The sequence below is a fragment of the Mesorhizobium sp. WSM3860 genome, from assembly GCF_002294995.1.
GTDB lineage: Bacteria > Pseudomonadota > Alphaproteobacteria > Rhizobiales > Rhizobiaceae > Mesorhizobium.
Genome location: NZ_NSGF01000009.1, coordinates 171,794 through 254,162 on the forward strand (window position 1 = coordinate 171,794; position 82,369 = coordinate 254,162).

The following is an 82,369-nucleotide window of genomic DNA, read 5'->3' on the forward strand; positions in this document are numbered from 1 at the left end:
CGCAATTCTCACAATCTACATTGTGCTCGGCATGCTCTACGAGAGCTTCATCCATCCGCTGACCATTCTGACGGGCCTGCCATCGGCGGTACTGGGCGCGGTGGTTGCATTGCGGCTCTTCGGCATGGACCTGTCGGTCATAGCCGTGATCGGCATCCTGATGCTGATCGGCATCGTCAAGAAAAACGGCATCATGATGATCGACGTGGCGCTCGAGTTGAGGCGCGACGGCATGTCGGCGGTGGACTCCATCCACAAGGCCTGCCTGATGCGTTTCCGGCCGATCATGATGACGACGCTGGCGGCCTTGATGGGCACGTTTCCGATCGCGCTCGGCACCGGCGCCAGCGCCGAGCTGCGCCAGCCGCTCGGCGTTGCGGTGGTCGGCGGCTTGCTCGCATCCCAGGCGCTGACCCTGTTCGTCACACCGGTCATCTATGTCTATTTCGAGCATTTCTCCGGGTGGCTGCTCAGCTTCACCTCGAAGAAAAGCCGGCCGGACCTGCATGCAATCGAGCCGGTCGAGCAGCGCTCGCTCTTCGACCCCGGAGAAAATGCCGAACCGAAAAAGTTGGCGGCCGAATAGGCCGCCGGCCCTGGCACAAGGCGCCGAGCTTGCGAGGGCGTGCGCACGATCGTAATCTTGCGCCATGTCCCATCATCACGACCACGACAACGAGCTCGATCCCTTTGCGGCGCGCGTGCGCGCATTGGAAACGATCCTTACCGAAAAGGGGCTGATCGATCCGGCGGCCATCGACGTCATCGTCGATAGCTACGAGACGAAAATCGGCCCACGCAACGGCGCCAGGGTGGTGGCGAAGGCCTGGAGCGATCCGGCCTATGCCGAATGGCTGAAGCGCGACGCGACGGCGGCAATCGCCTCGCTCGGCTATACCGGCCGCCAGGGCGAGCACATGCAGGCGGTGTTCAACACGCAAGAGATGCACAACCTCGTCGTCTGCACGCTCTGCTCCTGCTATCCGTGGTCCGTGCTCGGCCTGCCGCCGGTCTGGTACAAGGCGCCGCCCTATCGTTCGCGGGCTGTTATCGATCCGCGCGGCGTGCTTGAGGAGTTCGGTCTGACCTTGCCCGCCGGCAGGAAGATCCGCGTCTGGGATTCGACGGCCGAGCTTCGCTACCTGGTGGTGCCGATGCGGCCGGATGGCACCGAAGGCTGGAGCGAGGAGCAACTCGCCGGCCTGGTCAGCCGCGATGCGATGATCGGCACAGCACTCGCCAACGCGCCGGAATGAAGGGGGAGCCCAGATGAACGGGCCACAGGATCTCGGCGGGCAGATGGGCTTCGGCCCGGTCGCGCCTGAAAAGGATGAGCCCTATTTCCACGCCGAGTGGGAAAGACGGGCGCTCGGGGTGACACTGACGGCCGGCGCCATGGGCGCCTGGAACATCGACGAGAGCCGGCATGCGCGGGAATCATTGCATCCGCCCGACTACTATGCGTCCAGCTACTATCAGATCTGGATCAAGGCTCTGGAAGCACTTTTGCAGCGCCATGGTTTCGTCAGCGAGCGCGATCTCGCGGCCGGCAAGGCGGTCGATCCGGCGGCGACACCCAAACGCGTGCTGAAGGCTGCCGATGTGCCTGCCGTGCTCGCCAAGGGCGGGCCTTGCGATCGTCCTGTGGCTACGCCGGCGCGCTTCCAGGCGGGCGACCGCGTGCGGACGAAGAATTTCAGTCCCACCGGCCACACGCGCCTGCCGCGCTACGCGCGCGGCAAGAACGGCATGATCGAGGCGGTGCGCGACGGCTTCGTGTTCCCCGACAGCAACGCGCATGGCAAGGGCGAGAACCCGCAATGGGTCTATACGGTGGTTTTCGACGGAGCCGAGATCTGGGGTGAGGGCGCCGATCCGACGCTTGTGGTCTCAATCGATGCCTGGGAGAGCTATCTTGAGCCGGCATGAGGCCGAACTGCCGGACGGTTTCGACGATCCGGTGTTTGCCGAGCCATGGCAGGCGGAAGCCTTCGCCATAACGATCGCGCTGCACGACAAGGGGGTGTTTTCGTGGAGCGAATGGGCGGACGCCCTGTCCGCCGAAGTGAAGAAGCCGGACGCCGCGAGCGACGGCCACGACTATTACGAACATTGGCTGGCAGCGCTGGAAAAGCTGCTGTCGACAAAGGGCGTTGCCGGCAAGCACGAGATCGATGCGCTCGCGGCCGCCTGGGAGCGTGCCGCGCACGCCACGCCGCACGGCAAGCCGATCCTGCTGGAGAACGATCCCGGAGCCCTCCGGTAGCTCGGACTCAAGCTGCGTTCCCTTTACGTTCTTGGTTGCGCCTGATAGCGTGCCGAGCTGATAACGAACGAGACCGTCACCGATGCCGGTGATGGCACGCCAACCTTGTATTTCGCTCGCGAATCCGGTCTGTCGCGCTGATGGAATTCTCTCCTCAACAGGACGAGGCTTTGAAGGCGGTCGGCCGCTGGCTGAAGGACGGGCGGCCGCAGATCTTCCGCCTGTTCGGCTATGCCGGCACCGGCAAGACGACGCTTGCGCGCTATTTCGCCGAGCACGTCGACGGGCAGGTGCAATTCGCGGCGTTCACCGGCAAGGCTGCGCAGGTGCTGCGCTCCAAGGGAGCGATCAACGCTCGCACCATTCATTCGCTGATCTACAGGCCGAGAGGCGAGGAATCGGTCGAGGACGAGGTCACGGGCAAGACCTCGATCTCGCCGACCTTTGCGCTCAACCGGCAAAGCCCGATCGCGCGCGCCAAGCTGGTCGTCGTCGACGAATGCTCCATGGTCGACGAGCAGCTAGGCCGCGACCTGATGAGCTTCGGCACGCCGATCCTGGTGCTGGGCGATCCAGCCCAGCTGCCGCCGATCTCCGGCGGCGGCTTCTTCACCGAGCACGAGCCGGATGTGCTGCTCACCGAGATTCATCGCCAGGCGCGCGACAACCCGATCATCCGGCTGGCGCTCGACGTGCGCGAAGGCCGCGAGTTCATGCACGGCGACTACGGCACGGCGCAGGTGATCGGCAGGGAAGGGGTCACGCAGGATCTGGTGATGAAAGCCGATCAGGTGCTGGTCGGCACCAACCGCACGCGGCGGCGCTACAACCAGCGCCTGCGCGAACTGAAGGGCTTTACCGCCGATTATCCGCAGGCCGGCGACAAGCTGGTTTGCCTGCGCAACGATCCGGCCAAGGGGCTGCTCAACGGATCGCTGTGGAAAGTGATGACCTCGTCGCGCGAGACGGTGAAGCCCGGCATCAACCTGCTGGTCTCGCCGGAGGAGGACGATCCCGACCGCGGCGTTGCCAAGATCAAGCTGCTGAAGGCGGCGTTCGAGGATCCGGATGCCGAGATTCCATGGCAGCAGAAGAAGCGGTTCGATGATTTCGACTACGGCTATGCGCTGACCGCGCACAAGGCGCAGGGCTCGCAGTGGAACGCCGTCGTGCTGTTCGACGAGAGCTGGGCCTTCAAGGAGACCCGGCAGCGCTGGCTCTACACGGCCATCACGCGTGCGGCCGAGCGGCTGACGATCGTGCGATAGAGCGGTTCACCGGTTCAGGAAAACGCTAAACCCCTCTACCTCCTTGTTTTGGCGCAATTTCGACCGGAAAGCCGTTCACACTTTTCCTGGAAATTGCTCCGGTCCGCTTATTCTGCCGGCCTCGCATCGAGCCATTGCCAGGCCGCGGCCCCGTCGTGACTGGTGAAATGCCGGAATTCGAACGGCAGAACCTTCGGAAAGAAGTCGCCGACAACCGATGCCCAGCGCGGCTCGCCGATAGCTGCGCAACGGACGACATGCTCCAGCGCGTCGGCCACACCTTGCCGCAGTGTCTCTTGCGAGATGTTGGCCCAATCGACGCTCTCCTCGTCAGTCAGCCGCACCAGCACGTCGATCCTCGGGTGCAGGGCATAGGCAGCTTCCAACAGGCCGAACAGGTTTTCCGCATCCGCCGGCGAGACATCACCGACGACATCGATGGCAAAAAGCGCGTCACGGTTGGTTTCAATGCGGCGTATCGCCGGCACGGCTTCTAGGAAATTCACTGGCAAATCCTTGTGTTGGCCATCGGCTAGTCTCTGGAACACCGGAAACCCACTATCTGTTCCCTGCAAAGGCGCTATAGATGCCCGCCAAAACCAAGCTGGATGCCAATTCATGCCTGCAAAGCTTTCGGTCAACCTCAACGCCGTCGCCATGCTGCGCAATCGCCGCGACCTGCCATGGCCGAGCGTCACGGGGCTGGGGCGCATCGCTCTTGCCGCCGGCGCGCATGGGTTGACGGTCCATCCACGTCCCGATGAGCGGCATACGAGACATTCCGACCTGCCGGAGATCAGGGCGCTGATCGACGATGAGTTCCCCAAGACGGAGTTCAACATCGAGGGGTACCCGACCGAGGATTTCCTGGTGCTTGTCGAGAAGAACCAGCCGGAGCAGGTGACACTGGTGCCCGACGATCCGGCGCAGGCGACGTCGGACCACGGCTGGAACTTCGTCGCGCAGGCCGCGTTCCTGACACCGATCGTCAAGCGGCTGAAGAAGGGCGGGTTTCGCGTGTCTTTGTTTTCCGACGCCGATCCGGCCGGCGTGAATGCCGCGCGCGATACCGGCGCCGACCGGATCGAGCTCTATACCGGGCCCTATGGCGGTTACCATTCCGATTCCGCCAAGGCGGCCAAGGAATTGGAAAGACTGGGAAAAACCGCGGACGCGGCACTCGCGGCGGGGCTCCAGGTCAATGCCGGCCACGATTTGACTGTGAACAACCTGCCTGCATTGATCAAACGCATCCCAGCATTGGCCGAAGTATCGATCGGACATGGGTTGACAGCGGATGCGCTGGAGTATGGCATGGCCGGCACGGTTGGGCGGTTCTTGAAGGCCTGCGGATGGTAGGGCGAGGAAGCCTTGGCGTAGCTCCGGCGTGTCCCGCGCTTTGCGGCAGTCTCGGAGCGTGGCGAATGTGATGAAGTGGGGTTCATGGTGCTAGCCAACGCCAGCGAAACAGAATCCCTCGAACGTTCGGGCCATGCCGAAGCCGAGCGGCAGCACAGCACCAAGGTTCTCATGCTTGGCGCGCTCGGCGTCGTCTACGGCGATATCGGCACCAGCCCGATCTACGCCTTTCGAGAGGCTCTCCATGCTTCAGGGGGAGTGGTTGCCCGCAACGATGTGCTCGGCGTGCTGTCGCTGATCGTCTGGGCGCTCACCATAATCGTCACGATCAAATATGTCGCCTTTGTGCTGAGGGCCGACAATAAGGGCGAGGGCGGCACGCTGTCGCTGATGGCGCTGGCACGCAGCGCCTATCCGCAGGGCTCCAGCCTTATCCTGGTGATCGGTCTCTGCGGCGCGGCCCTCTTCTTCGGCGATTCGATCATCACGCCGGCGATCTCCGTGCTTTCGGCGGTTGAAGGCCTGGAAGTCGTCACGCCGGCGCTCGATGCCTATGTCGTTCCGATCACGCTCGTCATCCTGGCGGTGCTGTTCGCCGTGCAGCGTTTCGGCACGGGCAAGGTGGCGGCAGTGTTTGGGCCCATTACGGCGACATGGTTCGTGGCGATCGGTGTCGCCGGCCTCTATCATATCGTTGACGATTGGTCCGTCCTGCTGGCGATAAACCCCTATTACGCAGTCTATTACCTGGCCACCACGCCGACGGGTGCATTCGTCACCGTCGGCGCGGTTTTCCTGGCGGTCACCGGTGCCGAGGCGCTCTATGTCGACCTTGGCCATTTCGGCCGCAAGCCGATCGTGCTGGCCTGGTTTTCCATCGTTTTCCCTTGCCTGCTCCTTAACTATTTCGGGCAGGGCGCCTTCGTGCTCTCGCATGGCGGCAAGCCGACCAACCCGTTCTTCCAGATGCTTCCCGAATGGGCGCTGATGCCGATGGTCGGCCTGGCAACGGCGGCGACAGTCATCGCCAGCCAGGCGGTGATCTCCGGCGCCTTCTCGCTGACCCGGCAGGCGGTGCAGCTCAACCTTCTGCCGCGCATCGAGGTCCAGCACACATCCGAGATGCAAAGCGGCCAGATCTATATGCCGAGGGTCAATCTGCTGGTCGCGCTCGGCGTGATGCTTCTGGTCGTCGGCTTTGGCAGCTCGAGCGCGCTCGCCTCAGCCTATGGCATTTCGGTGACCGGGGAGATGCTGATGACGACGTTCCTCTTGTTTGTCGTCATGCGCTGGCTCTGGAAATGGCAGCTGGCGCTCGCATTGGCGCTGGCGCTGCTCTTCGGCGTCATCGACCTCGGCTTCTTCTCGGCCAATGTCGTCAAGATGGTCGAAGGCGGCTGGGTGTCGATCACTGTCGCTTCGATCATGGGGCTGATCATGTGGACCTGGATTCGCGGCACCCGCTACCTGTTCGACAAAACGCGCCGCAACGAGATCCCTCTCGACTTCCTGGCGATGAACCTCCTGAAGAAGAAGCCGCAGCTGGTGTCCGGCACCGCCGTGTTCCTGACCAGCGATCCGATGAGCGCCCCGACCGCGCTGATGCACAGCCTGAAGCACTACAAGGTGCTACACGAAAAGAACGTCATCCTTTCCGTGGTGACGGCGCCGCAGCCGGTGGTGCCGGATAGCGAGCGGGTGAAGATGGAGACGGTCAACGACCTGTTCATGCGGGTGACGCTGACCTTCGGCTACATGGAGCAGCCGAACATCCCGCGCGCGCTGGCGATCTGCCGCAAGCAAGGCTGGAAGTTCGACATCATGACGACGTCCTTTTTCCTATCGCGGCGCTCGCTGAAGGCCTCACCCAATTCCGGCATGCCGATCTGGCAGGACAGGCTGTTCATCGGGCTTGCGAAGACAGCGGCGGATGCGACGGAGTATTTCCAGATCCCCACCGGGCGCGTGGTCGAGATCGGCACTCAGGTCGCGATCTGACCCTTCAAGCATCCACGTTGTGCCATAGATTTGAATGGATCTCTGCAGGTCGACCTCTGCACTGGTGGCATGGGAGCCCTAACGCCAGGGCACTTGATATTGCACTGCAGCAAGCGTAGAGCACCGCGCATTTTATCGGAGTGTCGTCATGGCCCTTGCCAATGGTGCTGAGGAAGAACCCGTCGAGCAAACGGGGCATCCGGAAATAGAACAGCACAGCACCAAGGTGCTGATGCTGGGTGCGCTGGGTGTCGTCTACGGCGATATCGGCACCAGCCCGATCTACGCGTTCCGCGAGGCGCTGCACGCTTCGTCCGGTGGCGACGTTGCCAACCGCGCCGACATTCTCGGGGTGCTGTCGCTGATTATCTGGTCGCTCACCATCACGGTCACCGTAAAATACATCATGTTCGTGCTGCGCGCCGACAACCGCGGCGAGGGCGGGGTGCTGTCGCTGATGGCGCTAGCGCGCGGCAGCTTCCCAACGCGTTCAGCGATCATTCTCGGCATCGGCATTATCGGGGCGTCCCTGTTCTTCGGCGATGCGGTGATCACGCCAGCCATCTCGGTGCTTTCCGCGGTCGAAGGCATGAATGTGGTGACGCCAGCCTTTCAGCCTTACGTGGTGCCGCTGACGTTGCTCATCCTCGCTCTGGTTTTTGCGGTGCAGCGGTTCGGCACCGGCGGCGTCGCCCTCGTATTCGGTCCGGTGACCGCCATATGGTTCCTCGCCATCGGCCTTTCCGGGCTCGAACACATCATCGAGGATCCAGAGATCCTGTGGGCTATCAGCCCGCATTACATCGTCGCCTTCCTGATCAATTCGCCCGACGTTTCCTTCGTAACCATCGGCGCGGTGTTTCTGGCTGTCACCGGCGCCGAGGCGCTCTATGCCGACCTCGGCCACTTCGGCCGGAAGCCGATTGTGCTGGCGTGGCTGGCGATCGTGTTTCCCTGCCTGCTCCTGAACTATGCCGGGCAGGGTGCCTATGTGCTTGCCCAGAACGGCACGGTCGGCCATCCGTTCTTCGAGATGAACGAGGGCTGGGCGCTTATCCCGATGGTAGTGCTGGCGACGGCAGCGACGGTCATCGCCAGCCAGGCTGTGATCTCCGGCGCTTATTCGCTAACCCGGCAGGCGGTGCAGCTCAACATGCTGCCGCGGCTGGAAATCCTGCATACGTCGGAGAAACAGTCGGGTCAGATTTACATGCCGCGCGTCAACATGCTGCTGGCATTGGTGGTGATGCTTCTGGTGGTGGGCTTCGGCGAATCCAGCAAGCTGGCCTCGGCCTACGGTATCTCGGTGACCGGCAATATGCTGGTGACGACGACGCTGCTGTTTGTCGTCATGACGCGCATCTGGAAATGGAACATCTGGCCGGCGGTCGCGCTGACGGCATTGTTCGCGCTGATCGATGTCGGCTTCTTCGCTTCCAACATCGTCAAGGTGTTCGAGGGCGGCTGGGCGTCGCTCGCCGTGGCCTTTGCCATCATCCTGGGCATGTGGACCTGGATCCGCGGCACTCGCTACCTGTTCGACAAGACCCGCCGCAACGAGATCCCGCTCGACTTCCTGGCAGCGAACCTTTTGAAGAAGAAGCCGCAGCTGGTGTCGGGGACCGCGGTATTTCTCACCAGCGATCCGCTGAGCGCGCCAACCGCGCTGATGCACAGTCTGAAGCACTACAAGGTGCTGCACGAAAAGAACGTCATTCTGTCCGTGGTGACGGCGCCGCAGCCGATGGTGCCGGACAGCGAGCGGGTGAAGATGGAGACGGTCAACGAGCTCTTCATGCGGGTGACGCTCACCTTCGGCTACATGGAGCAGCCGAACATCCCGCGCGCGCTGGCGATCTGCCGCAAGCAAGGTTGGAAGTTCGACATCATGACGACGTCCTTCTTCCTGTCGCGGCGCTCGCTGAAGGCCTCGCCCAATTCCGGCATGCCGATCTGGCAGGACAGGCTGTTCATCGGCCTTGCGAAGACAGCGGCGGATGCGACAGAGTACTTCCAGATCCCGACCGGGCGCGTCGTCGAGATCGGTACGCAGGTCGCCATTTGAGCGGCTGCAACGCCTAGAGGGGCGGGGAGGCGGGCATGGGCGGTGAGTTGGTGCTCGTTACCGGCGGCTCCGGGTTCCTCGGCGCTCACTGCGTTCTAGCCCTTTTGCAGGCAGGCTACCGCGTCCGCACAACAGTGCGATCCGCCAAGCGCGAAGCCGATGTTCTCGCCATGCTGAAGGTCGGCGGTGCCGAGCCGGGCGATGCGCTTTCCTTCGCCTATGCCGATCTGATGACCGACGCCGGCTGGCCGGAAGCGGTCGCGGGATGCCAGTCCGCTCTTCATGTCGCTTCGCCGTTCCCGCCGGGCGTGCCGAAGCACGAGGACGATCTGATCGTTCCTGCGCGGGAGGGTGCGCTGCGCGTCCTGCGGGCCGCGCGCGATGCCGGCATCAAACGGGTGGTGCTCACCTCGTCCTTTGCGGCCATCGGCTATGGCCAGACGCCAGTTCCCGGCAGTCCGTTCACGGAAGAGAACTGGACCAAGCTGGCGGCCAGGGTGAGCGCCTATGTGAAGTCGAAAACGCTGGCGGAACGTGCGGCCTGGGATTTCATTGCCAGCCAGGGCGGAGCGCTGCAGTTGGCAGTCGTCAATCCGGTCGGGATCTTTGGACCGGTCCTGGGGCCGGATCATTCGACCTCGACGGACTTCATCAAGCGCTTGCTGGACGGCGAGATGCCGGGTCTGCCGCGCATGGTGTTCGGCGTTGTCGACGTGCGCGACGTGGCGGATCTGCATCTGCGCGCCATGACCAGTCCCGCCGCCAAGGGCGAGCGGTTCCTGGCCATCAGCGGCGATTTCATGACGACGCTGGAAATCGCACAGACCCTGAAGGCGCGGCTGGGCAGCGTTGCGTCGCGCGTTACGACGAGAATGCTGCCGGACTGGCTGGTCCGGACCGTCGGACTGTTCGACGGGCAAGCGGCTCAGATCGTGACGGAATTGGGCAAGGCCAGGAACGCAACGGGGGCCAAGGCCATGCGCGTGCTCGGCTGGGCGCCGCGATCGCGCGAAGAAGCGCTCGTCGCCACCGGCGAAAGCCTGGTCCGGCTCGGATTGCTCAAAAAGTCGAGGTGACGCGCCCGGGAGGGTATCTCCCAGGCGCAGCGGGTTCAGCCGAGCAGGGCGGCTTTGTTCCCTTCCAGGAACTGCTTCAGCGTCTTCGGCTTGCGGCCCGACAACGTCTCGATAGCGTCGGTCACCATGCCGATACGGCCGGAGCGTGTGTTGGCGTCGAAGGAAACAACGATGCGCGCAAAGTCCTCGGGAAGGCCAGCCGCCTTGACGCCCTCGGTCAAAGCCTCGTCAGGCAATTGGATGACCTCCAGCGGCTTGCCGGTGACTTCGCTCACCAGAGCGGCAATTTCGTTCGTCGTGTAGGCATGCGGGCCGGTCAGCGTGTGGACGTGGCTCTCCGTCGAGCCGGAAGCGAGGCTCGCGGCAATCGCGGCGGCCATGTCGTCACGCGCGGCGTGCGCGATGCGCCCGTCGCCGGCCGACGTGTACCACTTGCCCGACGCAATGGCGTGCGGCAGCGCCATGAACAGGTTCTCCTGGTACCAGCCGTTGCGGAAGATGGTGTAGGCAATGCCGCTCGCCTTGATGGCCTGCTCGGTGCCGTAGTGGTCGCCGGCAAACAGCACCGGCGAGACCGGCTCGGGATTGGGCATCGAGGTGTAGAGGAGGTGCGAGACGCAGGCCGCCTTGGCGGCGACGACCGCGGCCTGATGCTGCTTGAGGCGCCGATCGCTCTTCAGGTCGAGCTCACCGGTCGAGACGATCAGCACCCGGTCGGCGCCTTTGAATGCGCGCTCCAGCGAGGCCGGATCGTCGAAATCGGCCGGCCTGACGACAATACCGAGGGCTGTCAGGTCGGCGAGATTTTCTGGATTGCGCGTGGTTGCGATGATATTTGCCGGCGCGACTTTCTGCGCATCGAGCAGATGGTTGATCACGGCGCGGCCGAGATGGCCGGAAGCGCCGGTGACAAGGAGAACTTTGGTCATGGGAGGTTCCTGAAAATTGCGTGAAGGGCGGGTTTGAGTGGTAGTCTCAAAATGAGACCAGCACTAAAATAAGAATTGACCCGAGGCCGTAAAGAAGGCAGTTTTTCGGAGGTAGGCACAGCCGGGGAACCACCGGCGGGTCGCCGCTTCGATCAATGGGTGTCGCAATGGACAGCAAGATCTTCAATCTGAAATCGAAGCTCGAGGTCTACAAGGCCATGCCCGGCGGCGGCAATTTCGCCGACTGCCCTGTCCGCGACGTGATCCAGGGCATCAGCGGCAAATGGAGCTCGCTGCTGGTCATGGCCTTGGCCGAGAAGCCCTACCGGTTTGGGGAGTTGCGCCGCCTGGTGCCCGACATCTCGCAGCGTATGCTGACCCAGACGCTCTACGACCTGCAGCGCGACGGCTATGTGCATCGCGAAGTCTTTCCGACCAAGCCGCCGAGTGTCGAATACAGCCTCACCGATCTCGGCCGCTCGATGTTCGCGCCCTTGCAGATGCTGATCCAATGGGCCGAGCTCAACCACTATGCCGTTCGTGAGGCGCGCGTCGCGTTCGATGCCGCGCAGGCCTGAGCCTTTCCTCGCCAAGCGTCAAAGCGCCGGCTTGATCTGCCGCTTTCGGTGCGGGATTGTTTCCCGCCGGTTCGGGTTTGGGCGCAATGGACAAAGCTTACGAGATCGCGATCGCCGGCGCAGGGCCGGCCGGACTGGCTGCCGCGCTCTATCTCGAGCGGGCGGGGCACAAGGTCACCGTCTTCGAGCGCTTCGACGAGCCGAAGCCTGTCGGTTCGGGGCTGATGCTGCAGCCGACCGGGCTGTCGGTGCTCGCCGATCTCGGCTTGCTTGACGAGATTCTTTCGCTGGGGAGCCGTATCGAGCGGTTGCACGGCACCGATGCCAAAAGCGGGCGAACAGTGCTCGATGTCCGCTACGGTGCGCGCCGCGGCCGCCGCTTCGGTCTCGCGGTGCACCGTGCGGCGCTCTTCGGCGTACTCTATCGCGCTGCCCGGCGCGCGGACATTCGCATCGAAACCAATGTCGAGATCGACACGCTGGAGACGGGCGAGCGTGCGCGGCCGGTCTGCGCCAACGGAAGGCGGCTAGGCCCTTTCGACCTGGTCGTCGATGCCAGCGGCGCGCGCTCCAGGCTGCGGCACTGCCTTGGCGACACGGCGGTGCCGCGTCCGCTTACCTATGGCGCGTTCTGGGCCTCACTCGGCTGGCGCGACGGTTTTGGCGAAAAGGCGCTGCTGCAGCGCTACGACAAGGCAAGCATCATGGTCGGCGTGCTGCCGATCGGCCGGCCGGACCCTGGCGCCCGAGCCATGGCTGCCTTCTTCTGGAGCCTCAAGCCGGCCGAAGCGGAACAGGTGAGAGCCGAAGGCCTGGAGGCCTGGAAGGCGAAGGTGGTTTCGGTCTGGCCGGAATGCGAGGCCTTCACCAGCCAGATCGACAGTTTCGAGCATCTCGCGCTCGCCCGCTACGGCCACCACACGATGAGGCTGCCGGCCGGCCGGCGGCTGGCGGTTATCGGCGACGCCGCGCATTCGACCAGCCCGCAGCTCGGGCAAGGCGCGAACATGGCGCTGCTCGACGCGGCAGCACTCAGCCATGCCCTGGCGCGAACGAGCGACATCGACGAAGCCTTGGAGAGCTATGCGAGGGCGCGCCGCTGGCACGTGCGGGTGTTCCAGGCGCTGTCATTGTCGTTGACGCCGTTCTACCAGTCGGACTCCGTCGTGTTGCCATTCGTGCGCGACCGGCTGGTGGCGGCGCTGGGGAAAATCCCGCCGGTGCCGCAGTTCCTCGCCGCCATGGTCGCGGGAACGGTGATCGACCCGTTCAGGCCGATCGGGCTTGCGGAATCGCAATGGGCTTTAGCCGGATCATCCGCGACAGATAGGATGCCTTTGCCTGCAGGAAGGCGTGCAGCCGCAGCGGATAGTCCGGACTGACAGCCTCCTTCACCGATTGCCGGTTGCTCAACGCCTTGCGCCAGGCCTGGACGAGAGGCTTTCCGTCCAGGATGCCGCAAGCGCCGATCTCGTCGAACGTGTCGAAGTAGCGGAAGATCGGCCCGTAGACGGCGTCGACCAGCGAGAAGCCTTCCCCGGCGAACCATGGACCGCTCTGCCTTGCCGACAGTTCCGCCTCGACACGCTCAAACATTTCCGACAAGCCGATGCTTTCCTTGAGGAAGAAGGCCTCATCGGCAGCGGAATAGAAGCGCCCGATGGCGTTGAGGATGGCCGAACCGAATTCGACCCAGGAGCGGTGCCTGGCCCGCATGAGGGGATCGGCCGGGTGCAACGGATTGGCCTCCGTCTCCTCGAGGAATTCGAGGATGACGGCGGATTCGAAAATGATCTGCTCCTTGCTGCCGTTTCGAACGCGGAGCAGCGGTACCTTGCCAAGCGGCGAGACAGTTTTGAACCAGTCCGGCTTGCTGGCGAGGTCGACATTGACGCGCTCGAACGGCACGCCCTTCTCGGCGAGCGCAATTGCCGCACGCTGGACGTAGGGGCAAAGGTGATGGCTGACGAGGGTGAGCTTGGCCGTCATCTTATTCCCCAGGCATAGTTCAGCGCGCCGTCTTCGACGCGCGTCGACAGGAACATCAGGCGCGAGCCCGTCGGCGCCGGGCCTTCGAGGTGCTCGCCGCTTTCCAGGTCGAATCGGGCGCCATGCCACTGGCAGACGAACGCGCCGTCCTTGCAATCGAGCGGTCCGCCGAAATGCAGGCAGGCATTGGCCGCGGCGCGGATGCGCTCGCCGCTGCGCCAGACGTGGACCTCGCGGCCGAAGAAAGGCGCGATCAGGCTGCCGGTCTGCGGGATATCGGCCACTTTACAGATCTCATGTTTCATCGGGAACTCCTTATCGATGCAATTGCATCTATATGAATGCATTTGCATCGATCGTCAAGCTTGATGCAATTGCATCTATCGGATAAAGTTCCTCGATGACGAGAAGATCTCCTGCGCCCGAGGCCGTCAAAGCCTGGGGCCGCCTGATGCGCGTGTCGCGCCTTCTGGTCGAAAAGACCGAATATGCCCTGAAAGCCGCTGGCTTGCCGCCGCTCGCGTGGTACGACGTGCTGCACGAGCTTGCCGAGGCGGGCGAGGGCGGCTTGCGGCCGTTCGAGCTGATCGATCGCGTTCTGTTGGCGCAGTACAACGTGTCGCGACTGCTGGCCCGGCTGGAAGCGGATGGCCTGCTGGAAAAGCTGCCTGTCTCGGATGACGGCCGTGGCCAGACAGTGCGCATCACGCCAAGCGGCCGGGAGATGCGCCGCCGCATCTGGGTGGTCTATGGCGCGTCCATAGCCGCACTGATGGGCGACAAGCTTTCCGCCAAGGAGCTGGAAACGCTGGCTGCACTGCTCGGGCGGTTGCGCGATCCGTTGGTCGGCGGCTAGCTCACGACTGTTTGTGCGTAGGTCAAATCATTTTTCGCCGCAGCCCCTTGCGTCGGAAACCGGAATGCGCGATAAGCCGAACCGTAACGTACGGTACTGATGTTATTGAGCGACTGGGAACGGGTCAAAGGTGTTGCAAGCAGCCGCCGACATCGACAGCAGCGAAGCGCTCACCGAGCGGCAGCAGGCCGTTCTGGACGCAGCCCTTCGCCTACTGGTCGAAGAGGGCGACAACCTGACCATGACCGCGGTGGCGCGGCGGGCAAGCTGCTCCAAGGAAACGCTCTACAAATGGTTCGGCGACCGCGACGGGCTGCTGACGGCGACGGTGCAGTGGCAGGCCTCGAAAGTGCGCGTGGCGCCGGTCGACCGCAAAAGCCTCGACCTCGCTTCGCTGACCGCAAGCCTCGAACGCTTCGCTTCCGACTGGCTGAGGGTGATCTCCAGCGATACGTCCATCGCGCTGAACCGCGTCGCGGTCGGCCATGCCGGCTCCGGGAAGGATGACCTTGGCGCGATCGTGCTGCAGAATGGGCGTTTCGCGCTGGCCAGGCGGCTGAAGCCTGTGCTCGAAGCGGGACAACAGGCCGGGCTGCTCGACTTTGACGACGCCGAGACGGCGTTCCGGACGTTTTTCGGTCTGGTCGGCCGCGACGTGCAGATCCGGCTTCTGCTCGGCGATCGGCTGCAACTGACCGAGGCGACGATCGGCGGCGATGCCGCCCGCGCGACGCAGCAGTTTCTCGCTCTTTACGGGTCAAGGACCGGGGGAGCAAACAACCGGCCGCAAGGCCTCTGATCTTCAAAACGGGAAGGAAGACGAAATGCGTGTCTATTACGATCGTGACGCCGATCTCAATCTGATCAAGGGTAAGAATGTCGCCATCATCGGCTATGGCAGCCAGGGGCGGGCGCATGCGCTCAACCTCAAGGATTCCGGCGTCAAGGAGATCGCCATCGGCCTTAAGGCCGGCTCGGCGACCGCCAAGAAGGTCGAGGCCGACGGGCTGAAAGTGATGAGCGTGGCGGATGCCGCCAAGTGGGCAGACCTGATGATGATGGCAACGCCCGACGAATTGCAGGCCGACATCTACAAGAACGAAATCGCGCCGAACATCCGCGACGGCGCCGCGATCGCCTTCGCGCACGGCCTCAACGTGCATTTCGGCCTGATCGAGCCGAAGGCTTCGGTCGACGTGGTCATGATCGCGCCGAAGGGTCCTGGCCACACGGTGCGCGGTGAGTATCAGAAGGGCGGCGGCGTGCCGTGCCTCGTTGCCGTCAACCAGGACGCCTCGGGTAATGCGCTCGACCTCGCGCTCTCCTATGCCTGCGGCGTCGGCGGCGGCCGCTCCGGCATCATCGAGACCAATTTCCGCGAGGAATGCGAGACCGATCTGTTCGGCGAGCAGGTGGTGCTGTGCGGCGGTCTGGTCGAACTGATCCGCGCCGGCTTCGAGACGCTGGTGGAAGCCGGCTACGCGCCGGAGATGGCCTATTTCGAGTGTCTGCACGAGGTTAAGCTGATCGTCGACCTCATCTACGAGGGCGGCATCGCTAACATGAACTACTCGATCTCGAATACCGCCGAATGGGGCGAATATGTCTCCGGTCCGCGCATCATCACGGCCGACACCAAGGCCGAGATGAAGCGCATCCTGAAGGACATCCAGACCGGCAAATTCACCTCGGAATGGATGCAGGAATATCGCGCCGGCCTGTCGCGCTTCAAGGGCATTCGCCGCAACAACGACAGCCATCAGATCGAGGAAGTCGGCGCGAAGCTGCGCGCGATGATGCCGTGGATCGCCAAGAACAAGCTGGTCGACAAGGCGAAGAATTAATTCGTTCGCTTCATGCTTTCGCGAAAGCCGGCGGAGCGATCCGCCGGCTTTTTTTGTCGCATTTGGCTGTGAAATGCCCGCCCGCTCTTCACCCGTAATGCCAATGCGGCTTCGGCTCGGTGCCCGCGAATTCTACGCCGATGCGGCCGTCGCGGCGCCAGCGGACGATCGCCTTGTAGCCGATCCCGTCCTTCGCCACGTAAAGCAGGAATTCGTCGGGCACACGCGCTTCGATCGGCAGCTTCAATTCGGCGCCGCCGGGATGCATGTTGCGCACCGTGCACTTGACCTCGGAATTGTTGATGCCGGTCAGGATCGCCGCGCCCTTCAGCACGCGTTGCCGGCGCTTGCCTCTCAACTCGTTCTCGGCCATGGCGGAGTCGTCCTAGCGGATCGCAGCTTGGCGATCGTCATTTGGGGCACCGCACCACAGATAGACGCCTCTGCTAAATTTAAGGTTATCGCGTCGCAGGCCGGCGCTCTTTGTCGAAAAGAAACGGCGCCCGATGGACGCCGTTCAGCTTCCTGCCGAGGGGCTCAGATATAGGGCGAAATGCACTGCCGGCGCGGGCCGTTGTAGGGCTGGAACGTGTTGTCCCATGCCCGATAGGACCGGTAGCGGTCGTAGCACCATTGGACATGGGCCCTGGAAAGCCGCTCGGTCCGGTAAAGGCGCCGCGGCTGATAGTAGCGCGGATAGGAATCGTAATAATAGGGATTGTAGTAATTGTTGTAGGCGAGGCTGCCGAGGCCCAGGCCTAGGCCGAGCCCAAGGATCGCCGCGCCCCCGCTGTCGAAATGGCGATGGCGATGGTGGCGATGATGCCGCCAGCGCCAATTGCGATCACCTCCATCCCAGTTGCGGGAGAAATGACGTGCGCGGAAGTCGCCGCCGCGCCATTTGAAATCGCGGCCGCGCCAGTCACCACCGCGCCGCCAGCGCCAGTCATACATCTGCCGCCGGTCGTTGCCGCCGGCCCAGCTGTCGCGAACCGGAATGATAGTGGATGCGGCCGTGCCGGTCACCGTTGACATATCGGGCTGCAGGACCGGGCCGGCAATCGACGGCACCGTCAGCCCAGCGAAGAGACCCAAGGCCAGAAGGCCGGATCCGAGGGAAGACAAGAGCGGTTTCATTTCACTCTCCACGAGTAAGGCCCCACGCCCAAAACGCTCGGGAATAGGCCTATTGTTGGAACTTTCCATCTGAACGGAAGATGAACAGAAAGGTTCCGTCAACCATAACGGGCGTGCCTCTGCTCTTGTGTTCGCCATTGCTTGCGGGCAAAGGTCTCGGCCATGTCGCTGCGCCTCGCCACCTTCAATGTCGAGAACCTGATGAACAGGTTCGATTTCTCCGGCTATCGCAACCAGCTCAACGAGGACCGAACGCTGGCGCTGTTCGACATCCAGAGCGAAGCAGAATACATGCTGCTCGAACAGGCGCGCACGATCGCCCAGTCCGACGACACCCGCCAGCTTACGGCGCTCGCCATAGCCGCGACACGCGCCGACGTCATCTGCATGCAGGAGGTCGACAATATCGAGGGGCTGAAGGCCTTCGAATATGGCTATCTCTTCAAGATGATCGGGCAGGGCTATCGCCAGAAATACACCACCGCGGGGAACGACTCCCGCGGCATCGACGTCGCCGTGATGATGCGCAACGAGACCGCGCAGGGCCAGCCGATCGAATTCGTGCGCATGACCAGCCATGCCTATGTCACGTTCGAGCAGTTCGGACTGTTCACGCCGGAGCTGGCGGCGTTCGGGCACCTGGCCACCGAACGCGTCTTCCGGCGCGACTGCCTGGAAATCGACATGACGGTCGGCGGCGTGCCGCTTACGCTGTATCTCGTGCATTTCAAGTCGATGGGCTCGCCGCGCAACGGGCTCGATGGCCGCGAGGCGACGATGCCGCTGCGCATCGCCGAGGCGCAGGCCGTGCGCCGCATCATCGAGGACCGTTTCGGCAAGGACCATGCAGCCGACAAGCGCTGGGCGATTTGCGGCGACATGAACGATTACCGGCAGCGCGTGAAGATCGAAGGCGACAGCTTCGACGGCTACCGCTTTCAGGTCGTGGACGAAGCCCAGTCCTCTCTCAACGTTCTGACCGCCGGCGGCTTCTGCGAAAATGTCGTCGAGCGGCGGCCCGAGATGGACCGCTGGAGTTTTTATCACACGCGCGGCCCGCAAGAGCGGCATTTGTGCCAACTGGACTACATCCTGTTGTCGAAGGCCCTGGCGGCCAAGAACGCCACCGCGGTTCCGGAGATCATCCGTAACGGTCAGCCTTGGCGCACCATCTTTCCGCCTGGCCAGGAAGTCGAGCGTTTTCCGCGTGCCGGGTGGGACAGGCCGAAGGCCTCCGACCATTGCCCGGTGGTGATCAGCCTGGACATGGCCTGAGCCCGTGAGCTTCGACCTGCCGCGCAATGTCATTTTGCCGGTCGACGCGGTCGACGTACGGCTCGACGCAAGCCCGCATCCGTTCGAGCGCGACAATCAGAGAGCGATCGCGGAAAACTGGCGGCGCGAAATGGAGATGAAGCCGGCGCTATATGACGGCACCGTGGTGCTGCTTTCGGCGCTGAGCTATCGCGACAGCCGGCTCATCGGTCGCTGTCATGCGGTGAAGTACTCGACTTTCATGCTGTGGCGCAAAAACCGGGAGCTCAGCGGCGCCGAACATGCCTATGCGCACGCCGTGCTGGTTGCCGGCGACAATGCGCTGGTGGCGATCCGGATGGGCTCGCACACAGTGAACGCCGGCCGCGTCTATTTCGCCGCCGGTTCCTTCGAGCCGATCGATTTCCGCGACGGCGTCGTCGATATCGATTTCAACATGATCCGCGAGGTGGGCGAGGAAACCGGGATCGATCTGTCGGGCGCCGCACGCGGACAGCGCTACCATGCGCTATCGACATCGAGCGGCACAGTGATCTTCCGCCGCTATCACGTTCCCGAGCCGGCGGAAGAGCTTGCGCTGCGCATCGCCGCTTTCGTTGCCGCCGAGAGAGAGCCAGAGATCGAAGGTCCGGTGATCATCCGGCATGCTGCAGACCTGCCGGAAGGCTTGATGGGCCATATGGGGCCGCTCATCGAATGGCATTTTGCCAACGAGCTGGCCTGAGACGGTCACGGCCGACGACGCGGCGGTTCACTCGTGCCTTAGCGCCTCGATCGGATCCAGCCTCGCGCCGCGCAGTGCCGGGAAGAAGCCGAAGACCATGCCGATCAGCGCCGAAAAACCGACGGCGAGCAGGATGACCGCGGGGCTCGGCGCAAAGGGTATCGTCAGCGTCACCGAGGCCAGGCCGGCAAGTGCCAGTCCGATCAGGATGCCGATGATGCCGCCGAGCAGCGACAGCACCGTCGCCTCGACCAGGAACTGGATCAGGATGTGTTTTTCGTGCGCGCCGATCGCCAGCCTGATGCCGATCTCGCGCGTGCGCTCGGTGACCGATACAAGCATGATGTTCATGATGCCGATGCCGCCGACCAGAAGGCTGACGCCGGCGACGGCACCCAGCATGCCGGTCATGGTGGTGGTGGCGCTGGCCATAGCGTCGGCAATCTGGGTCATGTCGCGGATCGAGAAATCGGGATCGCGGTCCGGCGTGATGCGGCGCGTGTCGCGCAGGATGTCTTCGACGCGCGGCTGCAGTTCGGTGGTCGGCGTCCTGTCGTCGGCGGCGATGTAGATATTGTCGATGTCGCGGTTGCCTGCGATGCGTCGCTGGTAGGCCGCCAGCGGCATCAGGACGACATTGTCCTGGTCCTGGCCGAAGCCGGTATAACCCTGAGGCTCAAGCAAGCCGATGATCCTGCAGGAGGTGCGGTTGACGCGGATGGTCTCGCCTTCGGGGTCGCCGGCGCCGAAGAACTGCTGCCGCACCGTCTCGCCGATCAGGCAGACGCCGGCGCCGGAGCGCGTCTCGGAATCGCTGAAGGCGCGGCCCGACACCAGCTTCCAGTCGCGCGCGTCGAGATAGGCGCTGTCGGTGCCGGTGACGCCCGACGTCAGGCTCTCCGTGCCGAAGATGACCCGCACCTGTTTTTGCGACGCTGGCGCTATGGCGCGTGCGCCGCTGAGATGGGCAACCAGCGCTTCGAGGTCCTTACCGGCCAGCGGTCGGGTGACCTGGTCGAGCCCGCCCGGGCCGCCAGGCCCTGCCGGACGCCCGGAGCGGACGACGAGCAGGTTGCTGCCGAGTTTCGAGATGTCGGCCTTGACCTTCTCGGTGGTGCCGGAGCCGATAGTGAGCATGGCGATGACCGCGGCGACGCCGATGACGATGCCGAGCAGGGTCAGGAACGAGCGCAGCACGTTCCGGCGGATGGAAATCAGCGAAAGGCGGACGGTTTCCCAGATCATGCTGCCTCGGCTTTCACTGTATCCGAAGCGACGTGGCCGTCGAGGAAGCGTACCGTGCGCCCGGCATATGCCGCCACGTCGGCTTCGTGCGTGACCATGACAATGGTGAGGCCGAGTTCGGCGTTCAGCCTGGTCAGCAATTCCATGACTTCGTGCGTGCGCGCGGTGTCGAGATTTCCCGTGGGCTCGTCGGCGACGAGCAGTGTCGGTTTGGTGACGATGGCACGTGCGATCGCCACGCGCTGTTGCTGGCCGCCCGAAAGCTCGGCCGGCGTGTGATGCTCGCGCCCGACAAGTCCGACTTGGGCGAGCGTCTGCATGGCCAGCTCCCGGCGCTCGCGCGCGGGAACGCCACGATAGATCAGCGGCAGCTCGACATTTTCCGCCGCCGTGGTGCGGGGCAGGAGGTTGTAGCCCTGGAAGACGAAGCCGACATAAAGGTTGCGCAGCAGGGCGCGGCGGTTGCGGTCGAGCCGGCCGGCGTCGACGCCCATGAAGCGGTAGGTTCCAGCCGTCGGCGTGTCGAGACAGCCAATGATGTTCATCGCCGTCGACTTGCCCGAGCCGGACGGTCCCATTATGGCGACGAACTCACTTCTGCGGATGGCAAGATCGACGCCGGCAATCGCGTGCACGCACGCTTCGCCCTCGCCATAGCTTTTCCATACACTGTCGAAGGTGATGAGCAGGGGAGCGGACACGGTCAGCTCCGTTGCTGCGAGCCGGTGATGACCTCTGCGCCTTCCTCGAGGCCGGACGTGATCTCGGTCAGTTCGCCGTCGGTCGAGCCGATCCTGACGTTGACAGCATGCGGCCGTCCGTTGTCCAGCACAAAGAGCGTGCGCGAGCCGTCGATCGGCGCCTTCGTCGCCTCGCGCTGCCGGTTGGGGCGCCCCATGCGGCCGGTAAAGAGGTCGCGCAGGCTCCAACCGCGGGCCGCCTGTTGCGCCGGGCGGTAACGGAAGGCTGTGGCCGGCACGGTGAGCACGCCCTTGGCCTGCCTGGTCACCACGGCGACCGTGGCGGTCATGCCTGGCCTGAGCAGAAGCTCGCCGTTGTCGACTTCCAGCCGTGCATTGTAGGTGACGACGCCGTCGGTGGTGAGGGAGGCATAGGAGATGTCGCGGATCTCGGCGTCGAAGGGACGGTCGGGGAAAGCATCGACCGTGAAGCGGGCATGCTGGCCGGGCTTGACCTGGCCGATATCGGCCTCGTCCACCGCCGCCTGCAGCTCCATGTTCCGCAAGTCGGCGGCGATGACGAACAGCACCGGCGCCTGCAGCGAAGAAGCGACCGTCTGTCCAGGATCGACCGAGCGCGTGAGCACGATGCCGTCGATCGGCGCGTAGATGGTGCTCTTGGCAAGGTCGGTGTGCTGGGCCTTCAGATCAGCCTGGGCGATGGCGAGATTGGCCTCGGCGCTGTCGAGCGCGGCCTTGGAGCGATCGCGCGTCGCGGTCGCGGCCTCCAGCGACTGGTCCGTCGCCATGCCACGCTTGGTGAGGGCGCTCGCGCGGACCACCGCGTTCTCGTTTTCCTGCAACGTGACCCTGGCATCCTCGACGGCCGCCGCCGCCGCCTTTGCCGACGCGGTGGCGCGCTCGATCTGGACCTCGAGCTTGGCGGTGTCGAGCGTCGCCAGAACGTCGCCCTTTTTGACCTGCTGGTTCTCGTTGACCGCGACGGTGCGGACGATGCCGGAAAGCTCGCTGGAGATGTCGACCTGGGTCAGCGGCTGCAGCGTTCCGGTCGCCGACACCTTGACGGTCAGGTTGGCAATCGCCGCCAGCGCGGTCGTGTATTCGATCCGGGGTGGCGAGACGGCGTTCCACCGATAGCCGGCGATCGCGGCCGCCACGACAGCCAGCGCCAGAAGCGCGTAGAGCCAGCCGCGGCGGCGCTTGCGGCTCACGCCTTTGCGCTCGAGCCCGAGGGCCGTTTCGATGGAAGTATCGGATTCTGCGTTTGGCGGATTGACAAGCTGGTCCACCACAGACCCCTATAACGACAAATTGATGTCCCTATCCGTGAACAAATCATGCCTTGAGGTTCGAATTTCAAATTAAATTTCCCTCATGTTGGGATCGAGGCAGAAATTCGGGACGAGGCGGAAGGTTTTCCAAATGACGCGCGACTACTTGCTTTACGACGTGTTTACGACCGAGCGGCTGGCCGGGAATCCGCTCGCCGTGGTGCTCGACATCGAGGGGCTGGACACGGCTGCCATGCAAGCGATCGCGCGCGAATTCAACCTGTCCGAGACGGTGTTCGTGCTGCCGCCCGAAAATCCCAAGCACCGCAACCGTATCCGCATCTTCACGCCCGACTATGAGATGCCGTTCGCGGGCCATCCGACCGTTGGGTCGGCTATCGCGCTTGCGGAGCAGGCTGGCGAAGCGACTGGCATTTTTGTGCTGGAGGAAAATATCGGCCCCGTGCGTTGCGCGGTCAGCAAGCATGATGGCGCCACCTTCGCCGAGTTCGACTTGGCGAAACTGCCTGAGCGGCTGGAACTCGCCGCCGAACCGGAATTGATCGGCGCCGCGCTTGGCCTTGGCCCGCATGAGCTCGGCTTCGAGAATCACCGCGTTTCGTTCTGGTCGGCCGGGGTGCCCTACGTCACCATTCCGGTTGCCGGCCTCGAAGCGGCCGCAAAAGTCAGGCTGGACAACCAGGCATGGTCCGAACTCGCGCCGCGCAAAAGCGAATGGGCCTTCGCCAGCCCCTACGTCTATTGCCGCGAGACGGTGCATCACGACAGCGCCTTCCATGTACGCATGATCGTGCCTGGCAATCCCTCCTACGAGGACCCGGCGACCGGCTCTGCGGCGGCGGCCTTTGCCGGCGCCGTCATGCATTTCGACGGGCCAACGGACGGGATCTCGCAGCTTTGGATCGAGCAGGGGCTGGAAATGGGGAGGCCCTCGCGCATCCGGCTCGAGCTCAATGTCGAGGGCGGAAAACTCGCCTCCGCACGCATCGGCGGCCATGCGATCAAAGTGGCGGAAGGGCAGCTTTTTGTGTGACACCTGCGGCAATTTAGTCCTTTTTCGGGCGAGCATGATCTTTTCCGAAAACCGGAATCCACTTTTCGGGATCATGCTAGACCGATTTGTCGGGAAATGATCCGGCAGGGCTGGACATCGCTCAAACCGGCGGCTATATGCGCCGCCGACGCTGGATTTCCCGGCGGTGTGGGTGTGTAGCTCAGTTGGTAGAGCAGCTGACTCTTAATCAGCGGGTCCACAGTTCGATCCTGTGCACACCCACCATTCGAACCCTAGACATATCAATCGTTTGCACGACGTTCCTCGAAATGCTCTGAGGAACATGAGGCGAACGTGAGGCGCGTTTTGAGGCGCCTCACGCCCCACGTGGGCTTTTGCTGTTCTCGTGATGTTCAGGCGGCCATGGGATGCAGCCTTTGCTCGATCTGTTTCAGCCGCGCGTCGGCGGCGTGAAGCAGGGTCAGGATCGCGCTGGTGAGGCGCAGCCGCTCGGGCGGCTCCGCCTCCTGGTGGATGTATATTAGCAGGTCAATAATATCACCGGCCTCGCTGAGACTTAGGTCGATAGCATTGATATTCCCGTCGTGGTCCATTTTCCTCGTACTTTCATGCACTGTTGGCTTCGCCGGCACCTCTCGCTCGGTCGACGTTGCTGCTTGCTATGAATCTAAAACCACGCGAAATTTGCCGCTCTCTTCCCGTCCCATCAGGAAGCTGCATGACCTCGCCACTGGTCTTGCTCGTCCCGCTTCTTCGGCAGGATTATACAAGGCTAGCGTTTGGCGGCGCAACGCTCTTTCTCGGCAAGAGCCGAGGGACGATCAACGGCGCCACGACCATCGTCCAAAGCGGTGACACGGCTGGCACGTTGTCATTCCGAGCGCTTGACGGATCGACGCCGGCTTCTGTGGCCTCTATTGCCGCGACGGTTGACGGCGCGCCTGGGGCCGGCAGCATGCCGGGCAAGCTGACGTTCTCCACCACTCCGTCCGGCTCGGCGTCGGCGACGGCTCGGGAAACGATCGACAGCAACGGTTTTCACTCGCTGGTGAGCGGTTCATTTGGCCGCGGCGCACCGGTCACCAAGACCGCCGACTTCACCGTTGCCACCACTGAAAACTGGCTGATCAACAACAAGTCAGACTCAACCTGTACCGTCACGTTGCCGGCGGCGGCTTCTTTCCCCGCCGAGAGATCATGATCAAGACTATCCAGGCGCAGACCGTGGTGTCGGCGTCTTCGAATGTGGTTCCCTTGGCGGGCGGGGCAGCAGGCACGGCTATTCTCGCCGCCACGGCACGCAAATGGGCAACGCTCGTTTCGGACGGCACCAACTGGGTTATCATGCAGGCGGCGTGATGCTATGAGGCGCGCATGCGTCTCGTGACATTGCTCCTGATTCTCCTCGCCCTCCCGGCCAACGCTGGCCAGGTCGAACGCCTCGGCCTGCTCATCACGCCGTCGATGCTCCCCGCTGGGATCGGCGACAATATCGACGGCCCGTCGCTGGTCGAGATGCCCGACTGGGTGCCGAACAGGCTAGGCAGGTACTATCTCTACTTCGCACATCACAAGGGCACCTATATCCGGCTAGCCTATGCCGACAAGATCGAAGGGCCCTACAAGATCTACGAGCCCGGCACGCTTCGCCTCGAGCAGTGCAAGCCCTGCGAAAACCATGTCGCATCGCCGGATGTGCATGTAGACCAGGCGACTAAGACGATCCGCATGTATTTTCATTCGCCGTCCGCTTTCTCCGGCCATGAGCAGATGAGCTTCCTGGCAACGTCGAAGGACGGGGTGAACTTCGCAACAGATGGCGCCGAGCTCGGCATCTACTACTTCCGGGTCTTCGACTATGGCGGCGCGACCTACGCGCTAGGCAAGGCTCGCCTCTATCGTTCCACAGACGGCGGCAAGTCGTTCGTCGGCGGCCCGGCCATCTACAGCGCCCCCGGGTCGAACCCGCAGAGGTTCAACGAACCCGGCAACATTCGGCACACCGCCGTCCGCGTCGTTGGAGACACGCTTGAAGTCTATTTCACCAAGCAGGGGGGCGCGCCGGAGGCGATCATGCGCGGCACGATCGACTTGACCAAGCCATGGCTCGACTGGACGCTGACGAATATCGAAACCGTCTTGAAACCGGAGACGACATGGGAGGGCGCAAACCTGCAGGTCAAGCAGTCGCACCCAGGCAAAGAAGCGGCGCCGGCCAATGCACTCCGCGACCCCGCTTTGTTTGAGGATGGTGGAAAAGTATTTCTTCTCTACAGTGTCGCCGGCGAGCAGGGTATAGCAATGGCTTTGATCCCGTCTGCCGCATCGAAGGGTAGTCGCTAGATCAGTCTGGGGCGGGCTGTTGTGAAAATCTTTATCCATGGCGGGATGCACAAAACGGCGACGAAATCGCTGCAGTCGCTTCTCTACCAAAAGAGAGCGCTGTTGATCGAGCGCGGAATTTATTATCCGGATATTGGAGCGCCGCACCATCACAGCCTGCTCAGTACGAAGCGCAAGGGGTGGTCTCCTGAGGTTTGCACAAACGAAATTCGAAACGCAGAGGATGCAGGTGCCCACTCGCTTATTCTTTCGGCGGAAGGGGTCTCTATCCTATCGGCTGGGCAATTTCGGCAACTGAGCAACACCTTTCGCGGACATGATCTGACCTATATCTTTTGCCTGCGCCACTGGGCCGGTTACATGCCGTCCCGATGGTCGCAGTACTGTCGACGTCGAGATACCCAAACATTCGCTGACTATGTAGCAGCGGCTTCGAACCCTACTCTCCGGCACGTAGATCTGCATTTCGACGATGTTTTGGGGAATGCGATCACCAGTGCTGACTGTGGCTTGAAGGTGGTGTCCTACAACAATGCGCTGGCTACTGACGGGGTGCTCGCGGCCCTGCTGAGCGCCTTCGACTTTGATGATAGTCTCGTGTCTGCACTCAACGATGAAGAAACATGGACCAATGCGCGGGACGCGTGGCGCACGGTCGAAATTTCTAGACTGCTCAACGGTGTTTTGGCCTCGCGCCGTGGTCTTCGCCAGAATGAACTTTTTCTAGCTGTTGGCGAACGCAGGGCATGCAGCGAATTCTTCGATCTCTCGTCCCGCTTTGCAATGGTTGACGCTCAACTGATGTCCGATCTCGGCGATATGTTGGAAGATCGAGCCGAGGTAATTCGGCTCCCCGGCACCGTGGGCTCCGACGTAGAGAGTTCCCTAAACTCCAAATACCTTCGGCACGTCACCAACCCGATAGACGGCAAGCTTTTTGCTACTCCCGGCTGGTCTGAAGTGACTGCCACAGACATCACGTGGGAAGAATTCGAAGGCAAATCACAGACCATCATGAATAGGGCTCTCTCGGAGATCGGCCTAAGCTAGAGCCTCTTCGCGCGCCTGCCAGGCAAGTAAAACGTAACACGCCGGCTCCAGCCGTACCTTCCTCGCGACAGGAGGCCTGGCATGGACAGCAATTTCTTTCGCGCCCTGGCGCTGGTTCTTAGATCCGAGGGCGGCTGGTCGGACAATTCGGCCGATCCCGGCGGCCCGACGATGAAGGGCGTGACGCTCGCCAACTTTCGTCGCTACGTGAAGGCCGACGCGACCAAGGCGGACCTCCGCAAGATCTCCGACGACCAGGTGGCGACGGTCTATCGCCGCTTCTATTGGGATGCAATCGCCGGCGCCGAGCTGCCGGCCGGCGTCGATTACGCCGTGTTCGACTTCGCGGTGAACAGCGGGCCGACCAGGGCGGCGAAGTTCCTGCAGGCCGTTGTCGGCGTCGGCCAGGACGGCCGCATTGGCCCGGGGACGCTGGCGGCCGTGCGCGCCAAGCCCGCCGGCGTGGTGGTCGACGATCTCTGCGATGCCCGGCTCGGCTTTCTCGAGCGCCTGCCGACCTGGTCGAAGTTCGGAAAGGGCTGGCGCGCCCGCGTCGCCAGTGTCCGCAAGCAGGCGCTGCTCATGGCCACCGCGCCGGCAGGGAAGCTCGCCAGCGTGCAAACGCCGGCGCCGACGACTTCCGCACCGGCCGAGCCGGCGAAACCCGTTCCTGCGCCGCCCATTCCACGCAAGCCCGAGGATCCGGCACCTAAGAAATAGTGGGCCGGGATCCTGGCGGCGATCGGCATTGGCGCCGGCGCCGGCGGCGCCGGCTGGCATTTCGGCGAATGGATCCTGTTCGGCGGGCTCGGCCTGGTCCTGGTCGTTGTCGTCGCCGTCTGGCTGCACGGGAGGAAGGCATGAGCTTCTGGGCCAAAATCAAAGCGTGGTTCAAGCACTCGGAAACCATCGCTTGGGCGCGCCTGCAGATGATGGTGGGCGCCATCCTCTCGGTGCTCGCCACTGTCGATCCGAGCCTGTTCAACCAGTACATTCCCGACCGCTGGCTGCCGCTCTACGTCGTCGGCTCCGGAATCCTCACGGAGTATCTGCGCCGGCGCCGCGCCAAGGATCTCTGACCATGGAGCTTGTCCCGATCTTTGCGCCGCTCATCGAGAAGGCGCTGCCCTATCTCATCGCCGCCGTCGCGGCGATCGGCGCCATCGGCGTGGCGCTATTGCGCGCCCGCGCCAAAGGCAGGGCCGAAGAGAAGGCGGCGCAGGCGGCCGAGGAGGCGAAGGCGCGCGACATCGCCGACCAAGGTCGACAACGACGTCGGCGCGCTGCCGGCCGAGGCCGTGCGCCAGGAGCTGAAGAAATGGGAAAAGTGACGTCGATCCTTTTCCTCGCAGCCTTGCTCGCCGGCTGCAACCATGCCGCCGGCAGCTTCTGCGCCGTCTCGACGCCGAGCCGTCTCTCGGCCGCGGCCGTCGACCAGCTCACCGACGCGCAGGCTCGCGCGCTGCTTGCGCACAATCGCAAGGGCGAGAAACTTTGTGGATGGAAGCCCTGACGTGCAGATGCAGATCGACTGGACCATCAACCTCTCGCACCTGCTGACCATCGCTTTCGCGCTCGCCGGCGGCATCGCTGCATGGATCACTCTGCGCTGGCGCGTCGCCGCGCTCGAGGCGATCAATGCCCGCCACGAGAGAGCGCTCGAGGCGCAGCACAACTCCACCAGCATGGCGATCGCGGCCATGCAGGGCAGCCTGAAGATCATCCAGGACCGCATCGAGGATGTCCGCGCCAAGAGCGCCCACGAGCTCGCCGAGTTCAAGCTCGACGTCGCCAAGCACTATGCCGGCTATGCCGCGCTGCGCGACATGGAGGCGCGCCTGGTGAAGGCGATCGACGAGCTCGGCGAGCGGCTGGAAAAACTGTCCGAAGACCGGTCGAGATCCCGTGGTTGAGACCGTGGGGAAACCCGCTGATTTTTGGGGTAAATCCCACGCGCCGCCAAGCTAAATAGTTGATATTGCTGACGTGACCGTCTTCTCTTAATCAGCGGGTCCACGGTTCGATCCTGTGCACACCCACCAAATTCATCTCATCAAGCGGGCAGCAGACAAGCGAGACGGGCACCAGTCCTACTGCGCTGTCTTGCTCAAGCTGGCCTTGAACTTGACCTTCATAGTGATCTGGCCGGTCACCGTAACCTGCGATCCGCCATAGCCGCCGGCGTTGCGGTCCCGGGCATTGACGTTGGTTGTCATGCCGGTGATTTCGCAGGTGTCGGCGACAGTCTCGACCACCATGGCGCAACTGACGGCTGCGACCTTGTAGAAAGAGCGAAGTGCCGCCTGCTGCTGGGCGGCTGCGTCTTCGTCGTCCTTGACTGGAAGGGTCATCGAAATCGATGATTGGATTCTGGTCGATCCGTCTTCGCCGGGGCGAAGCGGGCGAACATATTGGTCTTGGCCAAGGGCAGGCAGTGCCATCCCAGCAAGAAACGCAACAACTATTATGCCTTTCAAATACATCATTCGATCTCCCGTGAGACATCTCTGTCCCACGAAAACAATCAAGATGACGTTATTTCGTTATTTCAACAGCGTTGAAATTTTGAAGGAAGCTTATTTTTCCGATACGCCGGCCTCGGCGAAGCTCGCCATCCTGGCATGGCATTCCAGCGCAGAGCGGACGACGTTGACGGCAAGGCAGGCGCCGGAGCCTTCGCCGAGCCGCATGCCGAGATCGAGCAGCGGCGGCAGACCAAGCGCTTCGAGCAGGCGGCGGTGGCCGGCTTCGGCCGAGACGTGGGCGGCGATGGTGTGCGCCAGCCCGGTCGGGTGCAGCCTTGCCAGCGGCGCCACAGCGGCGGTGCAGACGAAGCCGTCGAGCAACACCGGCACGTTGTTGCGGCGCGCGGCCAGTGTGGCGCCGAAGATCGCCGCAAGCTCGCGTCCGCCAAGCGCTGCGGCGATCCTGAGGGGATCGGCGAGCGAATCGGCATGGCGCTTCAGGCCCGCCTCTATGGCGGTGATCTTGCGGATCAATCCGGCATCATCGACCCCGGTGCCGCGGCCGGTCCATTTTTCCGCGCCGCCGCCGAAGAGGGCGGCCGAGATTGCTGCTGCCGGCGTGGTGTTGCCGATGCCCATCTCGCCGAAGCAGACGAGATCGAGATCGTTGGTCACCGCGTCGTAGCCGGCCGAGACCGCAGCGAGGAACGTCTGCTCGTCCATCGCCGGCGCTTGCGTGAAATCGCCGGTCGGGTGGTCGAGATCGAGCGGGATGACGTCCAGCTTTGCGCCGGCAATGCGGGCCAGCTGGTTGATGGCAGCGCCGCCGCCGGCAAAGTTCGCCACCATCTGCACAGTGACTTCCGAAGGATAGGCCGACACGCCCTGCGCGGTGACGCCATGATTGCCGGCAAAGACGAAGACTTTGACCGCGTCGAGCTTTGGCATGTCGCGGCCCTGCCAGCGGCCCAGCCAGGCGGCGATCGTTTCCAGACGGCCGAGGCTGCCCTGCGGCTTGGTCAGCGTGTCCTGACGGCGTGCGACGGCGCCGGCGGCCGCATCGCTGCCGGCCGGCAGATCGAGGCAGGCGGCGCGAAGGTCTTCGAGCGATTTGAACGAAGTTGTTTGAGGGGACATGAGGGCATGGTCTCCGAAAGAGGGTCAGGAAAGGCAAACGGAAGCGACAAGCAGCACGGCGATCTCGCCGAGCTGCTGCAGCGCGCCGATCGTGTCGCCGGTCTGGCCGCCGATCTGGCTGAGGCATAGCGCGCGGAAGGCGGCAAACAGCAGGCCAAGCAGGATGAAAGCGGCAATTGCGCCGCCGTGACCGAGCGCCAGCAGGGCCACGGTTCCGAGTGCGGCGCCAACGACGCCGGTTTCGGCAGTGACCGAGCCTGCGTCGGCCGATAGGCCATCAGTGCGGGCCGGCGGCAGAAGATGCATGAAGGCGCCGAACAGGCCGCGCGAGGCGGCGTGCGCTGCCAACAGCGCCAGGAAGATATGGCCAGGGCCGGCCAGTTCCGAAAGCGCGCTCCAGCGGATGAGCAGCGACATGCCGAGCGCCGCGGCGCCATAGGCGCCGATGCGGCTGTCGCGCATGATTTCCAGCTTCTTCTCGCGCGTCCTGCCGCCGCCGAATCCATCGGCGATATCGGAGAGCCCGTCTTCGTGCAGGCAGCCGGTGACAAGCATCGTCGCTGCAAGCGCGAGCGCCGCAGCCGGACCGGCGGCGAGGCCCAGGGCGACAACGATGGCGTAGACAAGCGCGCCGATGACGGCGACAGCGAGACCGGCAAAGGGTGCCGCCCAGATCGCTTCGGCAAGGCTGCGGCGGCCGAAATCGCTCGACGGCAGCCTCAGCCGTGTGAAGAAGACAAGGGTGAGGCCTATGTCGTCCAGCAATTGCCGAGGCTCGGAAAGGCCGCTCATGCGCCCCTCGCTATGGCGTGGAAGAAAGTGCCGCTGACATGGCCGCGCCGGTAACCCGACGCCCCAAGCGGATTGCCTTGGCCGTCGGCGAGGTCCGCCAGCGGCTCGTCATTGCCGGTTGCGGTCATCTGCGCATAGTGGAATTCATGGCCGCGGATGAGCGTGCCTTCGCATCCGAGCGGACATCCGGCGCGCAGCCGCGCCTCGCGATAGCCGAGGTTCATCTTGCGCCTGGTGAAGCTTGTCGAATGGCCAAGCAGGCCGAGCATTTTATGGCTCTCGCCGTCCGCATCCTCCAGCGCCTCGCCCAGCACCATGAAGCCGCCGCACTCGCCATGGACGGGCTTCGTCGCGGCGAAGCGGGCCGTTCCCGCACGGAAGTTGCCAGCGGCCGCAAGCTTGCCGGCATGCAGCTCGGGATAGCCGCCCGGCAGCCAGCAGACATCGCAGTCTTCGGCGGGAGCTTCGTCGGCGAGAGGGGAGAAGGGCACGATCTCGGCGCCGGCGTCTCGCCAGTGTCTGGCCACATGCGGGTAGAGGAAGGTGAAGGCGGCGTCCTCTGCCAGCGCAATGCGCTGGCCTGGCGGCTGCAATGCCTCGCCGAAGTCGCCGGCCGCGGGTTCAAGAGGAGACGCCAGCGCGAGAATGGCGTCGATATCGAGGGACTTCTCGACCACGTCGGCCAGCCGGTCGAGATGCGCCATCAGATTCTCGTATTCGCCGGCTTGTACAAGGCCGAGATGCCGTTCCGGCAGGTTGAGCGTCGGATCGCGCATGATGGCGCCGACCACCGGCAAGCCGATCGCCTCGATGGCGTCAGCCGACAGCCGGCGATGGCGCTCGCTGCCGAGCCGGTTGAGCACGACGCCGGCCATGCGCACATCGGGATTGTATGTGGCAAAACCCTTGGCTACCGCGGCGGCCGTGGTCGATTGTCCGGAAACGTCGAGCACCAGAAGCACCGGCAAATGATAGAGGCGAGCGAGATCGGCGGCGGAGCCCGAACGACCTTCGGGCGCGGGAATGCCGTCGAACAGACCCATCGCGCTTTCGAGGATGACGTATTCGGCATCGTCCGCTGCTTGGTCCGCTAGCGCGTTGAGCAGGGAAGGCGGCATTGCCCAGCTGTCGAGATTGACGCCGGAAAGGCCGGTGGCGGCGGCGTGGAAGCCGGGATCGATATAGTCCGGTCCGGACTTCGCGCCGCGCACCTTCACCCCGCGCCGGGCAAGCGCGCGCAATAGGCCGATGGTGACGCTGGTCTTGCCCGAGCCGGAGCGCGGCGCGCCGATGATGATCGCGCGCGCCGTCATGCCTCGCCCGCCAGTGCCGCGCGCATCGCGACGATACCGCCGACGACAATCAGCGCCGGGGATGCGAGCCCGGCAGCAGAGGCCTCCGCGGCGATTGTGGCGAGCGTGGCGACAACGATGCGCTCCTGCGGCGTGGTCGCGGCGACGATCACGGCGGCAGGCGTCGACGGCGCGAGGCCGCCGCTGAGCAGCTTTGCCGCTATAACGGGCAGATTGGCCATGCCCATATAGATGACGACCGGCTGGCCGGTGCGCGCGATCGCGGCCCAGTCGATGTCGTCATCGGTGCCCGCCGCATGGCCTGTGGCAAGGATGACCGCCTTGTTGATGCCGCGCATGGTGGCGGGAATGCCGGTGGCGGCCAATGCGCTGAGACCGGAGGTGAGGCCGGAGAGCACCCGAAATGGTATGTTTTCCCGTGCCAGCGACAACGCCTCTTCGCCGCCGCGGCCGAAAATATAGGGGTCCCCGCCCTTGAGCCGCACGATGCGGCGGCCCTGGCGCGCCAGCCGCACGAGCAGGGCGTTGATGTCGTCCTGCTTCATCGAGGGCTGGCCGCCGCGTTTCCCGGCGTAGAAGAGCTCCGCACCTGCAGCAACCGCGACGACATCGGGCGAGACCAGCGCGTCATAGACCAGCGCATCGCATTGCCCGAGTGCCGCCAGAACCTCCAGCGTCAGGCAGCCGGGATCGCCGGGGCCGGCGCCGGTCAGCCAGACATGGCCGGGCTCCAGCGCGCGCGGCTTGAACTTCAGCCGCGCCAGCGCCTGCTCGACCGTTGCCCGTCCGTTTCTGTTGGTGCTGGCGTTCACAATCCGTCCCGTCCGCGAAAACGCCGCTGGTAGTGGGCGTCGTAAAGTGAGCTCTCGCCGAAATCCTGCGCGGCCAAGGCGCTGCCGACGAAGATGATCGCCGTGCGCTCCATCGGATTTTCCGCAAGCTGCGCCTCGATCGTGCCCAGCGTACCGGTCAGAATGCGCTCGTCCGGCCAGGAAGCGCGGAAGACGACCGCCACTGGGCATTCTACGCCGTAGAGCGGCGTCAGTTCGGCAACGATGCGGTCGATGGCATGGATAGCGAGATGGATGGCTAGAGTTGCACCGGTGCGGCCGAAGCCGGCAAGCGTCTCGCCGGGCGGCATTTTCGAGGCGCGGCCGGAAATGCGGGTCAGCACAAGGCTTTGCGCGAGCTCGGGAATGGTAAGCTCGCGGCGCAGCGCCGCCGCCGCCGCCGCGAAGGAAGGCACGCCGGGCGTCAGCGTGTAGGGAATGTTCTGCTTTTCCAGCCGCCGGATCTGCTCCGCGATAGCGCTCCACACCGAAAGATCGCCGGAATGCAGGCGCGCGACGTCCTGGCCGGCTTTATGAGCGGCAAGATATTCGGCCTCGATCTCGTCGAGCGACATCGGCGCGGTGTCGATCAGTTTTGTGCCGGGCGCGCAGTGTTCGAGCAGTTCCGGCGCGACGATCGAGCCGGCATAGAGGCAGACCGGGCAGGACGCCAGCAGGCGGCTGCCGCGCAAGGTGATGAGGTCGGCAGCACCAGGGCCGGCGCCGATGAAATGGACGGTCATTTTGTGCCTCCACCAAGGGCGATGGCGCAGGTAACAGGACCAAGTACCGTACGCGGTCCAAGCAGTTTCGCCTCTTTGCCGGCCGCGGCCAGGGCCGACGCTTCCGAAACCGACGGCGTGCCCGCATGAGCCTGCGACCATTCGGATTGGCTGATCGTGCCGGACGAGGCGGCTTGCAAGGCTTCGTCGGAGACGACGAGCACCGGCAGGTCGAGATCGCGACCGGCAAGAAAGATCGCTTGCTCGTTGCGCTTCATTTCGCCGGTCGCCAGTACGGAAAGCGCGGTGATCGCCAGCCCATGGGCCTCGAGCGCGGTCTCGATCGCGGCTCGGACGTCGCCCGCCGTCACACCCTTCCGGCTGCCGATGCCCGCGACCATCATGGCTTTACCCAGCTCCATTGCATGACCGGCATGGCCGGACGCCAGGCTTGCATGGATCCGACGGGCGCCGCACGCGAGAGGGCGATGCGCAGAAGGTCGCCGCCGCGCCTGGTATGCTGGTCAAGCAGCAGTGCCTCCATTTCCAGCGTCACAGCATTGGCGACCAACCGCCCGCCGGCACGCAGGCCCTCGATCGCCGTCTCCAGCACGCCGGCATCGCTGCCGCCGCCGCCAATGAAAATGGCGTCTGGTGTCTCCAGTGTTGCCAGCGCTTTCGGCGCCGAGCCTTCGATGACGACGAGACCGGGCACGCCGCAATGCGCGGCGTTGCGATGGATGCGGGCGGCGCGCTCGGTATCAGCTTCGATGGCAATCGCCCGCATCGAAGGGTGAGCCAGCATCCATTCGATGCCGATCGAGCCGGATCCGGCACCGATATCCCACAGCAATTCGCCGCGCCGCGGCGCCAGCGCCGACAGCGTCATGGCGCGGATCTCGCGCTTGGTGATCTGGCCGTCATGCTCGAACAGATGATCGGCAAGGCCGACGGTCAACGGCAGGATGCGCGCATCCGGCGTCGATTCTATTTCGAGCGCCAGCACGTTGAGCGGATTGATGATTTTGAGATCGAAGGCGTCGGCGCGGACAGCGTGGCGCGTTTCGTTCTGGCCGCCAAGCGCTTCGAGAACTGTCAACCGCGACGGACCGAAGCCGAGTTCGTCGAGGAGCGCGGCGATGGCGGCCGGCGCGTCGCTGTCGGATGTGAGCGCAAGGATACGTGCGCCGGGGTGGAGCAGGGGGCGGATGAGGTCGATCGAGTGGCCATGCAACGAGATGGTTTCGACATCCTGCAGCGCCCAGCCGAGGCGGGAGGCGGCTAGCGACAGCGATGACGGCGCCGGCAGGACGAGCATCTCATCCGGTTTCACCTTGCGCGCCAGCGTGACGCCGACGCCGTGGAAGAACGGGTCGCCGGAAGCCAGCACGCAGACGCTTTTGCCTTCGAGCGCCAGCACGGCTTCCATCTCGGCATCGAACGGCGTCGGCCACGGTCGCGCCTTGCCCTTGGCCAGGCCTGAGACGAGCGCGAGGTGCCGCTTGCCGCCAAAGATGACTTCGGCCTCGGCGATCCTGCGCTTGGCCTCGTCGCCCAGACCCGCTACACCGTCCTCGCCGATGCCGACGATGGTCAGCCATCTTGAGACCGGCTTGGCAGCGCGCGAACCCTCAGCAGGCATGATGACCTACCGTATTCTGATTCTCGGCGGAACCACGGAGGCCCGGCAGCTGGCGGGCAAGCTGGCTCGCCGGGAGGATCTCTCGATCATGCTGTCGCTCGCCGGCCGCACCGAAAGCCCTATGGCGCAAGGCGTGCCCGTGCGTACCGGCGGCTTTGGCGGCGTGGAGGGATTGGCCGCCTATCTCCATCAGGAACAGGTCGATCTGGTGATCGACGCCACGCATCCATACGCCGCCCGTATATCGGCCAACGCGGCCGATGCAGCCAGGCAAACTGGCGTGTCGATCGTTGCGCTGCGGCGTGCCGGCTGGGAGCCTGTCGCGGGTGATCGCTGGACTCTGGTGGAGAGCGTCGCTGAAGCGGCCAAGGCGCTTGGCACGGCGCCGCGACGTGTCTTGCTGGCGATCGGCCGGCAGGAAGCCGGCGCGTTCGAGACCGCTCCGCAGCATCGGTATCTCATTCGCAGCGTCGACCCGATCGAGCCGAAGCTCACTGTGCCCGACGCAGTTTACCTTCTGGCGCGCGGGCCGTTCCCCGAAGCGGACGAGCGCGCGCTGCTTGAAAAATACGCCATCGATACCATCGTTTCGAAGAACAGCGGCGGCGAGGCGACCTACGGCAAGATCGCCGCGGCGCGCGCGCTCGGCATCGAGGTGATCATGGTGCGCAGGCCGCCGCTGCCGGACGTTGCGTCGGCCGAGACCGTCGATCAGCTGGCTGCGATGGTCGATCATTTTTTCGACCCAGTTGCCGAACGCGGCGTGTAGACCAGCGCGGGCTGTTCGCCGCGCCTGATGATCCGGGTCTCGGGCGAGCCGATGATGATGCAGGTCGACATGTCGGCCTTTACCGCATCGGCGTCGGCCAGCAGAAACACCTCGATGCGCTCATCGGGCCGGCCGGCGGCGCGTCCGAAGATCACGGGTGTGGTGCCCGGCAGAATAGCCTTCAGGCATTCGAAGGCGCGGCCGAGCTGCCATGGGCGGGCCTTGCTGATCGGATTGTAGAGCGCGATGACGAAACCGGCGCCGGCTGCCGCCAGCAGGCGCAGCTCGATCAGCTCCCAGGGTTTTAGATTGTCGGAGAGCGAGATGGCGCAGAAATCATGGCCGAGCGGCGCCCCGATGCGGGCGGCGACCGCCAGCATGGCGGTGACGCCGGGGACGACCGCGAGGTCGATCGACCTCCATTCTTGCGGACCGGCTTCGATCGCCTCGCAGACGGCGGCCGCCATGGCGAATACGCCGGGGTCACCGCCGGACACGACGGCGACGCTGTGGCCTTCGGCTGCCTTGGCCAGCGCGTCGTTGGAGCGGGCTAGCTCTTCGCGATTGTCGGAGGCGATGCGGGTCTGGTCCTGTCGGAGCTCGAGCCGGTCGAGATACGGTTTGTAGCCATAGAAGAAGGAAGCCTCGGCGACGGCGTTGGCAGCCTGCGGCGTGACCTGATCGGCATTGCCGGGACCGAGGCCGATCACGGTGAGGCGGCCGCTCATGGCTTTGCTCCGGGGGCTCCGGGACGGGCGGACCAGCCAGCGACCAGCACAATGGCGAAATAGGGCGCCTTGTCGTCTTGCTTTTCCGCGAGCCGCATCGAGACGCTGCCCGGCATGGTGCCTCGCTCGACATAGATGGCCTTCGCCAGCTTGCCGGTCGCTTCCAGCGCGCGGCGGATCTTCGGCAGGTTGCGGCCGACTTTCATGATGACGGCGGCATCGGTATCGGCCAGCCGTCGCGTCAGCTCGAATTCGCTCATCGTGCCCGGCAACACGGTCAGCACATCGTCGCCCTGGACGATCGGCAGGCCGGTCGCCGACCAACAGCCGGACATGGCGGTGATACCGGGAATGACCTCGGTCGGGAATCGGTGCGAGAGGCGCACATGCAGATGCATGTAGGAGCCGTAGAAAAGCGGATCGCCCTCCGACAGCACCGCCACCGTCTTGCCGGCGCCGAGATGTTCGGCGACCTGTTCGGCGGACTGTTCGTAGAAATCGGTGATCTGCGAGCGATAGTCCTCGTGATCCTTGTCAATCTCGGTCGTCACCGGATAGAGCAGCGGCAGCTCGACCATATCCGGGCGGAAGCGCGCCTCGACGATGGCGCGCGCGTTGCTGTTGTTGCCGCGCTTGGCGAAATAGGCGACCACGTCAGCCTCGGCCAGCGCGCGCGCTGCCTTCAGCGTCAGCAGCTCCGGATCGCCGGGACCGGTGCCGACGCCGACGAGCCGGCCTTTGCCGAAAGCGTTCACAGGCCCGGCCTCGCCAATGCGTTGAGGGCTGCCGCCGTCATGGCGCTGCCGCCCAGCCTGCCGCGCACGATGGCGTAAGGCACGCCGTAGGAGTTTTCCGCCAGCGCGTCCTTGGATTCGGCGGCGCCGACGAAACCAACCGGCATGCCGATGATGGCGGCCGGCTTCGGCGCGCCGTCGCGCAGTTTTTCGAGCAGATAGAACAGCGCGGTCGGCGCATTGCCGATAGCGACGACGGAACCGGCCATGCGCTCGCCCCAGAGGTCGATCGCGGCGGCCGAGCGCGTGTTGCCGATTTCCTTGGCGATTTCGGCCGTGCGCGGGTCGCGCAGCGTGCAGATCACCTCGTTGCCGGCCGGCAGGCGGGCTCGGGTCACGCCGTGGGCGACCATCTCGGCATCGCAGAAGATTGGCGCGCCGGCGGCGAGGGCGGTCCGTCCGGCAGCGGCGAAATCGTTGGAGAAAACGAAATGGCTGGCTGCCTCGACCTGGCCGCATGCGTGGATCATGCGGATCGCGACATCGGCCTCCGCCTCGGAGAAGCGCGACAGGTCCGTCTCGGCGCGGATGATGGCGAAAGAGCGCTCGTAGATCGCCATCCCGTCATGGATATAGTCGTAGGCGGCCATTCTTCAGTTCCGTCGATAGAGTTCGGCGATCTCGGTCGCGCCGAGCCTTGTGAGGCAAGCGGCGGCAGTCTCGCCGGGATGCCGTGCGTTGCGGATCGCCGCCGCAATGCCGGCGACCCCGCGCGCGGCGTCATAGCCCGGCCTGTATCCGGCAGGAAGGGCCTTTGCCGTCCCGTCCACGACAAGTCCGGCTCCGTTTTCGTCGCCGACGATTGTGAGCGCCGCCTGGCCCGGATGGGCGCAGCCCTTGGCGCAGCCGGAAATGTGGAGTGTGAGCGAGGCATCGAAGAGGTCGGCGCTTTCGCTGGCGATGGTCTCGGCGATGGCACGGGTGGCGATGCGGCCAGAGGCGCAGGCCGGCGTTCCCGGACAGGCGGCGATGCGGGTGCGCGGGTCGACGGGAGAAGTGACGAAGCCGAGGGCGGATGCGGAGGCTTGGAGCGAGGCGCTGGCGGACTCGGTGAGGCCGAGGAAAAGGAGGGCGCGGCCGGGCGCCAGGCGGATTTCGGTCGAGCCGAGTTGCAGGGCTTGCCCTGCGAGTTCGAGAAGGGGCTGCGCCGCCATGCTGCCGAACGGCAGGCCGATGCCGAGGGCGTGGCCGGCGCCAAGGTTGAAAAGGCCAATCGGCGAGCGAGGGCGTTCTACGGCGCCCCCCTCTGTCCTGCCGGACATCTCCCCCACAAGGGGGGAGATTGGCAGCTCCGCCGATGGCGCTCCACCTGCCACCTTGGTGGTCGGCTCGACCTTGGCGATTGGCGAAAGCGGAGAGAAGTGTTCGATCTCCCCCCTTGTGGGGGAGATGTCCGGCAGGACAGAGGGGGGCGCGAAGCAATGCCAACCTGCGAGAGAGGCTAGTTGCCGCTCAGACAAATCGCGGGTGTGCGCCGCGCGGCCCTTTTCCGCAACCATTCTGAGTGCCGCCACGGCAATGTCGCGGGCGGCATCAGCATCGACCGTCTCGAGCAGCGTTGCACTAAACGCGTCACCGGCAACCGATACGCGCCAGAGAACTTCGCCCTCAGCCCGCACCGCCTTCAGCCGCACGTCAGCCGACACCGCGTCCATCGTCAGTTGCCCGCCGCCGTCGACAACCACCGACACCTTCGGTCCCAGCCTTGCCGTCAGCCCAGCGTCTTCAATCGCGGCACCGGCCTGCTCAGCCAACGGGCGCGGATCTGCAATCTCCTGCGGGTCGATGCCCGCGAGCGGTCCGGTCTCCACCGGCACGCCCGTCCGCACCGCGATGCCCAGCGCATCCACTTCCGCCGCCAGCAGGCCAGCCCTGTCCGGGCTCAGTCCGCGGATCTGCAGGCTGCCGCGGGCGGTCACTTCCATGATGCCGTTGCCGTGGCGCAAGGCGGATTCGCAGAGACCGATCAGCGACTTGGGCGCAAGTCCTCCAGCAACCGGATTGAGCCGCACCAGCAGGCCGTCGCCAGTCTGCATCGGTGCGGACAAGGCGGGGCAGGCGCCGCGGCGCGAGAAGGCGTTCATGCCGCCAACCCGCATGCCTGGGCCTCGGCGATTAAAGCCGCGAGATCGTCATCGATGGAATTCCTGAGCGGGTGCCAGAGGCCGCGACGCCGCGCAGCAAGGAAACGCTCGGCGATGACTTTTGCTGCGGCCGGGTTTTCGCGCAGCAGGAAGGCACGGACTTCCGCATCGCCGATGTAGGCGTCGTGCACCGCCTCGATCAGAGCGCCTGAAACGGCATGCGTGGTCTCGGCGAATCCGACCAGGCGGTCGACCGTCTCGGCGAATTCCGAGGCGCCGCGGGGGCCGTGGCGCATCTGCCCGGCAATGAAGCGCGGATTGACCGCGCGAGCGCGGACCACTCTGGCCACCGCTTCGCCGACCGAGCGTGGCTTCGGCTTGCTGGGATCGGTCGTGTCGAGCACGATGACGTCGGCATTTCGGCCGAGCGCGGCAAGAGCGGCCGAAAATCCGCCGATGAAGGCGACGTCGGCCGAACCTTCGAGGATGTCGCGCCCCGGATCGTCGCCGGTATGGACGAGCAGGTCGGCCTCGGCGATGCGGCCTTCGAAGGCGCCGGGGGCGGAGATCGCTTCGCCTTCGGGGCCGCCATAGGCATGCGATGTAGCCTCGAGGTAAGCGCGGCCGATCTCTTCGCGCGCGCTCCATTCGCCGCGCGACAGCAATTCCTCGACGCCGGCGCCATAGGTGCCGGGCGAGGTGCCGAAAATACGTAGTCCGACCTTGCCTGCGGCGCGACTCGCGGCTGCAAGGGGATTTTCGGAATCGTCCTCATCGCGGCCGGCGACGGCACTGGCGGCGGCATCGATAAGCGCGATCTGGGTCGGGAACATGTCGCGGAACAGGCCGGAGATGCGCCAGGTGACGTCGACGCGCGGGCGGCCAAGCGCGGCCGGCGGCAGCACCTCGATGCCAGTGACGCGACCCGTAGCGGCATCCCATTGCGGCCGGCAGCCCATCAGCGCGAGGCCTTGGCCGATCTCCTCGCCGCCGGTGCGCAGCGAGGCGGAGCCCCAAAGGTCGATGACCAGCGAGCGGGGCCAGTCGCCATGGCTTTGCATGTAGCTGCGCACAACTTCTTCCGCCGCCGCCTGCCCAAGATCGTAGGCGGTCGGCGTCGGCATGGTGCGCGGATCGGAGGTGAAAAGGTTGCGGCCGGTGGGCAGAACGTCGGAGCGGCCGCGCGCCGGCGCGCCTGCCGGTCCGGCCTTGATGTGGCGCCCGTCGAGGGCGGCGAGCAGGGCGGTTTTTTCGGTCTCGGCGCTTTGGCGGCGCAGCGGATCGGCTTCGTCTTCCGGCGTGCGGCCATAGACATGCAGTCCGTCCTTGACGGCGAAATCCTTGAGATCGCACAGCCAGGCGTCGATGCGGCGCAGCGCCTCGTCCGGCGCATCGGTTTTGGCCACGCCGGCTTCAGAAGCGAGGCCTGTCTCCTGCGCCGTTTCGACGATCAGCTTTGCAAGTCGGTCGCGGCGGCGGCGGTCGAGGCCGTCAGCCTGGGCATATTCGTCCACCAACCTTTCGAGCTTCTGTTGAGCCTGATCGAGGCCGGCGCCGGTCAGCGGCGGCGGCAGGTGGCCAAGCGTGACGGCCGAGACGCGGCGCTTGGCCTGCGCCGCCTCGCCGGGATTGGAGACGATGAAGGGATAGACAACCGGCAACGAACCGGTGACGATCTCGGGAAAGCAGGTATCGGAGAGCGCGACCGTCTTGCCGGGAAGCCATTCGAGCGTGCCATGCGCGCCGACATGGACGATGGCGTGGACGCCAAGGGACTTTTGCAGCCATAGGCCGAAGGCGATCAGCTCGTGGCGCGGGGGAAGGGTCGGGTCGTGGTAGTCGGCGCGGCGGTCTGCGGAGCGGCCGCGGTCGGGGGCCAGCGCCACGGTGACGTTGCCGAAGGTGGCGGCGCGGAAGGGGAAGGTTGTTTCGCCCGCTAGCTGCGAAGGCTGGCGTTCCGTCGCGCCCCCCTCTGTCCTGCCGCCCACGTCTGGCAGGACAGAGGGGGGTGCCTCGCGCGAACCTATCCCTTCTGCCTTGCCCCACGCGGCCTCTACTGCATCGCGCGCTGCCCTCGGTAGTTCGGCCGAAAAGGTGAGATAATCCTCGACGGCAAGACCATGTCCACCCGCCTCCAGCGCTTCCAGCAACTCCCGTGGCGATTGTGGAATCCCATTAACCGCATAGCCCTGTTCCTTGAGGCCATGCAGCATGGCGAGCACACTCGACGGCACGTCGAGGCCGACGGCATAGCCTGTCCGTCCGGGCGCGCTCGGATAATCCGGGATCAGGATCGCCAGCTTGCGCCATGCTCGCCCGGTCCGCTGCAGGCGAATGAACGCCGCGATGCGCTTGGCGACCTGCGCGACGCGATCCGCCTCCGGCCGATTGGCGAAGGCGCGGAAGGCCAGCGCAGGATCGGTTTCGATTTCGCCCTTGAAGGAGATCGCGCCGGCCAGAATGCGGCCGTCCAGCTCAGGCAGCACGGCATGCATAGCGAGATCGGCGGGCGCCAGGCCGCGCTGGTTTTTCTCCCAGACCTCTCGCCGCGTCGTAGCGACGATGACCTGGAACACGGGCATGCCGGCACGGTCGAAGAGCGTTTCGGCGCCAGGCTCGGCACCGGAGGCGAAGGCTGTGGCGGTGACGATGGCTGCGGGGTTCAGTGAGGCGAAGGCGGTTTCGACAAAGGCCAGCGATACCGGGTCCTTGAGGCTCGAAACGAAGATCGGCACGGGCATCATGCCCTGCGAGCGCAATGCCTCCGCCAGGACATCGATCGGTGCGACATCGGCGGCGAGCAGCATCGAACGGTAGAAGAGCATGGGGACGATGGGCGCGTCGGTGCTTGCGAGCTCCAGCTTGTCTACGACACCGCATCCCGGCTGATAGTACCCCGCCTTCGGCACGCTCACCGGCTCGGCCACCGCCGCATCCGATCCGGCAAGCCTTGCCAGTCTTTGCACCAGTGCGCTCATGTTCGCCGGACCGCCTTCGCGGAAATAGCCAAGCAAGGCGTCGAGCTCGACGCGCGGCAGGGTCGAGGCTTCGATCAGCCGCTGGTCTTCGTCATGGCTTTCGCCCGGCAGCAGCGCCAGTTTGATATTTCGCTCGCGCGCCACCGCTGCGAGCTGATCGCAGCCGTAGCGCCACCAGTCGTAGCCGCCGAGAATGCGGACCAGGACGACCCTGGCATGGCGGGCGACGCTGTCGATCCAAAGATCGACCGACAGCGGATGGCGCAGATCGCGCAGCGCTGCCAGCCGCATCGAGGGCAGCCGCGCGGCGTCCGCTTTCCACGCAGCGGCCAAGCCGGCGAGGTCGCTGTCGGTGAAGGACAGGGCCACGACATCCGCAGGCGTCTGCCTGAGGTCGATCGGCTCGGCGAGATCGTCGAGCGAGGCGGATGTCGTGGTGAGGATATGCATCGCTTCTTATGGGCCTCAGCCGGCGAGGATATGCTCGATCGCCGGGCGGTTTAGCCCCTTAAGGCCAATGACGACGAGCCGCGAGCGGCGGTCATCCTCGGCCATCCAGGCGCGGTCGTAATAATGGTTGACGCGCGGGCCGACGGCCTGGAGCAGAAGCCGCATCGGCTTGCCGCCCACCTCGACAAAGCCTTTGACGCGCAGAACGTTTTCCTGCTCGGCGGCAAGGGCGACGCGCTTTGCCAGCTCATCCGGACTGGCGATGGACGGGATATCGATGACGAAGGAGTCGAAATCGTCATGCTCATGGTCGAGCTCGTCGTCGTGATGGGTCTTGCGGTTCTCGATATCGTCCTCGACCGCGAGGCCGAGGCCAAGCAGCACGGACGGGTCGACCTTGCCCTGCGCGGTCGACACGACTTTAACAGCGCGCGCCACATGCTCGCCGATAACGGCGTTGGCGCGCTCCGAGCCGGCGGCATCCATCAGATCGCTCTTCGAGAGGATGATGAGGTCGGCGCAGGCGATCTGGTCCTCGAACACCTCTTCGACCGGATCATCGTGGTCGAGCGAATCGTCGGCGGCGCGCTGCGCCTGCAGGGCGTCCATGTCGGAGGCGACGCGGCCGTCGGCCAGCGCCGGACCGTCGACCACGGCGATGACACCATCGACCGTCACGCGGCTCTTCACCGTCGGCCACTGGAAGGCCTGGACGAGCGGCTTCGGCAAAGCGAGGCCGGAGGTTTCGATCAGGATGTGGTCGACCTTCGGCGTGCGCGACAGGATCTGGTCGAGCGCCGGCACGAAATCGTCGGCGACGGTGCAGCAGATGCAGCCATTGGCGAGTTCGACGATATTTTCCTCCGGGCAGGTATCGATGCCGCAGCCTTTCAGAATTTCACCGTCGATGCCGACATCGCCGAATTCGTTGACAATGATCGCCAGTCGCTTGCCCTTGGCGTTTTCGAGCAGGTTGCGGATCAGCGTCGTCTTGCCGGCGCCGAGAAAGCCGGTGACGACGGTGCAGGGAACACGGGAAACGGAAGCGTCCATGATCAGTCCTTCAGGAGATCGAGGGGAGGGAGGCGGGCAACCAGGCCGCGCTTGAGGGAATCGGGACGGCCGCGCCACGGGATGAGGCCGTCGGTCGAAGTGGCGAAGAGTTTTGCGCCAGTAACCAGGTCGGCGCCGCTGGTCGTTTCCAGGTCACCGAAGACATAGCTCCAGCAGCCGTCGCGCAGCAGCGCCGCGCTCAGGCGGCGTTTGCAATTGCCGAGGCATTCGACGGTGCGAATGCGGATTTTCTCGTCCGGCGCGGCGCGGCGCGTGTCCTCGGCAAGGAGGGCGCCGGCGCGCGGATGCGCGTCCGAACCGGTCTCATCGCGGCATGACGAGCAGACGATGACGGTCACTTCCGACAACGCGTCGCGGGGTTCGGACGAAATGTCCGCGGTATTAGCCGGAAAACTGACGTTGCGATCCAAACCAGGCTCCTTGCCCGGAAAACCCGCCGAGCGATCGGATTCTCATGTCTCAGACGGCAGGTCTCCTGGCTCGCGGGTCGTCGCCTGGCGCCGCCTTCCCGGGAACATTCCCAGTGGTTTTCGGCTGAGGCTCGTCGCTCACAGTTGCGGGGACAGCCGCGGATTTGGGATTTCCCGCACCGCATTCCCTCTTGGCTCCTCCCTTTGCCGGGAGAAGACCGTCTGGCCCGGATTTAGGCTTAGAGCTACGCGGCTGTCAACGCGCGGCTACGACACCGAGATGTCGGCCAACGCCGGCCCAAGGTCGCCGGCCGGTGTCACCTCGATGCTCTCCAGGCCGAGCCATGCCTGCATCTGTTTCAGCTCATCGAAGAGCTGTGCGGCCGTTTCGGCGGGAGCGCCGGCTTCGGCAAAAGCGGCGTGGACGCGCAGCACACTCGCAGGGCGGTCGGCTTTCAGGTCGACGCGGGCGACGATCCGGTCGCCGAGCAGGAAAGGCAGCACGTAGTAGCCGTACTGGCGCTTTTCGGCCGGCGTGTAGATTTCGATGCGGTAGCGGAACCCGAAGAGCTTTTCCGTGCGCTTACGTTCGAAGACGACGGGATCGAACGGCGCGAGCAGGGCGCGCGCGTCGATGCGGCGCGGAAAACGGGCGTCCTTGTGGAGGTAGGCGGGCTTGTCCCAGCCTTCGACCTTCACCGCCAGCAATTCGCCCATTTCAACAAGCTCTTCGATGCGGTCTTTCGTGTCGCCGGGTGCCAGGCGAAAATAGTCGCGCAGGTCGCTGTAGGTGGCGATGCCATGCGCGCGCGCTGAAATGCGCAGCAGTTCGCGATGCGCGTCCTCGACCGAGGGCACCGGCAAGTCGAGCACGGTCTGCGGCAGAACGCGCTCCGGCAGGTCGTAGTAGCGTTCGAATCCGCGCCGGTAGGCGGTGGTGATGCGCCCGGCCCAGAACAGCCATTCGAAAGCGTGCTTGGCCTCGCTCCAGCCCCACCAGCCGCCATTGCCCTTGTGGCCTTCGATGTCGGAGGCGGCGATCGGCCCGCGTTCCGCGACTTGCCCGTAGATCTCGTCGATCATCGCCTTGCGCTCGCGGCCCCATTTGGCGAGGCCGAGATACATTTCGTCGCCTTGCTCGGCGCGCTGCATGCGCCAGCGCATCAACGGGTAAGTCTCGACCGGCAGTAAGGAAGCCTCATGAGCCCAGTATTCGAAGAGAGTTCGCTTGCGGGTGACGGCAGCGTTGTCGAGCAGCGCAAGCGGGTAGGGGCCGAGGCGCGAATAGAGCGGCATATAATGGGCGCGCACCACCGCGCTGACGGAATCGATCTGCAGCAGGCCAGTTCGGGAAAGCACGCGGGCGAGATGACGACGATCGGGCGTGGCGGCCGGCCGCGCATCGGTGAAACCCTGCGCGCCGAGCGCGATGCGCCTTGCTGCGGCGAGCGAGATCTTTTCCTTCATCAAACTACTTTGCCCTGATCCTTTGCCGGGATTTCCAGTCGGTGATTCCGACCATGCTAGCAGGCAAATGGCGGGAGATATGTCAGCAGAGAAAAGTGGAGTAAAACTTGAAGGAAATCAAAGAGGAGCGGATCGGACCAGTTTCTTCCGATATGGCGTCCAAGGCCGGATTTTGAACAAGGTTTGACTTGCGTCGCCGAAACCGCTGCGCTAACCCTCGCCGCGTCGCAGCATAGGCCACCTAAAACGGTTCAGCGGGTTAAACTGTCACGCTTCCGCCTTAGAGTCCGTTGCTGTAATCAAAGTGAACTGGCCGCCGAAGGAAAGTCGCCGCATGAGCGCACTCCTAAGTTCGTATCTGCCCATCGTCCTCTTCATCGCAGTGGCGATGGTTGTCGGTCTGGCGCTGATCGTCGCGCCGTTCCTGGTGGCCTACCGCAATCCCGATCCGGAAAAGCTTTCCGCCTATGAATGCGGGTTCAATTCATTCGACGACGCCCGCATGAAGTTCGACATCCGCTTCTACCTGGTGTCGATCCTGTTCATCATCTTCGATCTCGAGGTCGCCTTCCTGTTCCCCTGGGCGGTGTCGTTCTCGAAGCTCGGCATGCTCGGCTTCTGGTCGATGATGGTGTTCCTGGCGGTGCTGACCATCGGCTTTGCCTATGAATGGAAAAAAGGAGCGCTGGAATGGGATTGAACGACAGTTCAGGCACCCTCGTCGCGCCGAACCCCAAGGGCATCATCGATCCCAACACCGGCAGGCCGGTGGGGGAGGACGATCCCTTCTTCCTCGAGATCAACAATGAGCTGGCCGACAAGGGTTTCCTTGTCACCTCGACCGAAGCGCTGATCACCTGGGCGCGCAGCGGCTCGCTGATGTTCATGACCTTCGGCCTCGCCTGCTGCGCGGTCGAGATGATCCACACCTCGATGCCGCGCTACGACTCGGAGAGGTTCGGCGTCGCGCCGCGCGCGTCTCCGCGCCAGTCCGACATCATGATTGTCGCCGGCACGCTGACCAACAAGATGGCGCCGGCGCTGCGCAAGGTCTACGACCAGATGCCGGAGCCGCGCTACGTCATCTCGATGGGTTCGTGCGCCAATGGCGGCGGCTACTATCACTATTCCTATTCGGTGGTGCGCGGCTGCGACCGCATCGTGCCGGTCGACATCTATGTGCCCGGCTGCCCGCCGAGCGCGGAAGCGCTGCTCTACGGCATTCTTCTGTTGCAGAAGAAGATCCGCCGCACCGGCACGATCGAACGGTGAACCAATGGCCTTGGCGTTGAACGAACTCTCCACATATCTCGGCGAGAAGCTCTCCGGCCGCATTGGCGAAACGGTGTTTGCTTATCGCGAGCTGACGGTTTGCATCGAGCCGGGAAACCTGATCGAGGTCGCGACCTTGCTGCGCGACGACCCGCGCTGCCAGTTCGTATCGATCATCGACATCTGCGGCGCCGACTATCCGTCGCGAGCCAAGCGTTTCGACGTCGTCTACCACCTGTTGTCGCCGAAGCAGAATGTGCGCATTCGTCTCAAGGTCCAGGCTGACGAGGAGACGCTGGTGCCGTCGTTGACCGCCGTCTATCCGGGCGCCGACTGGTACGAGCGCGAGACCTATGATCTCTACGGCGTGCTCTTCTCCGGTCATCCGGATCTGCGGCGCATCCTCACCGACTACGGCTTTGAAGGATATCCGCTGCGCAAGGATTTCCCGCTGACCGGCTTCGTCGAGGTGCGCTACGACGACGAAGCCAAGCGCGTGATCTACGAACCGGTCGAACTCAAGCAGGAATTCCGCAATTTCGATTTTCTTTCGCCCTGGGAAGGCACGGACTACGTGCTGCCGGGGGATGAAAAGGCGAAGCAGTGAATGGTGAATAGTGAATGGTGAATGGACGAGACGCCGGAAAAGATACGCGACTATCGCGATCTCATCGTCTGGCAGGAGGCAATGGATATTGCCGAGTCCATTTACGCTTTGACGCGTGGGTTTCCGCGCGAGGAAATGTACGGACTGGCAGCTCAAATGCGGCGATGCGCACCTTCTATACCGGCGAACATTGCGGAAGGGTTCGGCCGCGCTCAGAGGCAACCGTTCACTCAATTCCTTCGTATTGCGCAGGGCTCATTGAAGGAACTGGAAACGCATACAATGCTGTGCGGGCGTGTGGGACTCTTGTCCAAGCAGCAGGCCGCAAGTTTGGAACCAAGCTTCACCCGGTTGGGCAAAAGGCTAGTTTCTTTCGTTCGGTCTCTCGAGGGAGAGCGCGAATGACCATTCACCATTCACTATTCACTATTCACAATTCGCCAAGGGCGATCCATGGCTGAAATCTCCGTCCGCAATTTCAACATTAACTTTGGGCCTCAACACCCTGCTGCGCATGGCGTTTTGCGTCTGGTGCTGGAGCTGGACGGCGAAGTGGTCGATCGCGTCGATCCGCATATCGGCCTGCTCCATCGCGGCACCGAGAAGCTGATCGAGGCCAAGACCTATCTGCAGGCGGTGCCCTATCTCGACCGGCTCGACTATTGCGCGCCGATGAACCAGGAGCATGCCTTCGCGCTCGCGGCCGAGCGCCTGCTCGGCATCGAGGTGCCGAAGCGCGGCCAGCTGATCCGCGTGCTCTATTCCGAAATGGGCCGCATCATGTCGCACATTCTCAATGTGACGACGCAAGCGATGGACGTCGGCGCGCTGACGCCGCCGCTGTGGGGCTTCGTTGAGCGCGAGAAGCTGATGGTGTTCTATGAGCGCGCTTCCGGCTCACGCATGCATGCAGCCTATTTCCGGCCGGGCGGCGTGCATCAGGACCTGCCGCAGAAGCTGATCGAGGACATCGGCAAGTGGATCGATCCGTTCCTGAAGTCGGTTGACGATCTCGACGCGCTGCTCACCGGCAACCGCATCTTCAAGCAACGCAATGTCGACATTGGCACGGTGTCGCTGGCCGACGCCTGGGCCTGGGGTTTTTCGGGCGTGATGGTGCGCGGCTCGGGCGCCGCCTGGGACCTGCGCAAGGCGCAGCCCTATGAATGCTATTCCGAGATGGATTTCGACATCCCGATCGGCAAGAACGGCGACTGCTACGACCGTTATCTCGTGCGCATGGAAGAGATGCGCCAATCGGCCAAGATCATGCGCCAGTGCGTCGATCTTCTGCTCGGCAAGGAGAGCGCCGGACCGGTGTCGAACCTGGACGGCAAGGTGGTGCCGCCGAAGCGCGCGGCGATGAAGCGCTCGATGGAAGCGCTCATCCATCACTTCAAGCTCTATACCGAGGGCTATCGCGTGCCGGCCGGCGAGGTCTATGCGGCCGTCGAGGCGCCGAAGGGCGAGTTTGGCGTCTATCTGGTCTCCGACGGCACCAACAAGCCCTATCGCTGCAAGCTGCGCGCGCCCGGTTTCGCCCATCTGCAGGCCATGGATTTCCTGTGCCGCGGTCACATGCTGGCCGACGTCACCGCCGTGCTTGGCTCCCTCGACATCGTGTTTGGTGAGGTCGATCGCTAAATGTCAGTCCGCCGTCTCGCAGATGCCAGCGTCCAGCCAGCTACCTTCGCCTTCAACGAGGTGAACGCGGCGGCGGCTGAGCAGTGGATCGCCAAATACCCGAAGGGGCGCGAACAGTCGGCCATCATCCCGCTGCTTATGATCGCGCAGGAGCAGGAAGGCTGGGTCACCAAGGCGGCGATCGAAACGATCTCGGATATGCTCGGCATGCCGCGCATCCGCGGCCTCGAAGTCGCGACCTTCTACACGCAATACCAGCTCAATCCGGTCGGCACCCGCGCCCATATCCAGGTCTGCGGCACGACGCCCTGCATGCTGCGTGGCTCGGAGGCGCTGATGGATGTGTGCCGGTCGAAGATCCATCACGACCAGTTCCACACCAACGACAAGGGCACGCTGTCGTGGGAGGAGGTCGAATGCCTCGGCGCCTGCGTCAACGCGCCGATGGTCATGATCTTCAAGGACACGTTCGAGGATCTGACGCCGGAGCGCCTTGCGGAGATCATCGACCTTTATGAAGCCGGCAAAGGCGCCGAGGTGAAGCCCGGCCCGCAGAACGGCCGCGCCGGTTCGGAGCCGGCCGCGGGCCTGACGACGCTGAAGAGCGAGAAGGCAATCCTGAAGTCCACCCGCGACAAGGAAGCCAAGGCCGCCGCGAAGGCAGCCAGGCAAGCCGCTGCCGCAGCGCCGGCGACTGCATCCGCCGCCATCGTTTCGCAGGCGCCTGCCGCGCCGCCCTCGGCCCCTGTCGGGCCATCGAAATCCGGCAAGCCGAAAACGGACGCGCCCGAAACCAGTCCGGCACTGAGGACACCGTCGTCGGTCAAGGTTTCGCCCGCCACCGAGAAGGCGGCCAGCGTCAGGGCGCCGCGCCACTCCGCAGCCAATGCCAACCAGGCTTCCCCGGAAGTCGAGGCGGTTTCGAAGCCGCGCAGCGGGCCGAAGGCCAAGGCCGAGCCGGCTTCCGCCTTCAAGTCGCCGGAAGCGAAGCAGCCTGCGACCAGGACGGCCAAGCCTTCGCTAGAGGACAAGAACCGCCCGGCCGGGATCGCGCGTCCGGCAACAGTCGACGATCTGAAGCTGATCTCCGGTGTCGGTCCGAAGATCGAAGGCATCCTGCATTCGCTTGGCATTTACACTTTCGCGCAGGTCTCTGCGTGGAGGAAGGCCGAGCGCGAATGGGTTGACGGTTATCTCAATTTCCGCGGCCGTATCGAGCGCGACGACTGGGTGAAGCAGGCCAAGGCGCTCGCCAAGGGCGGCGTAGCCGAATACATCCGCGTCTTCGGCAAGAAGCCGGTCTGAGGGACGAACAATGCTTCAGGACAAAGACCGCATCTTCACCAACATCTACGGCCTCTTCGACAAGTCGCTGGCCGGAGCGCAGGCGCGCGGCATCTGGGACGATACACCCGGCCTGATCGCCAAGGGACGCGACTGGATAGTCAACGAAATGAAGGCAAGCGGCCTGCGCGGGCGTGGCGGCGCCGGCTTCCCGACCGGCCTGAAATGGTCGTTCATGCCCAAGCAGAGCGATGGCCGGCCGAGCTATCTCGTCATCAATGCCGACGAATCCGAGCCCGGCACCTGCAAGGACCGCGACATCCTGCGCAACGATCCGCATACGTTGGTCGAGGGCGCGTTGGTCGCCGGTTTCGCCATGGGCGCGGTCGCTGCCTACATCTATGTGCGTGGCGAGTTCATCCGCGAGCGCGAGGCGCTGCAGCGCGCGATCGACGAGGCCTATGCGGCCAAGCTCATCGGCAAGAACAACACGTCCGGCTACGACTTCGACGTCTATATGCACCACGGCGCCGGCGCCTATATCTGCGGCGAGGAGACGGCGTTGCTCGAAAGCCTCGAAGGCAAGAAGGGCCAGCCGCGGCTGAAGCCGCCATTCCCGGCCAATGTCGGCCTTTATGGCTGCCCGACCACGGTCAACAACGTCGAATCCATCGCCGTGGCGCCGACGATCCTGCGCCGGGGCGCTGCCTGGTTCTCGTCCTTCGGCCGGCCGAACAACGCCGGCACCAAGCTCTTCTGCGTGTCCGGCCACGTCAACAATCCGTGCACCTTCGAAGAGGCGATGTCGATCCCGTTCCGCGAGCTGATCGACACACACTGCGGCGGCATTCGTGGCGGCTGGGACAATCTGCTCGCGGTTATCCCGGGCGGCGCTTCGGTGCCGCTGGTGCCGGCCGCGCAGATCATCGACGCGCCGATGGATTTCGACGCGCTGCGCGACCTCAAATCCGGCCTCGGAACGGCGGCCGTCATCGTCATGGACAAGTCGACCGATATCGTGAAGGCGATCGCCAGGCTTTCCTACTTCTACAAGCATGAGAGCTGCGGCCAGTGCACGCCGTGCCGCGAAGGCACCGGCTGGATGTGGCGGGTGATGGAGCGGCTGGTGCGCGGCGAAGCGCAGAAGCGCGAGATCGACATGCTGCTCGACGTCACCAAGCAGGTCGAGGGCCACACCATCTGCGCGTTGGGCGATGCCGCGGCCTGGCCGATCCAGGGCCTGATGCGGCATTTCCGCGGCGAGGTGGAGCGCCGCATAGACGAATTTTCGCGCAACGCGCACCGGGTCGAGCCGGTGATGGTGGCGGCGGAATAGATTGTAAGACGGGCATCGCCCGGGACGGAAAAGCAGGGGCGGGGCGTACGAAGAAACGACCAGGAGATGTCTATGGCGCCGTATTCGATAGCCTACCCGCTGATGCCTTATTTGGACGAACTCGAGAAGATGAACCAGGACTTGACCAAGATGATGCCGAGGGAGATGGCCAGCGCCGTCAACCTGATGGCGCATCCTGTCGCGGGCGTGGCTGCAATATCGGCGGTAGGCATCGGCTTTGCCAACCATGCCCTGGGTGTCTGGATGGGCGCGCTCTCCGGCGCAGTCGAAGCCTCGCAGCGCATGCTCCAGCCATTCCTCGACGATCTCGAGGCGCGGACCGAAGCCGCCAACAATTCGTCCAAGGCGCGCAAGGCGGCCGAGACGCTGATCGCCGAGGCGCAGACCTTCGCCAGAGATGTGACCGACATCGCGGCGAACGCGACCGCCGAGAAGGCGCTCGACGCGAGAGGCGCCGACACGGTAGCCGGAACGGCCGCAACCGGTCTGATGCCGGAAGATTTCAGGCAGCCCAAGGCGATCGACAAGCCGGCAAAGCCGTCCGACCTGAAGGCGATATCGGGCATCGGGCCGAAGCTGGAGAAGGTGCTGAATGGCCTTGGCATCTGGTCCTACGACCAGATCGCTGCCTGGACCTTGGAAGAGATCGCCTGGGTCGAGGATTACCTGTCGCTCGCCGGCCGCGTCGGCCGCGACGACTGGACTGCCCAAGCGGCGGCGCTGGCCGCCAAGTCGTGAGATGAAGTGCCGGGCGCGGCAACAGTCGCGCCCGGAACGAGAGATTGCGGGAAATCCGCGAGGGTTTGAGGCGAATGGCAAAGCTCAAGGTCGACGGGAAAGAGATCACGGTACCCGACCATTACACGCTGCTGCAGGCGGCCGAGGACGCCGGCGCGGAAGTGCCGCGTTTCTGCTTCCACGAGCGGCTGTCCATCGCCGGCAACTGTCGCATGTGCCTGATCGAGGTGAAGGGTGGCCCGCCCAAGCCGCAGGCCTCCTGCGCCATGGGCGTGCGCGACTTGCGCCCGGGCCCGAACGGCGAGGCGCCGGAAATCTTCACCAATACGCCGATGGTCAAGAAGGCCCGCGAAGGCGTGATGGAGTTCCTGCTGATCAACCATCCGCTGGACTGCCCGATCTGCGACCAGGGCGGCGAGTGCGACCTGCAGGACCAGGCGATGGCGTTCGGCGTCGATTCCTCGCGCTATCACGAGAACAAGCGAGCGGTCGAAGACAAGTATATCGGTCCGCTGGTCAAGACGGTGATGAACCGCTGCATCCACTGCACGCGCTGCGTCCGCTTCACCACAGAGGTTGCCGGCATCTCCGAACTCGGCCTGATCGGCCGCGGCGAGGACGCCGAGATCACCACCTATCTCGAACAGGCGATGACCTCGGAGCTCCAGGGCAACGTCATCGACCTTTGCCCGGTCGGCGCGCTGACCTCCAAGCCGTTCGCCTTCCAGGCGCGGCCGTGGGAGCTGACCAAGACAGAATCGATCGACGTCATGGACGCCGTCGGCTCGGCGATCCGCGTCGACTCCAGAGGCCGCGAAGTGATGCGCATCCTGCCGCGCGTCAACGAGGCCGTGAACGAGGAGTGGATATCGGACAAGACGCGCTTCATCTGGGATGGCCTGCGCACCCAGCGCCTCGATCGTCCTTACGTTCGCAAGAACGGCAAGCTCGCTCCGGCAAGCTGGGCGGAAGCCTTTTCGGCGATCAAGGACGAGGTGTCGAAGACCGCGCCCGAGCGCATCGGCGCCATCGCCGGCGACCTCGCCGCGGTCGAGGAAATCTATGCGCTCAAGCTTTTGATGGCAGCGCTCGGCTCCAAGAACATCGACTGTCGCCAGGACGGCGCTGCACTCGATCCGTCGCTCGGCCGTGCCAGCTACATCTTCAATCCGACCATCGAAGGCATCGAGCAGGCCAACGCGGTGCTGATCGTCGGCGCCAATCCGCGCTTCGAGGCCTCGGTGCTCAACGCCCGCATCCGCAAGCGCTGGCGCGTCGGCAACCTGCCGATCGGCGTCATCGGCGAGATCGGCGACACGCGCTATGACTACGAGCTCATCGGCGCCGGCCCAGAGTCCTTGAAGGACCTGGCCGACGGCAACGGCGGGTTCTTCGAGGTGCTGAAGAATGCGACGCATCCACTGATCATTGTCGGCCAGGGCGCCCTGGCGCGCCCAGACGGCGCAGCAGTGCTCGGCCAGGCGGCAAGGCTGGCGACGGCCGTCGATGCCGTCACGGCCGACTGGAACGGGTTCGCGGTGCTGCACAACGCGGCGGCCAGAGTCGGCGGGCTCGACGTCGGCTTCGTGCCGGGCGAGGGCGGCAAGAATGTCGCCGGCATGCTGGGCGCGACGGATTTGCTGTTCCTGCTTGGCGCCGACGAGATCGACATGGCCAAGACCGGCGGCGCCTTCGTCGTCTATATCGGCACGCATGGCGACGCCGGCGCGCACCGCGCCAATGTCATCCTGCCGGCTGCCGCCTATACCGAAAAGTCCGGCACCTATGTCAACACGGAAGGCCGCGTGCAGCAGACCAACCGCGCCGGTTTCGCCCCGGGCGAAGCGCGCGAGGACTGGGCGATCCTGCGGGCGCTGTCGGATGTGCTCGGCAAGAAGCTGCCGTTCGATTCGCTGGCGCAGCTGCGCGCCAAGCTCTATGGCGAATACCCGCATCTTGCCCGCGTCGATCATGTCGCGGCGGGCAGCGCCGACGGCGTTGCCAGGGCGGCGAAGCTCGGCGGACGCTTGAGCAAGGGCACCTTCACCTCGCCGGTGAAGGACTTCTACCTCACCAACCCGATCGCGCGGGCCTCGGCCGTGATGGCTGAGTGCTCGGCGCTGGCCAAGAGCGGCTTCAAGCAGGCGGCGGAATAAGCATGGACACCTTCTTTTCCTTCTACGTGCTGCCGGCGCTGCTGATCCTGTTGAAGTCGGTCGTGCTGATCGTCGTTCTTTTGATTTTCGTGGCTTACGTGCTCTATGCCGACCGCAAGATCTGGGCGGCGGTGCAGCTGCGCCGCGGCCCGAACGTCGTCGGCCCCTGGGGCACGCTGCAGGCCTTTGCCGACCTTTTGAAATTCGTCTTCAAGGAGCCGGTGATCCCGTCCGGCGCCAACAAGGGCGTTTTCCTGCTGGCGCCGTTGGTTTCGGCGGTGCTCGCTATCTCGGCCTGGGCGGTCATTCCGGTCAATCAAGGCTGGGCTATCGCCAACATCAATGTCGGCATTCTCTATGTTTTCGCCATCTCCTCGCTCGAGGTCTATGGCGTGATCATGGGCGGCTGGGCGTCGAACTCGAAGTATCCGTTCCTCGGTGCGCTGCGCTCGGCCGCGCAGATGGTGTCCTACGAGGTGTCGATCGGTTTCGTCATCGTCACCGTGCTGCTTTGCGTCGGCTCGCTCAACCTCTCCGACATCGTGCTCTCGCAGCAGGATGGCATCGGCACCAAGCTCGGCCTGCCCAACACCTTCCTCGACTGGCACTGGCTGTCGCTCTTCCCGATGTTCATCGTTTTCTTTATCTCGGCGCTGGCCGAGACGAACCGCCCGCCGTTCGATCTGGTGGAAGCGGAATCGGAACTCGTCGCCGGACACATGGTCGAATATTCGTCGACGCCGTTCCTGCTCTTCTTCCTGGGCGAGTATGTCGCCGTCGTCCTGATGTGCGCGTTGGCCACCATCCTCTTTCTCGGCGGCTGGTTGCCACCGTTCGACTTCGCGCCCTTCACCTGGGTGCCGGGCCTGATCTGGTTCGTGCTCAAGGTCTGCCTGGTGTTCTTCATGTTCTCGATGGTGAAGGCGTTCGTGCCGCGCTACCGCTACGACCAGCTGATGCGGCTGGGCTGGAAGGTCTTCCTGCCGATCTCGCTGTTCATGGTCGTCGCTACCGCGGCCTTCCTCAAGATCACGGGGTTTGCGTGATGTCCGCTCTTGCCCAAGCCGCAAAGGCGCTGCTGCTGAAGGATTTCGTCAGCGCTTTCTTCCTGTCGATGCGCCAGTTCGTGGCGCCGAAGGAGACGATCAACTATCCGCACGAGAAGGGGCCGACCAGCCCGCGCTTCCGCGGCGAGCACGCGCTGCGCCGCTACCCCAACGGCGAGGAGCGCTGCATCGCCTGCAAGCTTTGCGAGGCGATCTGTCCGGCACAGGCGATCACCATCGAAGCCGGCCCGCGCCGCAATGACGGCACGCGCCGCACGGTGCGCTACGACATCGACATGGTGAAGTGCATCTATTGCGGCTTCTGCCAGGAAGCCTGCCCGGTCGACGCCATCGTCGAGGGGCCGAATTTCGAATTCGCGACCGAGACGCGCGAGGAGCTTTACTACAACAAGGAAAAGCTGCTCGCGAACGGCGATCGCTGGGAGCGGGAGCTGGCGCGCAACATCGCGTTGGACGCGCCCTATCGCTAACATTTGACACATGGACGGGGCGAGGGGCCTCGTCCACAGGATGATCCCGAAAAGTTGCAGACTTTTCGGACCAGATCATCCTCCGGAATGAAAAGAGTGTCGCATGTTCCGATCGGGTCTTTCAACCCGATCGGAACATGCGATAGGAACACGCAACTTTGCCAGCCGGAGGCGGCGGCGACATCGAGCAGGGGCGCTGAGCCAGTGTTCGGACAGGAACCCGAGGGAACCCCATGCTGAGTGGACTAGAGGCGGTCTTTTTCTACCTCTTCGCCTTTATCGCCGTGGCGTCGGCCTTCATGGTCATTTCGTCGCGCAACCCTGTGCATTCGGTGCTGTTCCTGATCCTGACCTTTTTCAACGCCGCCGGCCTGTTCATGCTGACCGGTGCCGAGTTCCTGGCGATGATCCTGCTCGTCGTCTATGTCGGCGCAGTGATGGTGCTGTTCCTGTTCGTGGTCATGATGCTCGACGTCGACTTCGCGGAGATGAAGCAGGGCGCGCTGCAATATGCGCCGATCGGCGCGCTGGTCGGGCTGATCCTGGCGGCGGAGCTGATCGTCGTGCTCGGCGGCTACAGCTTCGCGCCGCAGCTTGCCTCGACGGTGGCGAAGGCAACGCCGGACCTCGCCGCGCGCTCCAACACGGCGGCGCTCGGCGACATCCTCTACACGGACTATCTCTATTACTTCCAGATCGCCGGCCTCGTGCTTCTGGTCGCCATGATCGGTGCCATCGTGCTGACGCTGCGCCACAAGGAAGGCGTCAAGCGGCAGTCGATCGCCGCCCAGGTCGGCCGCACGCCGGCAACGGGCATGGAAATCCGCAAGGTCAAGTCGGGCGAGGGTATCTAAGATGGTCGTCGGCATCGCGCATTATCTGACCGTATCGGCGATCCTGTTCACGCTCGGCGTGTTCGGCATCTTTTTGAACCGCCGCAACATCATCGTCATCCTGATGTCGATCGAGCTGATCCTGCTCGCGGTCAACATCAACTTCGTCGCCTTCTCGGCGGCGCTGCATGACCTGGTAGGGCAGGTGTTCGCCCTGTTCGTGCTGACGGTCGCCGCGGCGGAAGCCGCGATCGGACTTGCCATTCTTGTCGTCTTCTTCCGCAACCGCGGCTCGATAGCGGTCGAAGACGTGAACCAGATGAAGGGTTGACGGGAACAACCATGTACCAGGCCATCGTCTTCCTTCCGCTGCTCGGCTTCCTGATTGTCGGCCTGTTCGGCAATTCGCTCGGCGCCAAGGCATCCGAATACATCACCTCCGGCTTCCTAGTGATCTCGGCGGTGCTGTCGTGGATCGCCTTCTTCACCGTCGGCTTCGGCCATGGCGAAGTGTTCACCGTGCCGGTGCTGCGATGGATCCAGGCCGGCGGGCTCGACGCCGCCTGGGCGCTCAGGATCGACACATTGACGGTGGTGATGCTGGTCGTCGTCAACACCGTGTCAGCGCTGGTCCATATCTATTCGATCGGCTACATGCACCACGATCCGAACCGGCCGCGCTTCTTTGCCTATCTGTCGCTGTTCACCTTCGCGATGCTGATGCTGGTGACGGCCGACAATCTGGTGCAGATGTTCTTCGGCTGGGAAGGCGTCGGCCTCGCTTCCTATCTGCTGATCGGCTTCTGGTACAAGAAGCCCTCCGCCAACGCCGCGGCGATCAAGGCTTTTGTCGTCAACCGCGTCGGCGACTTCGGCTTCGCGCTCGGCATTTTCGGCGTGTTCGTGCTGTTCGGCTCGGTCAATCTTGGCACCATCTTCGCCAATGCCGCCTCCTTCGTTCCGGCCGAAGGTGCCGAGCATGGCGCGGCGGTGCTCAACTTCCTAGGCTACGCACTCGACAAGCATACGGCGCTGACGGTGGTCTGCCTGCTGCTCTTCATGGGCGCCATGGGCAAGTCGGCGCAGGTGCCGCTGCACACCTGGCTGCCCGACGCCATGGAAGGCCCGACGCCAGTCTCGGCGCTGATCCACGCAGCGACCATGGTTACGGCCGGCGTGTTCATGCTGGCGAGGCTCTCGCCGCTGTTCGAGCTGTCGCATTCGGCGCTGACCGTCGTCACCTTCATCGGCGCCTTCACCGCGTTCTTCGCGGCCACCGTCGGCCTTGTCCAGAACGACATCAAGCGCGTCATCGCCTATTCGACCTGCTCGCAGCTCGGCTATATGTTCGTGGCGCTCGGCGTCGGCGCCTATGGCGCGGCGATCTTCCATCTGTTCACGCATGCCTTCTTCAAGGCGCTGCTGTTCCTCGGCTCTGGCTCGGTCATCCATGCCGTCTCCGACGAGCAAGACATGCGCCTGATGGGCGGGTTGAGGACGCTCATCCCCAAGACCTACTGGATGATGGTGATCGGCACGCTGGCGCTGACCGGCGTCGGCATCCCGGCGACGGTGATCGGCACCGCCGGCTTCTTCTCCAAGGACGCCATCATCGAAACGTCCTTTGCCAGCCACAACGCGGTCGCGGGCTTTGCCTTCGTGCTGCTCGTGATCGCCGCCGCCTTCACCAGCTTCTATTCCTGGCGGCTGATCTTCATGACGTTCCACGGCGAGCCGCGCGCCAGCCACGAGGTCATGCATCACGTGCATGAATCGCCGCCGGTGATGCTGGTGCCGCTCTATGTGCTGGCTGCCGGCGCGCTGTTTGCCGGCGTCATCTTCCACGGCGCCTTCATCGGCGAGGGCTATGCCGAGTTTTGGAAGGCCTCGCTGTTCACGCTGCCGGACAACCACATCCTGCACGAGATCCACGAATTGCCGTTGTGGGTGGAACTGGCTCCGTTCATTGCCATGATCATCGGCTTTGCGATCGCGTGGAAGTTCTACATCCGCTCGCCGGAACTGCCCCGAAGCGTCGCCGCCAACCATCGCCTGCTCTACGGTTTCCTGCTCAACAAGTGGTATTTCGACGAGCTCTACGACTTCCTTTTCGTGCGGCCGGCGAAGCGCCTCGGCCGGTTCCTATGGAAGACCGGTGACGGTGCCATCATCGACGGGCTCGGCCCCGACGGCATCTCGGCGCGCGTCGTCGACGTCACCAACCGCGTCGTCAAATTGCAGACCGGCTACCTCTACCACTATGCCTTCGCCATGCTGATCGGCGTGGCCGCTCTCGTCACCTGGATGATGCTCTGATGACCGACTGGCCAATCCTCTCGCTGGTCACCTTCCTGCCGCTGGTTGGTGTTCTGCTCATTCTGCCGATCAGCGACGACAGCGAAAACGCGCGTCGCAACATCCGCTCGATCGCCTTCATCACGACGGCGTTCACCTTCGTGGTGTCGCTGTTCATCTGGAAGGGTTTCGACAATTCGCAGGCCGGCTTCCAGTTCATCGAGAAGCACGCCTGGCTGGATTCGGGCATCTCCTACCATATGGGCGTCGACGGCATCTCGATGCTGTTCGTCATCCTGACCACCTTCTTGATGCCGCTCTGCATCCTGGCCTCGTGGGATGCGATCGAGAAGCGGGTCAAAGCCTACATGATCGCCTTCCTGATCCTCGAGACGCTGATGATCGGCGTGTTCTGCGCGCTCGACATCGTGCTCTTCTACGTCTTCTTCGAGGGCGGCCTGATCCCGATGTTCATCATCATCGGCGTCTGGGGCGGCAAGCGGCGCGTCTATGCCTCGTTCAAGTTCTTCCTCTATACGCTTGCCGGCTCGGTGCTGATGCTGCTCGCCATCATGGCGATGTTCTTCCAGTCCGGCACGACCGACATCACCACGCTGCTGACGCATAACTTCCCGGCCAACATGCAGACTTGGCTGTGGCTCGCCTTCTTTGCCTCCTTCGCGGTGAAGATGCCGATGTGGCCGGTACACACCTGGCTGCCCGACGCGCATGTCGAGGCGCCGACGGCGGGTTCGGTCATCCTGGCCGGCATCCTCTTGAAGATGGGCGGCTACGGCTTCCTGCGGTTCTCGCTGCCGATGTTCCCGCTGGCATCGGAGATGTTCGCGCCGCTGATCTTCACGCTCTCCGTTGTCGCCATCATCTACACCTCGCTGGTGGCGCTGATGCAGGAGGACATGAAGAAGCTGATCGCCTATTCGTCGGTCGCCCATATGGGCTTCGTCACCATGGGCATCTTCGCGATGAACCAGGAGGGCGTGCAGGGCGCGATGTTCCAGATGCTCAGCCATGGCCTCGTCTCCGGCGCGCTGTTCCTGTGCGTCGGCGTCATCTACGACCGCATGCACACGCGCGAGATCGACGCCTATGGCGGGCTGGTCAACAACATGCCGAAATACGCGACAGCGTTCATGATCTTCACCATGGCCAATGTCGGGCTGCCGGGCACCAGCGGCTTCGTCGGCGAGTTCCTGACCATGCTCGGCGTGTTCCGGGTCAACACCTGGGTGGCGTTCTTCGCCGCTACCGGCGTGATCCTGTCGGCAGCCTACGCGCTCTGGCTCTACCGCCGCGTGATCTTCGGCGCGCTGACCAAGGAGAGCCTGAAGAACCTGCTCGATCTGTCGACGCGCGAGAAGGCGATCATCTACCCGCTGGTGGTGCTGGTGATCTTCTTCGGCGTCTATCCGGCGCCTGTGTTCGACGCCACCACGCAGTCGGTCAAGGCGCTCGTCACCAACGTCACCGCATCCATCAATTCCGCGCAGACCGCGGCGGCGAACTGACTGGGGAAACACCATGACGCCGGACCTTCTCACCAGCCTTTCGCTCTCGACGCCGGAACTGATCCTCGCCGTCGGCGCGCTGGCGCTTCTGATGGTGGGCGCCTATTCGCGCTCCAACAACACCATGACGGTGACCGGGCTCGCGGTCGCGGTGCTCGTGATCGCCGGCCTGTGGCTGGCTATCTCCGCCGGCGAGGGGTCTGCTTATGACAGCGCCTTCGTCCAGGATTCCTTCGGCCGCTTCATGAAGATGCTGGCGCTGATCGGCTCGGCCGTCACGCTCGTCATGTCGATGCGCTTTGCCAGGCAGGAGCATTTCGACAAGTTCGAATATCCGGTGCTGATCGTGCTGTGCACGCTCGGCATGATGCTGATGATCTCGGCCAACGGCATGATCGGCCTCTATCTCGGGCTCGAGCTGCAGTCGCTGGCGATCTATGTGCTGGCGGCGATCAACCGCGACAATGTCCGCTCGACCGAGGCCGGCCTGAAATATTTCGTTCTCGGCGCGCTGTCGTCGGGCATGCTGCTCTATGGCATCTCGCTGGTCTACGGCTACACCGGCAATACCGGCTTCCACGAGATCGCGACGGCGCTGGGCAGCGGCGAACGCCAGCTCGGCCTTGTCTTCGGCCTGGTCTTCGTGCTCGCCGGCCTCGCCTTCAAGATCTCGGCGGTGCCGTTTCACATGTGGACGCCGGACGTCTATGAGGGCGCGCCGACCCCGATCACCGCCTTCCTGGCCGCCGCCCCGAAGATGGCGGCGATGGCGCTGATCGTGCGCGTCACCATGGGCGCCTTCAAGCCGATCGCCGCCGACTGGCAGCAGATCATCGTCTTTATCTCGATCGCCTCGATGGCGCTCGGCGCCTTCGCCGCGATCGGCCAGACCAACATCAAACGGCTGATGGCCTATTCCTCGATCGGCCATATGGGCTACGCGCTGGTCGGCCTTGCCGCCAACAGCCAGGCCGGTGTGCGCGGCGTGGCGATCTACATGCTGATCTATCTGGTGATGACGCTCGGCACCTTCGCCTTCATCCTCGCCATGCGGCGCAAGGAGGGCAATGTCGAGCAGATCGGGGATCTGGCGGGCCTCGCCTCGACCAATCCCATCATGGCGACCATCCTCACCATCCTGATGTTCTCGCTGGCCGGCATCCCGCCGCTCGCCGGCTTCTGGGGGAAATGGTACGTGTTCCTCGCCGCCATCAACGCGCATCTCTATGCCCTGGCGATCATCGGCGTGCTGGCTTCGGTGGTGGGCGCCTACTATTACCTGCGCATCATCAAGATCATGTGGTTCGACGAGCCTGTCGGCGGCTTCGTGCCGATGGCCAGCGAGCTGCGCCTCGTTCTCGGCGTCAGCGGCGCCTTCGTGCTGTTCTACGTGCTGATCGGCGGGCCGATCGGCAACTATGCCGAAGCCGCCGCCAAGACCTTCTTCTGACGGGATGGCATTTCGGCTGGCTCCAACCGCGACGTCGGAGGGGTTCCGGCTCGAGGCCCATGACAGCGTCGGCTCGACCAACGCGCTGGCGCTCGAGCACGCGCGGGCTGGCGATCCGGGAAAACTCTGGGTCGTTTCGAAGAAGCAGGAAAGCGGACGCGGTCGGCGCGGCCGCGCCTGGGCGACGCCTGAGGGCAATCTGGCGGCGACGCTGCTTCTGGTTCCGAACGGCGAGCTGCGGCTCGCCGCGACGCTTGGCTTCGTCGCCGGGCTTGCACTTGCCGATGCGCTCGACGCCGTCGTTCCGCAAGGCCGGATCGCCGTTGGCCTGGACGGAGCCAGCGAAGGACGCAACCGCTTCGAGCTGAAATGGCCGAACGACGTGCTCGCCACCGGCGCCAAGCTTGCCGGCATCCTGCTGGAATCGACCCTGCTCGAAGCCGGCCGTTTCGCGGTTGCCGTCGGCATCGGCGTCAACGTCGTGGCGTATCCCGAGAATCTGCCTTATCCGGCGACGTCGCTGCAGGCGCTGGGCGCCAATTGCGATGCCGAGATGCTGTTCCTGGCGCTCTCGGATGCCTGGAGCGAGAATTTCAGATTGTGGGACGACGGGCGGGGGCTAGGCGCGATCAGGAAACGCTGGCTGGCGCGCGCTGCAGGGCTCGGCGGCGAGGTTGCTGTCAGAATTGACGGCAATGTGGTGCGCGGCGTCTTCGAAACCATTGACGCGGACTGCCGTTTCGTGATCCGCGACGATGACGGAACTGTTCTGACGATCGCGGCCGGCGACGTGCATTTCGGCGCGGTTGCGTCGGCGCGGATTTGATTGGCTTGGCCCAACTGGCCAGGAAGGAAAGGATTCATGGCGAATACTGAAAACGCCGAACTCGTCTTCGCGCCGCTCGGCGGCGTCGGCGAGATCGGCATGAACTTCGCCCTCTATGGCTACGGGCCCGCGGACGCGCGCGAATGGATTGTCGTCGATGTCGGAGTCACATTTCCGGACAGCGCGCATCCGGGCGTGGATCTGATCCTGCCCGACACACGCTTCATCGAGGAGAACCTCGACGGCTTGCGCGGCATCGTCATCACCCATGCGCATGAAGACCATTACGGCGCGCTGCTCGATATCTGGCCGAAGCTCAAAGTGCCGGTCTGGATGACTCCGTTCACCGCCGGGCTGCTGGAGGCCAAGCGGCAGGGCGAGCAGAACGCGGCAAAAATCCCGGCAATGATCTACAGGGCCGGCGAGACGTTCACGATCGGGCCGTTCGAGATCGAGGCCATCCCGGTGGCACACTCGATTCCCGAGCCGATGTCGCTGGCGATCACCACGCCCGCGGGCACGGTGATACACACCGGCGACTGGAAGATCGATCCGGCGCCGACGATCGGCCCCAAGACCGACGAGGCGCGCTTCCGCGCTTATGGCGACAAGGGCGTGCTGGCGCTGATCTGCGATTCCACCAATGCGCTGAGGGAAGGGGAGTCGCCGTCGGAAGTGGCGGTCGGCGAGGGCCTCAAGGGCGTCATCGAGAATGCCAAAGGCCGCGTCGCGGTCACCACCTTTTCCTCCAATGTCGGGCGCATCGTTTCGATCGCCAAGGCTGCGCGGGATGCCGGCCGCCAGTGCCTGGTGCTCGGCCGCTCGCTAAAGCGCGTCATTGATGTCGCGACCGAACTCGGCTACATGGATGGCCTGCCGGAATTCATCGCCGAGGAGGATTACGGCTACATCCCGCGCGAGAACCTGGTGGTCATCTGCACCGGCAGCCAGGGCGAGCCGCTGGCCGCACTCGCGAAGCTTTCGCGCGACGAGATGAAGTCGGTGGCACTGACGGCCGGCGACACGGTTGTATTTTCCTCGCGCACCATTCCCGGCAACGAGAAGGCGATCCTCGAGATCAAGAACCGGCTGATCGACCTCGGCATGAAGATCATCGAGGACGGCGACGCGCTGGTGCATGTCTCCGGCCATCCGCGCCGCAGCGAATTGCGCAAGATGTATGAATGGGTGCGGCCGCAGATCGGCGTGCCGGTGCATGGCGAGGCGGCGCATCTGGTGGCGCAGGGCTCGCTGATGTCGATGTCGGGCATCGGCCAGGTGGCACAGGTGCGCGACGGCGACATGTTGAGGCTCTGGCCTGGCCCGGCCACGATCATCGACCAGGTGCCGTTCGGCCGCCTCTACAAGGATGGATATCTGATCGGGACCGACCAGGCGATGGGCATACGCGACAGGCGCAAGCTGTCCTATGCCGGGCATGTCGCGGTCAACGTCGTGCTCGACGAGAAATACGAGCTTGCCGGCGATCCCGATCTGGTGGCGATCGGCGTCGCCGAGGCTGATGCCAGCGGCGAGACGCTGGAAGACCTGATGCTCGATGCGGCAATCGGCGCGGTGGACTCGATCCCCCGCCAGCGCAGAAAAGACCTTGACCTTGTGCAGGAGGCCGTGCGCCGCGCCGTCCGCGGTGCCGCCAACGAAGCCTGGGGCAAGAAGCCGCTGGTGACGGTGTTTGTGACTAGGTAGTGAATAGTGAATGGTGAATGGCATTCCGCATCTGCACCACTCGAAATTGGGCTTACCATTCACTATTCACCATTCACCACTACGGAACCTTGCATGCTCGGACGCCTGAACCACGTTGCGCTTGCCGTGCCGGATCTGGCTGCGGCGACAGCTGCGTATCGCGATACGCTGGGCGCTCAGCTGAGCGAGCCGCAGGCGCTGCCGGAACATGGCGTCACCGTCGTCTTCGTCGATGTCGGCAACACCAAGATCGAGCTGCTGGAGCCGCTGGGCGACGCTTCGCCGATCGCGGCCTTCCTCGCGAGGAACCCGTCGGGCGGCATGCATCATGTCTGCTACGAGGTCGACGATATCCTCGCTGCGCGCGACCATCTCAAGGCGAGCGGTGCGCGTGTGCTCGGCGACGGCAACCCGAAGATCGGCGCGCATGGCAAGCCGGTGCTGTTCCTGCATCCCAAGGACTTCTTCGGCACGCTGGTCGAATTGGAGCAGGCATGAACTGGGTTTCCTTCGTCGCACTGTTCTTCGTCACCTGGTGGCTGGTGCTGTTTGCGGTGCTGCCCTTCAGCCTGCGCACGCAGGATGAGGACAAGGACGTGACGCTCGGTACGGTCTCGAGCGCGCCGAAGGGACCGCATATGCTGCGCGCGGCGATCCGCACGACGATCGTCACCGCGATCGTGATCGGGATTTTCTACGGCCTGACGAGGGGGCTCGGCTTCGGCTTTGACGACATTCCGCACATCGTGCCGGACTTTACTCACACTGCCGGCCGCTAGCGCCCTGAACAGTTTCCGCAAGTATTCATCAGCCGGCGCCCGCGCTGGTTGAAATCGGAAGCCGGCTTCCGATTCAGCGGCTGGGTCAGGGTAATGCTGTTTGGCAGGTTGTTGTGCTAAGCAGATGATTGCACAAAAAAAATGCAAGGCACGAGGCCTTGCAATTTAAACGCGTCCGATCTGTTTCCGGTGTCCGGCGGCAGCGAGTAACCGCGCCTAGATCGCATCCTCCCAAGACTTTGACCGCGTAGGAGAGCAGATTTTTCTCCGCCCTCTCGGTTATCGGCGCACACTAGACCAAGGCAGGTGAAAATGTCACGAAGAATTTTGCCCCCAAATGGGCAATATCGTGCTGCACTGCACAATAGTGGGGCAGGCCTTGCTTGTGAATCGATCAAAAAGCCAGATGCGGCACTTTGGTGGCCAAAACGGGCCCTTTTGATCATGCGCAGAACGCCGCAACACTTTGGAGCGCTCGGGTTTCCATTCCGTCATGAAATGGCTATGAAGCCCGGGCAAGCAGCCTCGGTTGCGCCGATTCCCCGCGCCGCCATTTTTTCATTCACGGACCAGTCCATGCGTTTGTCGCGCTACTTCCTGCCCATTCTCAAAGAAAACCCGCGCGAGGCCGAAATCGTCTCGCATCGGCTGATGCTGCGCGCCGGCATGATCCGCCAGCAGGGGCAGGGCAGCTTCTCCTGGCTGCCGCTCGGCAAGCGCGTGCTGGACAAGGTCTGCCAGATCATCCGCGAGGAGCAGAACCGGGCCGGCGCGCAGGAAATCCTGATGCCGACGATCCAGTCGGCGGATCTGTGGCGCGAGAGCGGCCGCTACAATGACTACGGCAAGGAGATGCTGCGCATCAAGGATCGGCAGGACCGCGACATGCTCTATGGTCCGACCAATGAGGAAATGGTCACCGAGATATTCCGCGCCTACGTCAAGTCCTACAAGGACCTGCCGCTCAACCTCTATCACATCCAGTGGAAGTTCCGCGACGAGGTGCGCCCCCGCTTCGGCGTGATGCGCTCGCGCGAGTTCCTGATGAAGGACGCTTACTCCTTCGATCTCGATTTCGAAGGTGCCAGAGCCGCCTACAACCGCATGTTCGTCTCATACTTGAGGACGTTCACGCGCATGGGCCTGCAGGCCATTCCGATGCGCGCCGATACCGGCCCGATCGGCGGCGATCTGAGCCACGAATTCATCATCCTGGCCGAGACCGGCGAGAGCCAGGTGTTCTGCGACCGCGCCTATCTCTCGCTCGACGTGCCCGGCGCGGACACGGACTTCTCCAACGATGCCGAGATCGGCGGCATCGTGAAGAAGTGGACGTCTCCTTACGCCGCTACCGACGAGATGCATGACGAAGCGGCATGGGAGGAGGTGCCCGAAGGCGACAGGCTCTCGGCGCGCGGCATCGAGGTCGGCCATATCTTCCATTTCGGCGAGAAGTACTCCAAGCCGATGAATGCGAAGGTCACCGGTCCAGACGGCAAGGATCATTTCGCTTCGGGCGGCTCCTACGGCATCGGCCCGTCGCGACTGGTCGCGGCGATCATAGAGGCGAGCCATGACGAGAACGGCATCATTTGGCCGGAAGCGGTTGCGCCGTTCGATATCGGTCTGATCAACATGAAGGTCGGCGACGCAGAATGCGACCGCGTTTGCGACGAGCTCTACGCAGCGCTGACCTCGGCCGGCAAGGACGTGCTTTATGACGACACCGACCAGCGGCCGGGCGGCAAGTTCGCCACCGCCGACCTGATCGGCCTGCCCTGGCAGGTGATTGTCGGACCGCGCGGAGTGGCTAGCGGCGAGGTCGAGATCAAGAACCGCCGGAGCGGCGAGCGCGAGACTCTGCCGATCGCGGAGGCCCAGAAACGCCTGGGTGTCGCCTGATGAGCGAGGCGGCTGCAGCTCGATCGCCGGCAGGCGCCTTTTCAGGTTTCGAGCGCATGGTGGCGTGGCGCTACCTGCGTTCGCGGCGCAAGGAGACGGTGATCTCGGTCATCGCCTCGATCTCGTTCCTCGGCATCATGCTGGGCGTCGCCACGCTGATCGTGGTCATGGCGGTGATGAACGGTTTTCGCGCCGAACTGCTCACCCGCATCCTCGGCGTCAACGGTCATCTGATCGTGCAGCCGCTCGATTCACCGCTGGAGGACTATGCGCAGGTGGCGAGCCGCATCAACGGCGTTGCCGGCGTCAAATACGCCATCCCGCTGATCGACGGGCAGGTCCTGGCGCAAGGCAATGTCGGCGGCGGCAGCGGCGCGCTGGTGCGCGGCATTCGCGCCGAGGATCTCAACAAGATCTCGATTGTGTCCAGCAACATCAAGCAGGGCACGCTTGACGGTTTCGACACCGGCGATGGTGTGGCGATCGGCAAGCGGATGGCCGAGAATCTCGGGCTGGTGCTCGGCGACACCATCACGCTGATCTCACCGGAAGGCGACGTTACCCCGCTCGGCACCACGCCGCGCATGAAGGGCTACAAGGTGGCGGCGATCTTCGAGGTCGGCATGTCGGAATATGACAGCTCGATCGTCTACATGCCGTTCTCCGAGGCGCAGCTCTATTTCAACATGGACGGACGGGCGCAGACCATCGAGATCTATGTCGACAACCCCGACAATGTCGACGCGCTGAAGCCGTTGGTCGAGCAGGCGGCGCAGCGGCCGGTCGACCTCGTCGACTGGCGCCAACGCAACGAGACCTTCTTCTCGGCGCTGCAGGTCGAGCGCAACGTCATGTTCATGATCCTCACGCTGATCGTGCTGGTGGCGGCGCTCAACATCATCTCCGGCCTCATCATGCTGGTGAAGGACAAGGGCCACGACATCGCGATCCTGCGCACCATGGGCGCGTCGCGCGGCGCGATCCTGCGCATCTTCCTGATGACCGGGGCCGCGATCGGGGTCACCGGCACCGTCGCCGGCGTGCTGCTCGGCGTCGTCATCTGCCTCAACATCGAATCCATCCGCCAGTTCTTCTCCTGGATGACCGGCAGGATCCTGTTCAATCCCGAGCTCTATTTCCTCAGCCAGTTGCCGGCGAAGATGGACCCGCGCGAGACCACCTATGTCGTCATCATGGCGCTCAGCCTGTCTTTCTTGGCCACGGTGTTTCCGGCCTGGCGGGCAGCCCGGCTCGATCCGGTCGAAGCCTTGAGGTACGAGTGATGGCCGAAGCCATTATCGAGCTGAAGGGCGTCGAGCGGCACTATGTCCAGGGGCCGCGCAAGCTGACCATTCTGAACGGCGCCGACTTTTCGCTCAGGCGTGGCGAGATGGTGGCGCTGGTGGCGCCGTCGGGCACCGGCAAGTCGACGCTGCTGCATACGGCTGGGCTGCTCGAGCGGCCGGACGCCGGCGACGTGATCCTCAGCGGACGCGCCTGCGGCCGGCTGTCGGATGACGAGCGCACCGCTATCCGCCGCAACGATGTCGGCTTCGTCTACCAGTTCCATCATCTGCTGCCTGAGTTTTCCGCGCTTGAAAACATCATGATGCCGCAGCTGATCAAAGGGCTCGGCCGCAAGGAGGCGTCCGAGCGGGCGGCGCAACTGCTCGACTACATGCAGATCGGCAAGCGGGCGCAGCATCGGCCGGCCGAGCTCTCCGGCGGCGAGCAGCAGCGCGTCGCCATAGCACGCGCGGTCGCCAACGCGCCGCTGGTGCTGCTTGCCGACGAGCCGACCGGCAATCTCGACCCGGCGACCGCTTCTTACGTGTTCGATGCGCTGGAGGCGCTGGTCAGGCAGTCGGGGCTGGCGGCGCTGATCGCCACCCACAATCACGAGCTGGCCTCGCGCATGGACCGACGGGTCACGTTGGCCGAGGGCAAGGTGGTTCCGCTTTAGGGTGTGTCGAGGTCCAGGCGAGGCCGGCCTGCGGGCCTCCGCCGGCGCAAGCTCGGTGGACGCCTTTTCGAGGCAATCGCTTCAGATCGTCGATGCCCGCGCCGCCCCTCATTGCCCCGCCGGGCATTTCTCCCCGTATAGTGACGGCGCCCCCATCAATGATTGCGCCAATCTCCAGCGCAGCAGAATGGCAGCCGAGGCTGCAGCCAGCCGTTTCCGGCGGCGACGTGTGCAGAAACTGTTTGGTCGGCGCTGCTCAATTGTGTTTTGACTAGTTGATTGCAAGAGAGCGTAACATATCAGGTTCGCCCCAGAATGGGCGGACGAACTCAGGGAGGATGTTATGAAGATCAACCGACGTAATGCTCTTGCCCTTGGCGCCACCTCGTTGGCGGGCCCGCTATTGGTCGCAAAGCCCACTCCGGTCGGGGCCAAGGCCTACGGTCCGACCGATGGCAAAGAGATTTTTCCCGGCGTCCGGCTCGTCGAACTGGGAACAAGAGAATCCCATATCAAAGGGTACAAGACCATCGCCATGGAAGACGTCGTCTATCAGCCAAAGGGAACCAGCCCGCTGGGGGATGTCATGGCCGACGACATGGTCTGCACGGTAACCGAAGGCGAGCTGCAAGTCACGGCGGGAGACATGCAGTTCACGGCCAAGGAAGGTGACGTATGGAGCTGCGGCAAGGGTAGCACGAAGGAGGCCGCTACCAATAATGGGACAGTGGTCGCCGTAATGCGAGTTATCAATCTAAGGGGCGCCGCCGCATAGGAGAAGGCCGTAGGCAGCTCCAAGGCAAATTCAGCAAATCCTGAAACAAAGGCCGGGGCGAACTGTTTGCAAACACATCACACCCTGGCTACTCCGAACGCCCTCCCGCCGGCATCGGCCGGCGGGCTACCTTGTTACGTGCCGGCTCACTAAGCCGTGCGGACTTCGTCTTCTGTGGCAGAACATCGCTCGTCACCTCTTGATCAACTCAACTGAAGCGCGCTGTGGCGCCAGCCGCGTCAGTTGAGAAGCGGCAAGCAAGCATTGCCGCGACAATCGCAGATTTCATTTCCAAGCCCTCACCAGTCCCGCGACGCTATATGAGAGTCCACTAAAATCAGCACGTGCGCGGGTCGGTCAAAAATCAAATCCGCGTGACGCGAAAGCGCTTGGAGATCAACGGCTTGTGATGCGCCTCGCCCGGATTTTCCGGCGAGATTCGGAGTACGAGAAAGGGAACGACAGCAATGAATCTGGACTGGGTATTGGTCAGCAAAGGCCATGGAATCGTACGTCATCAACCTGGACCGCAGCCCCGACAGATTGAAGCGGATGGCCGATCGCCTCAACTCCATTGGACTAAGCTTTCAACGAGTCCCGGCGGTGGACGGTCGGCTGCTCAGCCCGGCTGAGATCGCGGACGTCAACAAGCCCGCCGCCGAGGCGGCCGCGATGACCCCGGAAGAGGTGGGCTGCTTTCTGAGCCACCGCAAATGCTGGGAGCGGATCGTGTCGGGCCCGGACGCCTACGGCTGCGTTTTCGAGGACGACATGCTGATATCCAAGCAAGCGGCTCTGTTCCTGGGTGGGGACGCCGGCTGGATTCCCAGGGACGCGGACATCGTAAAGATCGAAAAAGTTCCCGTAAGAGTGTGGCTTGACCGGGCGGTCTCTCCTCTGCCCGGCGCCTTCAAACTGGCGCTTCTGCGGAGCTTTTCTTTTGGGTCCGGCGGATACATCCTCTCGAGAGTGACGGCCGAGCGCCTATTGGCGGTCACAAGAGTATTCTCGGACGCGGTTGACCATGTGAAGTTCAACCCCGCCTGTGGAATAGCCGGCAGTCTGAAATCCTATCAGATGATCCCGGCCCTTTGCGTTCAAACACAGTGTTTCTATCCCAAAGGATCCAATTTGATCGAACCGCCGGCGCTCGCCGTGCACAGTGATCCTCGTTTTCCGGGGAACTTGATGGAGAGACCATGGCTGGAGCGAAAGGCACTGCAGGCGTTTCGTCGGGTGGGACACAAGCTGCGCCGACATTGGCGAACCGAGATCCTCTTTGCCGACGAGCCAAGTGCTTTCGGCCACAAACAAGCTTAGCCTAGCTCAACGTGTTCGTAGCGACACATTAGCTGGCCTCCATTCGTTTGCGCGACTATCAGGAGGAACGCGCTTGTGGGGGAAGACGCAACGTACGTTCAGAGATTCTCGGCGCGGAAAGGATATCACCAACCACGAGCACGGTGGGCAGACTGATAAGCGCTACTCACCATATTACCCGGACCTTCATTCCTGCTCTGAAAGAATACCGCGCACCGAAATTGTTGAACCTGTCTCGGCCATCCTTACCCTTAGATGGCCGCCGTGAATTCCCGGACTTCCTCAGCTATCCAAGTTCTGAACGCGCGTACTTTCGGATGCTCCTGATTGCCTATTCGGTAAACCAGATCGTATCCCCATTCAACTTCGAGCTTGGTGTGCGAAAATAGCGCTACCAGGCGGCCTGCCGCGAGATCTTCGGCGACCAGCACGCTGCGCCCGAGCGCCACGCCTTCACCCCGGATCGCTGCCTCGATGGACATGCTACCGAGGCTGTAGCCGGCCCCCCCGAGCCCTTGGGTAAGGCAACTCCATCGTGGAGAACCAGCGTTCCCAAGTCGTATTCATGCCGATCTCATGAATCAGCTGGCATTTGGCCAGATCGCCGGGAGATCGAAGCCCGCCCATGCGATCGCGATAGGCCGGCGCACCGACCGGGGAGACTGTTTCATTCATTATGCGCTCGGCCGCCGCAACGGGATATTGACCGTTTCCATAGCGCAGGGCGACGTCGACGTGACCAGTTGCGAAATCCACTGTAGCGTCGGTCACTTCCAGGTGGACCTCGAAGTCCGGGTATCGCGCCATCAATTTGTGCAAGCGTGACGTCAACCATTTGCTCGCGAAAGAGACGCCGGAGCTTATGACGAGCCTCGTCTCGTCGTTCTTGCGGCGAATGTTTTCCGCCTCGCGTGCGAGATCGGAAAGCAGACGGGTGACGGTGCTGAAAAAGGATGCACCCGCGTCGGTGAGTTCTATCCTACGGGTCATGCGGCGAAAGAGCTGAACCCCAAGATGTTCTTCGAGTGCCTTGACCTGACGGCTCACCGCGCCGTGGGTCAGATGAAGCTCCTCCGCCGCCAGCGTCATACTCAACCTCCTACCCGTCGCCTCGAAGGCGCGAAGGGTCTGAAGCGGCGGAAGCTGTTCGGGCGTACGAACTCGATGCGTGAGTTTTGCTGACACGTCCTGTGCGTACAAATGATTTGTCGTCGGGACTTGGCGGCCGGTACACATGACACAGGCGCACGCGCCTGCCAACCGAATCAATCAGGGCCGATCATGTCCCAGAACCCTAGCCCCGTGCTTCTTTCCCCCGTCGATATGTCGGCCCGCTCCTTATCCACCAAGAGCCTTGGCGCAATGCTGCTGCTCGCAGTCATGTGGGGCCTTTCGATCCCGATCACGAAGCTCGGCCTTGAAGCCATTCCGCCTCTGACGCTGACCGCGATGCGCTTCCTTGTTGCAGTCCCATTGTTTCTGATCCTGGCGGCGGGCCGGCTTCGCGTGCCGTGGCAAGCAGTTCCCAGCATAGTAGCGCTCGGCGTAATGGGCATCACCTTCGGCAACGTCGCGCAATCGTTCGGCGTACAGGGCACATCGGCTTCCGCCGGCACGATCATTTCGGCGACGATCCCGATCTTCATCGTGATCTTCGCGGCGATCCGACTCAAGCAGCCTGTAACAGGCCGGCAGTGGTTTGGTTTGTTTGCGGCCTTCGCCGGTATCGCGCTGGTCGCAATTGGGAGTGGATCGGGAGTCGATGACCTGTCCAAGACGACCGTTTCTGGTGTGGCCTGGATGCTGGTTTCGGCCGTATCCATCGCGTTCTATTACATCTGGAGCGCGGAGCTCACAAAGAAGTACGGCACCTTGCCGGTGGCTGCATGGAACGCCCTGGCCGGGCTGGTCGCAATCCTGCCCCTATCGGGCTGGGAGATAGCCCAGACGCCCTTGCACATCACCATGCAGGCAATTTGGGCCGTCGTATATCTCGGCGTACTGGTGACTGTCGCCGGGCTGCTTCTGTGGCTCTATCTTCTGCGGGCCGTCCCGGCCCGGATCGCTGCGAGCGTCCAGTATATTCAGCCGGTTTTCGGGATCGCCGCAGCGTCGCTTCTGTTTGGGGATCATCTCGGCCTGACCTTCGCGGTGGGCGTCGTCCTTATTCTGGGTGGCCTCGCTTTGGCAGTCGCCAACAAGCGGCCTGTCCCCGAAGCGGCGGTGCCGCACGAATAAGGTTAGATGGCTGCGCACAGGTCACAGGAGTGATTAACCCTTCATTCACCCTGCTAATTTCTCGACCTATCTCTGTAACCCCCTCGATCGTTGACATTCGAACAAAATTAGAACAAATTGGGAACATATTAACAACAGGAGAGTGGTATGGCCGATCTGGTTCAGGATGTCGTCTCGCTGGTCTGCATGAGCACCTTTCTCATTTCCATGGCGATCTGGATTGGCGCCATGTGATCAGGCGGCTCGCCGCAGCCCGTCTCGGGGCGCCAAGGGTCCGCCTCTCTTGGGATGGGGAAGAGCCCGTCCATTGTTAAGCTTTTCTTGGCCGCGCCGCCGCTAGGCTGCTTCCCGAAAACGGGGAGCAAAAGGCAGTGTCGGTCATCGCCGCGGTCACACTCGTGGCCGGAAATCTCGGACTGATCTTTCTCTTGATGAGGATACCGCTCGGGCTGCGCATGGTTGCGGTCAGCCGCGTGATCGAGGCTGACCGGAATCGCCTCTGGCAGGCGCTGTGGCCGTTCGGCGGCGACGCCGGCTGGTCGGGTGAAATCCTCTCTGCCGAACCTATGGACGGCGAGGGGACGGCGTTGATCAAGCTGTCATGGGAAGGGCGGGATGGCCGGCCGATTGAACGCCGGGTGCGGTTCGACGACGTGGTGGAAGGCAGCCGCTTCGCGATGCGCGTCATCGAGGACACGGCGCTCGATCCATCCTTTTGGGTCCACTATCGCGAAACCACCGAGCTTGTCCCGGAAGGCGGTGCGACGCGGGTTACGCTCACGCAAACCGACCGCTATCGCGGCGTCGCCTTCCTGATCTTCCGCTACTTCGCCATGCGCCGCGAGCTCGCCAAGCTGCAGGTCTGGGCGACAACCGAAACATATCGCAGGGGCGGCTGGTTCGAGCATCCGGTGAGCCAGATCGGCTTCGCCGTGCTTTCGGCCTTCATCCTGTGGCCGTTCTTCGGCCTCAACCTTGGCGGGCTGGCGCTGGCCGCGATCCTAACCTCGGTCGTGGCGCTGCACGAACTCGGCCACATGGCGGCGTTCCGCCTGACGGGGCATCGCCGGGCGCGCATGATCTTCATCCCGCTGCTCGGCGGCATCGCCATGGGCGGCAGGCCCTACGATAGCCGCTTCGAGGTGGCTTTCGTGGCTCTGATGGGGGCGGGCTTCTCAGCCTTCCTGGTGCCTCTGCTGATCGCCGCCAGCGGCCTTGCCGGCAGCGAAGGGCATCGCCTGGCGGCAGTTCTGCTGGCGACGCTTGCCGGCTGCGCGTCGCTGTTCAACATCGCCAATCTCGTGCCGGTGTGGAAGTTCGACGGCGGCCAGGTGCTGCGCCAGATCTGCCCGGGCCCGATCGCGCTGGCGCTTGCTTCCTTCCTGCTGCTGTTCGCCTTGCTGGCGCTCGGCTGGCGCGCCGGCTTCTCGCCCAGCTTCCTGCTCGTCGCCGGCGCGGTGTTTTCAGTGCTCAGCCTGCTCACGGTCGGAAGCGGCGTGAAGCCGCGTCACGAGCTGAAGCCGATCGGAGCTTTCGACCGCCTGGCCATGGCTGGCGCGCTGCTGGCGGTCTTTTCCATTCACGGCTATGGCGTGCTCTGGGCCTCAGCGCAGCTGATGTAGCCGCGCCGGATTAGCCTGCCTTTCGGGCCAGTTCGGCGACCGGGGCCGCGGCAGGTCCGAACACGCCCTCGAAGGCGGATTTCAGCGCCAGATCGAGGTCGGCCATGGTGACCGGAAGACCGAGGTCGACGAGGCTGGTCACGCCATGGTCCGAAACGCCGCAGGGCACGATGCCGCCGAAGTGGGAAAGCTCCGGCTCGACATTGATGGCAATGCCGTGAAAGCTCACCCAGCGCCTGAGCCTGATGCCGATGGCGGCGATCTTGTCCTCGGTGGGGGTGCCGTCAGGCAGGGCAGGGCGATCCGGCCGCACCACCCAGACGCCGACGCGATCCTCGCGGCGCTCGCCGCGCACATTGAAGGCGGCAAGCGTGCCGATGATCCAGTCTTCGAGCGCGGCGACGAAGGCGCGGACATCCTCGCGCCGGCGCTTCAGGTCGAGCATCACATAGGCGACCCGCTGGCCGGGGCCATGATAGGTGTATTCACCGCCGCGTCCGGCGGCGAAGACGGGGAAGCGGTCAGGGTCGATAAGGTCCTCGATGCGCGCACTTGTGCCGGCGGTGTAGAGCGGCGGATGCTCGACCAGCCAGACCATCTCGCCGGCAGTGCCATTGCGGATGGCCTCAGCGCGCGATTCCATGAAGGCAAGCGCATCCGGATAGGACGTGAGGCCGGGCTCGATGACCCACTCGACCGGCGCCGAACCGGCAAGGGGCAGGAACGACGTGGCGATCTGGCTGCGTTCTGTCATGGAACTTTCTCGATGCTTCCCTCATATGGCGGCAATTGGCTGAAACGTCCAGTTTCGGCCGGCCCGTGTCGAGGCTGTGGAGCATTGCGCCAGGAGCTTGCGAATATTCCGCACGGCACCCTTGTTTCGCCGGAAACGATTTGCTACAGGCCCCGGGCCGGACGGTTCCGGCTCCTACCACGTGCGGTCGTGGCGGAATTGGTAGACGCGCAGCGTTGAGGTCGCTGTGGGGCAACCCGTGGAAGTTCGAGTCTTCTCGACCGCACCATTCTCCCCCAAAAGGCATTCCTTGAATGAACCCGTGAGTCGGCGCGTCTGACGTTCTGCGGGCCAAAACAAAAGCGGTGCCAGATCCTGAGGACCGCGCCGCCGCCTTAGGTTTCCAGCCCGGCAGCTCTGCAAAAACCGGGCCTATCCCGTCCAGCCAAGGCCGGCCGAGATGCAATTGATCGATACGAGCAGAGCGTCGGTGGTCCGCTTTTGATCCGCCGTGCCGGTATTTGCCCGGACTTCACGCAGCAGATCGACCTGCAGCCGGTGGATGTCGTCCATTTGGCGCCGCAGATTGTCGAAACGCCGCTTGAACATCGGAAAGCGCGCGGAAAGATCGCCACCGGTGAGGTCACCGATCAGACGTCGCGTCAGCTCGTATTCGGCGCCGATGCGGGCGTAGATTCGCCAAGCTGCATCGCTGTCGGCTACCAGGCCGGCGTAGAGCTGCGCGATCTCCATGTCGGACTGGTAGAGCGTCTTCTCGGCCTCGTCGACGATCAGGCGGAAGAAGCGGGAGCGCTCGAACATGCGGGCCAGAAGCTCGCGCCCGGCCTCGCCGCGCACCGTGACGAAGGCGCTCAGCGCGCTGCCGATGCCGTACCAGCCGGTCAACAGATGACGGTTCTGGCTCCAGGCGAAAACCCATGGAATGGCGCGCAGGTCGGCAATGCCGCTAGCGCCGAAACGGCGATCCGGCCGTGAGCCCATCTTCAGGAGCGCCAGTTCCGCGACCGGGCTCGCCTGGTTGAAATAATCAAGGAAGCCGGGCTCGGCCATCAATCGGGCATAGGATGCCTGCGACATGCCCGCCAGAGCCTCCAGCGCTTCGTCGAACTCGGGCTTTTCCTTCGGCCCGACATCAGCGGGCGATCCGGCACTGTGGGCCAGAACGCCGGCGGCGAGAACCTCGAGCTGGTTGAGGCCGGTGCCGCGATTGGCGAATTTCGACGATACGACCTCGCCTTGCTCGGTTACCCGCATGGTGCCGGCCACGGTGCCATGCGGCTGCGCCGCGATCGCCCGGCCGGTCGGCGCGCCGCCGCGGCTGACGGAGCCGCCGCGACCGTGAAAGAAACTGATCCTGACCTTGTGCTTGCGCCCTATCGCGGCAAGGCGCTTTTGCGCTTTCGCCAGTTCCCAATTGGAAGCGAGGAAGCCGCCGTCCTTGTTGGAATCCGAATAGCCAAGCATGATTTCCTGGCGCGCGCCAAAATCGCGCACAGTCCGCCGCACCAGCGAAACGCCGAGCAAATCATTCAGGACGGCAGGAGCGGCCTGCAGATCGGCGATGGTCTCGAACAGTGGCACGATGCGCAGCCTGATTGTGCCGCTACTACCAGGGGCGGTCGAAAGTCCGCAATATTGCGCCAGCAGATAGACTGCGAGCAGGTCGTCGGCCGAGCGGGTCATGCTGAGCACGAACGAGCCGACGGCGTCGGCATCCGCGCCCGAATTGTGCTTAACGATGACAGAGAATGTCGAAAGCAGTTCAGCCGCCTCAGGCGAGAGCCGGTCCGCGTCGATCTCCAGTTGCTCGCCCTGGCTCAGGCTTGAGCGGATGCGCGCCGACCATTGCGGCGTGCCGGGTGCGACCGGGTCGGCGGGATCTGTCAGCGCAAACAGCTCGGCCAGGACCCGGTTGACGACCGTGGAGTTCTGCCGGATGTCGAGCGAGACCGTACGGAAGCCGAAGCTTCCGGCTTGCCAGATGAGGGGCTGGACGAAACGCTTGGCAACCGCGCGCCCCCCGATCGCTTCGAGAACGGACAACAGTGCGTTGAGATCGGCACGAAATGCCTCGGGCGAGAGGTACGCCGCCCCACCGCCGTCTCGCGTCGCCGCCAGCCGGGCAAGCATGGCCGAAGCGAATTGGCGAAGCGGTTCGTCGGGGTTGCGGGCGGCAATCGCTTGCGCCTGCCCGCTTTTATTAAGCGCCGTTTGCAGCACCGGCTTGAAGCTCGCCGGCAGGTCGATGACGTTGGAGCTGGCGCTGAGCACAGTCACCAGCCGCTGCACCTGCGCCAGGTACCAGCCCATGGCGGTATTGCGGTATTCGGTCATGGCATGAGCGGTGACAGCGGCCGTCACATTTGGATTGCCGTCGCGGTCGCCACCTATCCACGAGGCATAGCGCATGAAGGAGGGAATTCTGATCGGCTCTCCCGGATAGTGACGCTCGAACGCGCCTTGAAGTTTGCCATAGAGCTGCGGCGTTGCCTCGAAGATGACTTCGCGAAAGAAGTGCAGGCCCCAGGCGATTTCGCCCTCGACCGTCGGGCGCTCAAGTCGCAACTCGCCCGTCATCCACAGAAGCTCGATCTCGCTTTCCAGATCGGCGACCAACAGGTCGCGTTCGCGCGGCGCCCAGCGCGGCTGGTCGAGCTCGGTCAGCTTGCGATAGATGCGGCGATGGATCTCCAGCACCGTGACGCGTTTGGCCTCCGTGGGGTGCGCGGTCATGGTCGGCCCGACATATAGCTCATCGAGCATAGCCTGGACTTCCCCCGCCGAGCGCCCATTCGCCGCCATCTGCGCGACCACGCTGGCGAAGGACCCGGGCACCTCGTCGGCGCCCGCGCCTTGCTCGAGTTCGCGCCGCGCCCGCATGGCAAGCAACTCGTCGGCAATCGTCAGCAGCTGGAACCACACGCCGCTCGCCTGGAGCGCCGGGATGCGTTGTTCCGCGGCGAGGGAGACAAGCGACCGACGCCCGCTCAGAACGGCGGCGACCTCGGGCTCACGAGCGCTTGCTACCTGAAGCAGCAGGCGCAACAGAAGGCTGCGCTCGTCCTCGCGAAATTTGATGCGTCTGCTCTGTTCCACACCGCTTTCCTCGGCTGCATCGGTTGCAACTGTAGTAGCGCCTTGAAACGAGGGCGGCGCCGGCTGTCAGGCGACCCGATCGGGAACGGGCCGGCCTTCGAAGAAGGCAGTCAGGTTCTCCACCACCTTCATGCCCATCGCCACCCGCGTTTCCTCGGTCGCGCTGCCGAGATGCGGCAACAGCACGACGTTCTCCAACTGCTTCAGCGCCTCAGGAACGGCCGGCTCGTCGGCAAAGACGTCGAGACCCGCGCCCGCGATCTCGCGCCGTTGCAGCGCACCGATCAGGGCATCCTGGTCGACGACGTCTCCGCGCGCCGTGTTGATCAGGAAGGCGCCGCGTTTCATCAACCGCAGGCTTCGAGCATCGATGAGGTGGCGGTTTTCCGCGCCGCCCGGACAGTGCAGCGACACGAAATCGGATGCCTTGAGCACATCGTCCAAAGTCGCCATCTGCACGGCGCCCATGGTGCGCGTCTCGTCATCATCGACCGGCGATCGGTTGAAGAACACGATCTTCATGCCGAAGCCGAAATGCGCGCGCCTGGCCGTCGCCTTGCCGATGCGCCCCATGCCGACAATACCCAAGGTCTTGCCCGTCACTTTTGCACCAGCCATGTGCGTAGGCGACCAGCCGCGCCACTCTCCCGCCCGCAGCTGCCGCTCGCCTTCGCCGGTCCGGCGCGCGACGGCCAGCATCAGGCTGAGCGCAAGGTCGGCAGTGCAATCGGTCAGCACGCCAGGCGTGTTGGTCACCACGATGTCGCGGTCGCGGGCCGCCGCGACATCGATATGGCTGAAGCCGACGCCGAAATTGGCGATGATGCGGGTGCGGGCGGCGTTCTCGGGAAACACCGCAACCGGCAAGCGGTCGCTGACCGTCGCCAGGATCGCGTCAAAATGCGCGAAGGCGGCAGTCATCGCGGCAGGGCTCAGCGGCTCGTCGCTGGGGTTGAACTTCGTGTCGAAGCGCTCGGCGAGGATCGCTTCGACGGCGGCCGGCCATCTGCGGGTGACAATCAAACGCGGTTTCATCGAATTTCCTGCCGATCGATGGGCCGCCGCGACGTTTGCGCCGGCCCAGACTTCACATGTTGTGGACTATGCGGCCGTCGCCCGGCCGTTACGCCGCCTTCTTGGTCCGCGCCAGCGTGTCGGCCACGACCTCGCCGAAGGAGGCAGGCGTCGGCACGATGACGACGCCGGCTTCCTTCAGAATCTCGACCTTTTCCTGCGCCGACTCGCCGAAGGCGGAGATGATGGCGCCGGCATGGCCCATGCGGCGGCCCTTGGGGGCAGACAAGCCGGCGATGTAGGCGATCAGCGGCTTTCGCATGTTGTCGCGCGCCCAGATCGCGGCTTCGGCTTCCTGCGGGCCGCCGATCTCGCCGATCATCACCACGGCGTCGGTGTCCTCGTCGCGCTCGAAGAGCTGAAGGATGTCCTTGAAGGACGAGCCGTTGATCGGATCGCCGCCGATGCCGACGCTGGTCGACACACCGATCCCCAACGCCTTCATCTGCGAGGCGGCCTCGTAGCCCAGCGTGCCCGAGCGGCCGACAATGCCGACGCGTCCGGGCAGATAGATGCTGCCCGGCATGATGCCCATCAGCGCCTGTCCGGGCGTGATGACGCCGGCGCAGTTCGGGCCGACGAGCCGCATGCGGTCCTCGAAGCGGTAGCGGCGCATGTAGCGCTTCACCTGCATCATGTCCTGGGAGGGGATGCCGTCGGTGATGCAGACGCAAAGCTTGATGCCGGCATCCGCCGCCTCCATGATCGAATCGGCGGCGAAGGGCGGCGGCACGAAGACGATGCTGGCCTCGGCCCGGGTCTCGCGCACAGCGCCCTTGACTGTGTTGAAGACGGGCAGGCCAAGATGGGTCTGGCCGCCCTTGCCGGGGGTGATGCCGCCGACCAGTTTGGTGCCGTAGCGCTTCATGTCGTCGGCGTGGAAGCTACCGATCTTGCCGGTGAAGCCCTGGACGATGACGCGCGTGCTGCGGTTGAGCAGGATTGCCAT

The 82,369-nt window shown here is 64.0% G+C and carries 85 protein-coding genes, 2 tRNA genes and 1 riboswitch (1 of these 88 only partly in view); of the genes, 55 read left to right on the forward strand and 32 right to left on the reverse strand.

The genetic code is table 11. The annotated features are described in order from the left end of the window. From CK220_RS16665 to CK220_RS16685, 5 genes are all read left to right on the forward strand, one after another. Positions 1-586: the end of an efflux RND transporter permease subunit gene (locus CK220_RS16665; RefSeq protein WP_095812575.1), read on the forward strand. The gene continues 2,573 nt to the left of window position 1, outside the view; the window shows 586 of its 3,159 coding nt (coding positions 2,574-3,159); its start codon lies beyond the left edge, outside the window; the stop codon is at positions 584-586. Positions 587-650: 64 nt separating this feature from the next. Further along, positions 651-1,256 (forward strand): nitrile hydratase subunit alpha, encoded by a 606-nt coding sequence (gene nthA / locus CK220_RS16670; protein ID WP_095812576.1) that lies wholly within the window; start codon positions 651-653, stop codon positions 1,254-1,256. A 13-nt stretch (positions 1,257-1,269) separates the two neighbouring features. Next, a complete protein-coding gene (gene nthB / locus CK220_RS16675; RefSeq protein WP_095812577.1) occupies positions 1,270-1,929 on the forward strand; it encodes a nitrile hydratase subunit beta in 660 nt (219 codons plus the stop codon). Next, positions 1,916-2,266: a nitrile hydratase accessory protein gene (locus CK220_RS16680; protein ID WP_095812578.1), complete on the forward strand. Its 351-nt coding sequence runs from the start codon at positions 1,916-1,918 to the stop codon at positions 2,264-2,266. Before nthB ends, CK220_RS16680 begins: the two co-directional genes overlap by 14 nt. Positions 2,267-2,406: 140 nt before the next feature. Next, positions 2,407-3,534 carry an ATP-dependent RecD-like DNA helicase gene (locus CK220_RS16685; protein ID WP_095812579.1) on the forward strand — a complete coding sequence of 376 codons (1,128 nt, stop codon included), beginning with the start codon at positions 2,407-2,409 and terminating at the stop codon, positions 3,532-3,534. Between the two features lie 107 nt (positions 3,535-3,641). Here CK220_RS16685 and CK220_RS16690 read toward each other — a convergent pair whose 3' ends face one another. Next, a complete protein-coding gene (locus CK220_RS16690; RefSeq protein ID WP_348629662.1) occupies positions 3,642-4,175 on the reverse strand; it encodes an STAS/SEC14 domain-containing protein in 534 nt (177 codons plus the stop codon). Here CK220_RS16690 and CK220_RS16695 point away from each other — a divergent pair. The 4 genes from CK220_RS16695 (at position 4,153) to CK220_RS16710 (ending at position 10,032) form a co-directional block, all read left to right on the forward strand. Further along, entirely contained in the window at positions 4,153-4,893 is a 741-nt protein-coding gene (locus CK220_RS16695; protein WP_095812581.1) for a pyridoxine 5'-phosphate synthase, read from the forward strand. The two genes, CK220_RS16690 and CK220_RS16695, sit on opposite strands and share 23 nt — an antisense overlap. Before the next feature lie 84 nt (positions 4,894-4,977). After that, a complete protein-coding gene (locus CK220_RS16700) occupies positions 4,978-6,891 on the forward strand; it encodes a potassium transporter Kup (protein ID WP_095812582.1) in 1,914 nt (637 codons plus the stop codon). Positions 6,892-7,039: 148 nt separating this feature from the next. After that, a complete protein-coding gene (locus CK220_RS16705; protein ID WP_095812583.1) occupies positions 7,040-8,956 on the forward strand; it encodes a potassium transporter Kup in 1,917 nt (638 codons plus the stop codon). 35 nt (positions 8,957-8,991) lie between these two features. Further along, positions 8,992-10,032, forward strand: a complete 1,041-nt coding sequence (locus CK220_RS16710; RefSeq protein WP_095812584.1) for an aldehyde reductase — start codon at positions 8,992-8,994, stop codon at positions 10,030-10,032. Positions 10,033-10,067: 35 nt separating this feature from the next. Here the strand turns inward: CK220_RS16710 and CK220_RS16715 are convergent, their stop codons facing one another. Next, positions 10,068-10,961, reverse strand: coding sequence for an SDR family oxidoreductase (locus CK220_RS16715; protein ID WP_095812585.1), 894 nt, complete (start codon positions 10,959-10,961; stop codon positions 10,068-10,070). 167 nt (positions 10,962-11,128) lie between these two features. Between CK220_RS16715 and CK220_RS16720 the strand changes: the two genes are divergently transcribed. After that, positions 11,129-11,539 carry a helix-turn-helix domain-containing protein gene (locus tag CK220_RS16720; protein ID WP_095812586.1) on the forward strand — a complete coding sequence of 137 codons (411 nt, stop codon included), beginning with the start codon at positions 11,129-11,131 and terminating at the stop codon, positions 11,537-11,539. Between the two features lie 86 nt (positions 11,540-11,625). Further along, positions 11,626-12,921, forward strand: a complete 1,296-nt coding sequence (locus tag CK220_RS16725; protein WP_095812587.1) for an NAD(P)/FAD-dependent oxidoreductase — start codon at positions 11,626-11,628, stop codon at positions 12,919-12,921. On the opposite strand, the gene CK220_RS16730 is transcribed toward CK220_RS16725, so the two are convergent. After that, entirely contained in the window at positions 12,809-13,528 is a 720-nt protein-coding gene (locus CK220_RS16730; protein ID WP_095812588.1) for a glutathione S-transferase family protein, read from the reverse strand. The genes CK220_RS16725 and CK220_RS16730 overlap by 113 nt on opposite strands. After that, on the reverse strand, positions 13,525-13,833 hold the full coding sequence (locus tag CK220_RS16735; RefSeq protein ID WP_095812589.1) for a Rieske (2Fe-2S) protein: 309 nt from the start codon (positions 13,831-13,833) through the stop codon (positions 13,525-13,527). Before CK220_RS16735 ends, CK220_RS16730 begins: the two co-directional genes overlap by 4 nt. 95 nt (positions 13,834-13,928) lie before the next feature. Here CK220_RS16735 and CK220_RS16740 point away from each other — a divergent pair, with 95 nt between their 5' ends. The 3 genes from CK220_RS16740 (at position 13,929) to ilvC (ending at position 16,228) form a co-directional block, all read left to right on the forward strand. Further along, on the forward strand, positions 13,929-14,384 hold the full coding sequence (locus CK220_RS16740) for a MarR family winged helix-turn-helix transcriptional regulator (RefSeq protein ID WP_095812590.1): 456 nt from the start codon (positions 13,929-13,931) through the stop codon (positions 14,382-14,384). A gap of 130 nt (positions 14,385-14,514) precedes the next feature. Beyond that, positions 14,515-15,183: a TetR/AcrR family transcriptional regulator gene (locus CK220_RS16745; RefSeq protein WP_095812591.1), complete on the forward strand. Its 669-nt coding sequence runs from the start codon at positions 14,515-14,517 to the stop codon at positions 15,181-15,183. A gap of 25 nt (positions 15,184-15,208) precedes the next feature. Next, positions 15,209-16,228 (forward strand): ketol-acid reductoisomerase, encoded by a 1,020-nt coding sequence (ilvC, locus tag CK220_RS16750; RefSeq protein WP_095812592.1) that lies wholly within the window; start codon positions 15,209-15,211, stop codon positions 16,226-16,228. Positions 16,229-16,316: 88 nt separating this feature from the next. On the opposite strand, the gene CK220_RS16755 is transcribed toward ilvC, so the two are convergent. Both CK220_RS16755 and CK220_RS16760 read right to left on the reverse strand, forming a co-directional pair. Beyond that, complete coding sequence (locus tag CK220_RS16755) at positions 16,317-16,601, reverse strand: PilZ domain-containing protein (RefSeq protein ID WP_095812593.1); 285 nt, start codon at positions 16,599-16,601, stop codon at positions 16,317-16,319. Positions 16,602-16,765: 164 nt separating this feature from the next. Further along, positions 16,766-17,365 (reverse strand): BA14K family protein, encoded by a 600-nt coding sequence (locus CK220_RS16760; RefSeq protein ID WP_095812594.1) that lies wholly within the window; start codon positions 17,363-17,365, stop codon positions 16,766-16,768. A 162-nt stretch (positions 17,366-17,527) separates the two neighbouring features. Between CK220_RS16760 and CK220_RS16765 the strand changes: the two genes are divergently transcribed. Continuing rightward, the gene (locus tag CK220_RS16765; protein ID WP_095812595.1) at positions 17,528-18,640 is read left to right on the forward strand and encodes an endonuclease/exonuclease/phosphatase family protein; all 1,113 of its coding nucleotides are present in this window, start codon (positions 17,528-17,530) and stop codon (positions 18,638-18,640) included. 4 nt (positions 18,641-18,644) lie between these two features. Continuing rightward, positions 18,645-19,364, forward strand: a complete 720-nt coding sequence (locus CK220_RS16770; RefSeq protein WP_095812596.1) for a hypothetical protein — start codon at positions 18,645-18,647, stop codon at positions 19,362-19,364. Between the two features lie 27 nt (positions 19,365-19,391). Here the strand turns inward: CK220_RS16770 and CK220_RS16775 are convergent, their stop codons facing one another. The 3 genes from CK220_RS16775 to CK220_RS16785 are packed head-to-tail and all read right to left on the reverse strand — an operon-like array spanning position 19,392 to position 22,599. Continuing rightward, entirely contained in the window at positions 19,392-20,609 is a 1,218-nt protein-coding gene (locus CK220_RS16775; RefSeq protein WP_095812597.1) for an ABC transporter permease, read from the reverse strand. Continuing rightward, complete coding sequence (locus tag CK220_RS16780) at positions 20,606-21,316, reverse strand: ABC transporter ATP-binding protein (RefSeq protein ID WP_095812660.1); 711 nt, start codon at positions 21,314-21,316, stop codon at positions 20,606-20,608. Before CK220_RS16780 ends, CK220_RS16775 begins: the two co-directional genes overlap by 4 nt. Then, positions 21,313-22,599 carry an efflux RND transporter periplasmic adaptor subunit gene (locus CK220_RS16785; protein ID WP_095812598.1) on the reverse strand — a complete coding sequence of 429 codons (1,287 nt, stop codon included), beginning with the start codon at positions 22,597-22,599 and terminating at the stop codon, positions 21,313-21,315. Before CK220_RS16785 ends, CK220_RS16780 begins: the two co-directional genes overlap by 4 nt. Positions 22,600-22,732: 133 nt before the next feature. On the opposite strand from CK220_RS16785, the gene CK220_RS16790 reads away from it, so the two are divergent. Next, on the forward strand, positions 22,733-23,635 hold the full coding sequence (locus CK220_RS16790; protein WP_095812599.1) for a PhzF family phenazine biosynthesis protein: 903 nt from the start codon (positions 22,733-22,735) through the stop codon (positions 23,633-23,635). A 170-nt stretch (positions 23,636-23,805) separates the two neighbouring features. Further along, a tRNA-Lys gene (locus tag CK220_RS16795) sits at positions 23,806-23,881 on the forward strand. Between the two features lie 128 nt (positions 23,882-24,009). Here CK220_RS16795 and CK220_RS16800 read toward each other — a convergent pair. Beyond that, entirely contained in the window at positions 24,010-24,210 is a 201-nt protein-coding gene (locus tag CK220_RS16800; RefSeq protein ID WP_141245151.1) for a hypothetical protein, read from the reverse strand. Between the two features lie 125 nt (positions 24,211-24,335). Here CK220_RS16800 and CK220_RS16805 point away from each other — a divergent pair, with 125 nt between their 5' ends. The 8 genes from CK220_RS16805 (at position 24,336) to CK220_RS16835 (ending at position 28,923) form a co-directional block, all read left to right on the forward strand. Beyond that, positions 24,336-24,818 carry a hypothetical protein gene (locus tag CK220_RS16805; protein ID WP_095812601.1) on the forward strand — a complete coding sequence of 161 codons (483 nt, stop codon included), beginning with the start codon at positions 24,336-24,338 and terminating at the stop codon, positions 24,816-24,818. Continuing rightward, positions 24,815-24,976: a hypothetical protein gene (locus tag CK220_RS31945; RefSeq protein WP_176479108.1), complete on the forward strand. Its 162-nt coding sequence runs from the start codon at positions 24,815-24,817 to the stop codon at positions 24,974-24,976. The genes CK220_RS16805 and CK220_RS31945 overlap by 4 nt, the downstream gene beginning before the upstream one ends. Positions 24,977-24,991: 15 nt before the next feature. Further along, positions 24,992-25,960 carry a hypothetical protein gene (locus tag CK220_RS16810; protein ID WP_210201432.1) on the forward strand — a complete coding sequence of 323 codons (969 nt, stop codon included), beginning with the start codon at positions 24,992-24,994 and terminating at the stop codon, positions 25,958-25,960. A gap of 21 nt (positions 25,961-25,981) precedes the next feature. After that, positions 25,982-27,010, forward strand: coding sequence for a hypothetical protein (locus tag CK220_RS16815; RefSeq protein ID WP_141245152.1), 1,029 nt, complete (start codon positions 25,982-25,984; stop codon positions 27,008-27,010). Positions 27,011-27,091: 81 nt separating this feature from the next. Continuing rightward, positions 27,092-27,730, forward strand: a complete 639-nt coding sequence (locus CK220_RS16820) for a glycosyl hydrolase 108 family protein (protein ID WP_095812603.1) — start codon at positions 27,092-27,094, stop codon at positions 27,728-27,730. A 140-nt stretch (positions 27,731-27,870) separates the two neighbouring features. Then, positions 27,871-28,089, forward strand: coding sequence for a hypothetical protein (locus tag CK220_RS16825; RefSeq protein WP_095812604.1), 219 nt, complete (start codon positions 27,871-27,873; stop codon positions 28,087-28,089). Between the two features lie 2 nt (positions 28,090-28,091). Further along, entirely contained in the window at positions 28,092-28,523 is a 432-nt protein-coding gene (locus tag CK220_RS32485; RefSeq protein ID WP_245429235.1) for a hypothetical protein, read from the forward strand. Position 28,524: 1 nt separating this feature from the next. After that, complete coding sequence (locus CK220_RS16835) at positions 28,525-28,923, forward strand: hypothetical protein (protein ID WP_095812605.1); 399 nt, start codon at positions 28,525-28,527, stop codon at positions 28,921-28,923. 177 nt (positions 28,924-29,100) lie between these two features. Here the strand turns inward: CK220_RS16835 and CK220_RS16840 are convergent, their stop codons facing one another. The 8 genes from CK220_RS16840 to cbiE form a co-directional block, all read right to left on the reverse strand. Then, a complete protein-coding gene (locus CK220_RS16840; protein ID WP_176479109.1) occupies positions 29,101-29,496 on the reverse strand; it encodes a hypothetical protein in 396 nt (131 codons plus the stop codon). 90 nt (positions 29,497-29,586) lie between these two features. Then, positions 29,587-30,612, reverse strand: a complete 1,026-nt coding sequence (gene cobT / locus CK220_RS16845) for a nicotinate-nucleotide--dimethylbenzimidazole phosphoribosyltransferase (RefSeq protein ID WP_095812607.1) — start codon at positions 30,610-30,612, stop codon at positions 29,587-29,589. Positions 30,613-30,636: 24 nt separating this feature from the next. Further along, a complete protein-coding gene (locus CK220_RS16850; RefSeq protein ID WP_095812608.1) occupies positions 30,637-31,404 on the reverse strand; it encodes an adenosylcobinamide-GDP ribazoletransferase in 768 nt (255 codons plus the stop codon). Continuing rightward, complete coding sequence (locus CK220_RS16855) at positions 31,401-32,717, reverse strand: cobyrinate a,c-diamide synthase (protein ID WP_095812609.1); 1,317 nt, start codon at positions 32,715-32,717, stop codon at positions 31,401-31,403. Before CK220_RS16855 ends, CK220_RS16850 begins: the two co-directional genes overlap by 4 nt. Continuing rightward, positions 32,714-33,532 carry a uroporphyrinogen-III C-methyltransferase gene (gene cobA, locus CK220_RS16860; RefSeq protein WP_095812663.1) on the reverse strand — a complete coding sequence of 273 codons (819 nt, stop codon included), beginning with the start codon at positions 33,530-33,532 and terminating at the stop codon, positions 32,714-32,716. Before cobA ends, CK220_RS16855 begins: the two co-directional genes overlap by 4 nt. After that, positions 33,526-34,290: a precorrin-4 C(11)-methyltransferase gene (gene cobM, locus CK220_RS16865; RefSeq protein WP_095812610.1), complete on the reverse strand. Its 765-nt coding sequence runs from the start codon at positions 34,288-34,290 to the stop codon at positions 33,526-33,528. The genes cobA and cobM overlap by 7 nt, the downstream gene beginning before the upstream one ends. Continuing rightward, entirely contained in the window at positions 34,287-34,673 is a 387-nt protein-coding gene (locus tag CK220_RS16870) for a cobalamin biosynthesis protein (protein WP_095812611.1), read from the reverse strand. The genes cobM and CK220_RS16870 overlap by 4 nt, the downstream gene beginning before the upstream one ends. Further along, complete coding sequence (gene cbiE / locus CK220_RS16875) at positions 34,670-35,911, reverse strand: precorrin-6y C5,15-methyltransferase (decarboxylating) subunit CbiE (protein ID WP_095812612.1); 1,242 nt, start codon at positions 35,909-35,911, stop codon at positions 34,670-34,672. Before cbiE ends, CK220_RS16870 begins: the two co-directional genes overlap by 4 nt. A gap of 1 nt (position 35,912) precedes the next feature. Here cbiE and CK220_RS16880 point away from each other — a divergent pair, with 1 nt between their 5' ends. Beyond that, a complete protein-coding gene (locus tag CK220_RS16880; protein WP_095812664.1) occupies positions 35,913-36,680 on the forward strand; it encodes a cobalt-precorrin-6A reductase in 768 nt (255 codons plus the stop codon). Here CK220_RS16880 and CK220_RS16885 read toward each other — a convergent pair. From CK220_RS16885 to CK220_RS16920, 8 genes are all read right to left on the reverse strand, one after another. Further along, on the reverse strand, positions 36,644-37,408 hold the full coding sequence (locus tag CK220_RS16885; RefSeq protein ID WP_095812613.1) for a precorrin-3B C(17)-methyltransferase: 765 nt from the start codon (positions 37,406-37,408) through the stop codon (positions 36,644-36,646). The genes CK220_RS16880 and CK220_RS16885 overlap by 37 nt on opposite strands. Then, a complete protein-coding gene (locus CK220_RS16890; protein ID WP_095812614.1) occupies positions 37,405-38,163 on the reverse strand; it encodes a precorrin-2 C(20)-methyltransferase in 759 nt (252 codons plus the stop codon). The genes CK220_RS16885 and CK220_RS16890 overlap by 4 nt, the downstream gene beginning before the upstream one ends. Beyond that, positions 38,160-38,792 (reverse strand): precorrin-8X methylmutase, encoded by a 633-nt coding sequence (locus CK220_RS16895; RefSeq protein WP_095812615.1) that lies wholly within the window; start codon positions 38,790-38,792, stop codon positions 38,160-38,162. The genes CK220_RS16890 and CK220_RS16895 overlap by 4 nt, the downstream gene beginning before the upstream one ends. A gap of 3 nt (positions 38,793-38,795) precedes the next feature. Beyond that, the gene (gene cobG, locus CK220_RS16900) at positions 38,796-40,286 is read right to left on the reverse strand and encodes a precorrin-3B synthase (RefSeq protein WP_095812665.1); all 1,491 of its coding nucleotides are present in this window, start codon (positions 40,284-40,286) and stop codon (positions 38,796-38,798) included. Next, positions 40,283-43,714: a cobaltochelatase subunit CobN gene (gene cobN / locus CK220_RS16905; protein ID WP_095812616.1), complete on the reverse strand. Its 3,432-nt coding sequence runs from the start codon at positions 43,712-43,714 to the stop codon at positions 40,283-40,285. The genes cobG and cobN overlap by 4 nt, the downstream gene beginning before the upstream one ends. 15 nt (positions 43,715-43,729) lie before the next feature. Continuing rightward, positions 43,730-44,767: a cobalamin biosynthesis protein CobW gene (gene cobW / locus CK220_RS16910; RefSeq protein WP_095812617.1), complete on the reverse strand. Its 1,038-nt coding sequence runs from the start codon at positions 44,765-44,767 to the stop codon at positions 43,730-43,732. Positions 44,768-44,769: 2 nt separating this feature from the next. After that, complete coding sequence (locus CK220_RS16915) at positions 44,770-45,198, reverse strand: DUF1636 family protein (protein ID WP_095812618.1); 429 nt, start codon at positions 45,196-45,198, stop codon at positions 44,770-44,772. Positions 45,199-45,235: 37 nt separating this feature from the next. Then, positions 45,236-45,436: riboswitch (cobalamin riboswitch) on the reverse strand. 29 nt (positions 45,437-45,465) lie between these two features. Continuing rightward, on the reverse strand, positions 45,466-46,665 hold the full coding sequence (locus CK220_RS16920) for a winged helix-turn-helix domain-containing protein (protein ID WP_095812619.1): 1,200 nt from the start codon (positions 46,663-46,665) through the stop codon (positions 45,466-45,468). 334 nt (positions 46,666-46,999) lie between these two features. On the opposite strand from CK220_RS16920, the gene CK220_RS16925 reads away from it, so the two are divergent. From CK220_RS16925 to CK220_RS17045, 25 genes are all read left to right on the forward strand, one after another. Next, positions 47,000-47,365 (forward strand): NADH-quinone oxidoreductase subunit A, encoded by a 366-nt coding sequence (locus tag CK220_RS16925; RefSeq protein WP_027169002.1) that lies wholly within the window; start codon positions 47,000-47,002, stop codon positions 47,363-47,365. Further along, positions 47,356-47,937 carry an NADH-quinone oxidoreductase subunit B gene (locus tag CK220_RS16930; protein WP_095812620.1) on the forward strand — a complete coding sequence of 194 codons (582 nt, stop codon included), beginning with the start codon at positions 47,356-47,358 and terminating at the stop codon, positions 47,935-47,937. The genes CK220_RS16925 and CK220_RS16930 overlap by 10 nt, the downstream gene beginning before the upstream one ends. Positions 47,938-47,941: 4 nt before the next feature. Next, on the forward strand, positions 47,942-48,544 hold the full coding sequence (locus CK220_RS16935) for an NADH-quinone oxidoreductase subunit C (protein WP_095812621.1): 603 nt from the start codon (positions 47,942-47,944) through the stop codon (positions 48,542-48,544). 21 nt (positions 48,545-48,565) lie between these two features. Beyond that, positions 48,566-48,949: a four helix bundle protein gene (locus CK220_RS16940; protein WP_095812622.1), complete on the forward strand. Its 384-nt coding sequence runs from the start codon at positions 48,566-48,568 to the stop codon at positions 48,947-48,949. Positions 48,950-48,997: 48 nt separating this feature from the next. Beyond that, the gene (locus CK220_RS16945) at positions 48,998-50,188 is read left to right on the forward strand and encodes an NADH-quinone oxidoreductase subunit D (RefSeq protein ID WP_095812623.1); all 1,191 of its coding nucleotides are present in this window, start codon (positions 48,998-49,000) and stop codon (positions 50,186-50,188) included. Then, positions 50,189-51,493, forward strand: coding sequence for an NADH-quinone oxidoreductase subunit E (locus CK220_RS16950; protein ID WP_095812624.1), 1,305 nt, complete (start codon positions 50,189-50,191; stop codon positions 51,491-51,493). Positions 51,494-51,503: 10 nt separating this feature from the next. Further along, the gene (nuoF, locus tag CK220_RS16955) at positions 51,504-52,808 is read left to right on the forward strand and encodes an NADH-quinone oxidoreductase subunit NuoF (RefSeq protein WP_095812625.1); all 1,305 of its coding nucleotides are present in this window, start codon (positions 51,504-51,506) and stop codon (positions 52,806-52,808) included. A 72-nt stretch (positions 52,809-52,880) separates the two neighbouring features. Next, the gene (locus CK220_RS16960; protein ID WP_095812626.1) at positions 52,881-53,567 is read left to right on the forward strand and encodes an NADH-ubiquinone dehydrogenase; all 687 of its coding nucleotides are present in this window, start codon (positions 52,881-52,883) and stop codon (positions 53,565-53,567) included. A 74-nt stretch (positions 53,568-53,641) separates the two neighbouring features. Then, entirely contained in the window at positions 53,642-55,723 is a 2,082-nt protein-coding gene (gene nuoG / locus CK220_RS16965) for an NADH-quinone oxidoreductase subunit NuoG (RefSeq protein WP_095812627.1), read from the forward strand. A gap of 2 nt (positions 55,724-55,725) precedes the next feature. Then, positions 55,726-56,769, forward strand: coding sequence for an NADH-quinone oxidoreductase subunit NuoH (gene nuoH, locus CK220_RS16970; RefSeq protein WP_095812628.1), 1,044 nt, complete (start codon positions 55,726-55,728; stop codon positions 56,767-56,769). Continuing rightward, the gene (gene nuoI, locus CK220_RS16975) at positions 56,769-57,260 is read left to right on the forward strand and encodes an NADH-quinone oxidoreductase subunit NuoI (protein ID WP_066998784.1); all 492 of its coding nucleotides are present in this window, start codon (positions 56,769-56,771) and stop codon (positions 57,258-57,260) included. The genes nuoH and nuoI overlap by 1 nt, the downstream gene beginning before the upstream one ends. A gap of 233 nt (positions 57,261-57,493) precedes the next feature. Continuing rightward, the gene (locus CK220_RS16980; protein WP_066998787.1) at positions 57,494-58,114 is read left to right on the forward strand and encodes an NADH-quinone oxidoreductase subunit J; all 621 of its coding nucleotides are present in this window, start codon (positions 57,494-57,496) and stop codon (positions 58,112-58,114) included. Between the two features lies 1 nt (position 58,115). Then, the gene (gene nuoK / locus CK220_RS16985) at positions 58,116-58,424 is read left to right on the forward strand and encodes an NADH-quinone oxidoreductase subunit NuoK (RefSeq protein ID WP_066998791.1); all 309 of its coding nucleotides are present in this window, start codon (positions 58,116-58,118) and stop codon (positions 58,422-58,424) included. Positions 58,425-58,435: 11 nt separating this feature from the next. Beyond that, positions 58,436-60,409, forward strand: a complete 1,974-nt coding sequence (gene nuoL, locus CK220_RS16990; RefSeq protein ID WP_095812629.1) for an NADH-quinone oxidoreductase subunit L — start codon at positions 58,436-58,438, stop codon at positions 60,407-60,409. Continuing rightward, positions 60,409-61,914, forward strand: coding sequence for an NADH-quinone oxidoreductase subunit M (locus CK220_RS16995; RefSeq protein ID WP_095812630.1), 1,506 nt, complete (start codon positions 60,409-60,411; stop codon positions 61,912-61,914). Before nuoL ends, CK220_RS16995 begins: the two co-directional genes overlap by 1 nt. A gap of 13 nt (positions 61,915-61,927) precedes the next feature. Further along, positions 61,928-63,364 carry an NADH-quinone oxidoreductase subunit NuoN gene (nuoN, locus tag CK220_RS17000; RefSeq protein ID WP_095812631.1) on the forward strand — a complete coding sequence of 479 codons (1,437 nt, stop codon included), beginning with the start codon at positions 61,928-61,930 and terminating at the stop codon, positions 63,362-63,364. A 4-nt stretch (positions 63,365-63,368) separates the two neighbouring features. Continuing rightward, a complete protein-coding gene (locus tag CK220_RS17005) occupies positions 63,369-64,190 on the forward strand; it encodes a biotin--[acetyl-CoA-carboxylase] ligase (RefSeq protein WP_095812632.1) in 822 nt (273 codons plus the stop codon). Positions 64,191-64,226: 36 nt separating this feature from the next. Continuing rightward, entirely contained in the window at positions 64,227-65,897 is a 1,671-nt protein-coding gene (locus CK220_RS17010; protein ID WP_095812633.1) for a ribonuclease J, read from the forward strand. A gap of 93 nt (positions 65,898-65,990) precedes the next feature. Continuing rightward, on the forward strand, positions 65,991-66,395 hold the full coding sequence (mce, locus tag CK220_RS17015; protein ID WP_095812634.1) for a methylmalonyl-CoA epimerase: 405 nt from the start codon (positions 65,991-65,993) through the stop codon (positions 66,393-66,395). After that, on the forward strand, positions 66,392-66,676 hold the full coding sequence (locus CK220_RS17020) for a DUF1467 family protein (protein WP_095779752.1): 285 nt from the start codon (positions 66,392-66,394) through the stop codon (positions 66,674-66,676). Before mce ends, CK220_RS17020 begins: the two co-directional genes overlap by 4 nt. Before the next feature lie 576 nt (positions 66,677-67,252). Next, positions 67,253-68,578 (forward strand): proline--tRNA ligase, encoded by a 1,326-nt coding sequence (gene proS, locus CK220_RS17025; RefSeq protein WP_095812666.1) that lies wholly within the window; start codon positions 67,253-67,255, stop codon positions 68,576-68,578. Beyond that, on the forward strand, positions 68,578-69,861 hold the full coding sequence (locus CK220_RS17030) for a lipoprotein-releasing ABC transporter permease subunit (RefSeq protein ID WP_095812635.1): 1,284 nt from the start codon (positions 68,578-68,580) through the stop codon (positions 69,859-69,861). Before proS ends, CK220_RS17030 begins: the two co-directional genes overlap by 1 nt. Further along, complete coding sequence (locus CK220_RS17035) at positions 69,858-70,541, forward strand: ABC transporter ATP-binding protein (RefSeq protein ID WP_176477841.1); 684 nt, start codon at positions 69,858-69,860, stop codon at positions 70,539-70,541. The genes CK220_RS17030 and CK220_RS17035 overlap by 4 nt, the downstream gene beginning before the upstream one ends. 343 nt (positions 70,542-70,884) lie before the next feature. Next, a complete protein-coding gene (locus CK220_RS17040; RefSeq protein ID WP_095812636.1) occupies positions 70,885-71,316 on the forward strand; it encodes a hypothetical protein in 432 nt (143 codons plus the stop codon). Between the two features lie 501 nt (positions 71,317-71,817). After that, positions 71,818-72,636 (forward strand): glycosyltransferase family 25 protein, encoded by an 819-nt coding sequence (locus CK220_RS17045; RefSeq protein WP_095812637.1) that lies wholly within the window; start codon positions 71,818-71,820, stop codon positions 72,634-72,636. Between the two features lie 251 nt (positions 72,637-72,887). Here the strand turns inward: CK220_RS17045 and CK220_RS32925 are convergent, their stop codons facing one another. Further along, on the reverse strand, positions 72,888-73,118 hold the full coding sequence (locus CK220_RS32925; protein WP_348629663.1) for a LysR substrate-binding domain-containing protein: 231 nt from the start codon (positions 73,116-73,118) through the stop codon (positions 72,888-72,890). Between the two features lies 1 nt (position 73,119). After that, the gene (locus CK220_RS17050) at positions 73,120-73,725 is read right to left on the reverse strand and encodes a LysR family transcriptional regulator (protein WP_348629664.1); all 606 of its coding nucleotides are present in this window, start codon (positions 73,723-73,725) and stop codon (positions 73,120-73,122) included. A gap of 273 nt (positions 73,726-73,998) precedes the next feature. Here CK220_RS17050 and CK220_RS17055 point away from each other — a divergent pair, with 273 nt between their 5' ends. Together CK220_RS17055 and CK220_RS17060 are read left to right on the forward strand one after the other, a co-directional pair. Continuing rightward, entirely contained in the window at positions 73,999-74,874 is an 876-nt protein-coding gene (locus tag CK220_RS17055) for a DMT family transporter (protein ID WP_095812667.1), read from the forward strand. 431 nt (positions 74,875-75,305) lie between these two features. After that, positions 75,306-76,496 (forward strand): site-2 protease family protein, encoded by a 1,191-nt coding sequence (locus CK220_RS17060; RefSeq protein WP_095812668.1) that lies wholly within the window; start codon positions 75,306-75,308, stop codon positions 76,494-76,496. A 10-nt stretch (positions 76,497-76,506) separates the two neighbouring features. On the opposite strand, the gene lipB is transcribed toward CK220_RS17060, so the two are convergent. Beyond that, on the reverse strand, positions 76,507-77,250 hold the full coding sequence (gene lipB / locus CK220_RS17065; protein WP_095812638.1) for a lipoyl(octanoyl) transferase LipB: 744 nt from the start codon (positions 77,248-77,250) through the stop codon (positions 76,507-76,509). 183 nt (positions 77,251-77,433) lie between these two features. Between lipB and CK220_RS17070 the strand changes: the two genes are divergently transcribed. Next, positions 77,434-77,518 (forward strand) — tRNA-Leu (locus CK220_RS17070). 143 nt (positions 77,519-77,661) lie between these two features. On the opposite strand, the gene CK220_RS17075 is transcribed toward CK220_RS17070, so the two are convergent. The 3 genes from CK220_RS17075 to sucD all read right to left on the reverse strand — a co-directional run. Continuing rightward, complete coding sequence (locus tag CK220_RS17075) at positions 77,662-80,346, reverse strand: phosphoenolpyruvate carboxylase (protein WP_095812639.1); 2,685 nt, start codon at positions 80,344-80,346, stop codon at positions 77,662-77,664. A gap of 66 nt (positions 80,347-80,412) precedes the next feature. Next, positions 80,413-81,381: a D-glycerate dehydrogenase gene (locus CK220_RS17080; protein ID WP_095812640.1), complete on the reverse strand. Its 969-nt coding sequence runs from the start codon at positions 81,379-81,381 to the stop codon at positions 80,413-80,415. Positions 81,382-81,469: 88 nt separating this feature from the next. Next, on the reverse strand, positions 81,470-82,369 hold a 900-nt coding region (sucD, locus tag CK220_RS17085), incomplete at its 5' end, for a succinate--CoA ligase subunit alpha (protein WP_095812641.1).

Bases quoted from the DNA above. Each gene is read 5' to 3' on its own strand.
- nthA (WP_095812576.1), top strand. From the start codon at position 651: ATGTCCCATCATCACGACCACGACAACGAGCTCGATCCCTTTGCGGCG.
- nthB (WP_095812577.1), top strand. From the start codon at position 1,270: ATGAACGGGCCACAGGATCTCGGCGGGCAGATGGGCTTCGGCCCGGTC.
- CK220_RS16685 (WP_095812579.1), top strand. From the start codon at position 2,407: ATGGAATTCTCTCCTCAACAGGACGAGGCTTTGAAGGCGGTCGGCCGC.
- CK220_RS16695 (WP_095812581.1), top strand. From the start codon at position 4,153: ATGCCTGCAAAGCTTTCGGTCAACCTCAACGCCGTCGCCATGCTGCGC.
- CK220_RS16700 (WP_095812582.1), top strand. From the start codon at position 4,978: ATGGTGCTAGCCAACGCCAGCGAAACAGAATCCCTCGAACGTTCGGGC.
- CK220_RS16705 (WP_095812583.1), top strand. From the start codon at position 7,040: ATGGCCCTTGCCAATGGTGCTGAGGAAGAACCCGTCGAGCAAACGGGG.
- CK220_RS16710 (WP_095812584.1), top strand. From the start codon at position 8,992: ATGGGCGGTGAGTTGGTGCTCGTTACCGGCGGCTCCGGGTTCCTCGGC.
- CK220_RS16715 (WP_095812585.1), bottom strand. From the start codon at position 10,961: ATGACCAAAGTTCTCCTTGTCACCGGCGCTTCCGGCCATCTCGGCCGC.
- CK220_RS16720 (WP_095812586.1), top strand. From the start codon at position 11,129: ATGGACAGCAAGATCTTCAATCTGAAATCGAAGCTCGAGGTCTACAAG.
- CK220_RS16725 (WP_095812587.1), top strand. From the start codon at position 11,626: ATGGACAAAGCTTACGAGATCGCGATCGCCGGCGCAGGGCCGGCCGGA.
- CK220_RS16730 (WP_095812588.1), bottom strand. From the start codon at position 13,528: ATGACGGCCAAGCTCACCCTCGTCAGCCATCACCTTTGCCCCTACGTC.
- CK220_RS16735 (WP_095812589.1), bottom strand. From the start codon at position 13,833: ATGAAACATGAGATCTGTAAAGTGGCCGATATCCCGCAGACCGGCAGC.
- CK220_RS16740 (WP_095812590.1), top strand. From the start codon at position 13,929: ATGACGAGAAGATCTCCTGCGCCCGAGGCCGTCAAAGCCTGGGGCCGC.
- ilvC (WP_095812592.1), top strand. From the start codon at position 15,209: ATGCGTGTCTATTACGATCGTGACGCCGATCTCAATCTGATCAAGGGT.
- CK220_RS16755 (WP_095812593.1), bottom strand. From the start codon at position 16,601: ATGGCCGAGAACGAGTTGAGAGGCAAGCGCCGGCAACGCGTGCTGAAG.
- CK220_RS16760 (WP_095812594.1), bottom strand. From the start codon at position 17,365: ATGAAACCGCTCTTGTCTTCCCTCGGATCCGGCCTTCTGGCCTTGGGT.
- CK220_RS16765 (WP_095812595.1), top strand. From the start codon at position 17,528: ATGTCGCTGCGCCTCGCCACCTTCAATGTCGAGAACCTGATGAACAGG.
- CK220_RS16775 (WP_095812597.1), bottom strand. From the start codon at position 20,609: ATGATCTGGGAAACCGTCCGCCTTTCGCTGATTTCCATCCGCCGGAAC.
- CK220_RS16790 (WP_095812599.1), top strand. From the start codon at position 22,733: ATGACGCGCGACTACTTGCTTTACGACGTGTTTACGACCGAGCGGCTG.
- CK220_RS16800 (WP_141245151.1), bottom strand. From the start codon at position 24,210: ATGGACCACGACGGGAATATCAATGCTATCGACCTAAGTCTCAGCGAG.
- CK220_RS16805 (WP_095812601.1), top strand. From the start codon at position 24,336: ATGACCTCGCCACTGGTCTTGCTCGTCCCGCTTCTTCGGCAGGATTAT.
- CK220_RS31945 (WP_176479108.1), top strand. From the start codon at position 24,815: ATGATCAAGACTATCCAGGCGCAGACCGTGGTGTCGGCGTCTTCGAAT.
- CK220_RS16810 (WP_210201432.1), top strand. From the start codon at position 24,992: ATGCGTCTCGTGACATTGCTCCTGATTCTCCTCGCCCTCCCGGCCAAC.
- CK220_RS16820 (WP_095812603.1), top strand. From the start codon at position 27,092: ATGGACAGCAATTTCTTTCGCGCCCTGGCGCTGGTTCTTAGATCCGAG.
- CK220_RS16825 (WP_095812604.1), top strand. From the start codon at position 27,871: ATGAGCTTCTGGGCCAAAATCAAAGCGTGGTTCAAGCACTCGGAAACC.
- CK220_RS32485 (WP_245429235.1), top strand. From the start codon at position 28,092: ATGGAGCTTGTCCCGATCTTTGCGCCGCTCATCGAGAAGGCGCTGCCC.
- CK220_RS16840 (WP_176479109.1), bottom strand. From the start codon at position 29,496: ATGATGTATTTGAAAGGCATAATAGTTGTTGCGTTTCTTGCTGGGATG.
- cobT (WP_095812607.1), bottom strand. From the start codon at position 30,612: ATGTCCCCTCAAACAACTTCGTTCAAATCGCTCGAAGACCTTCGCGCC.
- CK220_RS16850 (WP_095812608.1), bottom strand. From the start codon at position 31,404: ATGAGCGGCCTTTCCGAGCCTCGGCAATTGCTGGACGACATAGGCCTC.
- CK220_RS16855 (WP_095812609.1), bottom strand. From the start codon at position 32,717: ATGACGGCGCGCGCGATCATCATCGGCGCGCCGCGCTCCGGCTCGGGC.
- cobM (WP_095812610.1), bottom strand. From the start codon at position 34,290: ATGACCGTCCATTTCATCGGCGCCGGCCCTGGTGCTGCCGACCTCATC.
- CK220_RS16870 (WP_095812611.1), bottom strand. From the start codon at position 34,673: ATGATGGTCGCGGGCATCGGCAGCCGGAAGGGTGTGACGGCGGGCGAC.
- cbiE (WP_095812612.1), bottom strand. From the start codon at position 35,911: ATGCCTGCTGAGGGTTCGCGCGCTGCCAAGCCGGTCTCAAGATGGCTG.
- CK220_RS16880 (WP_095812664.1), top strand. From the start codon at position 35,913: ATGACCTACCGTATTCTGATTCTCGGCGGAACCACGGAGGCCCGGCAG.
- CK220_RS16885 (WP_095812613.1), bottom strand. From the start codon at position 37,408: ATGAGCGGCCGCCTCACCGTGATCGGCCTCGGTCCCGGCAATGCCGAT.
- CK220_RS16895 (WP_095812615.1), bottom strand. From the start codon at position 38,792: ATGGCCGCCTACGACTATATCCATGACGGGATGGCGATCTACGAGCGC.
- cobG (WP_095812665.1), bottom strand. From the start codon at position 40,286: ATGAACGCCTTCTCGCGCCGCGGCGCCTGCCCCGCCTTGTCCGCACCG.
- cobN (WP_095812616.1), bottom strand. From the start codon at position 43,714: ATGCATATCCTCACCACGACATCCGCCTCGCTCGACGATCTCGCCGAG.
- cobW (WP_095812617.1), bottom strand. From the start codon at position 44,767: ATGGACGCTTCCGTTTCCCGTGTTCCCTGCACCGTCGTCACCGGCTTT.
- CK220_RS16920 (WP_095812619.1), bottom strand. From the start codon at position 46,665: ATGAAGGAAAAGATCTCGCTCGCCGCAGCAAGGCGCATCGCGCTCGGC.
- CK220_RS16925 (WP_027169002.1), top strand. From the start codon at position 47,000: ATGAGCGCACTCCTAAGTTCGTATCTGCCCATCGTCCTCTTCATCGCA.
- CK220_RS16930 (WP_095812620.1), top strand. From the start codon at position 47,356: ATGGGATTGAACGACAGTTCAGGCACCCTCGTCGCGCCGAACCCCAAG.
- CK220_RS16935 (WP_095812621.1), top strand. From the start codon at position 47,942: ATGGCCTTGGCGTTGAACGAACTCTCCACATATCTCGGCGAGAAGCTC.
- CK220_RS16940 (WP_095812622.1), top strand. From the start codon at position 48,566: ATGGACGAGACGCCGGAAAAGATACGCGACTATCGCGATCTCATCGTC.
- CK220_RS16945 (WP_095812623.1), top strand. From the start codon at position 48,998: ATGGCTGAAATCTCCGTCCGCAATTTCAACATTAACTTTGGGCCTCAA.
- CK220_RS16950 (WP_095812624.1), top strand. From the start codon at position 50,189: ATGTCAGTCCGCCGTCTCGCAGATGCCAGCGTCCAGCCAGCTACCTTC.
- nuoF (WP_095812625.1), top strand. From the start codon at position 51,504: ATGCTTCAGGACAAAGACCGCATCTTCACCAACATCTACGGCCTCTTC.
- CK220_RS16960 (WP_095812626.1), top strand. From the start codon at position 52,881: ATGGCGCCGTATTCGATAGCCTACCCGCTGATGCCTTATTTGGACGAA.
- nuoG (WP_095812627.1), top strand. From the start codon at position 53,642: ATGGCAAAGCTCAAGGTCGACGGGAAAGAGATCACGGTACCCGACCAT.
- nuoH (WP_095812628.1), top strand. From the start codon at position 55,726: ATGGACACCTTCTTTTCCTTCTACGTGCTGCCGGCGCTGCTGATCCTG.
- nuoI (WP_066998784.1), top strand. From the start codon at position 56,769: ATGTCCGCTCTTGCCCAAGCCGCAAAGGCGCTGCTGCTGAAGGATTTC.
- CK220_RS16980 (WP_066998787.1), top strand. From the start codon at position 57,494: ATGCTGAGTGGACTAGAGGCGGTCTTTTTCTACCTCTTCGCCTTTATC.
- nuoK (WP_066998791.1), top strand. From the start codon at position 58,116: ATGGTCGTCGGCATCGCGCATTATCTGACCGTATCGGCGATCCTGTTC.
- nuoL (WP_095812629.1), top strand. From the start codon at position 58,436: ATGTACCAGGCCATCGTCTTCCTTCCGCTGCTCGGCTTCCTGATTGTC.
- CK220_RS16995 (WP_095812630.1), top strand. From the start codon at position 60,409: ATGACCGACTGGCCAATCCTCTCGCTGGTCACCTTCCTGCCGCTGGTT.
- nuoN (WP_095812631.1), top strand. From the start codon at position 61,928: ATGACGCCGGACCTTCTCACCAGCCTTTCGCTCTCGACGCCGGAACTG.
- CK220_RS17005 (WP_095812632.1), top strand. From the start codon at position 63,369: ATGGCATTTCGGCTGGCTCCAACCGCGACGTCGGAGGGGTTCCGGCTC.
- CK220_RS17010 (WP_095812633.1), top strand. From the start codon at position 64,227: ATGGCGAATACTGAAAACGCCGAACTCGTCTTCGCGCCGCTCGGCGGC.
- mce (WP_095812634.1), top strand. From the start codon at position 65,991: ATGCTCGGACGCCTGAACCACGTTGCGCTTGCCGTGCCGGATCTGGCT.
- CK220_RS17020 (WP_095779752.1), top strand. From the start codon at position 66,392: ATGAACTGGGTTTCCTTCGTCGCACTGTTCTTCGTCACCTGGTGGCTG.
- proS (WP_095812666.1), top strand. From the start codon at position 67,253: ATGCGTTTGTCGCGCTACTTCCTGCCCATTCTCAAAGAAAACCCGCGC.
- CK220_RS17030 (WP_095812635.1), top strand. From the start codon at position 68,578: ATGAGCGAGGCGGCTGCAGCTCGATCGCCGGCAGGCGCCTTTTCAGGT.
- CK220_RS17040 (WP_095812636.1), top strand. From the start codon at position 70,885: ATGAAGATCAACCGACGTAATGCTCTTGCCCTTGGCGCCACCTCGTTG.
- CK220_RS17045 (WP_095812637.1), top strand. From the start codon at position 71,818: ATGGAATCGTACGTCATCAACCTGGACCGCAGCCCCGACAGATTGAAG.
- CK220_RS32925 (WP_348629663.1), bottom strand. From the start codon at position 73,118: ATGTCCATCGAGGCAGCGATCCGGGGTGAAGGCGTGGCGCTCGGGCGC.
- CK220_RS17050 (WP_348629664.1), bottom strand. From the start codon at position 73,725: ATGACGCTGGCGGCGGAGGAGCTTCATCTGACCCACGGCGCGGTGAGC.
- CK220_RS17055 (WP_095812667.1), top strand. From the start codon at position 73,999: ATGCTGCTGCTCGCAGTCATGTGGGGCCTTTCGATCCCGATCACGAAG.
- CK220_RS17060 (WP_095812668.1), top strand. From the start codon at position 75,306: ATGAGGATACCGCTCGGGCTGCGCATGGTTGCGGTCAGCCGCGTGATC.
- lipB (WP_095812638.1), bottom strand. From the start codon at position 77,250: ATGACAGAACGCAGCCAGATCGCCACGTCGTTCCTGCCCCTTGCCGGT.
- CK220_RS17080 (WP_095812640.1), bottom strand. From the start codon at position 81,381: ATGAAACCGCGTTTGATTGTCACCCGCAGATGGCCGGCCGCCGTCGAA.